This is a genomic window from Pseudoalteromonas luteoviolacea (genome assembly GCF_021654285.1).
Lineage (GTDB): Bacteria > Pseudomonadota > Gammaproteobacteria > Enterobacterales > Alteromonadaceae > Pseudoalteromonas > Pseudoalteromonas luteoviolacea_J.
The window spans coordinates 115,343-230,685 of record NZ_JAKFZS010000009.1 but is presented as its reverse complement, the minus strand read 5'-3'; the positions used below and the strand labels follow the sequence as shown (position 1 = coordinate 230,685).

Annotated in this window: 88 protein-coding genes, 1 other RNA gene and 2 pseudogenes (1 of these 91 cut by a window edge); 26 read left to right on the top strand and 65 right to left on the bottom strand. The window is 39.9% G+C overall.

The genetic code is table 11. From position 1 onward, the window contains the following. Window positions 1-98: 98 nt before the first annotated feature. Window positions 99-863 (bottom strand): isocitrate lyase/PEP mutase family protein, encoded by a 765-nt coding sequence (locus L1077_RS10820; RefSeq protein WP_237136859.1) that lies wholly within the window; start codon window positions 861-863, stop codon window positions 99-101. A gap of 153 nt (window positions 864-1,016) precedes the next feature. On the opposite strand from L1077_RS10820, the gene L1077_RS10815 reads away from it, so the two are divergent. Beyond that, window positions 1,017-1,913, top strand: a complete 897-nt coding sequence (locus tag L1077_RS10815; protein WP_237136858.1) for a LysR substrate-binding domain-containing protein — start codon at window positions 1,017-1,019, stop codon at window positions 1,911-1,913. A gap of 24 nt (window positions 1,914-1,937) precedes the next feature. On the opposite strand, the gene L1077_RS10810 is transcribed toward L1077_RS10815, so the two are convergent. Further along, a complete protein-coding gene (locus L1077_RS10810; protein ID WP_237136857.1) occupies window positions 1,938-2,438 on the bottom strand; it encodes a hypothetical protein in 501 nt (166 codons plus the stop codon). A gap of 572 nt (window positions 2,439-3,010) precedes the next feature. Between L1077_RS10810 and L1077_RS27445 the strand changes: the two are divergent. Beyond that, window positions 3,011-4,132, top strand: a pseudogene (locus L1077_RS27445) (methyl-accepting chemotaxis protein); the annotation flags it as partial. Between the two features lie 183 nt (window positions 4,133-4,315). Here the strand turns inward: L1077_RS27445 and L1077_RS10795 are convergent. From L1077_RS10795 to L1077_RS10755, 9 genes are all read right to left on the bottom strand, one after another. Further along, on the bottom strand, window positions 4,316-4,525 hold the full coding sequence (locus tag L1077_RS10795; RefSeq protein WP_237136856.1) for a hypothetical protein: 210 nt from the start codon (window positions 4,523-4,525) through the stop codon (window positions 4,316-4,318). Window positions 4,526-4,658: 133 nt separating this feature from the next. Then, window positions 4,659-4,856, bottom strand: coding sequence for a hypothetical protein (locus tag L1077_RS10790; protein WP_237136855.1), 198 nt, complete (start codon window positions 4,854-4,856; stop codon window positions 4,659-4,661). Window positions 4,857-5,460: 604 nt separating this feature from the next. Further along, window positions 5,461-6,936, bottom strand: coding sequence for a cytochrome P450 (locus tag L1077_RS10785; RefSeq protein ID WP_237136854.1), 1,476 nt, complete (start codon window positions 6,934-6,936; stop codon window positions 5,461-5,463). Between the two features lie 3 nt (window positions 6,937-6,939). Continuing rightward, entirely contained in the window at window positions 6,940-7,548 is a 609-nt protein-coding gene (locus tag L1077_RS10780; RefSeq protein ID WP_237136853.1) for a chorismate--pyruvate lyase family protein, read from the bottom strand. Between the two features lie 18 nt (window positions 7,549-7,566). Beyond that, the gene (locus tag L1077_RS10775) at window positions 7,567-9,114 is read right to left on the bottom strand and encodes an NAD(P)-binding domain-containing protein (protein WP_237136852.1); all 1,548 of its coding nucleotides are present in this window, start codon (window positions 9,112-9,114) and stop codon (window positions 7,567-7,569) included. A gap of 110 nt (window positions 9,115-9,224) precedes the next feature. Beyond that, window positions 9,225-10,784: an amino acid adenylation domain-containing protein gene (locus tag L1077_RS10770; RefSeq protein ID WP_237136851.1), complete on the bottom strand. Its 1,560-nt coding sequence runs from the start codon at window positions 10,782-10,784 to the stop codon at window positions 9,225-9,227. Next, complete coding sequence (locus L1077_RS10765; protein WP_039609130.1) at window positions 10,781-11,923, bottom strand: acyl-CoA dehydrogenase family protein; 1,143 nt, start codon at window positions 11,921-11,923, stop codon at window positions 10,781-10,783. Before L1077_RS10765 ends, L1077_RS10770 begins: the two co-directional genes overlap by 4 nt. A 40-nt stretch (window positions 11,924-11,963) precedes the next feature. Next, window positions 11,964-13,184 carry an NAD(P)/FAD-dependent oxidoreductase gene (locus L1077_RS10760; RefSeq protein ID WP_237136850.1) on the bottom strand — a complete coding sequence of 407 codons (1,221 nt, stop codon included), beginning with the start codon at window positions 13,182-13,184 and terminating at the stop codon, window positions 11,964-11,966. Then, a complete protein-coding gene (locus L1077_RS10755) occupies window positions 13,181-14,257 on the bottom strand; it encodes an alpha/beta fold hydrolase (RefSeq protein WP_237136849.1) in 1,077 nt (358 codons plus the stop codon). The genes L1077_RS10760 and L1077_RS10755 overlap by 4 nt, the downstream gene beginning before the upstream one ends. Before the next feature lie 285 nt (window positions 14,258-14,542). Between L1077_RS10755 and L1077_RS10750 the strand changes: the two genes are divergently transcribed. Genes L1077_RS10750 through L1077_RS10740 form a run of 3 tightly spaced genes read left to right on the top strand, consistent with a single transcriptional unit; the run spans window position 14,543 to window position 16,704 of the window. Then, the gene (locus tag L1077_RS10750) at window positions 14,543-15,133 is read left to right on the top strand and encodes a carboxymuconolactone decarboxylase family protein (RefSeq protein WP_237136848.1); all 591 of its coding nucleotides are present in this window, start codon (window positions 14,543-14,545) and stop codon (window positions 15,131-15,133) included. Window positions 15,134-15,140: 7 nt separating this feature from the next. Beyond that, a complete protein-coding gene (locus tag L1077_RS10745) occupies window positions 15,141-15,464 on the top strand; it encodes a 2Fe-2S iron-sulfur cluster-binding protein (protein WP_237136847.1) in 324 nt (107 codons plus the stop codon). A 10-nt stretch (window positions 15,465-15,474) separates the two neighbouring features. Next, on the top strand, window positions 15,475-16,704 hold the full coding sequence (locus L1077_RS10740) for an NAD(P)/FAD-dependent oxidoreductase (protein WP_237136846.1): 1,230 nt from the start codon (window positions 15,475-15,477) through the stop codon (window positions 16,702-16,704). 199 nt (window positions 16,705-16,903) lie between these two features. Here L1077_RS10740 and L1077_RS10735 read toward each other — a convergent pair whose 3' ends face one another. The 4 genes from L1077_RS10735 to L1077_RS10720 all read right to left on the bottom strand — a co-directional run bounded on the left by L1077_RS10735 (window position 16,904) and on the right by L1077_RS10720 (window position 23,006). After that, window positions 16,904-20,035: an efflux RND transporter permease subunit gene (locus L1077_RS10735; protein WP_237136845.1), complete on the bottom strand. Its 3,132-nt coding sequence runs from the start codon at window positions 20,033-20,035 to the stop codon at window positions 16,904-16,906. Window position 20,036: 1 nt separating this feature from the next. Continuing rightward, window positions 20,037-21,386, bottom strand: coding sequence for an HlyD family secretion protein (locus L1077_RS10730; protein ID WP_237136844.1), 1,350 nt, complete (start codon window positions 21,384-21,386; stop codon window positions 20,037-20,039). Then, the gene (locus L1077_RS10725; RefSeq protein ID WP_237136843.1) at window positions 21,370-22,026 is read right to left on the bottom strand and encodes a TetR/AcrR family transcriptional regulator; all 657 of its coding nucleotides are present in this window, start codon (window positions 22,024-22,026) and stop codon (window positions 21,370-21,372) included. Before L1077_RS10725 ends, L1077_RS10730 begins: the two co-directional genes overlap by 17 nt. Window positions 22,027-22,106: 80 nt before the next feature. Beyond that, window positions 22,107-23,006, bottom strand: a complete 900-nt coding sequence (locus L1077_RS10720) for a sulfite exporter TauE/SafE family protein (RefSeq protein WP_237136842.1) — start codon at window positions 23,004-23,006, stop codon at window positions 22,107-22,109. A gap of 515 nt (window positions 23,007-23,521) precedes the next feature. Here L1077_RS10720 and L1077_RS10715 point away from each other — a divergent pair. Continuing rightward, the gene (locus tag L1077_RS10715) at window positions 23,522-24,190 is read left to right on the top strand and encodes a helix-turn-helix domain-containing protein (RefSeq protein WP_237136841.1); all 669 of its coding nucleotides are present in this window, start codon (window positions 23,522-23,524) and stop codon (window positions 24,188-24,190) included. A gap of 72 nt (window positions 24,191-24,262) precedes the next feature. Here L1077_RS10715 and L1077_RS10710 read toward each other — a convergent pair whose 3' ends face one another. Then, window positions 24,263-24,625, bottom strand: coding sequence for a winged helix-turn-helix transcriptional regulator (locus tag L1077_RS10710; RefSeq protein ID WP_237136840.1), 363 nt, complete (start codon window positions 24,623-24,625; stop codon window positions 24,263-24,265). Window positions 24,626-24,750: 125 nt separating this feature from the next. Here L1077_RS10710 and L1077_RS10705 point away from each other — a divergent pair. The 3 genes and pseudogenes from L1077_RS10705 to L1077_RS10695 all read left to right on the top strand — a co-directional run bounded on the left by L1077_RS10705 (window position 24,751) and on the right by L1077_RS10695 (window position 27,890). Further along, window positions 24,751-25,315, top strand: a pseudogene (locus tag L1077_RS10705) (NAD(P)H-dependent oxidoreductase). An 11-nt stretch (window positions 25,316-25,326) separates the two neighbouring features. Continuing rightward, entirely contained in the window at window positions 25,327-25,869 is a 543-nt protein-coding gene (locus tag L1077_RS10700; protein ID WP_237136839.1) for a redoxin domain-containing protein, read from the top strand. Window positions 25,870-26,135: 266 nt separating this feature from the next. Then, window positions 26,136-27,890 carry an Ig-like domain-containing protein gene (locus L1077_RS10695; protein ID WP_237136838.1) on the top strand — a complete coding sequence of 585 codons (1,755 nt, stop codon included), beginning with the start codon at window positions 26,136-26,138 and terminating at the stop codon, window positions 27,888-27,890. Between the two features lie 73 nt (window positions 27,891-27,963). Here L1077_RS10695 and L1077_RS10690 read toward each other — a convergent pair whose 3' ends face one another. Both L1077_RS10690 and L1077_RS10685 read right to left on the bottom strand, forming a co-directional pair. Next, the gene (locus L1077_RS10690; protein ID WP_237136837.1) at window positions 27,964-28,464 is read right to left on the bottom strand and encodes a GNAT family N-acetyltransferase; all 501 of its coding nucleotides are present in this window, start codon (window positions 28,462-28,464) and stop codon (window positions 27,964-27,966) included. Between the two features lie 172 nt (window positions 28,465-28,636). Then, the gene (locus L1077_RS10685) at window positions 28,637-32,515 is read right to left on the bottom strand and encodes a COG1470 family protein (RefSeq protein WP_237136836.1); all 3,879 of its coding nucleotides are present in this window, start codon (window positions 32,513-32,515) and stop codon (window positions 28,637-28,639) included. Between the two features lie 281 nt (window positions 32,516-32,796). Between L1077_RS10685 and L1077_RS10680 the strand changes: the two genes are divergently transcribed. Both L1077_RS10680 and L1077_RS10675 read left to right on the top strand, forming a co-directional pair. Continuing rightward, window positions 32,797-33,180 carry a YybH family protein gene (locus L1077_RS10680; RefSeq protein ID WP_237136835.1) on the top strand — a complete coding sequence of 128 codons (384 nt, stop codon included), beginning with the start codon at window positions 32,797-32,799 and terminating at the stop codon, window positions 33,178-33,180. Window positions 33,181-33,252: 72 nt separating this feature from the next. After that, the gene (locus L1077_RS10675; protein ID WP_237136834.1) at window positions 33,253-34,122 is read left to right on the top strand and encodes an RNA polymerase sigma factor; all 870 of its coding nucleotides are present in this window, start codon (window positions 33,253-33,255) and stop codon (window positions 34,120-34,122) included. Window positions 34,123-34,179: 57 nt separating this feature from the next. Here the strand turns inward: L1077_RS10675 and L1077_RS10670 are convergent, their stop codons facing one another. The 16 genes from L1077_RS10670 to L1077_RS10595 all read right to left on the bottom strand — a co-directional run bounded on the left by L1077_RS10670 (window position 34,180) and on the right by L1077_RS10595 (window position 50,781). After that, entirely contained in the window at window positions 34,180-34,800 is a 621-nt protein-coding gene (locus tag L1077_RS10670) for a hypothetical protein (RefSeq protein ID WP_237136833.1), read from the bottom strand. Window positions 34,801-34,946: 146 nt separating this feature from the next. Further along, a complete protein-coding gene (locus tag L1077_RS10665) occupies window positions 34,947-35,549 on the bottom strand; it encodes a hypothetical protein (protein ID WP_237136832.1) in 603 nt (200 codons plus the stop codon). A gap of 276 nt (window positions 35,550-35,825) precedes the next feature. After that, window positions 35,826-36,389 carry a hypothetical protein gene (locus tag L1077_RS10660; protein ID WP_237136831.1) on the bottom strand — a complete coding sequence of 188 codons (564 nt, stop codon included), beginning with the start codon at window positions 36,387-36,389 and terminating at the stop codon, window positions 35,826-35,828. A gap of 20 nt (window positions 36,390-36,409) precedes the next feature. After that, a complete protein-coding gene (locus L1077_RS10655) occupies window positions 36,410-36,829 on the bottom strand; it encodes a hypothetical protein (protein WP_237136830.1) in 420 nt (139 codons plus the stop codon). A 3-nt stretch (window positions 36,830-36,832) separates the two neighbouring features. After that, window positions 36,833-37,465, bottom strand: a complete 633-nt coding sequence (locus L1077_RS10650; RefSeq protein WP_237136829.1) for a Vat family streptogramin A O-acetyltransferase — start codon at window positions 37,463-37,465, stop codon at window positions 36,833-36,835. Between the two features lie 21 nt (window positions 37,466-37,486). Then, window positions 37,487-38,020, bottom strand: coding sequence for an RNA 2'-phosphotransferase (locus tag L1077_RS10645; RefSeq protein ID WP_237136828.1), 534 nt, complete (start codon window positions 38,018-38,020; stop codon window positions 37,487-37,489). Between the two features lie 71 nt (window positions 38,021-38,091). Further along, complete coding sequence (locus L1077_RS10640; protein WP_237136827.1) at window positions 38,092-38,382, bottom strand: hypothetical protein; 291 nt, start codon at window positions 38,380-38,382, stop codon at window positions 38,092-38,094. 107 nt (window positions 38,383-38,489) lie between these two features. After that, window positions 38,490-39,380 carry a helix-turn-helix domain-containing protein gene (locus L1077_RS10635; protein WP_237136826.1) on the bottom strand — a complete coding sequence of 297 codons (891 nt, stop codon included), beginning with the start codon at window positions 39,378-39,380 and terminating at the stop codon, window positions 38,490-38,492. An 86-nt stretch (window positions 39,381-39,466) separates the two neighbouring features. Next, the gene (locus tag L1077_RS10630) at window positions 39,467-40,513 is read right to left on the bottom strand and encodes a S66 family peptidase (protein WP_237136825.1); all 1,047 of its coding nucleotides are present in this window, start codon (window positions 40,511-40,513) and stop codon (window positions 39,467-39,469) included. A 195-nt stretch (window positions 40,514-40,708) separates the two neighbouring features. After that, window positions 40,709-42,895, bottom strand: a complete 2,187-nt coding sequence (locus L1077_RS10625) for an OsmC domain/YcaO domain-containing protein (RefSeq protein ID WP_237136824.1) — start codon at window positions 42,893-42,895, stop codon at window positions 40,709-40,711. A gap of 235 nt (window positions 42,896-43,130) precedes the next feature. Then, complete coding sequence (locus tag L1077_RS10620; RefSeq protein ID WP_237136823.1) at window positions 43,131-43,349, bottom strand: DUF6500 family protein; 219 nt, start codon at window positions 43,347-43,349, stop codon at window positions 43,131-43,133. 84 nt (window positions 43,350-43,433) lie between these two features. Then, window positions 43,434-44,333 carry a helix-turn-helix transcriptional regulator gene (locus tag L1077_RS10615; RefSeq protein WP_237136822.1) on the bottom strand — a complete coding sequence of 300 codons (900 nt, stop codon included), beginning with the start codon at window positions 44,331-44,333 and terminating at the stop codon, window positions 43,434-43,436. An 81-nt stretch (window positions 44,334-44,414) separates the two neighbouring features. Beyond that, window positions 44,415-47,507: an efflux RND transporter permease subunit gene (locus L1077_RS10610; protein ID WP_237136821.1), complete on the bottom strand. Its 3,093-nt coding sequence runs from the start codon at window positions 47,505-47,507 to the stop codon at window positions 44,415-44,417. Further along, window positions 47,491-48,663 (bottom strand): efflux RND transporter periplasmic adaptor subunit, encoded by a 1,173-nt coding sequence (locus L1077_RS10605; RefSeq protein WP_237136820.1) that lies wholly within the window; start codon window positions 48,661-48,663, stop codon window positions 47,491-47,493. Before L1077_RS10605 ends, L1077_RS10610 begins: the two co-directional genes overlap by 17 nt. Further along, window positions 48,653-49,540 (bottom strand): ABC transporter six-transmembrane domain-containing protein, encoded by an 888-nt coding sequence (locus tag L1077_RS10600; RefSeq protein WP_237136819.1) that lies wholly within the window; start codon window positions 49,538-49,540, stop codon window positions 48,653-48,655. The genes L1077_RS10605 and L1077_RS10600 overlap by 11 nt, the downstream gene beginning before the upstream one ends. Before the next feature lie 191 nt (window positions 49,541-49,731). Then, the gene (locus L1077_RS10595) at window positions 49,732-50,781 is read right to left on the bottom strand and encodes an energy transducer TonB (RefSeq protein WP_237136818.1); all 1,050 of its coding nucleotides are present in this window, start codon (window positions 50,779-50,781) and stop codon (window positions 49,732-49,734) included. A 385-nt stretch (window positions 50,782-51,166) separates the two neighbouring features. Here L1077_RS10595 and L1077_RS10590 point away from each other — a divergent pair, with 385 nt between their 5' ends. Next, window positions 51,167-51,343 (top strand): hypothetical protein, encoded by a 177-nt coding sequence (locus L1077_RS10590; protein WP_155731964.1) that lies wholly within the window; start codon window positions 51,167-51,169, stop codon window positions 51,341-51,343. Window positions 51,344-51,404: 61 nt separating this feature from the next. On the opposite strand, the gene L1077_RS10585 is transcribed toward L1077_RS10590, so the two are convergent. The 3 genes from L1077_RS10585 to L1077_RS10575 all read right to left on the bottom strand — a co-directional run bounded on the left by L1077_RS10585 (window position 51,405) and on the right by L1077_RS10575 (window position 53,506). Next, a complete protein-coding gene (locus L1077_RS10585) occupies window positions 51,405-51,782 on the bottom strand; it encodes a hypothetical protein (protein ID WP_237136817.1) in 378 nt (125 codons plus the stop codon). 198 nt (window positions 51,783-51,980) lie between these two features. Then, entirely contained in the window at window positions 51,981-52,274 is a 294-nt protein-coding gene (locus L1077_RS10580) for a Bor family protein (RefSeq protein WP_237136816.1), read from the bottom strand. A gap of 314 nt (window positions 52,275-52,588) precedes the next feature. After that, window positions 52,589-53,506 carry an ADP-ribosylglycohydrolase family protein gene (locus tag L1077_RS10575; RefSeq protein WP_237136815.1) on the bottom strand — a complete coding sequence of 306 codons (918 nt, stop codon included), beginning with the start codon at window positions 53,504-53,506 and terminating at the stop codon, window positions 52,589-52,591. A 217-nt stretch (window positions 53,507-53,723) separates the two neighbouring features. On the opposite strand from L1077_RS10575, the gene L1077_RS10570 reads away from it, so the two are divergent. The 3 genes from L1077_RS10570 (at window position 53,724) to ssrA (ending at window position 55,475) form a co-directional block, all read left to right on the top strand. Next, complete coding sequence (locus tag L1077_RS10570; protein ID WP_237136814.1) at window positions 53,724-54,221, top strand: hypothetical protein; 498 nt, start codon at window positions 53,724-53,726, stop codon at window positions 54,219-54,221. Between the two features lie 50 nt (window positions 54,222-54,271). Further along, window positions 54,272-54,928, top strand: coding sequence for a hypothetical protein (locus L1077_RS10565; protein WP_237136813.1), 657 nt, complete (start codon window positions 54,272-54,274; stop codon window positions 54,926-54,928). 189 nt (window positions 54,929-55,117) lie between these two features. After that, window positions 55,118-55,475, top strand: a transfer-messenger RNA (tmRNA) gene (gene ssrA, locus L1077_RS10560). A 266-nt stretch (window positions 55,476-55,741) separates the two neighbouring features. Here the strand turns inward: ssrA and L1077_RS10555 are convergent. From L1077_RS10555 to L1077_RS10490, 14 genes are all read right to left on the bottom strand, one after another. Further along, window positions 55,742-56,662: a hypothetical protein gene (locus L1077_RS10555; protein WP_237136812.1), complete on the bottom strand. Its 921-nt coding sequence runs from the start codon at window positions 56,660-56,662 to the stop codon at window positions 55,742-55,744. A 407-nt stretch (window positions 56,663-57,069) separates the two neighbouring features. After that, the gene (locus L1077_RS10550) at window positions 57,070-58,962 is read right to left on the bottom strand and encodes an N-6 DNA methylase (RefSeq protein ID WP_237136811.1); all 1,893 of its coding nucleotides are present in this window, start codon (window positions 58,960-58,962) and stop codon (window positions 57,070-57,072) included. Further along, on the bottom strand, window positions 58,962-60,692 hold the full coding sequence (locus L1077_RS10545; protein ID WP_237136810.1) for an AAA family ATPase: 1,731 nt from the start codon (window positions 60,690-60,692) through the stop codon (window positions 58,962-58,964). The genes L1077_RS10550 and L1077_RS10545 overlap by 1 nt, the downstream gene beginning before the upstream one ends. Before the next feature lie 90 nt (window positions 60,693-60,782). After that, on the bottom strand, window positions 60,783-64,046 hold the full coding sequence (locus L1077_RS10540; RefSeq protein ID WP_237136809.1) for a type I restriction endonuclease subunit R: 3,264 nt from the start codon (window positions 64,044-64,046) through the stop codon (window positions 60,783-60,785). Window positions 64,047-64,069: 23 nt separating this feature from the next. Further along, the gene (locus L1077_RS10535) at window positions 64,070-64,942 is read right to left on the bottom strand and encodes a DUF4145 domain-containing protein (protein WP_237136808.1); all 873 of its coding nucleotides are present in this window, start codon (window positions 64,940-64,942) and stop codon (window positions 64,070-64,072) included. After that, on the bottom strand, window positions 64,942-66,255 hold the full coding sequence (locus tag L1077_RS10530) for a restriction endonuclease subunit S (protein ID WP_237136807.1): 1,314 nt from the start codon (window positions 66,253-66,255) through the stop codon (window positions 64,942-64,944). Before L1077_RS10530 ends, L1077_RS10535 begins: the two co-directional genes overlap by 1 nt. After that, the gene (locus L1077_RS10525; protein ID WP_237136806.1) at window positions 66,255-68,669 is read right to left on the bottom strand and encodes a type I restriction-modification system subunit M; all 2,415 of its coding nucleotides are present in this window, start codon (window positions 68,667-68,669) and stop codon (window positions 66,255-66,257) included. Before L1077_RS10525 ends, L1077_RS10530 begins: the two co-directional genes overlap by 1 nt. Window positions 68,670-68,895: 226 nt before the next feature. Beyond that, entirely contained in the window at window positions 68,896-70,035 is a 1,140-nt protein-coding gene (locus tag L1077_RS10520) for an HNH endonuclease (protein WP_237136805.1), read from the bottom strand. Continuing rightward, window positions 70,035-70,739 (bottom strand): OmpA family protein, encoded by a 705-nt coding sequence (locus L1077_RS10515; protein ID WP_237136804.1) that lies wholly within the window; start codon window positions 70,737-70,739, stop codon window positions 70,035-70,037. The genes L1077_RS10520 and L1077_RS10515 overlap by 1 nt, the downstream gene beginning before the upstream one ends. Then, window positions 70,739-72,505, bottom strand: a complete 1,767-nt coding sequence (locus L1077_RS10510) for a MotA/TolQ/ExbB proton channel family protein (protein ID WP_237136803.1) — start codon at window positions 72,503-72,505, stop codon at window positions 70,739-70,741. Before L1077_RS10510 ends, L1077_RS10515 begins: the two co-directional genes overlap by 1 nt. A 269-nt stretch (window positions 72,506-72,774) precedes the next feature. Next, window positions 72,775-74,487, bottom strand: coding sequence for an SWIM zinc finger family protein (locus L1077_RS10505; protein ID WP_237136802.1), 1,713 nt, complete (start codon window positions 74,485-74,487; stop codon window positions 72,775-72,777). Between the two features lie 67 nt (window positions 74,488-74,554). Beyond that, window positions 74,555-76,081: an alpha/beta hydrolase gene (locus L1077_RS10500; protein WP_237136801.1), complete on the bottom strand. Its 1,527-nt coding sequence runs from the start codon at window positions 76,079-76,081 to the stop codon at window positions 74,555-74,557. A gap of 283 nt (window positions 76,082-76,364) precedes the next feature. Then, window positions 76,365-76,520, bottom strand: coding sequence for a hypothetical protein (locus tag L1077_RS10495; protein WP_237136800.1), 156 nt, complete (start codon window positions 76,518-76,520; stop codon window positions 76,365-76,367). A gap of 426 nt (window positions 76,521-76,946) precedes the next feature. Continuing rightward, window positions 76,947-78,098, bottom strand: coding sequence for a PPC domain-containing protein (locus L1077_RS10490; RefSeq protein ID WP_237136799.1), 1,152 nt, complete (start codon window positions 78,096-78,098; stop codon window positions 76,947-76,949). A 563-nt stretch (window positions 78,099-78,661) separates the two neighbouring features. On the opposite strand from L1077_RS10490, the gene L1077_RS10485 reads away from it, so the two are divergent. After that, the gene (locus L1077_RS10485) at window positions 78,662-79,567 is read left to right on the top strand and encodes a DUF1444 family protein (RefSeq protein WP_237136798.1); all 906 of its coding nucleotides are present in this window, start codon (window positions 78,662-78,664) and stop codon (window positions 79,565-79,567) included. 176 nt (window positions 79,568-79,743) lie between these two features. Here L1077_RS10485 and L1077_RS10480 read toward each other — a convergent pair whose 3' ends face one another. The 9 genes from L1077_RS10480 to L1077_RS10440 all read right to left on the bottom strand — a co-directional run bounded on the left by L1077_RS10480 (window position 79,744) and on the right by L1077_RS10440 (window position 96,117). Next, on the bottom strand, window positions 79,744-81,942 hold the full coding sequence (locus tag L1077_RS10480) for a Piwi domain-containing protein (protein WP_237136797.1): 2,199 nt from the start codon (window positions 81,940-81,942) through the stop codon (window positions 79,744-79,746). A gap of 816 nt (window positions 81,943-82,758) precedes the next feature. Further along, a complete protein-coding gene (locus L1077_RS27585) occupies window positions 82,759-83,976 on the bottom strand; it encodes a restriction endonuclease subunit S (protein WP_237136796.1) in 1,218 nt (405 codons plus the stop codon). Between the two features lie 242 nt (window positions 83,977-84,218). Then, window positions 84,219-85,292, bottom strand: coding sequence for a PDDEXK nuclease domain-containing protein (locus tag L1077_RS10470; RefSeq protein ID WP_237136795.1), 1,074 nt, complete (start codon window positions 85,290-85,292; stop codon window positions 84,219-84,221). Further along, entirely contained in the window at window positions 85,283-86,881 is a 1,599-nt protein-coding gene (locus tag L1077_RS10465; protein ID WP_237136794.1) for a class I SAM-dependent DNA methyltransferase, read from the bottom strand. The genes L1077_RS10470 and L1077_RS10465 overlap by 10 nt, the downstream gene beginning before the upstream one ends. Window positions 86,882-86,933: 52 nt before the next feature. Further along, window positions 86,934-90,371, bottom strand: coding sequence for a DEAD/DEAH box helicase family protein (locus L1077_RS10460; protein WP_237136793.1), 3,438 nt, complete (start codon window positions 90,369-90,371; stop codon window positions 86,934-86,936). A 69-nt stretch (window positions 90,372-90,440) separates the two neighbouring features. Next, a complete protein-coding gene (gene csm6, locus L1077_RS10455; protein WP_237136792.1) occupies window positions 90,441-91,574 on the bottom strand; it encodes a CRISPR-associated ring nuclease Csm6 in 1,134 nt (377 codons plus the stop codon). A 933-nt stretch (window positions 91,575-92,507) separates the two neighbouring features. Further along, a complete protein-coding gene (locus tag L1077_RS10450; protein ID WP_237136791.1) occupies window positions 92,508-94,034 on the bottom strand; it encodes an alpha/beta hydrolase in 1,527 nt (508 codons plus the stop codon). Between the two features lie 724 nt (window positions 94,035-94,758). Continuing rightward, a complete protein-coding gene (locus tag L1077_RS10445; RefSeq protein ID WP_237136790.1) occupies window positions 94,759-95,511 on the bottom strand; it encodes a hypothetical protein in 753 nt (250 codons plus the stop codon). 333 nt (window positions 95,512-95,844) lie between these two features. After that, complete coding sequence (locus L1077_RS10440; protein WP_237136789.1) at window positions 95,845-96,117, bottom strand: helix-turn-helix transcriptional regulator; 273 nt, start codon at window positions 96,115-96,117, stop codon at window positions 95,845-95,847. Window positions 96,118-96,346: 229 nt separating this feature from the next. Between L1077_RS10440 and L1077_RS10435 the strand changes: the two genes are divergently transcribed. The 3 genes from L1077_RS10435 (at window position 96,347) to L1077_RS10425 (ending at window position 97,658) form a co-directional block, all read left to right on the top strand. After that, the gene (locus tag L1077_RS10435) at window positions 96,347-96,610 is read left to right on the top strand and encodes a helix-turn-helix domain-containing protein (RefSeq protein WP_237136788.1); all 264 of its coding nucleotides are present in this window, start codon (window positions 96,347-96,349) and stop codon (window positions 96,608-96,610) included. A 379-nt stretch (window positions 96,611-96,989) separates the two neighbouring features. After that, window positions 96,990-97,247, top strand: coding sequence for a hypothetical protein (locus L1077_RS10430; RefSeq protein WP_237136787.1), 258 nt, complete (start codon window positions 96,990-96,992; stop codon window positions 97,245-97,247). Between the two features lie 180 nt (window positions 97,248-97,427). Further along, complete coding sequence (locus tag L1077_RS10425) at window positions 97,428-97,658, top strand: hypothetical protein (RefSeq protein WP_237136786.1); 231 nt, start codon at window positions 97,428-97,430, stop codon at window positions 97,656-97,658. Between the two features lie 55 nt (window positions 97,659-97,713). Here L1077_RS10425 and L1077_RS10420 read toward each other — a convergent pair whose 3' ends face one another. Continuing rightward, on the bottom strand, window positions 97,714-101,619 hold the full coding sequence (locus L1077_RS10420; protein ID WP_237136785.1) for a hybrid sensor histidine kinase/response regulator transcription factor: 3,906 nt from the start codon (window positions 101,617-101,619) through the stop codon (window positions 97,714-97,716). Window positions 101,620-101,990: 371 nt separating this feature from the next. Between L1077_RS10420 and L1077_RS10415 the strand changes: the two genes are divergently transcribed. From L1077_RS10415 to L1077_RS10395, 5 genes are all read left to right on the top strand, one after another. Next, window positions 101,991-103,553, top strand: coding sequence for a hypothetical protein (locus L1077_RS10415; RefSeq protein ID WP_237136784.1), 1,563 nt, complete (start codon window positions 101,991-101,993; stop codon window positions 103,551-103,553). A 1,058-nt stretch (window positions 103,554-104,611) separates the two neighbouring features. Beyond that, window positions 104,612-104,893: a helix-turn-helix domain-containing protein gene (locus L1077_RS10410; protein WP_237136783.1), complete on the top strand. Its 282-nt coding sequence runs from the start codon at window positions 104,612-104,614 to the stop codon at window positions 104,891-104,893. A 649-nt stretch (window positions 104,894-105,542) separates the two neighbouring features. Next, window positions 105,543-106,136 carry a hypothetical protein gene (locus tag L1077_RS10405; RefSeq protein ID WP_237136782.1) on the top strand — a complete coding sequence of 198 codons (594 nt, stop codon included), beginning with the start codon at window positions 105,543-105,545 and terminating at the stop codon, window positions 106,134-106,136. A 57-nt stretch (window positions 106,137-106,193) separates the two neighbouring features. Beyond that, window positions 106,194-106,469, top strand: coding sequence for a helix-turn-helix domain-containing protein (locus L1077_RS10400; RefSeq protein WP_237136781.1), 276 nt, complete (start codon window positions 106,194-106,196; stop codon window positions 106,467-106,469). A gap of 856 nt (window positions 106,470-107,325) precedes the next feature. After that, entirely contained in the window at window positions 107,326-107,925 is a 600-nt protein-coding gene (locus tag L1077_RS10395; RefSeq protein ID WP_237136780.1) for a hypothetical protein, read from the top strand. A gap of 267 nt (window positions 107,926-108,192) precedes the next feature. On the opposite strand, the gene L1077_RS10390 is transcribed toward L1077_RS10395, so the two are convergent. Together L1077_RS10390 and L1077_RS10385 are read right to left on the bottom strand one after the other, a co-directional pair. Next, window positions 108,193-109,017, bottom strand: coding sequence for a substrate-binding periplasmic protein (locus L1077_RS10390; protein WP_237136779.1), 825 nt, complete (start codon window positions 109,015-109,017; stop codon window positions 108,193-108,195). Between the two features lie 42 nt (window positions 109,018-109,059). Further along, window positions 109,060-110,562: a DUF3612 domain-containing protein gene (locus L1077_RS10385; RefSeq protein WP_237136778.1), complete on the bottom strand. Its 1,503-nt coding sequence runs from the start codon at window positions 110,560-110,562 to the stop codon at window positions 109,060-109,062. Between the two features lie 265 nt (window positions 110,563-110,827). Here L1077_RS10385 and L1077_RS10380 point away from each other — a divergent pair, with 265 nt between their 5' ends. Together L1077_RS10380 and L1077_RS10375 are read left to right on the top strand one after the other, a co-directional pair. Then, window positions 110,828-111,313: a malate synthase gene (locus tag L1077_RS10380; protein WP_237136777.1), complete on the top strand. Its 486-nt coding sequence runs from the start codon at window positions 110,828-110,830 to the stop codon at window positions 111,311-111,313. Window positions 111,314-111,560: 247 nt separating this feature from the next. Further along, window positions 111,561-113,678: a cation:dicarboxylate symporter family transporter gene (locus tag L1077_RS10375; RefSeq protein WP_440589543.1), complete on the top strand. Its 2,118-nt coding sequence runs from the start codon at window positions 111,561-111,563 to the stop codon at window positions 113,676-113,678. 94 nt (window positions 113,679-113,772) lie between these two features. Here L1077_RS10375 and L1077_RS10370 read toward each other — a convergent pair whose 3' ends face one another. Together L1077_RS10370 and L1077_RS10365 are read right to left on the bottom strand one after the other, a co-directional pair. Then, a complete protein-coding gene (locus L1077_RS10370) occupies window positions 113,773-114,105 on the bottom strand; it encodes a DUF1294 domain-containing protein (protein ID WP_237136775.1) in 333 nt (110 codons plus the stop codon). Window positions 114,106-114,199: 94 nt separating this feature from the next. After that, window positions 114,200-115,343 carry the 3' portion of an exonuclease domain-containing protein gene (locus L1077_RS10365; protein WP_237136774.1) on the bottom strand. It continues 1,025 nt past the right edge of the window, so the window shows 1,144 of its 2,169 coding nt (coding positions 1,026-2,169); the start codon falls outside the window, past its right edge; it ends in the stop codon at window positions 114,200-114,202.

Sequence of the window (115,343 nt, the reverse complement as noted above, 5' to 3'; positions counted from 1 at the left end):
ACGAGCGTTATCTCTATTTGATAATCAAAAGCTCGGGGACAGTTGCACAACCGCACACGCACATAATTTCTTGGTCAAAAGTGTTGCTAAAAATACCATCACTCAAAAAGCACTGAGCAACTGCCTTGCGTTTTAATTTGCAATAACTTTGCACTCAATTGCTCATTCATTGCTATCTGCGCGAAATTGCCTGTGCTAACTCGCTTAACACCAAGCTTTGTCAGTATTTCTATGCCAAGTAGAGATGGGACAGCCATCACATTAATTGGTAATGGAGTTGCTGCAATCACTTGAATAATATCTTGTTCACGAGATATGCATGGGAAAAAGAGTCCGTCCGCACCGGCTGCTTGATAGCTACTCGCTCTGCTCAGTGCTTCATTTACTGCATTATCAACACCCAGCAAAAATGCATCACAGCGCACATTGATAAACATGGGTACATCTCTCGCGGTAAGCTCTGCACGCACGCTCTGCAACAGGGCCGCGAACTCATCTTTATTACATAATGTGCGTGTATCTCTTACTCGGCTATCTTCAATGTTTACCCCCACGACACCCAACTTGGCTAACTGTTGAATATGGTTTGCAATAATATGCGGATCTGCACTAAAGCCAGACTCCATATCAACACTCAAAGGCAATCTGCTAGATGCTGCGATCCTTTTCACAACAAACAATAGCTCTTCGAAAGGTATATGTTCACCATCCTCGTAACCGAGCACTGCAGCCAATGCTGCACTGGAGGTACCAATTGCTTGATAGCCAGCTTGCTCAGCACATTTTGCACTGGTTACGTCCCAGACGTTTGCCAATAAAAGTGGCGCCTTCTGTTGGTGAAGCTGTTTAAATTCAATCATCATTATGTCCTTGTCTTCTATTTATTCATTGTATTGATGTATATTCAATGGCTGCATTTTTGCAGTCTCGATTAAAAAAGACCAACGATGAAAATCGACTTTTATTATAAGCTCTGCTTATAATACCAAGATAAATTCAAGGATTATCAACATCACGTGTTTAAAAATATCAACCTGCTAGTCACGTTTGAATGTGCGGCACGACACAATAGCTACAGCCTAGCAGCACAAGAATTATGTATATCTCAAGCAGCTGTCAGTCAACAAATTCGTCAACTCGAAGCCTTACTCAATACTTGCTTGTTTATTCGTAAAGGAAAACGGATGCTGCTGACGCAGCAAGGATCTGCCCTGTTCGAACACACTCAAAAAGGGCTCACGATATTAAATAAAGGGATCAACCAAGTTCAAAAAGAGGGCCTTGAAGGTGAGCTGACTATCACCTCTACTCAGGCTTTTATTTCACTTTGGTTGATGCCAAGGTTGCAGGACTTTACAGATCGTTGCCCTAATATTCAAATTAACGTCTCTTCATCAGCAAATTTTGTTGATTTAAAGCAGGCCCATATAGACTTAGCAATTCGATTTGGTACCACGGTTGAGCAACATACACCGGATAATTTTAACTGCGAATACTTTGGCGAGTCACCCGTTTACCCTATTTGCTCAAATAGCTTAGCGAAACAACTCAATTTAAACGACCCCGCCAATCTATTGTCCCAGCATATAGTCACTTTAACTCATGCAGGTCCCTACGATTGGCCTAGCTGGTTTGACGTAGCCGGAGTGAAAGGGATTGAACATCACACTCTTTGGACAAAGGTCAACTCAACAGACATGGCAATTAGTGCGGTTTCTAGTGGTCATGGCGTTACACTGGCAGCTCCGTACTTATGTCAAGCGCAACTGGATAGGGGAACCCTTGTTATTCCCTACAAACTGCCACATCCAAACAAAGTTAAGCGATATTTTGTCTACGATACAAATTCCCCCAGGCTAGCAAGGCTTCAAATATTTACCGACTGGCTCAACAACGAAATGAAGCACTGCTAAGCCATTTGGTGTTCTTAGCTCTAGCTACAAGCACACACCACTTTTAGCGCCCTCTAAGCTTATGGGGTGGCTAGGGCTTTCTATCTGATAATATAAGGATAATATTTGCCATTCATTGTCGTGTTTATAAAGCTGAATGCTATTTACCCCTGTAAAATCAGGCTGCTTTTGCTCTCTATTAAACCGAGTTTCTGCCACGCTGTATACTTGTGAAAAACGATCATATGTTTGCACTTTTCTCACCACCTCACATTCGTAAAACCCTTTTTCAGGCACTTTATCAAGCAATTTAATAAACTCGGTACTAGAAATGGCCATCAAACTCGGGACGTCTTTAGTAAAATGGACACCATAAACTTTTGCCTCAGGGTGAAATAGCTTCTTAAGCATTGGGATATTCGGCTTTTCTTTTGCCGCATGTGAGAGCGCGGAGAACAACGAGCTCACCGCTTTTTCAGGTGTATCACTTGCCTGGATCCCAAACGATAAGACGAGTATCAAAACCATAAAGCTAAATCGCATCATATACTCCAAATTATTATTTTTATTTGCTAAGCATGTTTACCACTTATCTTGTACTACTTTCAACAATATCACGCATCTAAAAAAATTTAAGGTACTAGTCCACTCCATTGAATTGTGGGCCTCTATTGCTTGAGCAAAGTATACACAGCGCTACAGCACTAATAATATTAAAATACACTTTGTTTAAAACTCATCCATTCGTTCAATAAAATACACAAAAAGCAACATCTTAAAGCGCTAGAAGCTTTCTTTGGTGACATAAAAGCAATCTAATTCAAACAATATCAATAAATAAACAAACCATTGTTTTTTATGGAAATTATAGACTTACTTAAACCATAAAAGGTACAAAATACATACTAATTTATGATATTTAAACATACTCATTGACTTTCGCTTGCACATAACAATAATTCGACAATCCTAAATAATCGCCTTGAGGGTTTTGAACATCAATGTTTAGTTTTGGCAAAGAAAGAAAAGCACTGCAGCAATCGCTAGATCAAGTTATGGGCGAGAAACAAGCATTTGAGCAGACGCTAGCATCTGTAGGGCGCTCTACCGCTATCATTGAGTTCACCCCCGATGGAAAAATCATTACAGCAAATGATAACTTTCTCAAAGTAATGGAGTACGAATTAGATGAGTTAATTGGTAAACATCATCGTATTTTTTGTGATAGGCAATATACTAGCTCGGCGGATTACCAACATCTTTGGCAAAACCTAAATCGAGGCGATTTTTTCTCTGGCACCATAGAACGCTTTACTCGCTCTGGAAAACAACTTTGGCTTGAGGCCAGCTACAACCCTGTTTTCAATATCGATGGCCAATTAGTCAAGATCATCAAATTTGCTTCTGATGTCACTAAGCGTGAACACACAGCTGTATCTCAACAAAACCTGATTGACGCACTGTACCGTTCTATGGCTGTTATCGAATTTGATACATCAGGTAATGTGCTCAGTGCCAACGATAATTTCTTGGCGGCAACAGGTTACCGCTTAGACGAAATCAAAGGTCAACACCATAGTCTGTTTTGCCCAGAACATATCGTTCAGTCTCGAGACTACACTGCACTTTGGAACCAATTAGCTGCTGGTCATTATTTTAGCGGTCAAGTTGAAAGAAAAAATAAACTGGGTAACGAGTTATGGCTTGAAGCCAGCTATAACCCTATTATCGATAAAAACGGCAAAGTCATCAAGGTGACTAAATTTGCATCCGATATCACAGAACGCATTGTCGGGACACGCCAAACGCAGGAGGATGTGGGTCATGCCTCAAGCTTGGCGGATAAAGCAGCTCAAACAGGCTCAGAGTCTGTCACGGGTGTAATTGATCTCATGCAAACATTGAGCGATGACATGAGTATAGCATTGACAAAAATAGAGGCTTTGAACAAACAGTCAGACCAAATCAGTAATATTGTATCTACTATCAGCGCCATTGCAGAGCAAACTAATTTACTGGCGCTCAATGCAGCCATTGAAGCAGCTCGTGCGGGTGAGCAAGGGAGAGGGTTTGCTGTTGTTGCCGACGAAGTACGTCAACTTGCCGCTAGAACCAGTAGTTCAACGACTGAAATTGCCGATGTTGTTAAGGCAAACCTTACGCATTCAGAAGAAGTGTCGGATTCTATGAGAAAAAGTGCTGAGCAGGTCAGCTCAGGTGTCGTTCTTATTGGAGAGCTAAACACGACCATAAACGAAATTAATCAACAGATTGATAGTATTGTAAATACAGTGGCCAAATTAAACTAAGGCGACATTGACCTTCTGATGTCAGGTAAAAATTCACCTGGCATCGAACGAGGAATAGTCATAATTCCAATTATTCTTAATATATTTAATTTATACTTATGATTAACGCTAAGCCTAAAACTCGTCGTTAGTCGATAAAAACTCTTTAATATGTAAATATAGTTCTTCTTTCTTATCAAAATCTTTATTAAATAACACCCACCCATCTGTACCCATAACATCTAAATTTATTATCTCTAGATCCTTTTTATTATCGTAATGCCCAGACACCCGAAAAATTCCAAAAGGCGTAACAAGACGACTAATTAAAAACGTGTTTCTCATACATACCTCATTATTATCGAAATATTTATGTAGTTAAGGTGTAGGAAATAAAAGTTCATGGAATAAAGACTAGTAAGAAATGCGCTTATTATCAAAAAGCCAGCTAACACTGGCCTTAACATACTTAAACTATTTAACCACAGTAGTTACTTGTACAGTCAGTGATATTTTGAGTAAAGCACTTTGTCGCATCAGTTAAAGTTACATTACACTCGTTATACAACGATACCCAAATACCACCACCTGCAATAGCTTTAGTTGCTTTACTTGGTAATGACGAATTATCATTTGAAAGTGTCTTTAGTTTTGATTTTTTTATATTTAGCTTCATGGAAATTCCTTTAATTCTAAGCTCAACTACTAAAACCCCCTTTGAATTGCATTATTCTTATCAAGAAAAGAGGGCAATCTTGGAATAAATACAAGACGTTCTTGGAAATATTCAAGCAAACACTGTAACAATTTAAGGTACATGTAAAGCGTATACAAATAAAGATAGGCTCTTTGTACTTTATAAAATCTGCCTTAAAAAAGAGTAATGCGCCCTATATTATCGATTTATGTGCTTTTTAATAAACTGAATTTTTCATGTTAAAAGCTATCTGCAATACACAATCTCACGCTAACCGCAACATACTAACAACTCCTGACGAAAAAAAATTGAGTATATAACCAATGCAAGTATTATTTCCGATGAAAAAAACGACACAAAACACCACTCATTATTCGTGAAATTGATTTTTAAGAGGCTTATTTTGAAACACCTTCTACTAAACGTTAGAACTTCCAAAAGGTGTATAATAGTAGGCTTTTGGATAAATCTATATTTATGAACAGTGTTGTAAATCAAGATAACAGCAATTACTCACTCACAACTGGACGAATTGATAAAACAACATAAAAAAACCACCATAAAATGGTGGTTTTCAATCGACTTAAAACCTAGCTTTCGCTTTTATCTCTACTTCTTCTGGTACTAAAAATACCCCTGAAATTGCTTTTAGGTTTGCCTTTTTGCTCTTCGGAATTGAAAACTCAAATTTGTGAGCCAACTGAGCAAACAAAGTATGGATAATATACTTTCCGAAATGCTCACCTAAACAACGTCGCTGGCCTAACCCAAATGGAAATGCCTTACCTTGCTGCTTTTTACTCAATTCACCGTTGTCATCTAAAAAGCGCTCAGGCACAAACTCATCTGGGTTTTCCCACAATGTTTCATCACGTGTAATACTGTAGTTATTAATCACTAACGGTGTACCTTCAGGAATAAAATAACCATCTAATAACGTATCTTTACTGGTTGCATAATTCGCAGCCGGCATCGACGTGATCGAACAATGGCGCAGAACTTCAGCAATAAAAGCCTGTGTATAAGGTAAATCAGCTTTGTGCTTATTTAATGGCACCTCATCACGCCCTACTACTTCGTCTAATTCTTTTTGTACCCGCGCTTGGTATTCCGGATATGCAGCCAAATAAAGTAGCGCCCAACGCATCGCAAACGCGCCGACACCGCCACCAGCGCCAGCAACCTGAGTCAATGAACCAACAACAATTTCCTTTTCACCAATATTAAGGGCAGCCTTAGTTGCATCATCAACACTGGCATTTGCAGCAAATAGATAATCACATAAATCGCGATATTCACCTGCTACATAATCCTCTTTGCGTCGATTGACATTGAACGAGACGTACTGATCAAGTCCGTTCAGGTTAGAGCTAAACTTTTCAATTGCATCACCATATTGATCGTAATACTGCGCTTGCAAGTCCTTTGGCATCAGTTCATGACGAGTACTATTGATAAAGCCATTAGGCAACCAACTTAAACTCTTCTCATCAAAAATATTTACTTCAAACTCACCAAAACGGTCATCAAACATAACTTTGTGTAAGAAGCTAGCAAGTTTTAGCGACACTTCCCTATTTGGGTCAAAAGCAATACCACCTTGTGCTTTCCACGCCTCGGCTATGTCATTGACCTCCGTGGTCATCCAAGTTTCTATTTGATCCCAACGAGTGGAGAAGTACTCGCGCATGGCATTTGCAAATACTTTTCTATGCACTTGCCATTGCTCACCCGCTTCTAATTCTAGGAAATGTTTTTGTGGGGCGATTTGCAGTATATCGTAATCTGCGCGCACGTTAAACACATCGTTCTGTGCCACTAGCGCCTCTCGAATATATTGATAGCCATTGAGCGCCACTATAGGCCCTTTGGCTGTCTCCACAGAATAAATGTCGCCGTATTTTTTAGACAAGGATTCAATAATAAGGTGAAAGTCCTCACCCCAGAAAAACGTCTGTCCATCCTCACTATCAAACGCGATATGAGGAATTGTTGGTGTTAACTCATCTATATTTAACTTACTTTGTGGTAAAGCTTCTGCTGTATCGGTGTTTTTCATTGGTCAAATCCCACTGACTAAAGTTGATAGTTCTGCTGACGCAAATTGGTTGTCGAACTGCTCTGATTGCATATACCAAGCAAGGGGAAACTTCTCGGTAATGCGAAAAATCTTCTTGCCTTGCGAATACACTAAATACGTGCGATACAAGACAAGATCATGAGGTTCAATAGCAAAGTGCTGAGAAAGCTCGTTTGCGTATTCAAAGCCCCAAGAAAGTAGCGTTTTATATGTTTCAATTTGAAACTTTTCCCATGCCTTACCGATGGGAATGCGTGTTTGGGTTAATGCACGAGAAAAGTTCACATTCATATTGCCGTGATAAACCAAAGAGTCTGCATACAAATAAGGCAAGCCCGTTTTCTTCCCATTAAGGGTGATCACCCTTCTTTGGCAATGCATCTCTTCCTCATGAGGTAATACTGCGATATCCGCCTCTAGTAACTTATCGACGACAATCTTCTCCCCAACGATGCTCTCTAATAACTGGGTTACCGTGCCATCTGTGCCTAGGATAATTCTTTGCAGATAACTCAGGTTGTTTATGTTGTAGGCTTGTGTATTTAGACGCTCGTCTAAATTGCATAAGCACTCATCTGACAATCGGATCATGTCCTTTCCTCGCACTAATTATTTACTGATCTCACGTAACCCGTCTAAACGCAGACGAGCAAGGAGCTTTTGTGCTCCAAGGGCCAATTCAAAGTGAACGATCCTTGGCCAAGAACTAATATTGGGGAAACTCAGCAAAAACTCTCTTGCCGTGTGCGTCATATTATTGGGTCCATCCAGACGGTATTGGGCTGCGAATTGCGGGTTATGCAGCAGCTTCACTCGAAGCAATGGATCTTTAAATAAACTTGGGATCTGTGGCATGCACCCAACCAGCTTTGCCATTGAATCCATGTAGTGACAGTAATTCACCAGTGATGCGACATGCGGGGTTATCTTGTATTCCTTTTGCCAATGTTTAGTGTCATGCTTCACGACATCGTGCATTTCAGATAAGGTCGGCAATTTTGCCTCGCCTTTAGCCAACTTTGATAAATACCGACACTGCATCTCCGCGATGACGGGGATGCCGCCTTGTTGAGGCCTGACAAAACCAATGAATGACAACGAATGGTCCATTTCAGGTATAAACATCTGTTTATATAAATCACGCATATTGGAAATACTGACATCTAAAAATGGAAAACTCAGTTGATAGCCAGTACAAAATACAACTGCATCAATTTCTTCACGAGAACCGTCTTTAAACACCACAGCATCTTTCTCAAACCGCTCAATACCACCAATATTTGGGGTAACCTTACCATCGGCTATCGGGCGGAAAAGTCGCTCATTTTTAGTGACTGCTTGATAATGAGAAGGCCCTGATTTTTTTAGCCATTCACCCCGAATGCGAACATGGTCGTTACGGCTATTGACGTATTTATTAAAAATCCCTTTGGTGATCCCACCGTGATATTTATGCGGCAGCTTGTTCACAATACGCGACGTTAACCAAGACGTATCAATGGTGAAGTAAGGATCTTCTTGAAACGCCATATAACGCGGAGCCACCGCTGGATATCGACGCAGTGACAAAATACACTTGCGTGCCACCTGTGAAATCTCCGAGGTGATATCCGCCGAACTTTCACCTAATCCGACACATAAAACACGTTTACCGGCGTATTTATGCTTATCGCGATAATCATTAGAGTGTTCAATCTTTCCTTGATACATATCCAACCCAGGCAGCTCTGGGAGCTTAGGCTTTTGAAAATGCCCAGAACACACTGCGACCATATCAAACTCTTTCGTCTGCTCCTCATCGCCCCTTTTGTATGTGACCAGCCATTTTTCACCTTGTTTTTGAACACTACAAACTTCATGGTCATAGTGAATATGCTTTGCAATATCAAAGCGTGCGATATATTCACCTAAGTAGTTGATATATTCTTTCTTAGACCAAAACTTTAGTTTTTGGTGATTGGGTACATAATCAGAGTACGCCATAAAATAATTCGAGATCGTGAGGTGTAAATCATCGTAGATTTTCTTATCTGCGAATACCCCACCGAAACTTTCTGCTTTTTCAAAGCAAGTTACTTGATGACCGCCATCGGTTAATTGTTTGACGGCGGCAATACCAGATAAACCAGCACCTATCACTGCTATGGTTTTATTCATAATTCTCTCCGTGTATAGCAAGAAGTTGCATTGCGTTGCCATAATGAATGAGGCTAAGTGCCTGAGCTGTTTGCAACTTCGAGGTTAATGTTTACTTTGCTGTAAACAGGTTACGCACCACTTTGTGCCGTATGACTGGCTTGATGTGGGCGGGTTTCTGATAAGCTTCGACGCGATAATTTGCCGTTACGATTGCGCGGAAGCGCTTCCCAATACACGATTTGCTCGGGCAACATATATTTTGGTAATCGTTTGGCACAATGCATTTTTAACGTCAGCAACGACGGTGGCTTAATCCCAGCGGTAGCCACGTGCGCAACGAGGTTTTTCTGCTCATCTAACACCACCAAGCACTCTTTGATTTCTTGGTGTTGATAAAGCGCGCGTTCCACTTCGCCAAGATGCACTCGGTACCCCTTTACTTTCACCATATGATCTTGGCGGCCAACATACATAAGCTCACCCAGTTCATTGATGTAACCAATATCCCCGGTGTTGTATGCCTTTTCTTGACGTAAGTCTTTACCCCAGTAACCATCAAATACAGTGGGACCAATCACAGTGATAAACCCCTGCTGCCCAAGTGCTGCATCATGACCATCTTGGTCGCAGATTTTAATGCGCGCCCCACTTGCCGCGTATCCAATCGGTAGCTCTTCAGGCACAACGTCTGGTACTTTGTAATAACTGCATACATTCGTTTCTGTGGGGCCATAAAAGTTGAATAAATCACTCAGAGGAAACTGGGTACGCAACGCTTTAAGAGACTTCACCTCAAACGCTTCGCCCGCAAAGATAATGGTATGAAGCTGCTTACATTTTTGCCCAAACTGTGCATCAGCATTCATCATCATGGTCAAAGCAGTTGGTACTGAATACCAAATAGTGATTTGACGCTCCGCAATAAAATTAACCAGTTTCTGAGGGACATAACTATCTAGCTCTGATACAAGGTGCACACTGGCGCCACTTGCCAAAGCCACATAAATGTCCAAGACCGATAAATCAAAATGCCAAGGTGCATGGTTCGAAAATCGATCCGAGGCGACGGGTTTTATTTTCTCGATCACCCATTTTATAAATGCGAGGGCATTGGTATGGCTGATCCGAACGCCTTTTGGCACGCCCGTCGACCCAGAGGTATACAACATATACGCTAAATCATCTCCAGCGGGCGCGACATCACTTTTCAATCTTGACGGCTGACACGCCAGCGCATCGCACCAATGACTTACTTGATTGAGCTCACTCGCCTGTGCCGCTTGGACACTAAGCTCACCCTCACTATCAAATACAACAAAATGGCAACCCTCGGCGCGCGTCTCACGGTACTGCGCCAATTTAGCCTGAGTCGTGAACAGAGCTTTCATGGCACAATCACTGCGGATAATGTCAACTCGAACCATCGGGTTCATGGGATCAATTGGCACATAGACTGCACCGAGTTTAGACACCGCCAACATCGCTGCCAATGCACGACATGACTTGTCCGCCCAGATCCCCACTCTATCCCCAGATCTGATGCCTTTGCTTTGCAGCAGTACGGCAATTTGTGTCACTGCAAGAGATAAATCGCCATAGCTATATGACTCTTTATTGTCAGCAACAGCCAATGCACTATCGCCACCAACGCATAGACCTTTGAGTAAAGCATCACTGAGTATGTTCATAGCAGGCCCAACCTATTGCAGATAAGTTCACGTTGAATGTCAGAGGTGCCAGAAAACAAGACTGATCCAAGTGCGTCACGAATGCTTGAATCAACGCCGCTTTCTTGCAAATACCCCAGCGCACCATGCACACGGATAGAATCTATACCAGATTGCACAAAGGCTTCACTGATGGCTAGTTTGCTTGATGCCACAGCCTTGGTGTTGTCAACATTCTGTGACTTTTGCCAAGCAGCAAAGTACAGCAGCAATCTGGCGCTTTGTAGGCGCACTTCCATATCTGCAATGCGGTGTGACACAGCTTGAAATTTGCTGATTGTTTTGTCGCCCTGTTTACGGGTATTGGCATAATCAATACAGCGCTCAAGGTCTCTTTGCATCACGCCAATGAACAGGGCAAATAAACAGCAGCGTTCCCAATCCATGGAGGCAGCAAAAATACGTGCGCCTTGCCCTTCACTACCAAGTACGTAATCTTTATGCACTTTGACTTCGTCGAAGAAAACTTGATTAAGTTGCGCTGAGTTTAGGCCCAATTTTTTATAACTGTTACCAACATCAATACCGGGTAAATCTGCTGGTACAACAAACGCAGTTTGGCCAAGATAACCAAACTTCTCATTCGTGGTCGCATAAAGTACAAAGTAGTCTGCGACACTGCCGTTTGTGACATAAGATTTGGCGCCTTTGATAACGTAATAATCACCGTCACGCCAAGCTTTGGTTGTCAACTTACCGATATCAGAGCCTGCTTCAGCCTCCGATATCGCGTTTGCCGCAATCTTTTCGCCACTGGCAAGCAAAGGCAGTAACTTTTGCTTTAGTTGCTCACTACCATGTTCATAAATGGGCATCGCACAGGCAAAGGTATGTGCTGCACCGGCAAATAAAATACCTGTGTCCGTACATCCTTGACCTAAACCTTCTAAGACTTTGACAGTTGTTAAAATATCAAAGCCACTACCAGCTGGTGAGTATTTAGCATCTATTGGTAATCCAAAATAACCAAATTCGCCAAGAGCACGCCACGCTTCCATCGGAAACTCGCCTTGCGGCAACTTAGAAAAATCTAAGTCCTTAGCAAAGCTCAGTGCATGCTCAAATAACTCGAGCTGATCCTCATTCCACTCAAAGTTCATAATCAATCCTTCCCTTAAAAGGAAAAGCGCAATGCTTTTCCTAACCTACCATTTGCTTGCGGTCGTACTCTTCGATGGCATTTCTAAAAATGGTTGGGGCTTTCCAGCCTTCACAATCAAAGCAACAGCCACCAAGCAAACGGATCACTTCATCGCGTAAGTCCGGATTTTGCATCTGGTAGCCAAAAAAGATTGGATAAATCCAGAAGTAACGGATCAGGTCAGCTGCGATTTGCTGTCCCCCATTACTCCAGTCTCGATAAGCATAAAATGGGGTTTTCCAATCATTGCCGTCAATCGCTTGCTTAATGGCATCCGCTGCGCGGATCCCCTCTTTCATGGCAAACGAAACGCCATAAGAAAAGATAGGGTCTAAAAAGCGATGCGCATCCCCAATACATAACCAACCATCACCAACAAAAGGTTCAATTCGGTAAGAGAAGTCAGCCATTGATTGTGACTCACCAATACGCTCTGCATTTTGGAAGCGGCGTCGGATCTCAGGACTAATATTTTCCATCCCCCACGCAATGGCATCATCTGGGTTTTTACACTCTTTGTAATAGAGTTCTTTGGGGATCACTATCCCTAAACTGTCTGTATCTGGTGAGATTGGGATGATCCATGACCAGTGATACTGCTTCGAGTATAAAATAGTGGTGTTTGTCGAAAATGGCGGTAAATCACGCTCAACCCCTTTGTAGTGAGCAAAAGAAGCTATCTGCTGCGAAAAGAACTCAATTTCACGTTTACCAGCAATGCCTTTTCTCGATAAGAAGGTATTTTGACCACTGGCATCCACCAGTACTTTCGAGCGCACTTGATGTTCCATACCATCGGCTTTGTAAATGGCACCAACGACTTTACCTTCATGTTTAATAACATCTTTTACTAAGCCTTGCTGATATTCCACACCATGCTCAAGGGCTTTGCGCTTTAACATGTTGTCAAAGTCACTGCGCCTCACCTGCCAGGTAGGCGCAAGAATAGGAATGAAAAACTCATTTTTAGATAGAGAGCCAATCACATTTACGCCAGGTTTATCGGGAAACCCTGCCGCATTCATTTCATCTGCAAGGCCCAGGTCTCTTATGATCTGGCCCGCATTACCGGTTAGAGATTCACCGATGTGAAAACGTGGAAACTCATCTTTTTCGATACATAATACGGATAGACCTTTTTTGCGACACTCAATACCACAAAGACTGCCTGCTGGACCGCTGCCAATAATGACTACGTCATAACTTTTAAATGCGCTCATGCCATATCCACCTTAGTTAAGAAATCTTCAACAACCCAAACAAACTCTTCGGGACGCTCAGATGCTGAGAAGTGACCACATCTAGACAGTCGCGTAACAGTGGCATTCTCAAGTTGCTCGGCCGCTTTTTCGCTCCATTCAGGCGGAATGATTTGGTCATGATTACCCGCAACAAACAGTGTCGGTACCGTGACGTTATCAAAGGTCGTCGCCATCGACTTTTTGGCATAGTCATCTAAAAAGGTGTGGTACGCTGGACGTGACAAAACATCATTCAATAAGTCTTCAAGCGCAGGGGTCATTTTTGGTGGATGATAATAAGCAGCTGCTAAGAACTGTTCTGGGTTAGCAGACATTTTTTTCAAATCTCCCCACCAGCTATCAACATCTTCGACTAAACCAAAACCAGTGCACACCAGCGCTTTTACTCTGTCTGGATAACGTCTGGCAATTTCAGTTGCGATCATGCTGCCAGCCGAATTTGCAACTAACACCCACTCTTGCTCTTCCAATGTTTCCAAATACTGTAATGTGTATTCAACGTGGTCCACATAACAGGGGGCATCGTTGGCACTTTCGCTTAAACCAAACCCCGCTAAATCCAACGCAACCGCATTATGACGCCCTTGCACAGAGCGCAGTGTGGATGACCAAGAGGTAGAAGGGTTACCAAGTGCTGGCAATAAAATCCATAAAGGGCCATCCCCTTTAACACGCAAAGTATGCTGCTTGAAACCGCTACCCGCTGGAACGAGTTCACTCTTGATACCGTAGCTTTCTTGTAATTTAACCAAACGTTCTAGTTCAGAGGTGGCTTCTTGTGCTTGCGCTTTATCCTCTGAACTTAACGCTGTGATTAATGCACATAAGGTTTCTATGTTTTCAAAATGAACAGGCGTAATGTCATGCTCAGGAATTTTCGCACCGTAGCGCTGATCAACATGTGCCAGTAACCTGACCATAGATAGTGAGTTTAAAATCCCAAGCTCCAAAAGCGGTGTATGTTGATCTAGATCGGGCGCCGCCCCTTCTAATAAATCTTGATTTATAAATTCAATAAGTTCTTCAATCATCCTAGTTTCCTATCTAGTCTGGCAATATTGTTGACCTGCAACAAACACTTAAAACACCTCAATGTTTATCCGTATCCTCAGGCTCGTTTTCTGTAGGCACTTGACTCTATCGGCCTTGAACGGGTGCTTTATGCCCTGCTCGTTCGTCTGTAAAAACTTTATCGCTATCATGGTTTTTCGAACATAGCTCCTGTGGACTATCCCCTTGGTCCGAACGGACTATAGGCACAGAGGTGTAAAAAAATTACCTTGTTGGGACTATCACTAAGAAGGAAGCAAGGGTATATGAAACAGGGTAATAACCATTTGGTTAAACCAGTCAATCGAGAGTCGACGCCGCATTTGGAACCAATTTATCAAGCCATAGAGAACAACCTTGGATTTATTCCAAACGGGATCCTTACCATGGCGAAAAACCCTATGCTTGCTCAGGCGTTTGGCCAGTTATTTGGCTGCCTGAGCAAGTTTGAACACATTGATAATGAACTCAAATGGGCCATCGCAACCATCAGTAGTAATGCTGCAGGCTGTCAGTACTGCCAAGGACACTTTTCACATATTGCCAGCCGCGTCAATGTCAACAAAGCGAAGGTACTAGCAGCCTTTGAATTTGAAACCAATGTGCTTTATGACCAAGCCGAGCGCGCTGCACTGCGATTTGCATTTGCTTGCAGTACTTCACCTGCACATTTAGAAAAGTCGCATTATGAAGAGCTCGGCAAGTATTACTCTGAACAAGCAGTCATTGAAATTGCTGCTGTTGTCGCCATTTGCGGCTTCTTAAATCGCTGGAACACCGCGATGGACAGTCAATTAGAGGCAGACCCAGCTGCCATTCTTGATGAGATCAATCAAATCACTAAATTCACCGTATAAGGACAACATGATGCCTGAGATTACATTTGTAGATTTTGCTGGAAACGAAACCAAGGTCGATGTACCAAATGGCACATCTTTGATGCAAGCGGCCATGGAGAATATGGTCGAGGGCATTGAAGCTGAGTGTGGTGGCTCTGGAAGCTGTGCTACTTGCCACTGCTATTTAACGACTGATTGGCAAGGAAAAATTGCCGCACCAGACAGTAGTGAGAGTGACATGTTAGAGATGGTCTCAGAGCCCACCGACTTGAGCAGACTAAGCTGTCAAGTACTGGTCTCTGATGAGCATCATGGTTTGCAAGTACATTTGCCAGAATCACAATATTAAGGAGTTTGATATGCAAAGGTGTGTCATTATCGGCGGTGGTCACGCAGGTGCGCAAGCATGCACCAGTTTGCGCAAGGAAGGATGGACAGGGCAAATTGTACTGCTGACCGATGAAGACAGCCTGCCCTATCATCGCCCCCCCCTGTCAAAAACGTACTTACAAAACCAAGTGACTGCGGAAAAACTGCTGATCCGCCCTCAAAGTGCATATCAGAAAGACAACATCGAAATCAGGTTAAAAACTCGAGTAAAACGTATCGAGCCTGCGCAGCAAGGTATCGAATTACACAATGGCGAACATCTCAGCTATGACAAGCTGCTCATTTGCACCGGCAGTCGCGCAAGGACAGCGGACTGTATGGGAGCGCAGTTGAACAATATTTTTTACATAAAAACCTTAAAAGATATCGAAAAACTCTCCCTTGCCATTGATGTAAACAACAATAAAAAGCGTATCGTGATGGTCGGCGGTGGCTACATTGGCTTAGAAACCGCCGCTGTACTTAAAAAAATGGGCCATGACGTCACCATCATAGAGCGCGAGTCACGGCTACTTGCCCGTGTCACGGCAAAGCGAATTTCCGCGTTTTATCACAATCTACATAAAAGCAATGGCATTAAGATTTTTACACAGACGAATGTGGTGGCATTTCAAGGCAAAGACGCAGTCAGCACCGTACTGTGTGAGGACAAGGTTATTCCCGCAGACATCGTAGTTGTCGGAATAGGTGCTCAAACCAACACCGAGCTTGCACAAGAAGCTGGATTATTAGTTGAACATGGCGGCATTGTGATAAACGAGCTTTGCCAAACCACTGACATGAACATTTATGCCGCAGGTGATTGCACCATAGGTATTGAACACCACAGTGGTCTCGCAACACGTATTGAATCTGTACCCAATGCTCTGGAACAGGCAAAAACAGCCGCCGCTACCATCTGTGGAAAATATAAACCCGTCACAGCAGTCCCTTGGTTTTGGTCAGATCAATTCGATTGCAAAATACAAATTGCAGGCCTCAATCAAGGCTACGATGAAACCGTTTTGCGCCAAAAAGACGATAAAGCCTTATCTCTTTGGTATTTAAAGCAAGGCAAAGTCATTGCAGCAGACTGTATCAACTGCGCAAAAGAATTTATGGCAGCCAAAAAAATCATTGCTAACAAGCTCGATGTGCCTAAAGCACTATTAAGCGACACAGATATTGACCTTTTTAAAGCGTTCGCCCAATTAAGCTGACTTGACAAACCGACTCACATAAAACGGCGCACACCCCAAGCGTGAAAGCCCAAAAGAGCCCAATCGGGCTCTTTTTTTGTCGAGATTAGCTGGATTGATCTATTGATTTACCAATATATCACTTGGGTAATTCTACAAAACTGAGTACAAATATCAGCGTGTGAATGCTTTAACACACGCTGATAACGCACGTGGTTATTTATACGTGTACTGACTCATGAGGTGTATGTGGTTTTGCTAAGCCAAAGTCTTCTAGAATGCTGTAAAGACAAGGTAAAACCAATAAAACTAAACAAGTGGACGTAATAATACCAAATACAATGCTGGTTGCTAGAGGTATTAAAATTTGTGCCTGCAAGCTGGTTTCGAACAGTAAAGGCGTCATCCCCGCAACCGTGGTTACTGATGTCAACACCACAGCACGGAATCTGTCATGACTGGCCATAGCCGCTGCATCATGTACGTTCATGCCCTGTTTCACTCGACTTTTCACAAATTGAACTAATAGTATTGAATCATTCACCACAATACCGGCCAATGAAATAAAACCCATCAGTGATGGCATCGAGAAGTTTATACCCATAATAAAATGACCCCAGATCACCCCAATCATGGCAAGAGGGATGGAAACCATGACAATAATAGGCTCAATGTAGCTGTGAAACTGCAAAGCTAATAACAAGAAAATCCCAATCATACCTAGCAACATCGCTCTACGCATTGAAGCTTGTGTGATACCCGCATTTTTAACCTCCCCTTCGATGCTGTAAATCAATGTTGGGTAACGCAATGGTAAGTCATTAAGGAATTGTTTCTTTAAATCTCCAACCACAGAAGATGCCGTATTTAGCTCACTATCCACATCAGCGTATACAGATACACTGGTCAAGCTATCAAAGCGATTAATCACCGCAAAGCCGCGTGTTTGCTCAATATTCACCAATGCAGACAGCGGGATAGCGACACGCGTGGTAGGATGAATAATCGGGAAATTATCAAAGTCACTATATTCATTCATGCTGTCTTTACTAAGCTTCACAGTTACTTCGTAATCTTCAAGACCAATATGAGTTTCTAGTAGTTTAGTGCCCTGAAAAGCAGGTCTTAATTGACTCGCAATCACTCGTGAATTGATGCCTAAATCTAATGTGCCTGGTTTTAGCGTCAGGGTGTATTCTGGCTTTCCTGGACGAAGGTTGTCTGTAATATTCTGCACCCCTTCATATCCTTTTAACCATGATTTTAGATCTTGTGCAGCGTGGGCAAGCGCTGCGGTGTCTTCTCCCATCAAACGTATATCAATCGCCCGACCTTGAGGGCCTAGTTTGGGCTCTTTGAACGAGAGTGTCATTGCACCTGGTAAAGCTCCAAGTTCTGATCGCCACATATCCGAAAAAGCCTGAATGGTGGTATGACGTTGCTCTGCACTGAGCAGGTCAACAGAAATATATGCGAGATTGGCACCTTGATCTTGATAATCTGGGTTTTCTCCATAGGTAATGGTCATCGCCCTGACTAACTCTGACGCTTCATCTTCACTAAGCTTTTCATTGGTTCGCTTTAAAGCTGCTTCAATCTTACTCATCGTTTGCTTTGTAACCTCAAAAGGCGTGCCGTTTGGCATCAAGAGTCGCCCTTGTAATACATCGCCGTCAATGTCGGGAAAAGCAGTAAATTTTAGCGTCCCAGAAATCAACATACTTAGCGAAAATAAAAAACAGGCAACCACAGAGCCAATCACTAAATATCTGTATTTGATGAGACGATGATTTAAATCCAATATCCCATTATTCCACTGCCTAAACTTCGTTTCAAAGCGAGAGCGGATCTGAGCCACTTTTATAGACAAAACGTTTTGCTTGCTTTTAGATTGCAGTGCGTGCGACAAATGATTGGGTAAAATCAAAAAGGCTTCAATCAAAGATACTGTGATCACCGAAATCAGCACGATGGGGATCACTTTGAGGATCTGTCCTAAATTCCCTTCAATAAACACCAGCCCAATGAAAATACACAACGTTGTTACAAAAGAAGACAATACGCCCGGTAGTACAACAAGCGTGCCTTTTAAGACGGCTTCTTGAACCGTTAAGCCTTGCTCAATTTTAGTACCGATAGACTCAGCAATCACGATGGCATCATCCATCAGAATCCCCAGAGCTAATAGCAGAGCTACCATGGAGAGCATGTTGATAGACACACCAAAGTGCAGCATCAAAAAAAAGCTCGCCAAAAATGAAACAGGTAACCCCATTACTACCCAAAAAGCATACTTGAAGGAAAAAAATAGCCACATCACACCAAACACTAACAGTAGTCCTTGCCATGCATTGCTGATCAATAGAGATATGCGATCTTTAACCAAGCTGGTGTTATCGCTCGTTAAAGTCAGTGAAACACTATCAGGTAAGTCAGCTCTTATTTCCTGCAAAGCATGTTCGGTTGCTTTAAGTACTCGTAAACTGTCATCTACAGAGTTCTTTTTTACTGTCAAAACTGCCGCTTGATGACCATCGTAATAAATGCGTTTTTCGTCTTTTTCAAACGTGTTCTCAACACGACCTAAATCAGCGACGGTGACATCATTCCCCTGAGAACCCGACGCTACAACCAATTCACCGAATGATGCTATGTCTTTCCGTTCATCCATAAGCCGAATTTGTGTATCTACATACTCAGTATTAAGTGTACCCAGCGGCAACTCTATATTTTGTCCTGACACACGCTGACCTAGCTCCTCTATGCTTATACCATATTGTCGCAATACTTCCTGCGATGCAGTGACTCTTAGTTGATGCTTTGAAAAATCATTGATTTCAACAATCGGGATATTTGGTTCTCGAAGAAGTCGCTGTTTAATTTTTTCAGCCAGTTCTTTTAATTCAACACGTGTTAAATCAGTAGTGGCCGAGCTCAGTGCAACGCTCACAACCTCTTGTGTTCTGCCACGTTCTTCAATTGTCCATTGCTCAACTTGTGTGGGGAAGTCATCAATGGTATCTACGGCGTTTTTGACATCCGTTGTAAACTGTTCGAAGTCACCTTGCTCAAACATTTTTACTGTCATTTGCCCTAAGTTTTGTCTCGCTACACAGTGGCGTTCTTCTAAAAAGCTGATCCCATCAAGCGCCCTTTCTAGACTTAAACAAATTTTTTGCTCAACGTTCTCTGCGGTCGCACCAGGATAAGGCACCATGATATCAATTTGAAAAGTTTTTATCTGAGGGAGTGTTTCTCGTTTAATTTGTGGCAAACTGAATAAGCCAATTGCCAAAAAGAGTATCATTAAAATATTTGCAGCCGTTGGATGAGCAATGAAAAAACGTATCATATCAATGCCGCTCCGATGAATTTGCATCACTAAGTATGGTGGGTGATGTTAGATTTAACTGTGTACCAGAAATAGCTGGAAACAAATCGGTTGTGATTAGCCTCGCACCGTCCAGTGCAGGATCATCAAATAAAAAGTTGCCCCCTTGTTTGATAGCACCATGCATTGGTAACTTAGTTAACTTGTCCTCTTTATCAGCTAATAGTGCATGCCCATCTCTGACAAAGTACCTTGGGATCACTACAAATGCTTGCTCGCTGGCTGACAAAGTTACTTTAGCACGCATACCTGCGAGTAAAGGTGGCTTTTCACCCAGCTTAATTTGCTGATAGCTATCTGAAATCGAGACGACAACACCCACAGTTTGGCTTTGGGGGTCGATTTCATCACTCAAACGCTCAATGGATGCTGGCCAGTAAACTCCCGGCTGAGCTAATATTTCTACCTTGCCCGAAAGGCCTTGTGCTTTCAAATATGCTGCCATCCCATCATCTGAGATAGTTTTTAAATTGGGTATTTGCTTAAAAAAACCAGAAAACTGGTTAAATGTTTGATAGGTGAACTGAGCGTTTATCAATACTTTTTCAATGTCATTGGCACTAAAAAGATTTGCTCCTTTTGTTACTAGCTGACCGCGCTCAACATGCACCTGATGAATACGGCCATTGAATGGTAGATACACTTTAGTACGTTTAATATCTAGTTTGGCTTTGTTGACATCTGCATGGGCCCTTTTAACTTGTGCTTGCAATGCCTTTACTTCAAGGGGCAACAAGCGCGACTGATTTAAATTTCGTTGCAAGTCTTGCTGTTGAACTAGCACATTTTGTTGTGCCCTATCGAGTTCATTCTGCGACACACTGGCACTGGCAAACAATCGCTTCAAACGCGCGAACTCTGCTTCCGCAATTTTTAATTTATGCTTACTGAGCTTAATATCGAGTTGGTTGTTTTTTATCGCTGTTTGCTTTGCCGCAAGTTCCACATCGGCAGTTGCCAAACTAGCCTCAGACTTAGCCAACTGTAATTGGTAGTCGCTGTCGTCAATCTCAAGTAGTAACGTCCCCTGTTTGAAAATTTCACCTTTTTTAAGCGCTGAATGTATGAACGTTACCTCACCAGAAACTTGCGCAAGACTGCTCAGCTGGATATTCGGCGTCACTTTACCATATCCAACAATTTGCGGCCTGATCGCTTGCATACTGAGTGCTTGGTATTGTGCGTTTTGTCCTACCGAATGGGTCCCATTGTGCTTAGTTGTTGATGTCAGTTTAACCACCATAGCAACGAGCACCACGCCCAATAACACAGCAATAGGTAAGTTTTTCTTTGCCCTAAAATTCCACCTCATTGATGTCACTCTCCTTCAGTCCGTAAATGAAATGCTGATATAAATCCTTTGCCCATTGCTCACCTTGGATCTCGGTATCATCAATTTGCCACGCTTGTTGACGCAAGGTTTTCAAAATATAGGGAGAAACAATAAGTGTAATGAGCTGAAAAGCTGCTAATTTAGCTTTGTTACCATCCGCAATGCCTGCCTCTTGCTGAATAAGCGGCGGTAAAAATTTGGAGACTCGAGCAGGGAAAGAAGCCATAAATGCCTCTGTTAACGGGGTTGTTTTATTGAGTACCTCTTCACTCAAAAGGTGCACAAATCCAGGGTGAGTTTGTAATATTTCGCCAAAACGCAAAATAAATTGATACACCGGTTTTGCTTGCGCTGTTAAGTCTTCAAACTGAGAAAACTGCGCATCCGCTATTGACTGTATGAGTGCCACAAATAAACTTTCTTTGCCACCAAAGTAATATTTAATCATGGCAGAATTGATATTTGCCTCAGAGGCGATATCTCGAATGGTAATTTGGCTATATGACTTATCATTGAGTAGCTGCTTTGCCGCCAATATAAGCTTAGTTTTCTGCTCAGCCTGCTTTAATTCACAGACCGGGCGGCCCCGCGTGGCTTTTTTATTGGTATCTAGTTCCATCTTATCTTCTTATTTTTTTAATCATCTGGTTAATTAAATAAAAAGTACAGCCTACAGTCAAATAAATGTTTAAAATTCATTCAAGCTAAAACATGACCAGTGTACAGCTCGTAACTTGTGAAAGACGCCTCTAGGAGAATAAGTAACAATAAAAAGCTCACCAATTGACCAACTTTTACTTTAGAGCAAACATAAGCCCCTAAAGGTGCGCCCACGACTACTATGGGTATTGCTGCAAGTAAATAGCTTTCAATCTGTGGGGTAATGGCCCCTAAATACCATGCATTCATTGCACTACCGATCAAAGACGTAAAGGCCATAACCACGACAGAAGTCGCTGTTGCCTTTTTAATATCCGCATTGTAAGCAATCACCAAAAGAGCAAATAACGCAATATCGGATCCAGATCCAACTAAACCACTTGCAACGCCTCCGATAAAAGCAACCAGCATAAAGCGAAGCGTGCTAGGCTGAATTTTTTGTGCACTATGTTGGTGGTGCGCTTTTCTCCACCAACGCAGTAACATGGTGATTGCAAAGCATAAAAGTAAGAAACTAAAAATCGATTTTACTAGTAATCGCGGGGCAATCGGCGCAACATAAAGTAGACTAATGATGACGCCTAATGCAGACATAGGCAGTGCAAGCAAAACTAAATTAGTATAAATAGGGATACGACGGCATAAAATGGTGATAGTTGCCGCTGTCATACCAAAGCTTTGAATAGCTAATGAAAATACTTTAGCCGTACTGGGCTCAATACCCAACACTTTGGTCATTACTGGAAAGGCCACCGCCCCGCCGCCTAGCGCTGTGCCACCAGCAACAAACGAACCCAACGCCATTGTCACGGCAATTTCTATTTCTTGCAATACTTGCAGCATTGCACTAGATAACCCTTGCATCCAAATCAAGGATACGTAAATCAGCAATGTAAAATACAGCGGCCAAGTTGATGGCCGTCTTAACTTATCAATCATAACAATTTCTTGTCCCTGCAATCTTAACTCGCAGTTTATCAAAGGGGAATGAGCACTGCGAATAGTCTGATTGGACCATGGCCGACTGCGTATCCGCCGTGAGCCACATTTAACTTTTCAAACCACAAAGCAACAATTAAAAAACTTTTTATTTACGAAGCACGTTTTGATTTAGATCAGCTTGACAAATAAGAAAAGCTAAAAACACCTTATCAAAAAAAGATAAAACAAACAAAATCATATAGTTAAAAAACCTCAACCTGATTAAAAAACAAACTCAAAAGAGGTGTATAAAAAAATTTATAAGGTGAAACGAGTTCGTAAAACATATTTTTTTAATTTTTTACACTTATTTACCACACATTTCATTCACTTTTCGTTGATATCAATTAGCCGTTCATGTTTAATTAATCGCTCGATTAATTAAATAGGCACCGTCACATGAAAATCAAACTTGCTGGCAACAGTCCAAGTTGATACGCCTATAGAAATCGTATTTGTAAAGGAGAATGCATATGTTTTTGGGCTGCACAAAAGAGCTTTCGAGCGTACTAAAAGCAATTGAATTGCTAAAAACGTCAATCATTGAACGTTCATTGGATGAAGTAGTTTTTCAAGAAGCGATGTCATTTGCAGAATCAAACGAGCTGTATATATCTTTGGTAGACAAAACCAGCTTAGAAGTTAAATCAGAGTTTTCGCACTCTTTCCCCGAAGAATTTAAAGAAGACTTACTCACTGTAGCCAAGGTTAAAAAGTTTAGAAATATCAATTTACTAAAGAGTTTATGTAAGGATAGAAACCCACTATCAGATATCTCCGTTTATGATTTAGATAACCCTAATTCAAACTTCCTTACTCTGGTCGCATTTAACAACATGCGATCTAATCGCACAGCGCCAGCCTCTTATTTGATTGAGTTAATATTACCTTATCTACATAAAGCACAAATTTCACGCTATCAATCTGATAAGTCGATACGCTCGCCCATACAGTCACTGACTAACAGGGAAAAAGAGGTACTCGATTGGATCTCATCAGGAAAAACAAATGGAGAGATCGGCATGATCCTTGGCATTAGTCAGTACACAGTGAAAAACCATGTTGCTAAAATTTTAGAAAAACTCAATGCTCCAAACCGCTCAGCTGCAATGGCACTCAGTAAAGAGCTGGGGTTTAGCTAAAACATAATTAGCACCATAATTATATTCATTTGGCTACACGCCTTTGTTGCCAAATGAATGTGAAGTGTCCATTCAAATTTGAATATTGTGAGACTCTGACCACACTCTGAGCGACTCAAGAACTTCTAGTGCAGAACGTCCGAATTCAGTTAACTCGTAGGTAACTGCAACGGGTCTATCACTGATCACTTTGCGAACAACCATACCCTCTTGCTCTAGCTCCTTAAGCCTCTGGTCCACCATCTTCTTAGTCGCGCCACCTAGCATTCGTGCTAAATCATTAAAACGTACAGGCTCATCTTTTAGATGGTAAATTATCGAGCCCTTCCACTTCCCACCGATTAGCCTCATCCCCTTTTCAATTGCACAGGGTTCATCGCACATATTCAAAACTTTTTTTCGCCCTTTAGCATCTGTTTTAACTGAATTTTTCAATATTTATACCACCATAAAAACTAGGTTACTAAAAGTATACTGGTTGTTATTTTACTTTAGGTTCCTAAACTATACCTTAAACAACCTGATTAATAAATAAACTAGTTAGGAAGAGGTCATAAGCAATATTTTATATCATCAATGGGCATCAGTATTATCCATTCTCTGAAGGAAAGCTAAATGCAACGCTCGTCGATACAGCGGTTTCGTTACTCCAAAACAAAGGACACACAACAGAGATTGTCACTATGCAAGAAAGCATAGATGTCGAACAACAACTCGCTCTGCATCAATGGGCTAACGTCATAATCTTTCAATCCCCTATTAACTGGATGGGCGTTACATGGTCATTTAAAAAATATATGGATGAAGTGTATGGCGGGCACGCTATGCAAAGGAGACGGGCGCAGTGCATCCACACCTACTGAGGGCTATGGCAGTGGCGGTGTACTTAAAGGTAAAAAATATATGATGTCGGTCACATTTAACGCTCCAAAACAGGCATTTAATAATAGTGCTGAGTTTTTTAATGGAAAGTCAGTGGATGATCTACTCTTTCCAATGCATATGAACTTTAAATTCTTTAACTTGACTGCTTTGCCCACATTCGCTTGTTTTGATGTGATGAAAAATGCAGATATTGAAAATGATTTAGCCCGCTTTAAAACACATATCAATAATCACTTTTAAAGGATAAAACCATGTCTCAATTCTATACGAAGAAACTTCATGCAGGCAGCGAATTCCCAAAACTGCCCATCACCCTATCCAATGGTCAAACTACTACACTAGGAAAGCCAAGGTCGGGTTTTGATTGGCAACTTGTTTTAGTTTATCGAGGCAAGCATTGCCCCTTATGTACAAAGTACCTAAATCAATTAGATAGTCACATTGCTAACCTTGCTGCCATTAACGTAGACGTGATTGCAGTTTCAGGTGATAGCCAAGCACAACTGACAGAGCATCAACTTCAATTAGACGTTCAATTTGATATTGCTTACGGCTTAACACTTACGCAAATGAAGGCGCTTGGCCTGTATATTTCAGACCCTCGCTCAGAACAAGAAACCGATCACCCATTTGCTGAGCCAGGTCTTTTTGTTATTAACGGCGAAGGAAATATTCAAGTTGTCGATATATCAAACAACCCATTTGTTAGACCAGAACTTACCGCGCTTGTCAACGGACTTACTTGGATCAGAAGCCCTGAAAACAATTATCCTGTTCGCGGTATGCATCGTTAAGTTTTCATTTAGGCAGCAGCATAAACGTTTCACTGCCTTGTGCTGCTGCCTAAATATATAAGCGTTTTTCCATGGCTAGCCTCTTGAATTAAATTCACATTTACTCAATGTTCAGGTAAGAATATTTCTCTATGCCCCCATATAATGTACAAAAATCCCCCTACAAATAACAAAAAGTAACAAACCCTCGCGAGCCTGTGTGGTGAAATAACGGCGCATCACTTAAATCAGCTTGCTGAATAGAAGTTTAATTTCAAGGAAATAAAATGAACGGAATAAAAAACTATGGTCTAAGCATTTTGCTTTTAGCATTAACTGGCTGCGGTGGAGGCAGTGAAGCGCCTCAAGGAAGTAATCGGCCCAGTCAGCCACCAGAAGAAACAAACCACTCCCCAGTTGCGAATAGGGATTCAGTCACCACTCAAACAAATGAAGTAATCACTTTTAATCCACTGGCCAATGACAGTGATCCAGATGGCGACCCTATAACGCTTATTGATGTAGTCGTCGACACAGGAAAGGTCACAACTTCGATTGAAAATAACGCTTTAATCATCACGCCTGAACAAAACTATGTCGGTGACTTTTCACTTACTTATACTATTTCAGACGATAAAAACGCAACGGCGAAAGGCATCATTGATGGCCAGGTACAACAAACGAGAGAAAAGTATTTAGTTGTGTTAAAACAGCGTGTTGATACCTTTGTCAATGAAACACTTGATACTTTAAACGACAATAATATTGCCTGCTTATCAGATAACTCCTCTGAATACTGTGAGCTAGTTGAGGTTAAATTTTCAGATGGTGAATTTGATCAAAGTAAAGCAGACCCCAAACAAACCATCTTAATTCTTGAAGATGAAGGAGTACACTTCTCCTCTACTCTACGCTATAGAAGCCGAATAAAGAGTTTATTTTACGTTGATGAGCAAGGCTTTTATCAACAAGCCTCTTCTCAATCATTTGATCCCACTTATCTCGTGCCAAAAATTGTACATGATACGCTTAAGCAAGTAGACCAATTCACAGATAATTCAGGTAAAGCATCTTTTATACCTGCCGCTTGGTTCATTGATGAGTTTCATCAGGCCTTATATAAAAGTTATGAATCCCCCGATGTTAAGCATGGTTTAAGGCCACTTCATTACCTCTTAGAACATAACCCTCACGCTGAGCTGATTGTCGGTCCATACCCTAAATTATACACCTCTAGATATGACCTCTATTGCAACCCAACTGAGGAAAATATTAAGTTACTCAAGACACATACTCAACAGATAGCAGAGCAATTCAAACAAACGATATTACAAGATCTAGATGTAGAATATATTAACTTCTCAGCAGGAACAACAATTCAAAGAACTCTTGTAGATGACTGGGAAAAAAACTGCGAAGGCCCCAAACCATCAGATGAAGTTTTGGCCCGTTTATACGACACCATTCGCCCTTTTTACGACGCCATGTTTAATACTGAGGGGGTGATGGGATTTCAAGCTGGTACTACAAATATGACTGAGTACAACAACGCGCTGGATATAGATAAAAGCTTCGAAAATCGTAGTTTGATTGCTTATTTTGAAAGTCTTAATTCACAATTACCTGTTAATGGTCAACTACATGGAATTGCACCAACGCCCCGCAGTCAATTTACAAATAATGATAGGCAGTGGATAGACTTGTTTATTAACTCTGGCGTTATTGATGAGCGTCCATTCCCTTACAATGACACCCCTATCATGCTTACGTCACAGTTTGGCTTATCTTACCTTCCAATGATTGGACCACAACCGTCTTGGTTTAGCCCAGTCGCACTATCTTGGGCTATACATATCAAAGAAACACAATTTCCAGACAAAGCCTTAGACAACAGCGTAATTAAAGAGATCCAAAATATAATGACACCTAAACTATGTACTTATACCAACTGGGAAATCAGTAGGTATGACGGTCGATGCAAAATGCAAGATCCAATGCTGCATCGTCAACATCAGTTGGTCGGCCTTGGTTATATCGAATAAGTAAAATTGAACATGGCAGTACTCATCACCCTAAGTACTGCCATATCTTTAGTATATTTTTTTAATAAATACGTTAGAGCGTAACTGACAGTATAACGCTCTTTTGCGAACCAGCAGCACGTTTTTTGGGGTCATAAAAAGTATCAATCACGGAAAATCCTGCTTTTTTCATCATACCTGCTGACGCTAAGTTTTCTTCATGACGCTCAATCAAAACAGAGCCAACCCCTTTATCCTTTGCCAAATCAATACAGTGACGTAAAAGCTGCGTAGCAATGCCTTTGCCACTGTGGTTTGGCGACACTACCACATCACCTATAAACGCAATCTGCTCTAAAGAACAGTATTGACTCAGGTAATCTGGACTGACATTACCATTTATCAAAACAGCCAAGCCAACAATTTGCTCACCTTCTAACGCTATGAGTGCCGATGCATCACACTGTTCAATTAGCGTAAACTCTTCATCAACACCAGCTTGAGTAAGGTAGTTCCATTCATTGGGGCCGTATTTCCACAACAGTGATTTTAAGGTTGGAAGCTCTTTTGGGTTTGCAACTCTATATTCAACCACGTTTTTAATACTCCTTTAATTATTTTTATAATCGTACTCTATTTACAAGCCAAAAATATAAACCAAGTTTATTCTATTAATCTAGAGTAGATAAGTGACTTTGTGGCACTTTAGAAATAAAAAAACGCTATTTATTAATAGCGTTTTTAAAATTGCTCAAGTTCAAGTAACTTTAATTGTTATAAGCACTTTGGTAACGTAATCGAATCACTTTTTCAGATGTGCACGCAAATTCTGCTTGATACATGCAAAATGAGATACCTTCTACTGTGTTGCTCTGCGGTACAATTTCGATGATATAATCATGTCCATCATCTAAAGTTAGGAAGATTTTCCCATTATAGACCTCATACTCAAATTCACCTCTAAGCGGTATTGTTAAAAACCCCTTGAAGCCATCTCCATACCCAACCCACGCATTATTGTTTTCATCAATTAAATTAAAGTTAGTATGGATATGCGTAAAACCGTCTTCGAAAGGTACCTCTTGCTTGCGCATTATAAAAAGCTCATGTGCTCCGCTTTCAACTCTATTCGCCCCTGTAAAATAAATTAATGAGCCGCTCTGCGCGATGGGCTTATATACATATTCATCATAAATTGAACACTGAGAACGGTCTTCGCACTTTCTAACATCACGCCCAAGTTGCTGGTCATAATAATGCCCTCGAATGAGCTTTCCATTTTCATAATAACCTTGCAATTTAGCAGTCTCAGTACCATGATGAATAGTCATATCATCATATATTTCCATGGCGGCAGTAAGCTGAGTGCCCTCGGGTGTATGCCCTAATCTCAGCCAACGGCCCACATAATCAGATTGTGTAAATTGAATTGGCTGGTGTTTGATCATCCAATTAGATATACCATAACTAAAGCTCGAATAAGGGTGAGTAGTACCAGTTTCCATAATAAATTGATACCCAACATCGATATCATCCACTACCGTAATTCGCTCTACGTCACTATAATTATAAACAAGCTTAAGAACATTCTCCCCCTCTAAAGACCAAGTAAACTCGTCTCTCTGGCCGTCAGCATTGTTAACTCTGTGCCCTATTTCATCTTCAAAGTGATATGTGTATAAGAAATAATCTGTTGATACTGACCATTGCCCAATCATATTATCTGGTGAGATTTGGATACCATTTCGAGCATCGACTTTATCTTTTATTGCTTCAGTGGTCCAAGTGCTCTGTATTCGACCTAAATCGTAGCTATTTCTAGTAATAGTGAGCTTAGATTTTTCACCGAGATTTTCGATTTCTACCCTATCAACTCTTTCAAATGCATAGATGGAAGTAAAGTCACCAGGCACAGACGTGAGAATGATTTTACTGCCAGCAACTTCAGCATTCATTCTAACTCGGTCATTCGGAGAAGCCTTAAACTCAACGGTACCATCCTCGTTTTGCTCTAAAGTGTAGTGGACTGATTTAATATCCCTTTTTTCAAAGAAATAGCTCACTTTCCTCGGTAAAGCTTCATATTTGTTAAACCAAACTTGTTTATTATGTTCTTGGCAACCCTGTGCAGCTTCAAATACACACACTTCAACATAATCGTCTGCTTCACTTAAAAAAGAAACACGCGTAACTGCCTCTTCAACTGAATACTCCAAGTAACCATCAACAATAGACATAGGATAGTCTATGCCATTCAGCGATATGTTATAGCCATTGCTATCATTTGAGTAAATACCAATTCTTTGAATATCACCAAATTCAGACTCTACGAAAAATGTCGCTTCCCCTCCAAGCATAGTCGAGTTAAATGCACTATACTCATTGTTAGCCGAATAGCGATAATGAAGTACTCGCTCAATGGCATTGCTTTGATCATCAGCCCCGAGATTTTCAACTACTTTTCGATAGACAAAGTAATGATTGTCCTCAATCGCCAGAAATTCATACTCCATAAATGCTCGAAGTTCACAGTTTGGGTTTAACTCATAACAAGTATGGAAGCCGTGGTTGGTATCTGCATACCATTGACGATAAAAACGGTTGTCTTCAAGCTTTCCGTGAGAATAAGGTGTAACTTCTGCAACCCCAACTTTAACGTTTAAATCAGGAAAAATACGTAAATCATGTAAGTCCTGTGTACGCCCAATAAAACCTGTCCATTTACCTATAAGCTGGTCTTCTGTCACATTTAAATTAGGCTGTTTAGCTAACATAATACCAGTAAGAGACACTGATTCAGGTACTCGGTCACCTTTATGGCTCTGCTCTTTTGCAATAGTATAAAAACCTGATGCTATAGACTTAGAGAACCAATATTGAGTACTAACCGTGTTTTCTTTACTTTGCTGGTCGATTACAAGTGAATTACCATCTAACTCCCAAAAAGCGTTTGCCTCTTGACCTTCTATCGTCACAGTACCATCTGCATTGAATACGTAACGATTGATTGGCCGTTCTGCAGCGCTAAAATTTTTGTCGCGAGCGTCGATTAACCATGTTTTGCCAACAAGCTCTTCACTGCTCAATTTCTGACCACGACTCTTGTCTAGTAATCTAAAGATGTTTTGCGTGTTTAAATCAGCAACTGGGTTTGGCACATCATCAATATACTCTTGCGCATGTGTATTTAACTCAACAATATTAACGCCTTGATTTACATGCAGTACCTCAAGTGATAGCAGTGAAGACTTCCAAGAGATTTGCGCAATTACAGCCTTATCATCGTCACCAATAATGATATTGTTGTTTTCATCACGTTTATATCGCTCAGAGCGGTAAAATATTGCCGGCTCAGCTAGTTCAACAACAAACTTTCCATCCACATAACTAACTTTGGTCACTTCCACCGAATTTTGAGCAACAAATCGTCCCTGCCCATTTTCATCCAGAGATAAATGATAAGCGTAATGATTATAATATTTTGGATGATATAATAAAAAATCTCCCTGAAGGGCTGTTAAATCTTTAGATGTGAGACTGTCATCATCTAATATTTGATCTTTAACTTGATCAAAATACTCAGGATTATTTGATTTAAGCGCTGCTTTAAACATCTCAGCTTGGTCTTCATTGCTAACAAGCTCCAACGTAGATGAAACCCCTTCCGGTAAATCGTATTCTTCAGAGTCCACGATGACTTTAATGACTGTTGCAAGATCTAACATGTCGTCGCCATCTATCGCCAGTAACGCTTCTCTTAAGCTCTCATCATCAGTTATCTCAATATCTGTTCGCTGTAAAAGTGCATATTCAGCCGTTGTTACATTAGTCACATTAACAGAGAAATTCTCACTCTTTGATAAAATAGCATCATCACCGGCTTGCTCCTGAAGTGCAGAAAAAGTACCAAGCTGAGAAACGAACTCGACTTCTGGTTGTGTGCTAGAACCAACTGCGACAACCTTTATCATTTCATCTATTTCACTTTCATCAACCTCAAGTGCTGCACTGTACTCCCCAAGTTCATTTGCTTCAACTTCAATACGAGAGTCACCCACAAGCAATTGAACTTGAGCATGCTGGATAGGGCTATCAGTCACTATACCTTGTAAAGAAAGGCTTTTAGTTATTCTTTTTAATGTAACTAAATGAACTTGAACAACTTTTTTCTCTGAGTCGCTTATCGCAGTGACTGTAAAATTCACTGTATGATCTTGATTGATATCAGGCACTGAGAATTTAACACTTTGCTCACCCTGTTCACTCATAGCTAAATTCAGGCTCGAATCATGTGTCCAATCAACTGATTCAATTGTCCCTTCACCTTCTACAGCCAATGTTAAGCTAAACTCGGTTTTCTCTTGCACCTCTGAAGGCCCAGTTACTGTGAAAGTTAATGGTGCAGGAGTTGGTTCTGGTATTTCTGGTATTAGCTCAGGTGCTGGCTCTGAAACTGGTGAAACTTGCTCAGAGACTACAGCTGGCACATTAAGCTTTTCCTCTTCTTTTGAACTTGAGCCGCCGCACCCGGTCAAGATCAATGACACTACTGTCGAAGCCAAAATAGGCATTTTATAATATTGTTTTATATACATATTTCGCTCAAAAATTAATATTTCCTGTAAAAACTCTTGATTTGTACGCATTATTGCTACATGCGCAAGATACTACAAATAAACATTAAAATAAAATTAAAAACACTTTTATAACTAAAGTTAAAAAAATCACACCAACAACAGCTCTTTACATCACCCAATAACGTATTGAGGCTAGCTATGAAATTAAATTATTTTTTATGTCACACCTTTGCTTTCTCTTTTGTCTAAATATTTGTCGTATTTGATTTGCTGTTACTTTTTATAAAAAAGCTATAAGCAACTAAATTTTAATGACTTATTTTAAATAAATGACGAAGTAAGGAAGAGTTATGAACCATCAAGAATTAGATGTACTGGCAACGATTAGTAGAATGACCAACGCTTTTAATCAAGGAGAGTTAGAAACCGTTATGGCGCAATATGAAACTCAAGCGGCCGTGGCCTTTGAACCTAATCAGTGGATACATTGTCGAAAAACGATTTCTGAATGCTTTAAAGAGGCACTTGCAATCAAACCAACATTTACATACCCAGACAAGCACAAAGTGATTATTGCTGGAGATATAGCCACACATACTGCAAACTGGGTTATGAATGCGATACTCCCTTGTGGGGAAGTAATACAAGAAAGTGGCTTGTCGGTCGCAACGCTCAGAAAACAGGATAACGGCAATTGGCTCATCGTCATTGATAATCCGCATGCCGACAAATAACCACACAATATAAAAAATAATAAATGGGCTTCAAAATATGAAGCCTTTGTTCAAAAGAACAGGGATAAAAAAATGAACGCTCACTTGTCGCATAAAAACTCACAAGAAATGCACACATTAATTCGTGCTGCTGTAGATGGGGATAAAGATGCGCTTGCTCGATTAATAGCTAGCATAAAAGATAAAATATTTAATTTGGCACTTCGCATGCTGGTAGACCACCAACAGGCCGAGGACATCACCCAAGATATTTTAATAAAAATAATGACCAATTTAAGTTCATTTCGTTTTGAGAGTAAATTTGAAACCTGGGTGTATCGAGTAGCCGCAAACTACCTCATGACTAGCAACAAAGCCAGACGTGCTGAATTGCACTTATCGTTTGAGACTTTTAAAACAGATTTGGAATCAGACTTACAACTTCCTAGCGAAGAATATACATCAAGGATGGATTATCAGGTTCTACTGAACGAACTTAGAATATCTTGCACTATGGCCATGTTATTATGCCTAAAGCCCAAAGCAAGGTTAGTGTATATTTTGGGTGAGATCTTTGAGCTGGATCACGCACAGTCTAGTGATATTTTAGCCTGCTCCCCTGCAACCTATCGTAAGCAGCTCCAGCGCGCCAGAAATGAAGTCGTCGAATTTACCCAGCAAAGCTGCGGCCTTATTAATAAACAAGCCCTGTGTCACTGCAGCAAAAAGTTACATGGTACCTGTAAAAGAGGATGTGTAAACCCAAGTAACCTGCGTTTTGCAAGCAACGAGCAAATCGATTTTATAGAAATTGAAAAGCGCTTATCACATACAACAGATACACTAAAAACACTGCTTTCTCAGCGCTCAATTCAAGCTTTCGAAAGCCCCACATCTCTTAGCCATATTCTCAAACACACACTAGAGCAGGCAAAATCTTTTTATCAGCAATCTCTGAATTAACACTATGCGATTTAGTTTTGTACTAAATCGCTTAACTATCAAAGAGATTTAGTCCAGTTAAATTCGTTTAACATTTTTGTCTTGGTTAAAAATAGTGAGATTTAGTTCTTTCACTAATTTATCTAATTTGGGGTGGTTATCTTGATTCAAAATTGTTTTGTATATCCACGTATAATAAGGGTTGCTTTCAAGCAGCGCTCTTGCTTCACGTTCACCAACTAATGATGCCATCGCTCGGTATTCTAAATAACAGACGATTAAATGTGTCAGTGTGCCTCCTTCATCCCCGCTTCCCATCGGCCTTTTATATTCGACAACCGGAAACTCTCTTTTTATCGCACCGCGGAATTCATCAATGCTGCCTTTCCCATTTAACACCACATGCCAGTGAAACTGCTCATGAAGAAACGTGGAAAGTACTCTTATATCACTTTCTAGATAAGGCCCTGCCGTATTCATTGTAAGTACTGGATGACTGTGGGGTACCCTTGCCTTTTCATTGACTAATACTTTACTTGTATAAAACCACTGTTTGATATCATATTCATCAATGAGTTTATCTAAGGTATTTTCTATTTTTATTTCTTTATCAGTTCCACTTGCTGTTATTATTGAAATATTTGCATTGGATATAAATGGTAGAGTAAATAAAAGTGCAAACATCGTGTTCTTTATCATTGTAAATCCTGTTTATTTTCTTATTTGCGCTAAAGAATACACACTTATTATAAACATAAGATGAATGATAATATAAGGAGGGCAGGATTGCGCATTTACAATATGCATCAATACTCAATCCCTTAACCCACTATATGTTGTAAATGTTATTGACGCTTTTTCAGAACAAAAGCGACAAGTAAAAATGCAACGCCCATTACCCCGTTGGTATAAAAATCAAGAGATAAACCAGCTTCAAAGCTTTTAAGTAAGGCAACAATCAACATGAGTGCCCAACAGCTGACTGGAACAAGTAATAAAAGTCCGATATTGCGAGTCGTACGCTCAACTAAGAATGCAACCGAGTTAAACGCAAAAGATATCATCATGAACACCATAAATGCCCCAATCAAAACCGCAAACCCAGTTGATGGCCGACCAGTAATACCGTCTCCAAAAACCGATAAAACAAATATCCACATGGACGCAAGTACCAATGACGTCAGTGACATAACCGCAAAACATGCCCCGCTAATGGCAAGCTTACGAGCTTGGCTCACCGCTCTAGGGTACAGCTTCAAAACCCCCAATGTACAAGAGCCCAATGCGATAATTGCGGGCACTGCTGCCCACAGTAAAGACATCTGATAACCTGAAAAATGCCTCATCCACAAGCAAACTGTATTAATTAACATGCAGCACCCTGCAATCAAAAACAATCTCGTATCCCAACGTGTTGCGCAATGCTCTGTGTTATGCGTGTTCATCATCTTTTCTCCCACTGGTATTTAGTTACTAATCATCACAATTGGCTATTTGCAATATGCTTGCTCCGTCATCACAGCCCGTGATTTGATGAGCTCAGTATGTGGGAAAAAATGGCCAAAAGCGTTCTAATGGGCCCGTTCGGTCTTTTTATTACAAATATTTTCAATAACTTATAGAGATGGAAATTAACTAGATTGAAAACAATCGATTATCGATGTGCTCAAAAGGACAATATAAATTGAAAGGATGGCTTACATTTCACAGTTCATAAAACACTTTTAAGACTGAGAAATACGCTGCCTAGCTAGCCATCGCTCGACTAGGACAACAGTCTTTGAAAGGGACAATACCTCAGTCACTGTCAAATCACAGGTATGACGAACTTGTTCAACCACATTTGCATAAATAGCGCTTAAATAGTCGTCATACACATGAAGATATTTGGATATGGCATTACGTGAATCAACATGTGGCGTATTGATATTCCTGGTGATCACACGAGACAAGCAAACCTCTAAAGGCAAATCGAGCAAAACAACGTAGTCAATATACTTTGATATCTGAGCCCTACACCGACCAAAAGGCTCTTCTATAAAAATATAAGGCGCACCACATGACAGTGTAAGTTCTTCAAGTGCTCTGATAAAAGCGGGTGTTTTAATCTCGTTGAGATCCACACCAGATTCCAACCACATCTTCATATCCTTAGGGTACGTGTGCGCGTTTGTGTACTCATCAAAAAGTAAATATGGGCAATTAAGCTTATCTGAGATAGCTTTTATTAAGGATGTTTTGCCACAGCCTGATGCTCCACTTATCGCAATAACCTGTGTTTTTAGCATTTAGCAACCCATACCGCATATTAATGTTTGGCAAATAATTTGCAGCGCCATGTCAGCCCAACCATGACTATCGCCAGCAAATTAACTGTGATAGAAAAAGCATCAAAATTAAATGATGCACCGATGGCAGAAAATGGATTCAATCCGATACTCAACTCTCCCCATTTGACTGTTGCTATTTGCAGTAAACTAAGAATTAATATCGGTTTTATCATTCGTAAAGGGGTATATTTCCAGTGATATAGGATGTATACATATAACCCCACTAAAAAGGTCATATAACCTGCTTTAATATAACCAGAATCATAAATAAAGCTATTACTCTCTGTTACGAATAAAATTAAGGTAACTAGGCTTAATAAAACCGTTATCACAAGCAATACAAAATTAGATTTATAGCTTTTCAATTTTTTAAGCCGACCTTCAACTTCTAACTGCATTGCTTACTTTGCCCTTTTTAATGTCTCTAAATCACAGCCAACGATGGCATCTAGGTGCTCAGTCACCTTTTCTACTGGCCAATTCCACCAAGCAATATCTTGAAGCATATCAATTACATCTTGCTCAAAACGCATTTTAATCACTTTGGCTGGATTTCCTCCCACGATACTGTAGGGAGGCACGTCTTGGGTAACCACCGACTTGCTAGCAATGATGGCCCCATTACCGATTTTAACCCCTGGCATAATGGTAGATTCATACCCAATCCAGACATCATTGCCTATTTCTGTATCGCCTTTGAAAGGTAACTCACCACCCGTCGGCATGACTTTCTCCCAGCCATGACCAAAAATTTGAAAAGGATAAGTCGAAAAGCCTGACATTTTATGGTTCGCGCCATTCATAATAAACTTCACGCCAGTGGCAATTGCACAATACTTGCCAATATTTAGTTTATCGCCAATAAAATCAAAGTGATATAAAACGTTCTTCTCAAAATTTTCGGGCCCTTCTGGATCATCGTAATAAGTGAAATCGCCAACATTGATATTGTCTGATGTGATAAAATTTTTTAAAAAACCTACTTGAGGAAAGCCTGCTAGCGGATGTTTGTTACTTGGATTTGGTCCTGTCAAAAGTTCTTCCTTACTGTGTTTTTATAAATCAAACTGTAATTTTTCTGGTGGCACATGTTCAACCAACCAGACTTGATTTTGCGTTTTGTAAAATTTTACACCTTGCATACGCATTGCTTTGGCATCAATGCCCAGTAAAATTGCTTTGCCGTAACGCCTACCGACTCTCATTGCCGTGTCTTTCGACTCTGTCAAATGCACATGATGCCTTTGACCCTTTATCAAGCCGGTCTCTTTTATTGACTCAATAAATCGACTTGCAGTGCCATGAAATAAGATATCAGGAGGTATAGTGGCTTCTAATGCCAGATCAACATCAATTGAATGCCCTTGGTTAGCGCGTATCATTTTGCCATCTTCGCTGATGGCAAAGCGCTGTTTATCATTAGCATCAACAATCGATTGAATAAGTTCTAGAGATAAAGCGTGTTCATGAGAGTTATTGGTTAAATCATCTATTAAGGCCCAGCCTTGATTATTTAATTGAAGATTTGCTAGCTCCAGCTTATGTCGTAAAACTAGACTTAGGTATTTAGATATTTTTTTATTATTCATCAGTGCTTAATTTATCCTAATTACGAGGATAAATTAAGCACTATTTTATAAAATATTAATTCAAAATTCCCTCAATAATGACTTAGCTGAAGATATCGAATCATTGGCGGAGCCGACATAAACGATTTAAGCTGCTCTAAGACGCCGTTATCACTAATGAATTGCATGTATTTTTGATGATGAGAGACACTTTGCCAGTCTTCATCAATTACCATCACAGCGCTTTGCTCATCAAAACTGATACTTACCCGCTCACACCCAGAAAAACCTCGTACAGTAGGTACATTGGCCAATAAAAACGTGTCTAATTCACCAGTTTTACCCTGTGTCAGGTTACACTCTATCACTACTTTTACAGACATACTCCGCTCCGATTTATTAAAGTGGTAGTGAGTATACCTATGACGAATTTATTGAATGCTGCTAACACAAAAAAATACCGTTTTTCGGTCAAAGCCGACTTTTTCGCTCAAAACTTAATACCATCTTGCTTTGGCGTTTCACCAAACTGGCTTTTATACGCTTTAATAAAATGAGAAATATTGGTGTATCCGACTTCTAATGCAATATCTGTGATGGATAAATTCCCTTGCTCAACCAATGTTTTTGCATACATCACCCGTTGCTTGATGAGCCATTGCTTGGGCGGCTCGTTAAACAACTGTTTAAAATCTCTTTGAAAGCCAGAAACACTGCGGCCAGATAGTTTCGCTATATCTGCAACTGAAAACTTTAACACTGCTTTATTCTCCAGTAACCTCTTGAGGTTTCTTCTCGCTGGTAAAGAATGATCGGCAATATTCAAAATCGACACTAGCTCATCGCCCAGTACGTGTAGCAATAGGTGCAATAGCTCCGTGAGTTTAAGATTTAATATAGGCGTTATATCTATCTCTTCATCAACACACATTCTCAGCTGTTCAAAATAGCCGCTGATCAGACTATGCTCCATGTGTACTGAAGGGTTAATTTGCTTCTGCCCTTTTGGCCTCAAGAGCTGATTAGAAAATATAAACTGCTCGACAATGCTCCTATCAAAAAACACCAACCAAGCCTTTAAATTTTGCGCACTATGTACAAAATCAGAGTGCAAGTTTTGCCCCTGACAAAGTAAAACTGACTGCCCGCTACTGAGCTCAATAGCTTGATTATCCCAACAGGTGAGTGTCTCTGCGCCAGCTTCCACATAGACTAAGCAAAGCTGGTTGGTATAAAACTCGATATCAAGTAAGTTCTGCTCTAAGTCTTTGCTATAAATAGCCGAGCCGTTCAGTGCAGCCAGCTTGCATACATCAGAAAGTGCTCCCAATGCTTGTGGGATCACCAATATATTCTGCTGACAATAGTTTGCCGTATTCATCCTTGCCGCCTTATAACCTTTAAAAATGACAAATAAGTTACATGCAGCTAATTTAGACTATTTTACTACGGTTAGTGAAGTACGATTTAAGAATTAAACGCACTTCCCAATAATTTAATTTGCGTGGCTTTTACATCAATCTGCAAATCACAACCCAGCGGTAAAATCACCTGAGGATCTGTGTGTCCAAAGTCTAAATTGGTGACAATCGGCAAGCTATGGCACTCAAATTCATCTCGAACAACAGACAGAATCACCTCATCCAGCTGGGCTTTTTCATCTGCATTGTAATCCCGAGCACGACCGACCAATAACCCAGATAATTGTTCAAAAACGCCCATCACACCATAATTGCGCAACCAGTATTTCACATAATCAAGGGAAGGTTTCTCTTGGGAGGTCTCTAGAAATAATACTTTGCCTTGCCAAAAATCAGCAGCAGGCCAAAACTGTGTACCTTTTAACATTTCGAGTACTTCAATACAGCCACCAAAGAGCTGCCCAGATACTTTGTCTGTATCAGCCAAATTACCACCAAAAAATCTTGGCCCAACATTCTTTTGTATCGGGTTTAGTTGACCAGCTGTTGAAGCGTCTGACCAATCTGGATACCCGTCATAAAAGTGCACAAATGTTGGCAAGATTGCGTCCACTAGTTCACCATATAAAAACGCTTTAACGTACGCTCGATACTCGTCAGACAGATTGTGCAGCTGAGCAAACCCCGCCATAACGGACGGCCCATTAAATGTTACTAAGCCTAACTGATTTAAAAACACTGAAACCGCAGAAAAGTCAGAGTAACCCATAAATAATTTGAGATTCGCTTGAATCATTTCAGGGTCTAAGTACTTTAGTATACGCGCAGAGTCTTCTCCGCCAATCAAAGAAATAATCCCGTGCACATTATCATCTTCGAAGGCGCGATTAATATCTTCCGCTCGGGCTTTTGGGTTCTCAAAAACGTCTTCAGCACTCATTTGGGTCGTCGGATACTCAAGAATATTAAACCCCATTTCAGTGAGGTTTTTAATTCCCATTTGATAAATATGCGGAAAAACGCAAGACAGCCCAGCGGATGGTGCCAAGATGGCAATATTACTGCCTTTTCGTAACGGCTTTGGCTTAATCATTCACATCCCTTTTATTCTGTAAACTTCAATATACTGTCTATCTTAATCAGTTGATGAGGGAAAGGAAACAGCGATTGTAATAGATGAAATGGTCAGTGTAAAAGCACACACTAATACTGAATAAAAGTAGATGTGGTTATAGCTATAGAAGAAGTATAAAAGCCCTAAACTGAGTTAGGGCTTTTAATATTTAGCTTATTTTTTCGCTGCGATAGCTGCACGCGCTTTATGCAGTTTTGTATAGCTTTCAATCAGTTTAAGGTGCTTATCTAGCCCTTCTAACTGCGTGTTTGTCTCTGTTAGGCCGTAAAACTTCACATCGCCATTTATTGAGCCAATCACGTTATCCATATTTTCTTGTCCAAACATGCGAGTCAGGTTATAGATATAGTCTTCAATTTCTAGCTCTTCATCGAGGGCGATTTCAAGCACTGTGTGCATCGCTTGATAGAAGAGTCCACGCTCAACGGTGTTGTCGTTGTATTGAAGGAAAGACTCAACCAAGTCCATAGTTTCTTCTAAGTCACCTAGCGCCAAGTAAATCAGTAATTTCAGCTCTAGGATGGTTAGCTGACCCCAAACTGTATTTTCGTCAAACTCAATACCGATCAAGGTGATTATATCTGTGTAGTTATCTAGCTGGCTCTCTTCTAAACGGTTCACCAAATCCGCCAACTCTTCATCAGACAGTCTGTGTAAGTTAAGAATATCTTCACGGTACTGCAGTGCTTTATTGGTGTTATCCCAAATAAGGTCTTCAGCTGGATATACTTCTGAATAGCCTGGTACAAGAATACGGCAAGCCACTCCTAAATCTGTAAACTCAGCAATATATGCTTCTTTACCAAGATCTTTTAAGATGCCGAATAGCTTGTCGCACTCTTCTTCGTTTGTGCCTGAGAAATCCCACTCAACAAAGTCATAGTCTTTCTTCGCACTGAAGAAGCGCCATGAGATCACACCGGTTGAATCAATAAAGTGCTCAACAAAGTTTTCTGGCTCAGAGACTGCCATGCTGTTAAAAGTTGGACGAGGTACATCGTTTAAGCCCTCGAAACTACGACCTTGCAGTAGCTCAGTTAAACTGCGCTCCAACGCGACTTCTAAACTTGGGTGTGCACCAAATGACGCAAATACACCGCCTGTTTTTGGATTCATCAGCGTCACACACATCACTGGGAACTGACCGCCTAATGATGCATCTTTTACCACTACTGGGAAGCCTTGCGCTTCAAGCCCCTTAATACCGTCTACGATACCTGGGTATTTAGCAAGCACCTCTTCAGGTACATCTGGTAATACAATTTCTTGTTCTATGATTTGCTTTTTAACTGCACGCTCAAAGATTTCAGACAAACATTGTACCTTGGCTTCTGCCATGTTGTTGCCCGCACTCATGCCGTTACTTAAGAACATGTTTTCAATTAGGTTTGACGGGAAGTAAACCGTTTCACCATCTGAGTGACGCGTATATGGAATTGAGCAAATACCGCGCTCAACATTACCAGAGTTTGTATCTATCAGGTTTGACCCTTTGAGTTCGCCCTCTGCGTCATACACATCGCGCGTGTATTCGTCTAAAATCTCGCTCGGTAGTTCATCGTTTGGACCCGGCTTAAACCACTTTTCATTTGGATAGTGTACAAAGTCGCTGTTTGCAATTTCTTCACCGAAGAATTGGTCATTGTAGAAGAAGTTGCAGTTCAAACGCTCGATGAATTCACCCAGTGCTGAACAAAGCGCGCTTTCTTTCGTCGCACCTTTACCGTTGGTGAAGCACATTTGCGACGCCGCATCTCTGATATGCAGTGACCACACATTTGGCACGATGTTACGCCATGACGCCACTTCAATTTTCATACCCAAATCAGACAAAATACCCGTCATATTGGCAATCGTTTGCTCTAATGGCAGATCTTTACCAAGAATAAATGTGTTAGCATCTTGCTCTGGGTTCACCATCAACATAGCTTGCGCATCATCGTCTAAGCTTTCAACATCTTCAATTTGAAAGTCAGGGCTCGTTTGAATGACCTTTTTAACCGTACAACGGTCAATTGAACGCAGGATGCCCTTTCTGTCTTTTTCAGAAATGCTCTCAGGAAGCTCAACTTGGATCTTAAAAATTTGGTTGTAGCGGTTTTCTGGGTCAACAATGTTGTTTTGTGATACGCGAATGCCATCTGTCGGGATGTCACGAGATACGCAGTAAACCTTCACGAAGTAAGCCGCACAAAGTGCTGATGAAGCTAAGAAATAATCGAATGGGCTCGGCGCAGAACCATCACCTTTATAACGGATCGGCTGATCGGCAATGACACTAAAATCGTCAAACTTAGCTTCAAGTCTAAGGTTGTCGAGAAAATTAACTTTAATTTCCATTGAATTCTTCCACAGTTTTGTGCAGCTGCTCGGAAACGCGCCCCAACAGCAAAAAATTATCTTAACTGTGCAATTATCTTCTTTTTCGTGCCATTAGTCTTGGGTTAATTGCAAATATCAGTAAATAAAGTTGGCTTTCATCCACCAAACAACAGAGTTGTGGGTGAAATTCATACTTTGACTCAACCAAGTACCCTAAAAGAGCACTTAAACCACCAAGTTAACTGAGGGCATATTAGACGCCCTGCTGCACCATCCCTTTTATTTTCAGTGCTTTTTCAAAATGATCTAATTGGTGCGTTTGGATCCACCATGTTGCCGCTTCCATCAATAGCTCGGGATCGCTATTTTTGTTCGCAAAAAAAGCATAAAATGATACCCCGACGCCCTCTCCTTTTTTCTCAATTTTCTGTTCACACACTTGAATGATTTTATCTCTAAGGCTTTGTCTCATAATAATTTTATTATTTTAAAGTTTTCGCCATGTTACTTGCATTGCGCCCATTTCTCAATCGCTGTCAGATAACCCTTTGCGGCTTTACACCTTTACAGGCACTTGAAATGAAAACGTTACCCCGCCTGTGTCTGTCATTTCGATATCACGAATGATTTCAACCAAATACCCCTTTTCATCCAATTGATAGCCTTGAGACTCGATAATATTAAATAGCTGCTCCAGCGCAGCGCTGTATCCCGCATCAGACACTACATACACATCACAGCAAAAATAGTGCCCTTCAGCCACGGTTCGCGTGTGCTCAGATGCAGAGGCTTGCCAATCACCAATGTGGGTTTCGATATCTTGCCAGCTCTTTTCTAATTGGTTGATTGGCGTCGTTGCCATGATCCGCGTCGACTTCTCACCAAAGGTATCAAAAATCGTATCCCAGTCATTGCTCACATGCGGCAAGTACTTCATTCCCCTTTGCGGATACCACACCAGTTCACAAGGCAACTTGGCTGCAAGCTTGTTTTCAATCGTGCCCTGCTCTGCGGGGTGAGCAAGCTTGCCTATGATTTCAGCCGTTTGACGAGGGGTGCCACTGACGCCAAGCGCCCTCACTTGCTTTGCGGTTAATCCGATGGCTTTTTTAAGCGCTTTACCCAGTGACTGAGATGACGAAAACCCGCACTCATGAGCAATATCAATAACCTTATAACCTTGCTCAGCAAAGAGGTAATGCACCACATATTGCAAACGTAAACGGCTCAAATATTGCCCCGGTGTTTCATTAAATAGCTCAGTAAATTGACGGTGAAAATGAAAAGGAGAAATGGCACTTTGTGTCGCGATTTGCTCCCAACTTAACCCTGAAGATAAGTCTTCATGCATTAACGTCAAAGCAGTAGCAAAACGAGTTTGCACGTTTTCAGGCAAAACATCGAGCAACGCGTACTCAGGCACTAATACAAACGGCGTTGGTTTTTGATCAGACATAAGCGAGATAATTGTGACGAATGCCGCAACTATCTCGCGCTCTTCAAGGAAAAGCAAATCTCACCGTGTAAGCAATTGTAACTAGGTACCTTGCTGCAATAACCCAGTCACCTGAACTTTAGGTTGTTTGCGACAAAACAGCCCAAGCAATATGGGGATCAATACCAAGGTTACTAAGGTTGCAAACAACTCTCCAAAAATCAATGACACCGCCGCTGGTTTTAAATATTGCGCCTGCTCCGCTTGTTCAAACAATAGTGGCAGCAAACCACACACCGTCGTCACTGTGGTCAGAAATATAGCTCGAAAACGACTTAATCCAGCTTGAGTTAAAGCCTCATTCAATGGTGTGCCAGTTCGGTATAAATGATTAAAGCGGGTGATCAATACCAATGAGTCATTGATCACTATCCCCGTCATCGCCATCATGCCAAACATCGACAATAAACTAATTGGCAGGTCCATAATGTAATGCCCAAAAATAGCGCCAGCAAAACCAAACGGGATCACCGCCATAATGATCAAAGGCTGCCAATAAGATTTAAGCGGAATTGCCAATAAAATATAAATGAGGATCACCGTCATCCACATCGCTGATTTAAACCCTTTAGATACCTCTGATATCTCTTCAAACTCTCCACCGGCTTTTATTTTTACACTTGGATACGCTTGCTCCAGATGACTTATCTCTGATTGTAAATTTGCCATCACCTCTTCTGGCGATTGGATATGTCTGTTTTGCTTCCAATATACATTGACGACTTCCTCGCCCTCTCGTCGATAAATCGTCTCTGGCACTTGCTCAAAACTCAGCGTGGCGATATCTGCTAATCGCACGCTATGCCCTGATTCTAGTGTCAATATGCTGTGCTTTAACTGCTCGATACTTTGCCGCTCTTGCTGTGCATACCGCACTATGACCTTGGTCTCTTGGCCTTGATCTAGCAATCGGTGTATTTCTCTGTATCCAAACGCATCTCCGGTAAATTGAGCAATGTGATGCTGAGTAAGTCCTAATTGCTGACCATAATCATTTAACTTGATACGTACTTGCCACTGCCCGCCACTGGCGTCGTCATAAATATCAGATACGCCCGACTGCAAAGCCAATGCATCTGATAACAGTGCACTCACCTGCTGAGCTTGCGCTTTTTCAGGCGCAATAATCGATACAAACGTCCCACCAGCAGGTGCTTCCGATGCCGAAAATTGGACTGAATCGGCACCCTCGATGGCACCCGTTTGCAAACGCCAGCTATCGGTTAATTCATGACTGGGGACTGCACTGAGTGCTTCATTTGAAAGCTCCAAAGTAATTTCAATATCGCCATAACCATCAGACCAAGCCAATGCATTCACAAATGGCGCTTTCTCCAGTTTGTGCTCTGCTTGAATGACATCTGATATTTGCGTCGCAGCGCGCTCTAATTGGTTTAACGCGTTCGCTTGCAGTGGTAAAGGCGCGCCATCTTGCAATGACACCTTAGCGGTAATGTAACGCCCAGGGATCTCTGGAAAAACTGCGCTTCGGATCGTCCCTGTGGACCACATACCATAGGCTAATGTAATAAGCGCACAGAAGAACAATAAACTGGCTACTTTATATTTCATTGCAAAGCCAAGGGCTGGTTGGTAAGCCTTGGTTTTTAAGGTAAGTAAAAAGCTCTGAGCTTGCATTTGCACCCAACTAATCAACGAGCCGTTTTTGGATTGACGCGTGGTCGATGTGCTCAGGTGCGCAGGTAGAATAAACTTGCTCTCTATCAGTGAAAACAGCAAAGCGAGGATAACCACCACTGAAAAGCCAGCTAGCAGCTTGGCCAAATCATTATTTATCCAAAGCATAGGAGAAAACGCAGCTATGGTTGTCAAAGCGCCAAATATGGTCGCCACCGACACTGATTGTACGCCTTTAAATACAGCAAGTTGACTGTTTTTGTGTACTCCCCGCTTTTCGTGAATGGCTTCTCCGACAACCACCGCATCATCGACTAAAATACCCAAGACTAAAATAAAGCCAAATAAGGTAATGTCATTAATACTGTGATCGGTCAGCTGCAATGCACCCAAAGTGCCAAACAGCGCGACTGGAATACCCGCAGATACCCAAAATGCCAATTTTAAGTCTAAAAAAATACCAAGTAATACAATCACAATGAGCAGCCCTTGCCATGCGTTGTGACCTAATCTAAATAATTGATCTTCTATATACGGAGCCATATCAGCCATGGTACTTAGCTGCACATCAGCTGGTAGGTGCTTACGCATTTGTTCAAGCGTGTCATTAACCGCTTTGCTCACATGCAGCAAGTTATCTGACTGACTGGTACTGACCAGCAGCGCAATGGCATTTTCTCCGTTGTTACGCACAATAGAACTGGTTTGAGCAAAGTCGCGATATACCTGCGCGATATCAGACAACTTAACCGTACCCTGCGCAGTCGCCACAACGGGGATATGTTTTAATAGTTCAGTGCTATCGGCATAGCCATCACCGCGCAGCAGTAAGCGACCACTTTGGCTTTCAAGTTCTCCGGTTCTGGTTTCTAAAGAAGCCTGTTCTATCGCCACGGCCACACTTTCCAGTGATAAGCCAAGCTGAGCAAGTTTTATTGGATCTGGTTCAATCACCAATTGCGGACTGCGACTGCCCCAGTTATCAACAGATGAAATATCTGAATGTTTTTTCAATGCCACTTCGACTTGTCTGGCAATTGGCTGTAAATCCGCATTAGCTCTGGGCGCAGAGACAATCACAAACGCCGCTAAATTAGTAAACTCGTCTTTACTAACAATCGGTCTTTCTGCCAGTGTCGGAAACCCCACAATGGCATTGACCCGATTACGCACTTCACTCAATTGCTGTTCGATATCCGTATCAGGTGTTTTACGAATGCTCACCGTTGAGCTCCCTGCACTGGACTCACTCACCACTTGTTTCACACCAGCGATACCGCTAATGACTTCTTCAACGCGCTGGGTGATCCCCGCATCAATTTGCTCGGCACTGCCACCTGGATACGACACAGACACTGAAATCGTCGAAGCCGGGATTTGCGGAAAAGACTCAACCCGCAGTTGCCCAAGTGCTAAAACGCCACTGGCAATAATGGCAAACATCAACAAGTTTGCCGCAACCGTATTGTCAATAAACCATTTAGTGAGCCAGTGCATCAGACACCTCCCCTGCACCTGTGCTGTCTGCTAATTGCATATCCTGTGAGATCGGCTCAACATGTGTCCCAGCTATCATGCTAAGTAAAGGATAAACAACCACTTGCTTGGTATTCTCACTGTTTTTTTCAAAGCGAATATGAACAGCATCTGAGCTTTTAGAGAGCACCTCAATGGCTTCTTTTTGTAACGTATTATCAATACCTAGCGTCCAAATATTCCCGTCTCTCGTCACCGCGCTTTGCGGCACTTGATAAGATAAAACAGGCTCTGAAAATGCCATGCTCACCTGCACTGGTTGATTTGGCAAAAGCGCAGCAGGTTGTTCATAAGGATTGGCGACCTGCAACACGACTTGGCGCTGCCGAGTGGTTACGTCCAAATTGGGCGCAACATACCTGAGCGAGGCAAACCAGCGTTTATTAGCACGATCTGTGATATGCATTGTTATTTTTTTATCTTTAAGCTTGCCTTGTAGCATTTGCCAAACAGGCTCGGACACCGGAACAACCACATCTATGCTCTCGCTTGATGCCACTTCAAACAAAGCCTCCCCTGCACTTAACCAATCGTTTGGACTTACAAGCCTTGATAAAATAACGGCATCAAATGGTGCACTCACTTTTGCTTCATGCACTCGCTTTTCAATACTTTTAAGTGCTTGCTCTGCTTGTATTAAATCTGATTTTGCTGCTGCGACTTGTGGCTCTCTTTTGGCAAATGGACTTTGATTATTGGCCGACAGCATACTCAATGCAACCGACTGCTCATGCAGCTGACGCTCTAATTCAAGTTTGGCATGCTCAACACGACTTTTTGCCTCTGCCAGTTCAGACTTTAGATGCGTCATATCCAATTTGGCTAACAGCGTCTGCGCTTTAATTAAGTTACCTGGTTCCAAGTGCGTATCTAGCCAAGCTAGCTGGCCGTCACTGGTTACTTTCAATTGCGTCAAAAAACGCGCCTTTGTATTGCCTATGAGCGTCACTTCAGGATGATGTGCCTTTGCCACAACGGTCACTGTTGAGACTGGTTGTTTCGCTGGTTCTTTGACAACGCTAGGCTTTGCTTCAACAGCCAATTCATCAACAATCACCAGTGTGACAAATATCGAAACTAGCCCTGCCGATATCGCCATTATTTTTTTATACTTCATAGCTTGCTTCCTTATCATTAAGTGCCAATTCGTTTCGATTTAAGCGCTGTGTAATTTCATCTAAGCGAGACAGTACCTGCAGTGTTACGGGCAACATGATTGCTGTATCAACAAATTCCAACGAATAAGTAAGAATCGAAAATACGTCGCCTGTGGAAGGATTTGGCAACATATTCACCAACCATAAATTGCCAAGTACTGAGACAAACAACAGTGAAAATATCAAGCCATATACCAGTGCCTCGGTATCAGAAAGTGCAATTTCATGCTTTTTGAGTTTTTCTAGGTGGGCGCTTAAAGCAGCAAAAGGCTTGTGACTTAAGATATGCACCTGCTGCTCGGTTTGGTCGTTCAACTTGCCGTTAAGGCGTTTAAAAGTACCATGACAAAATCCGTACACCATCAACATCGCACAGCTGGCCGCTAATACACTCAAGGCAAAATAGCTATGAAATGTCGCGAGTATGATCACAATTGAAACCAGTTGGATCCCCGCAGTCATCAATGCGGGTAAATCATTTTCTAAAAAATCCACCAGCTCTCTGGACATCAAAAGGCGTGCATTTTTGGCAGAGATATCAGCGCCACGTAAATTATGCGCAACCGTCTCGGCCAACTTAACGCGAATGCCTCCATATACCCGTGTGTCGTAAAATCGGCGTATCACGCTCACGACCACCAAACCAAATAAACAAGCGGCAAAGACCACTAACGGCTGAAAGTTCTTTGACAGCACACCATCAATGGCATAGCCAATTAATAAAGGAAGTAAAATAAGCAGGATATTTTCTGCTATCACCATCAACCAAGTTATCGCCACCTTTATTGGGCTTAACCTGACTACTGAAAACAGTGATATCGAATTTTGATTGGACATAACGCGCTCCTAAGTACTACTAACGCGCAGTATGACCAATTAGAGGAAGTAAAAAGTGTCCTCACTTGCTGTATTTAAAATCTCACAACAAGAAAAGCTGTCTTTAAGTAGGAGTGCGAGATATCAAGACGCGCTCATAATTTAAGCGCGCCGATTATCAATCATTTTATCTTCACACTAAGACAAGCCTGCTAGACTTTTTTTGCAGCGGCCGTTTCAACTAGGTTAAATGATGCGCCTTGCTCTCCGTATACGTAGACTTGGCAACCTTGCCAGCTTGTTGGGATATTCCACTGTAAGCCTGTTTTGACTTCATAAGTTGAAAATTGGTTATCACATCTCACTTCTAACGAGTCCAAGTTACCTTGAATATCAGAAATAGAGAATGCATTTCTAACCAGTTTATGAACCCATAAGGACTTTTCAACTTGCCCTTTTACCCAGATGTGTTTGCTTTCATCTGCAATAAATGCGTTTAATTTGTCGATGTAAGGGGCAAGTTGGCTCGTTGCTTTTTCTGCCTTTTTCGATTTAGCTAAAAGCGCATATGTCTCCAACGCATTTTCAAATCTGTTTTGTTCAATATTTAACAAAGTAGCACGTGCTAACAAGGCATTATAAATTTGTTCTTTTACGACTCCTTCACCAAACAGCATTACCTGCTCAATCGCTTGCAACTCCTTTAGTTTGTTTGCTTTTACGTTGTAAAACCTTGCTTTAGCAACCCAAAAATAACTATCCTCTGTCAGGTTTTGTAGCCCTTTCGATTCCATTTCTTCTAAAAGCGCAGGGACGTCATCTAGTTCATTTGCATCAATTTTTGCAACAACGGCCTTGTAACGACGCAAAAACTGACGAGTGACTGTACGGTTTACACCGGCCAAATGAAAGTTCATGTGCACTTGGTTTTGACATTGCTTAACCGGCTTATTGTTTTGCAGTGCAGGCTCAAATGTCCATTTTTCAACAGCTCTAAGGGCTGCACGTTCAAATATGCCATACCCTGACGACTTTTCTACAACGGCGGACTCCACTTCCCCCTTTTCGTTAACAACATAACTCAGCTGTACCCATCCCTCACGTCCCTGGTTTGCAGCACGCGTTGGAAAATAAGGAGGCGCCTTTTCAACTGGTACAGCATTTATAATAGTTCCTTTTAAAACGTCGTTAGTCTCATCAATAGCTTGCCCCCCCGCTTGAGATGAAGCAACTGATAACAACATTGCAGAAATTAAATTCATATTCTTCCTTATTGATTAAAACAAAGCCACTACTAAGTACAAGAGACTTATCAGGTAAATGTTGTAAAAAGTATCTAATAAGTGTCGTTACGTCTCAAAACTTCAGCATGTGGCCATAAGCACTTTTATTTTCTCATAATGCAACAATAGAAATAAACACAACATGAACCTTTTTTAGGTAAATCGATTTTTTTAAGAGAGGTAACAACAAGCCATGACACAGGTAAGCAATTGAGAAATTTAAAGTAATTAATCTAAACAACATGATAAATTTTCATTAGGGATATTGAGATTTTACACATATGCTCAAATTTACTTTTTGTACACAAGTGTACAAAAAGTAAAAACACCCTCAACAAGATTGGATAAGATAAAAGGAAGCATTATGAAACTAACACTTGATAAAAAACGCATTAAAGACCTGAGTAAAAACACACAAGAATTACCTAACGCGCAAACTCCGGATGTTGCAGGTGGTTGTAATACAGGCAGGACTAATTGCTTTGGCAATACATTAGCGTGTTGCTCGCAAGGTACTTGTTACAGCCGTTATTGCCAATAATCGTCTAGAAAGCTGCTAAAGCCACTGCGTTATCGTGGCTTTTTTATCATGTATTTAGAAATTAATAGGTGCCATAGAACGCTAAGCAGCCAACAGGCAAAAGGAGTGTCCACTGCGGCAATTTCAACATAGCTTTAAATTTAAAGAAACAACCTCCAACTGTGATAAATATAATGGAGAAACTAATATATAAGGATGCCACGACTTGAACAAATAGCTGCAAATCAGGCTGCATTTGCCAACCTGCAAAAATTAAAAATGCAGCACTTACAAGTAGTAATAAAGATATCATATGCCAACAAGCCAATAAGGTCGCTTTTACGACTTTGTCTAACTTAGATTTTAAAAATGGCCTGATCGGATCTAATTGACCTGCAATAATATGTATCATCGCTGTCAATAACGCCAATATACCTGCTGCAAAAACCCAATAATTCATACACATTCCCTGCTTTAAAAGAGTGTAATTAGTACTCACTCTAAATATCAAAACGAGTTAAAAAACCAATTGTAATGCTTTTAGCAATTAAAAGTAGATTCTGTCTATAAATTAATTAACTTACGATTAAATATGCAAATAAAAAAAGAGCCATAAGGCTCTTATAAACAAAAGTGCTCACTCACTAAAGTAAAGAGCTTAAGCTTTACAATACACCTTTGCATCACGCGGTGTAAAAAGACCAAATGAGATCACACTCGCTAGGCCATTTAAAAACGTATGTTGAGCTTCCACTTTAATCACATTTTCAGCGCCATTACATACAGCAGCGGCATCGATGACTTGCTCTTGCCCTAAACCACTGATAAAAAACACTTGCGTCTTTTGAACCGTTGGCTTAGCACCTGTAGAACCATTGACGTTAAATGTTTGTGCTGCACAGCCCGATAAAAGTGACGCTGCAAAAATAGCGCCCATAACTTTAGTTTTCATATTAATCCCAAGTGTAATATTGCTAAATCCTGAATCAAGTATGTTTCAAACAATGGCTGAGCCATCGTGCTAACTTGAAACAGGGCGCGTACAGTAACATTAATTAATCTTGTTATGTGTAAAAAACTGTACTTTTTAAATAAATCAGTTAAAAATACACATTAAAGCTCATATATTAAGCAAGATTGCACAAGGTAATAAAACAACATAACTAAATAGAATGGAATATATCTAAAGCAAAAATTCAATGGGTATGAAATCAATAATATGATTGATGGATTATTATTAAGCGACTTTAAGACACAGTAGTCTACTCACTGTGCCATCTCTTGATAACGAAAATAAATACTGCTTGCTAACTGTTCTATTGTGGCTAAATCTTCAATTTGATTGTCGTATTCAATCAATGACAAACCACCATTACAGGCCCCCCATATTGCTCCCGCCATTGCTGCAATTGTGTCGGCATCCCCCCCTAAATCACAAATCGCTTGCAGCATTTCAGAAAATGCCAAGCGCCTATACATAAACGCGAAGTACAGCGCAGTAATGCAAGACTCGCTTGCAAGCATACCATTGCCAAGTTCGGCCTTTATCACTTGGGCTGGCTGTGCTTTGCCATTGACAACAAACTCAAGGCATTTACTGAGTTTTAGCTTATAAATCGGTGTTACCGCACTGGCACATAGGGTCTGCAAAATGCCAACATTTTCTACACCTATCAATGCTAAGCGTGTTGCGTGTGCAATAAGCTGTGCCCCCTCTATGGCTTGAGGGTGAGCATGGGTGATCTCAGCGCTCTTAGAGACATAATCCACAAGTCCGTCATCACAACTTAAACTACACAAAGCGACTATTGGCGCTCGCATTGCAGCACCATTACCCATAGAGCCTTCTGCAAACTTTTTCCGATTTAGCTGCTCCCATGATCCACCATTTTTAATGCCTTTTAGCAAGTTGGCTGCACTGGGCCCATATCCGCGAGACCATCGGTAACTATTGGCAAAAGTTTGCGCCAAATGTGTTTGATCAACGTGCTTGCAGGTTAAAAAAGACTGGACAATATCTATAGACATTTGCGTATCGTCTGTATACCTTCTTTGTCCTGTTTTTGTTCTACCTAAAAAGCGCCAAAGCAGACGCTCAATTGGCCCACCTTCATAGGAAGCTGCCAAAGCATCACCAATAGCAAGGCCCTTAAAACAACCTACAAACTGGCTTTTTTCTATCATGTATGGGCTCCAAAGGTTTTCATAGCAGGCTAGACAATTAAAATTAATACCTAATTTTAGCTGAATACTGAATGAAAGCACTTTAAAACCTCTAGACCCTTCAATGACTTAAATACCCAACACCCACCCAAATGTAAATTTAATATTAATAAATATATTTTAAATGTTATTATCGTTTTGGGTTTGACCCCTAATTAGATAAATACAAGGAATGAAGATGAACAGAAAAACCAAAAAAGTTGCTTTATTACTAAGCGCCCTGTTAGCCACAACCAGCTTGTCGACTCTCGCTGCTGACAAAACATTATATCGAGCCTACAAACATGGAAATCACTTCTATACAACCAATGTGACTGAAATGCTCAATGCAACAGGCTCGGGTGGCTTTACCTATCAAGGTCCTGCTGTCATTTTAGTCAGCTATGATGACAACGATGCTGATAAAGCATTTTATCGTATGCACAACCCCAATGCAGGCCCTGGGGGTAATCACTTTTACACGTCTGACACCCTAGAAGCACTGAATATCAAGTCTTTAGGCTATGAATATGAAAGTACTGAGGGCTATACCACTCGCTCTCAAGCCAAAACAATCTATCGTGGCTACCACAGTGAACTAGTTAACCATTTTTATACTGCCGACGTAGTAGAAATGCTTAATGCAACTTCAACTGGCGGTTACGTTTATCAAAAAGAGGAAGGCTACGGTAAATAACCCCATTCAGGTATCAGCTCAATTGGGCTGATACCTATTAGGAAGCAAACATGACATACACCAAAACCCAGTATTTGTTTATTCTACTCACTTTTATCTTGCTGCTCGCGAATATTGCAGCCCAGCTTGAGTTAACCGCCCTCTCCGAGCGGATCGCAAACCTTGAGGCGCAGTTAGCATTTAAATCACAGAAGCAGAGCCCATCCGAATCAAGTTTAGATGCAGAGCTGGCAGATATACAAAACCGTCTACTTACACTTGAGCAATCACAACACGCTTTTACTGACCAAAAAATCACTAAAATTCAAAAGCCAAAAACAAACCAAGCAACACTTTCAGATGAAGACAGAGTAGAAAAAGAGTTTTTAGCAGGCAGAACCCAGTGGCAAGAAAAGTACTTACCCACTTTACACACTGACTCAGACAAAAAAGCCACCATGATGGTCGAGCATTTAGCCAAAAACAATGTATTAACCAAAAGCCAGCAACAGCAAGTATTCTCAATTTTACGAGACAACTTTGTAGAAGCCGCCTATGTCATTGCTGATACGGACGCTTACCCCTCATTTTCAGACTTTACCGAACAAATGCAGCGCCTTAACCAACTTAAAACCGAGCAACTGGCACAAATATTAAGCGACGAGCAGCTTTCACAACTTAACCAAGTAGATTGGCATAGTCGGTTTAAACAACATGCATTACATTAATGGCATGAACAGACATAGTTCAGGATACTTTACAAACAAAGCGGTTAGTTAATCAGCAACTAACCGCAAGCGTCACACAAAAGCCATAAAAACTATTGCTAAGCCAATATATTAGGGCTACAATGCCCGAAAATAACAGCTTAACTTAGCATTAAAAGTAAACTGTTATGTACTGAATGAAAGATTTCAGGGGCTGATTAGGATTCGACAGGATTCATGAAGCCTGAGGTGCATGTCGAGGGGCGGTTGGCCTCGTAAAAAAGCCGCATTTAAAGTAATCGCAAACGACGATAACTACGCTCTAGCGGCATAATAAGCCCGCTAGCACTCCTCCAAGAAATGCTTGTGGTTCTGGATTTGGAGTGTCACCCTACATAAGATCGCTACGGAAACCCTGGCCGGGGTTGAAGGGCTAAATATAAGCGGCCTCGCCTTTACTTATCGTGTTCGTCCGAGACTTAAAGGTTAACCAATAGACGATACTAAACATGTAGGACCGAGGGTCGACGCTTTCTGGACGGGGGTTCAAATCCCCCCAGCTCCACCACATTAAGTGTTATAAAACAGCCAGTTAGAGAACTTCTTTAACTGGCTTTTTTGTGTCTAATGGAAAGTGTCCAATTTCCATCCACAACAGCCTTTGGGATCTCGTATATGTACCTTTCTAAACCACATTTATTAAGCTCAAGTTAGGACAGCTACAGTTTCAGATAAAACAACTCGACGCCTTATAAAAGTCTGCTGGTTTATATTCCATTTAAACGTTACCTATCGTTTACCCAAGCCAGCATCCAACCAATCACTGACCGTAGGTCACTCTCTAACTTCAAACTTATGAAATAATACTCTGACATACTCAGGGTTTGAGTACTTTGTGACAATTAAGTGTCCCTGCTCTTCTAGGTTCAGCCACAGGTCTGTAGCAGCATGCAATCCAAAGTTATCCGTCTCGGGCGATATGCCCTGTAAGTAGCACTCAGGATTATCAATGAAATCATCAGCCAACCACGACTCCCCTAACGTAAAATCGAATAAGCTATCGTCAAAGTTATAAGCAGGTAGCCGCGTTCCATTCGCTATATGAGTAAGGAGCTCAACTTCAATTGTTTTGCCAAACACCCTAATATCATTATTCATTATGATTGAGGTGCAAGCCGCATAATAACCACGGCATTTCCAGTAGCTGTGAACCCAGCCACCCAAGATATGCAGCCGATGAATTGGCCGCTCATTTATACAACCTACCTCTTCCATCATCACGATTGCTGACTTGGAATCTGTGAACGTAAGATTTTTATTTGGCCACAACGCATAGCAAGTAAGGTGACAGCCCTTACTTTTCAATGCCTCGACAAAGCCTTTACAGTACTCTGGGTGCTTATAGAACTGGTGTATCTTAAACACCTCATCAGTTGTGCCATAAAGCCAATCTATATTGACTGCAAACAAGTTTGCTGCGTCTTTCAACAATTCATCGGTAAGCTTTTCCAGCAATTTTGTCGGTGACGAGCAGTCAGATATTGTTAGGCCTCTACCAAAAAATGCCGGTATTTGGCTTTTTGCAACGCCATGCGCCTCAAATAAGTCTAAAAACCGTTGTGCTGGGCATATGTTCTTTTCTACTTTTTGATTCAGCGCGCTTTTCTTTTTACGCCAGTGATGAAATGCCGCATAAATAGCCATTGCTCCCGCAATAATGCTGACAAACGAATCTGTGCCAGATAACCAATCCATACATCTACTCCCCTGTTCAATGTCATTTCCTTACGCTCTTCCTTGCAAGACTAATTACAAACTACCCCAACAACCCAAGCAGCCGACGATTTATTTCAGAGGCTGACTCAGTCAAATCAACCGTGCAAAACCGTATATCATGCCCCTGTATGCTAACAATTTCATCATAATGTTCACCAATCGAAGGGTGTAACAGCATGCCCGATGAGGTCAAAGATAAAGGATCACTGGTACACTCTTGTGACCTTAAATAGGTATAGAGTTGATAGATATAACCGCTTTTGAATATTTCTCCACCATAATAATTATGTCTGGTTATAAGGCTATGCCTCCATCATGATATACACACGTAAAACTTGCATCATAAACATTGATAAAATGACAGTTACCTTAAACCATTAAAGGCTTTATATTTGAAGCAGATGCAGGTTCAAACTATTTTTCAAGTATTCACTCTTATTACTCAATTGCTCTATTAACAAATCATGTTGCTCAAGCTCTTGGTCGAGCATAGAAAGCAAATCTTCAATTTTTATTTGTTCAGTTATTGGTGGGAGCTTTATTTCTATATTCTTAATCTTAGAAACTGTAAGATGAGGTTGAGCAGTACCTGACGCAAGACCTCTCAAATTAAGGTTTGATAACAACCTTGCTAAATATGGTGGATGCACCCTCTCAGTCTCAATGCATTTCAGGATCATTGAATTATTAGTAACGGAAATACAACCTTTAACATAATGAACATTGCCACACAATGCTCCCACTCTACCTACCAAGATAAACTCTCCAGAATGGATATATTCATCATAGTAGCCAATAATTCCGTTGCCACCATAAACTGGATACTTACCTTTATCTAAAAGTTTTTCTTTCGATAGTGATACAGTCTTCAGTGATGTAACTAATTGCCCTAATTTTACTTTTGGAAATTTATATGTATCGATAGTCTCAGCTACATTACTCTGGATGTTATGAACTCTTTCATTTATAGAATGTATCGTATTTCTGATTTCGTTCCCTACTTTACTCAGTTCAACTAGGGAACTGGAAAATGAGCTGAAGTCACTATATGTAATCTGGTTTTCAGCTTTATCAAAAACATTGAAATTCAAGTCAAGTTCATCTATATCAATATTCCATGAGTTCTCTGATTCCAATTTACACTGCTCTTTTTCAAAAAAGTCATCAAAATCACTAAACTTTAACTTTTTGCTTTTTGTTAGCTTTTCCTTTTTTGTCAATTTATAAAACCAAACTTTGCTGCTAGGTGTTCGTTTAGAGAAAAAGATTACAACTAGTTTTATGCCAGTATAAGGAAGCATTACTCCTGATGGTAATGACAATACACAATCAACACAAAACCTATTAAATAACTCTTCTTTCAGGTGCTGGGATTGTGAGCTAGAGTCGAAAAAAAAACGCTCAGGTAATATTACAGCTGCTCGGCCATCCAACTTAAGAGCACTCATAACTAACCGGAGAAATCGATAGTCTATAAAATGTTCTTTGTCATTCCCTTGGAACTCTCTGCTATTACTTTTCCCAAATGGGGGGTTAGTTAAAATAATGTCGTAATTGTCTTTATAAATACTATCCAGCGCGACTAAAGAATCACCAATTGTAATATCTGACTCAACGTTACTATTTAGAATTAAGTTTGCTTTAGAAACGATAAAAGCAAAGAATGATATGTCGCTGCCGTTAAGCATATAAGGCCTTGAACTAAAGTTATCACCTGCTTCAAGGAACTTAGCAACTTCTACTAAGAAACCCGATGTACCACATGCTGGGTCGTAGACTTTATCATGAACATTTGGTTTTAGATAAGATACTAATACTTCCGCAATAACTTTAGGTGTATAAAATTCACCCGACTGTGAAGATTCAAGCACCATTTTTTCAATATGTTTATTATATCGCCACCTAAACTCTCTCAGCTCAGGAATACTTTTCACACCAATAAAAAAATAAGAAAGACAATAAATCAAATGTTCATTATTTACATTCAATATAAAGTTATCCACAACATTAGCTAGGAAATCTTTTACATTATAATTAGAATTACAAGCATTCTTATCGATATCTGAATTATATATAATATGATGACATAACGATTTGAATTCGGCTTTATCTCTAAAGTAAAAACCGAACCCCTCACCTTTTTCAAGCAAGTTTATTTGGAGGAATTTCAAATAAACAAAAGTTGAAAGAAGCTCCACAGCATGGGTCGTATTTTTTATTTTTCTTTCTCGCTTTAGGAGAAAAAATATTTTGTCAAATAACTCCTCATTTTTATTCATTATAAGGTACTCACTAAATAATTATACATATTTTCAATATCAACACTTATTTCATCTTTTGGGATTTTTTTAACATAAGCTGTTAATTTATCTTGATCAAGGCCTATACCAATGGTATCGATTAGATCAGAGATATAACTTTTGACATCTAAATTCCTAATAGCAACATTATCACCTGGTTCTCCAGGGAGTAAGTGGTAATCTGCAGCAACTTTACCATTATTCACTTTGTCAATATAACCAGTTTCAGTAAGCGCCGTGTAGGAAAGTAAATACGTTTTTATCTCTCTTCTTTTCCAAGCTAAAAAGTGAATATTAATTTTTTTGTTGTTCCCTCTTACTTGTTTTACTGCTGCCTTACTCTTGGCTCCAACTACTGAAACGCCATTATTATGAAAATCGATCCCTGCTTCATCTTTATCACAAATTAAATATATATTTTCTGTAATCCGATTTGATTCTGATGCTAATAATGATTTAACCCATTCTAACTTTCTTTTACCGAGCTCTTCGTTATTGCCCCCACAGCTTGATTCTTGCTTTACCACATAAAGCTTAGAAAGTTTAGATATATCCAACCCTTTTTGGTTTGCTAGTTCTAAAAATATTACCCAATCATTGTAATCATCCATTAATACTATGTCTTTAAGCTTGCTGCAGATATCAAATTGAACTGATTTCATTCTTGAGAGATTTGAAAGCCTATCAATGACAGCCTTAACTTTTCCTTGCTCTTCAATTACACCCTTCTGAACAACTTTTAAATTTTCAAATCCATTTTTCGGTGAGGTTATTGAATCAAGTAAGTGCGTAGTTGTGATAGCTGTGCCCTCAATTTTATGCAATGCTTCCCATAAACTTTCAATATTTTTATAGTGTAAATGCGAATCCACCTCATCTAACAAAAATAAAGTATTATCGCTATCAAACAAGTCTAATAAAGAATATAAAAACAATATTTGATATTCACCATCACTTAGATCATCTAAGTTAAGATTATCTTTAAAAGATAGACTCATTGATGAGCGGTTAAAAAAGTAGTTGTTATCCGCTGCCTGGGTAAAGAATGTCACTTTTTCATCGAAAAACGAATCATCTTGATCCTGAAATGATGGCAAGAAAAAGTTTTCAGAGTGTATAACAATCTGTTTTTCCAACAATGGAGATTCAAAGTCAAATGAATCATCGACGACAGTACTGACAAAACTTTCCAATGTAGTATGGTAAGGAGATGTTCTAAACGTTTCTTCTTCTCCCAGCTCTTCATCCCGCAATGCGTCTTTAATTCGATTAATATAAGGCTGTTCTATTTTTATATTGGTAGTTAATCTACTGGAAATATCATCTATGTTTTTATCTGACTGTTCAATATATCCCTTACAAGATAAATAACCTCTAACACGTCCATTACTACTCATTGAAGCTAGAAAAATTAAGAGGCTAGACCAAGACTTATCATAATAACAACAGCCTAAAGTCAGCCCTCGATTTGCTTTTCTTTCATTTGCTAGATAGTTTGAGAAATACTTAGAAAACTTCTCATTTTGACCAGAAGAAAAGCAAACAACTTTTTTCCCGTAAAAATCACCATGCTGTAATCTCTTATTGAAAATAGACTGCAAGATAGATGATTTCCCTGCCCCGTTTTCCCCAATTAAAGCAGATACCTTCTGAAAAGTAATATTTTGCTCCTCAGTACACAAACTATTTTCTGGTATTACTAGCTCCATGTTGGTCCTTTTATTATTCTTCGTGATACTAACTATTTCTATAAATTCGTTTTACGGAACAGCTTTTAATTCATCCATTTAACATGCCTATCACTTAAACCCACTCAACATATCAAACACCACTCTCGCAAACTGCGCTGTTTTCGATGGATCTGACAACAACTGCATCATTTGCTCTTGATGAGCAGTACTGCTGTCTAAGATCGCGTCATCAATGGCTTGAGGGAAGTCGCCGAGCATGGCTTGTTCACGGGAGTTATTGGCTATTTGCTTCATAACGGACTCATTTTCAGTGAGCTTGTCGCGCACGGTAAATGCGTAGTTGATCATGTCTTTGTCAGTGAGGTTGTCGGTGATGAACACCTCATTCAGGCGTGCAAGAATGTTAGACATAAACTCTTCTTTTTTGTCCTTCGCCTTTGCACTACCCACATCACTGCTTGGTTCAAGCTGGGATTCGGGACTGTCTTCTTTTAATTTGATATCTTGCTGACGAATTTTAGATAAGCGGTAATGGCTCATGACTACGTTATCAAGGTCGATATCATCTTCTTCAATCACCTTTTCGCGTAATAACGGGCGAAGGTGTCGTGCGTATAAGCTAAGTTTCTCTAGCTCTTTGTCGTCATAATCGACTATCTGCGACATAAACTCGTAAAAGCGAGTAAAGCTACCTAAATCCTTTTTGAAGATTTCAAGGCGATCTTTCTCTTGCTTACACTCTTTAAAGCTATTTTCAGCATTGGCAATCAGCACTGCGTCACCTGTTTTTTTGGTGCGCTCAAACATGTCTTTGGCTTGAATATATGCGTCTACCGCTAAGCTATAGCGTTTTTGCCAACGGTCTACCGCAGGCTTGCAAATATTACTGATAGCTGCATTTGATTTGTTTTTAGTGAAGAATGCTTCACAGAATTGTTCAACTTCATTCCATAAGAATATGCCGCTGGTGCGTAGCTTTTCATCTAACTCAAATACCACATCAGGGTTTGTTACATCAGCGAGTTCTGCTGTTTGATAGTAAGGCTGAAAGGCATCTAAAATATCTTGAGGGTCATTGAAGAAGTCGAGTACAAACGTGCCGCACTGCGCTTTACCAGGGTAAGTACGGTTTAAACGAGATAGCGTTTGAACACACTCAACACCACCCAGTTTTTTATCCACATACATGGCGCAAAGCTTCGGTTGATCAAATCCTGTTTGAAACTTATTAGCCACTAGCATGAGTTGATAGCTGTCGGTGTCAAACGCCTCTCGCATATCTTGCTTAAGATCTGGATTCATGCTTTTTTCAGTGAACTTTTGATCAAGCAAAGCAATAGAGTCAGGATCATCTTTGTTAAATTCAACTTCACCTGAAAACGCCACCAAAGCGCGAATAGACTGATAGCCGTTTTCTGTCACATATTTATCAAAAGCTAGTTTATAGCGCACAGCTTCTTTACGAGAGCTAGTCACAACCATGGCTTTTGCTTGGCCGCCCAATAAGCCCATCACGTTGTCTTTAAAGTGCTCAACAATCACCTTCACCTTTTGTGAGATGTTGTATTCGTGCAAGCGCACCCATTGATTCAGTTTTACTTTGGCCTTTTTACTATCTACCTCTTGATCAGCCGCTTCTATTTTTTGTGCTAATTGATAAGCGACTTGGTAATTGGTGTAGTTTTTCAATACATCAAGAATAAAGCCTTCTTCAATGGCTTGGCGCATTGAATAAACATGAAACGCTTCTGGCTTGTTTTGTTTAGATGCAGGTAACTCAGGGTTGGGTTTGCGACCAAATAACTCTAGTGTTTTAGCCTTGGGTGTTGCCGTAAAGGCATAGTAATTTAAGTTGGCGCTACCACGGCGAGCCGCAATCGTTGCATCTAGAATATCTTCAGAGTTGAGTTCTGTATCATCATCCGCTTCATCAGTCATTAATACTTCTTTTAACTGACGCGCTGTAGAGCCACTTTGCGATGAGTGCGCTTCATCAGCAATGACCGCATAGTTACGCTCTTTGAGCGAGGTAGAGTTTTCAATTGCACGTAATACAAACGGGAAGGTTTGAATAGTTACTATAATAATCGGCGCTGAATTCTCTAAAGCTTCAGCAAGCTTTTCAGATTTAGAACGACCTTTATCTTCCTTAGTGTTTATCTTTTGAACCACACCATCAGCATGTTCAAATTGATAAATGGTATCTTGTAGCTGATCATCAAGAACTGTTCTGTCTGTTACCACAATCACTGAATGAAATTGCTTGTTGCCGTTTGTATCATACAAGGTTGAAAGCTGATGTGCTGTCCAAGCAATCGAATTTGATTTACCTGACCCTGCACTGTGTTGCACAAGGTATCTATTGCCCGTGCCCTCTTCTATGGCAGCACCAATCAACTTAGTCACTACATCCCATTGGTGATAACGCGGGAATATCAGGGTTTCTTTTTTGGTTTTGCGACCTTCCCAATCCTCGACCTCTTCAATCTGTAAGTGAATAAAGCGGCCAATTATATTGAGTAAGTTATCCGGCGTTAAAACCTCATTCCACAAGTAATCTGTCGCATAGCGGTTTAGATCCCTTTCATTAGAGCGCGTTGGAATATCATTACCCGCGCCACCTTCGCTTGTACCTTTGTTAAACGGTAAGAAGAAGGTATCGTCACCTGCCAGTTTAGTTGCCATATAGACTTCATATTGGCTTACAGCAAAGTGCACTAACGCACCGCGTTTAAAGGTTAATAGTGGTTCTGGCTTCTTGGTCGCAGGGTCTTTTGGTAAACGAGTGCGCTTATATTGCTTAATGGCATTTTCTACGGCTTGCTTAAATTCAGACTTAAGCTCTAATGTTGATACAGGCAAGCCATTAACAAACAGCACCAAGTCAATGCGCCATGCCTTAGCTTTTTTGCCAGTCTCAGCTAAATGCTCTTTTGTTGCATATGGGCTGTACACAAGCTCAGGTACAATGCGGCAAATATTCTTCTGGTAACGGGCAAGGGTTTCAGGGTTTAAATCATGCTCTGGCTTAAACTGGCATAATGAAAAACGCGCATTACGTATTTTTAAGCCGTGACGCAGTACACCTAAAGTACCATAAGTGCGTGATGCCTTATCAGTTGCATTTACATCCGCTTTTTTAAGCTGTACCACGAGCGCATCAATAAAGTGGCGCTCTGAATCAATCGGGTAAACTTTACAAAACTTTTGCCACTCTTTTGGTTGTGTTTCTTTTACAAAAGCGAGTGCATCTTGCTCATATAAGGCTGACTCACGATTATAGTGTTCAGGTTGGCCTTGCACCCAACCATTTTCCACCATTTGAGTGATAATATCGTTTTGAAAAATTTTTTCTTGGGTTGCGTCATTCATCATTAATTCCATTAACTATTTAGTTATACCGCAGGAGTTTTGTGCACTAGTTGTTTTTGCTTTTTCTTATCGTATTTATCTGCTAACTTTTTATAACAAATTTGGATTGAGTCGAGCCTAGCTTTACGGTCATAAAGCTCTAATACCACCTGAAAAATCTGAAATGCATACAGCAAATCAAGTTCATCTACACCTGAGCCATGAGTTCCTTCATTACCTATCAATTTGAGTGCAAGTAATTGTTTAGCTTCCTCAGGGTGCGTTTCTTTCAGTTTATCTATTCGACTGTGTAGCACGTTTCCATCGAGCTTCATATCATCACAAAACCGTTCTATAGCGCGTCTTAATTTAGACGCAGATGAAGGCGTATCAAAATGGAAATGCTTAAAGGCATCAAATAGCTCTTTACCTACTTCATGAGGTGTATTTTCAGAAAGGTGGAAGATTGGCACCGTTGGAGAAAAATGTTCAACCTTTACAAAATCAGGTTTTGCCTTGTCTTCTAAACCCTTTTTAGCCTTAAGTAATACACCTGAAGCCGATACATTCCCATCACACTTTTCGCAATGGAAAAAACTATTAAAAAGATGAGGCACTCCGTTAATTGGCGAGGTAGCCTCCGAATAATAATCAAATGCAACTAAAATTAGCTTGACCAAAAAAGGGTCTGATTCTTCAATATCGCTATGCCTTTCTTTGCGCTTTTTTTCACTTTCATCTTTGTCCCTTTGATATCGCTTGCTCGCTTCAAGGAGCTTTCCTTCAGTAACAACGCGTGCTTGAATACTCGACTGTTCTAACTTCAAGCCTATTTCAGCGCAATATGGGCAAGGTAGTGTCGGATATTTATCAATTGCAACAAAACTAGAAATTCCCTTCCATAAGTTTAAATCCATTACACCACTTCCTCTTCACTCACTTCAGGCATTTGCCAATTACGTACATCAATTTTGCCTGTGACTGCGGCTGAAATTAGGGCAGAACGGCGTTCTTGCATGAGTTTTATCGCGTTATCGGCTTTGGCGATTAAGTTAGAGTACCTATTTCGAAGCTGCTTAATAGAGTCTATTATTTCATTCACTTCATTTTCTGGTGGAACTGGTACTGCAATGTCTTTAACAATATCCGTATTCAAATTTGGCTGACCTGACCCCTGCTTTATCCGCTCTCTTAAATCTTCTGTTAATGTCGATAGGTAAAAATAGGCAAATTCAGAATTTAGCTGCAAACTTTCAAAACCCACGACGCCATCGTTAGCGTTGGCATCAATTTTTAAAATTGAAGGGACTCCTAAAGTTGCTCCACTGTTTGACAGAAGCAGAGTTCCAGAAGAAAACACTCGGCATTGCTCACTGCCTTTTTTAGTTAAAAATGTTTCTGTTTTAGTGAGATAGATTTCATCATCTTTAGTAATTTCTGCGACTGTTACCCAAGGTGAATAGTCACCATTAAACAATGTAGGATCTCCTGCTGGACGAGGCGAACCTCCACGCACCACCTGTGATATGTAACCAAACTTACTAACTTTCCAATGCTCAGGTACATCACCTAACCATTCCACACCAGAGTCTTTCTTCGGTGCTTCAGGGTTCAAGCCTTTAGTAACGGCATGGCTGACCACCGCTTGGCGTTTTTCTTTCAACAGCTTAATAAGCTGTTGTTGCTTTTCGATGAGGGTATCGATTTTGGCTGTTTCATGGTCGAGGAAATCAGAAATTAATTTTCTTTCCTCAAGCGATGGAGGAAAAACTAACTTCAAATTACCTAAAGCCTCGGCTGTGAGCTTTGGCTGTGCTGAACCACTCACCAAAGGAGTAATGTCAATACTATCTAAGACTCTTACCCAGTATTCGCATAATCGATCTTTAGGTGAGAGAATATGAGCGTGATTATTAACCCAATACTTCCCCTTAGCTAAAAAAGCAATCGGTGTACTTCGAGCTAATAAATTGGCACCGTCTTCGCCAAATAATATATTCGTACTATCAAAAATATATTCATCAACATGGTCAATTATTCCTGATGCGCCATAATAAGGATATACACCTTGTTTCTTTCCCCTTTCATCTGCGCTCAACGGTACTCTTGATTTATCCAAGTTATTAGTTACAAATTTAACTTTCCCAACCAACCAATGAGTTGGAATAGAAGAGATTCCAAAAATTTGGGATTCCTTGTACTCTGGATAAGCCTGATAACGTCTTTTCATTACGAATGCACCTCTTGAAGCAACTTCATAATATCAGCACTTACGGCATCAAGATCTTCATCAATTTCTTCTAGAGCACGAGGTGGTTGATATACATAGAAATGACGATTAAAAGGTATTTCATACCCTACCACACCAATTTCGTCATCTTTTTCATCACGCTTTGTAGCGTTAATCCAAGCATCCGCGACGTGTGGCGCTACTTCTTTTTTAAAGTAAGTTTCAATTAAATCAGATGTGGTAATACTTGGAGTGCTCTTACCTTTTTCATAAGCACCGCTTAGGGGCACATTTTCGTTATCACGCAAGTCACCATCTTGTTTGAATGACACTATTTTATTTTGCCATTTTGTTACATCGCCTTGGTATTCAAATGCTCCATAAAGCTCATCAGCACCCGTTTTTAAGGCTTTATCAACAACGCGTTCTGCGTCTGGATTTTTAGTGGTGACAGCATCTAAGAATTGCTTTTTCTCTTTAGTATCAAATTTAATATCGATGGCTTTTAGCGCTTTGTTGTAGTCAATATCGAACTGGTTAAAGTCATCAGAACAGTTTGTTTTACCACCTAAGGTATCACCAAGCTTTACCTGAAGCTTTTGCACTTTTTCCATTAGTGTTTTTTGGAATAACCAGATTTTGCTATCCAGCACATCTTTGATTTGCTTTTCTTTTAGCTCACTGAACTCAGCTTTTATAAGCTGGCGAATTTCGCTTTCAACTTCACTTAACTGACCATAGGTTTCGTCAGTCCAAGACGAATTATAATCTTGATATATGCGCTGCATGATTGAGTTGTAAGGCTTTGGCGCAAAACGCAGTGATTCAATTGCTTCATCAGTTATTTGTGATGATAATCTGAGTGGGCGCTCAATTGTAATGCGGCGATAACCAAACTCGTAGGTATTGAAAATTTTGCTCGCAAAGGTTTTCGGCGCTTCTGTTTTAGGGGTCGTTGATTGACGCCCACGGTTAGACTTTTCTTCAACTGGTTTATCAACAGGACGTGCGTCAATCACTTCAAAGTTACCAAAAGCACGCGTGATGGTTTTAATATCATCATCACTCATTAGGTTACGTTTAGAGCCAAGTGATTTGCGCATTTTACCGCACAAATTAGAGCCATCTATTAACTGCACTTTGCCTTTGCGCCCTGCATCTTTCTTGTTAGAAAGAACCCACACATACGTGGCGATACCTGTGTTGTAAAACATATCGGTTGGCAAAGCGATAATCGCTTCTAATAAGTCGGCTTCTAGAATATGGCGGCGGATCTCACTCTCGCCACTGCCTGCCCCACCTGTAAACAGTGGTGAGCCATTTAAGATAATACCAATACGCCCACCATCGCTGATATTGCCTTCAACAGAGGTAGTGTCACGCATTTTACTGATTAAGTGCATTAAAAATAGTAACGAGCCGTCTGACACACGCGGGAGACCTGCTCCAAAGCGACCATCAAAGCCTTTTAGAATGTGCTCATCTTTAATATCGCCTTCGATTTTTTTCCAATCCACACCAAATGGTGGGTTAGATAGCATGTAATCGAATTGATCGATCGGTAGTTGGTCGTTTGATAAGGTATTCCCCAACTTAATACGGCTGACATCTTGCCCTTTGATCAACATATCGGCTTTACAGATAGCGTATGACTCTGGGTTAAGCTCTTGACCAAAGGCACGCATCACTGCTTTCGGGTTTAGCTCATGCACATATTCCATGCCTGACGATAGGAAGCCGCCTGTACCTGCGGTTGGATCATATATGGTGCGGATAATACCGTCTTTGGTTAGGGCGTCATCGTCTTCCATAAATACCAACGACGTAGTTAAACGTACGATATCACGCGGGGTAAAGTGCTCCCCTGCGGTTTCGTTTGAGCTTTCAGCAAATCGACGGATTAACTCCTCAAACACCAAACCCATGTCGTGGTTTGAAATCGCTTTAGGGCTTAAGTCTGTGTTAGAAAACTTTTCAACCACCTTATAAAGCAAGTTAGCATCGTCAAGCAGGCCAACAAATTCATCAAACTTAAAATGTTCAAAAATTTCACGGGCATCTTTTGAAAAGCACTGAATGTAGTTTTCAAGGTTGTCTTTAATATCACTTTGGCCCATTTTGCCAAGGTTCATTGCCGAGGTATTAAAGAATGACAAACCGCTTTTGTTTTTTTCTGTTTGAGTCGCACGAAGCAGCATTTTTTCCTGTGCTTCTTCAGGCAGGTTCATGGCCTTTACTTTTTCAGCCTGTGCAACAACAGCGTCTTTTGATTCTTCTAATACACACTCTAGGCGACGTAGAAGCGTAAAAGGTAAAATAACGCGACCATATTGAGATTGCTTAAAGTCACCGCGAAGTAAGTCAGCTACTGACCAGATAAAAGCAGCGGTTTGAGAGAAGTTATTATTCGTCATTTATTTTTCCAGCAAGTCATTGCAGCTAAGCAATGACTTTTTATTTATTTCCGGTCGTGAATTCATCAACTGATATTTCACAACCGATTTGTTAATTCGTTCCAACAAGTGCCATCTAATTTAGGTTTTACGCACGAAGGCAATGGACCTTGTTTGCTGGCTGAAAACCAAAACCAGCTGTTTTTAATGGCAATATCATACCCTTTTTGCTACCTAAAATTGAGCCCTAGCGGATGTATTTTTGCATCGCATAAAAGTTGGCGAGCCCGTCACTGGCTAACCATACATCCCAGCCCAATGCTTTTAATGGCGTAAGTTGTGCGTGCTCTATCACCACGGCAAACTTTTTACGCGGCCAAGCGAGGTCAATCGATACCAACTCGTTACCATGTTTTATGCAAATACCTAACTCAGGCGTGGGTAGTCGGTATGTTTGGCACTTTAACAATAGGCCTTTGAGGGCGGAGTCTGCATACTGGAGAACGTCTGAATATTCACTGCAATCAAATTTATGTTGCTCACGTCTAAGCTGATTTATGAGTAAGCTATCCTCGTGGGAAACATACATATGGTCGTGGTTAGGTTGCTTAGTATGGCAATCAGCACACAGGGCTTTTAAATTGTTTACAGCGTTGTCTGTTTTTACACCATTAATATGATGCGTATGTAGTAATCGCTTATGGCTTGATAGTGCGACTCCGCACTGCTCACAGGTATAGTTTTGCTGTTGACGGTAATTTGCAGATACCTGCTCCCAGTCTTTGGTGTAGCTGCCGATGGATTTTTTTTGCGTGGGATAGTGTTTAAAGTAGGAGCTGTAAGACTCAAAGAGCTCTGCGAGATTCAGCTCTAAAAACACCTTGTCTTTTGCCTCACCTTTGAGGTCTGCATAGCCCTTGTAATTCAGAATGCGTAAACAATTTTTGCATACCCCCAGCTCAGCTTTGCCTTCTATTACCTCACCTCGGTAATGCTGATGCCCCATCACAGGGTAACTGCCACTAATGTCATTGGTCACTTGATAGCGCTCAAGAAAGCCTTTATTGCGCATGTCTTCAATGGTACCGCACTCGGCAACATGCAAACGTCTTGCTTGCGCTATCTTGCCATTATGTATGACTTCTTCGATGTGGCTCCTTTGCTCTGGAATATAAAGCATAATTTGCCGCCCCTTGTACGACAGCAAATTATGTGTGTTTTCAATCTCCGAAAGCTCAAGGTCTTCTCCAAGTACCAACCCCTCACCCAAGCCACTGTCTATTTCACTTAACTGTTCAAGGCTTGCGCTTAATTCAATGTGCCTGCTGGGCGCGCCCATTTTTAAAGCTGCACTTTCAAGCTGCTCAAAGTTTATGGAAATTTTCATTACTCTTGCGCCTCTAAAATGCGCTTAATCTGAATGTGCGCATTGGTGATGGCCCTAAAGCTCACTCGCCGTGATTGCTCGGCGTCTTCTTTGCCGTTATCAGTCAAAATTAAACGCGACGAAGAAAAGCCAACTGCCGCGATATTGCGTTTTATCCAAGCCGTTTCTTCTGGCACTAAGTTATATAAATAGGCTAAAACCGCCCGAGTTCTGCCTTGTGACAGCTTCATATTTTTAAAATAGGCTTCTTCTTCGGTGCTACCTTTGTTCCACTCGCTACTGGTGTGGCCTTCAATCCTGACTTCATCAATTGAACTACGAAATGGCTTGAGTACGTTTAAATATCGCGGGAAAAAGTCATCTAGTATGCGTGCAAATCGCGGTTTTATGTCAATTTCGCCGCCATCGAACAACACATCTGGTGATTGAAAATTAAAAGCCAGTGTTTCTTTGTCGATCTCAGCGCCCCATTTTGCTAGGTCTTTTTCAAACTCTTTCATCAGCGAGTCATAAATGGCGACTTGTTTTTCTTGATAAGCGACTGCAACACTCTTTATTTTTTCATTTTCTTTCATGGTATGGCGCATAAATACAATGGCGATAAATAAAAAAACCATCATTAAGCCTGCCATCAGGTCGGAGATAGACAGCCAATGCTCACCGCCCTCTTCTGACGCTTTGCGCTTACCAAAAATATGCTCCATTACACCGCCGCTCCTTGGTCAACTACCCGCTTCATTTGCTGTGTTAGCACTTGGTAGTCATCTGCAAATTTGCCAGAGATTTGACCCAGTGAATTAGCCATCAACTGCAGTGCCCGCGTGAGTTCTTCTTGCATAGACTGGTCAATCATTTTGAGCTGATTTTCAACGGTTTCATGTGTTTTAATGAGTTGTTGGTTCGCGGCTTCTTCAATGGCCACAAACGTGCGCTGGGTTTGTTGCATTTGCTCTTGAGCTACTTGGTCAACAATGCGTTTAATATGTTCGGAGACTTCATTATTGGTTGTAACAAAGGTATCCCTTGCTTGTTTGGTATCTTGCGCAAGCTCCGAATTTGCCTCTTTAAACGTGGTGGTCATGGTACGCGCTTCAACGACCACTTTTTCAATTAAGTCACGCATGTTGTTGTTTAAATCTGAAACCGCGTCTTTAATATGCTGCTGCATCTTGTCACTGCCATCGGCTAAGTGATCTGAGCTGGTTTGCAAGCTTTCATTTGTTCTGGTGGCTGAATGTGTAAACTCTGTGCTGGCAAGATCAAGCGCTTTACCCATATTTTCTGAGCTACTGATCAGTTTGTTGCCAACGGCGTCAATACCTTGCTCAGTAGTACTAACAAACTTATCTAATAGCGCTTCTGAGCAGCTTATGTGTTTATTTATGTATTCGTCAGAATGCGTTAATAATGATGTGTAATGTATGCTTGCTTCTTCTACCGCAGCTCCAATATCCTGAACGGTTTGTTGAACATGTTGCTGAATTTGAGGCACTGCTTCCACCGCTTTGTCGCGCATTTGCTCAAACGCGGCTAAATGCCTTTCTAGTTCAGCCAATTGGTGCTGATTGACTTCCATGACATCTGTAAGGGTATCCATAGACTGCGGAATTGATTTTGCGTGCTCGTTAATGCTTGCCACTGATCCTTCGGTTTTCACAATGGCTTCAACCCCGTGGCTGTACTGTGCTTTCATTTCTTCGAGTTGAATACGGTAGTTTTCTTGCCACTCAACGAGTTTAAAGACTGCCTCGTTAAGCTGTTTAAAGCTGTCGCCAAACTGCTCGGTGAGCTTTTGGTTAAAGTCGGCAATCACGTTATTTAAAGCGGCAATAATTTCTTCTGTAGCCGATTTAGACAATGTATCTGCAAAATCTTGCAGTTTGATCCAAAGCTTATCTGCAAATTCTGTTTGCCTTTGCGACTGTGCCTCAAATTGCTCTTTTTGCAATGCTTGTGCTTGCATAAAATTATGGTTGCCATCTGATCGCAATATTTTAATTTGGCCCAGCAAAGTGTTTTCTTCATTTCCGACTAGTGCATCTTTTAGCTCGCTGGTTGCAACCGTTTGCGCTTTTATGGCTGCTAGAATAGCCTCTGGCGAAGCGTTCGACACAGCTTCGACCTCACTTTGCGTAAAAAACGTGGTTTGAGTGAACTTAAAAATAATGGATAACAACAACCCCAGCAAACTGGTAATAAAGGCAGTTGTCAGCCCATCTAGTAATGCAGTAATACTTGAGTCTATTTGCGTATGATCAAAGTGGAATAAACCTAAAACTATGCCTAGAAACGTACCAAAAATACCCATTGTAGTAAGTAAAGTAGGAACATAGTTAACAAACTCGGGGGATTTTTTATTTTTAGCATGCCAAAAGCCAAAAAAGAAAATAACTGCAAGCACACCACAAATAATAGCTGTGACTAAATCAGCGCTAGAGCCGATAAAACTGTTAGATACTGCCGATTGCATAAAAGGTCCTTTTCAACTCAAATGAAAATATTTATAGCCAAATGCGCAGGATGTTACCCAAATCAGGGTTTCAAAAACATTACAATATATTACAGCAGAGTTAAAGTATAATTATCAACCGAACCTAAAACACAACCACATGAAAAATATAATTATTTAAGTAATTTAAAGAATAAAAAACGCCTCCTATTTTAATTGAGTAGAGCCAGTACAGTGTATATTATTAGCTGGGTTTCTTGGCTAGCGCATTAAAAATACTCAAACCGTTGTTACTTATACTCTCTCACTGCTTGTTCAAAGTGCTTATTAAACAATGCAAACATATTGCGTTTACGCTTATTACTATGCGCGAGACCACCAATTAATTGATAAAACGGCTTCAGCGCTTTGCTGGGCAGCTTTTTTTCTAGGCTTAAAAGTAGTTTGATGACTTCTTGGTATGCATCGTTATTAGTCCAACTGATTTTTTCTTTGACTACCTGACCATATAAATCAAGTGTTTGAGTTGGTGATGATACAATCAGCACATTCGCTAACTTAATTTTTAAATCATCATTTGCATTGTAACTTTCTATCAACTGACAAGCTGGTTTAAGCTCTTGCTGTGCTATATAAAATGCTAATAAGTTGTCAAAAGCTAAACTGCCGTATTGTTTGCTTTTTTTCGTCGCCGCGATAAACTTTTGCTCAGCCCGTGTGATAAAATCATCATCGTCTATATTGTGTTGTTTTTTAAAAACAACCAGAGCTTCGTATTCAGAAAAGCTAGGATGGACTGAAAACACGTAATTCGCTAACCTCCACGCGCCTTGCAAGTCACCTTGATGTAGCTTTATTTTTATCGCTAGCCTATCACACGCAACACTATCACGACTGCCATTTACTTTTCGTGCCTTTTCTAGCCAATGTTCAGCATCAAGGTCGTCGCTATTATCAAGGCAAAGCTCTGCTACCTCTAAATAATCTCTACTTGTTACGGCAACTTTTAGTTTTATGTTTAATTTGTCTTGCCAGCTATTCGCTGACCTCAGTAACACATCAACTACAGATTTGCTCACCCAACCATCTTGCTCCATTTGGGGCTGCTCAATGTACTGTTTGCACTTAATTAAAAATGCGCTATTGGTTTGAACTTCACTGGCAAAATTGGACTCGATAGATGGAAATACATCAAACTTGGGGTTAACCAAATTATCAAATAACCACCTTGCTTTTTCGTCTTCACTCCAAGGGAGAGTTGTAAACACCTTTGGCATGTGTTCATACAACGTGCCTTCTATACCAAAGCGTGCCCCACTGGAGTCATCAATTCTTAACAGTACTTTATTCAGACGTTCTAAAATATAATTGAGCAATTTCCACTGAACTGTGACTTCCAGTGTATTTAACAACGTCCAAATGGCGTCTAACTGTTTCTCTGCGTTCAAAAAATAACGGTCTACTTCTCGCCATTCCCAAATATCCTGTAGCGGAAGTGCTTTTGTTATAATTGACTTTAACTCTTTATAGCTCACACTCCCCTTTGATAGCAGAGCTTTACTTAACATTTGCTGCCAAAGTAAGTCATCTTTAGCCAATAAATCCAAGTACATTTGCATCAAAACATCTGGATTCTTTGCATTTAGGGTGTCATTAACATACTGTTTTATTTGCTCCCTTTCTGAGTCTGAGTCCGCGACTTTGGTTGCACCTTCAGGTCTCAGCAAAGTCAATGATGTGGCTACTATATGCTTACACATTGATTGATAACGGGCAGCAGGACAATTACAAGCCCACCAATTAAGTGCTTCAGGATCTAATTCAACGTCGTAATCCGAAGACCCTTGCACTACTGCATGAATGGCTTCATTTTTAAAAGACAGCTTTTTCACTTCATCTTTATTTGCTAACGCTCTGCCTTTTAAAAATATTTTTTCATCATCACACAGCTGTTTAATGTCGGATTCGGTAAAGGCTACTTTGATTGACGGTTTTGGACTCATATCTGGTTCACAAATTAGTTATAAAATACAATTTTAACAAACAATAAAATTTATCATTTTTACTCAATTAACAAGGGTGCAATTCCCAGTATTTCTGCTGTTCTAACACCATAGGTTTGAGCCTCCTTTGACTGGCAGCTTTGCGGTCAAAAAAGTAATGATATAAGTCTGTAATTAAATAGTTATGCTGAAATATATAAGAGTGATTCAATTTGACTTTATTCAACCACTTATTAGTTAATGGAGACGCATCAATAGTGTCCATTCCATCTACAACGGTTATTGGATCAGAAAACCCTAAACGATCTGAGTTATTAACCAATCTAGACATCATCAGTGCTTTATCTTTTTCGCAAGAATAGATCGATACGCCTTCAGAAGAACTTAAATAACGAGCTGCGTATTGCTTTTTGAAAGCCTCGCGATCGATATCAGGGGCAGCCAGGGCGATTCTTAATTTAGGTTGTAAACTAGATACAGATTTCGCCAAATATTTAATCGCTTCAGATAAACAATAACTTCCCATACTATGGGCTAAAATATAGATGTTTTTAGCTTTAGAGTTAGAGATATCTTGAATTAATTTAGCGAGGTGCTCCCCCGCACCAACAGCCCTTTCTTTGTCACCTGCGTAGTCTTTTAACGAGCCAAACGAAGGCCAGCTAAAGAGCACAAACTCGCCTTTATATGCTAAATCAAACTTCAGCTGTGCCGAATGATATAAAGCACTTTCAAAAGACACATTGTAGCCATGTATGAAAATAAATGCAGAATCTGAATCATTAAAGTCAGATAAAAAGTCCCCCTCGTCCATAGGCTGTAAATCCCTAATCACAATGTGTTTAGATTTGTTTTCAGCCTCTACACCAAAAATGCTTAATGCTTTGTCAAAAATAGATGGACGCTCTATCCGACCGGAAACGTGATCAACAGGTATCGATAATTGCGCATGACCGTAATTCACAGTCTCTGATATCTTATTGGTATATTGCTGCAATGCAGTATCTAAAGTCTCACGTGTCGTTGCATACTTAACGTTAATAAGTGTGCTATCTAATTGCGCCTCCTCTGGCAAAAGCGCATCTAAGTCGACCTTGATGTAATCTTTATGTTTAATGACTTTGTCACCTTCAGAGTATCTATCTTCTGAAGGTAAATTGAAACTCGCTTCGTTTAAGAACTTTTGTCGATGTAATGCTCGTATTTCCTCTATTGAGTCAAACCCTTTCGCCACTGCTAGTTCAGAGCCAAAAGCATGCTCAACCATTTCAAAAGGTATATCGAATGTATTTACCATATATGTTTCTAATAGCCATAGAACGATTGGCAACTTATAACTGACATGTTTATGGGCATCCATGTAAGGCTTTGGTTTGACGCTTTCGATTACCAATACCTCACTCAAAAGCTCCAATAATTCATATATATCAAAGCTATGTTCGCCCCTATTGGTGATGACTTTAAATGTATCTTCATCGTATAAAGCATAGAAATACCTGTCACTAGAGCATAGCTTAAACTCTCTTGGCAGTGTCTCAGGTAAAAATCTTCTCAACGACGCTAATGTCAGGTTACCTAGCTTTTGATTAAACATATCGTTAACTTCCCCCTATATTAAAAACGGTTTTAGTTCTTTCTCATATACTGTATACGGTTCACTAAACTATAAATATAAACCGCTCTGAATATCGAGATCATACTTTACTGATAACGAGCTGGGCGACTACTACAATGCTTATAATCATTTTTAGTTACTGCAGCCACCCCAGGTACTCTACCAAGATATATGAAAATATTTATTGACAATATAAGGGTGATAAAACAAAAAACAATACACTCTGACAGGGTTTTAGTATTAAAAAAGCTGCTTTAGATTATTAAGATTGATTTTGTATCACACAGCCCGAAATACTATTTAATTCTAAGTTATCAATACCTGCCTTTAATTGATTGTTCAGCTCTTGGATTTTTGCATTTTCACCTTGTAAATCAGACAATTGATTAAAGTAATCATGGACATTTCCCTTTAACAAAAAACAAACCCGATGATAACAAATGAACATAAACTACACCTCAAATATATTTAAAAATTTTATGGAAAAACAACGTAAAAAGGGTAACGCAGAGACTTTGGTCAAACTAGAAAGCTCAGCCTAGCACTCAAGTAACGTCTTTAGTTCAAAAGCACTTTAAATTAAGAATAGGAAATACAATAAAAAACTGGCTTAACACCTATCGTTTAACTATTTGGTAGGGCGTTGGTCATTGTTTGTTGAATCTAACCCAAATCTAAATAAGCTATTATCTATAATAAACGTCTAACTTATTAAATAATGGGAACTAAATTAATTATTGAATACGGACTTTGAGCATCATTAAATGAAGATTATTATCATCTAATGATGCTAACTATTTTCTCTTTTAATCGTTAAATAAATACAGAAAGTGGCATTAGCAGCTTAGTATTCATCATATTTCACAATATTATAACTGTTAACAGCAAGTATTCTGTTGGTTTGAACTGTGCGTTCCCAGGCTACTTGCCCACCAGGGTTTGTCCAGCCATTACCATAGTTGGCCTCTGCGACTTTAACATGAGTTGGAACACCATTCGCATCGGATTTTACATCTATGATTAAGGCAGCATGTGAATTTCCGTTATAGAACCCCATACCTGGTCTAACTAAATGTGTAGACACGCTGCTTCCACTATACCCGACCGCAGACCCACCTCCAGCTATCGCTGTGGATACCGCCCACTCAAGGCATTGCTTTTGGATCCCTAGCCTGTCTAATGTCTCTTGCTCTGTAACCGGAAGAGGTACTGAGTAAGTATCAATAATTCTATCTACAAGTAAGTTTTTGGTATGCGTATTTGTATATGAATCCAACTCTGCTCCCATCATACGTCTCGTTGTTGCATTGTCTACTTGATTTCTATCTTTATACACAGCCATTGCATCTCGGATCCTTTGACCGTCTCCATACGCTATATCTGTAAGATATACTGCGCTACTGTCATGAATAGAGTTACCAGAAAAATGGCCACTTGAACTAATTGCTCGCGCTGCAATTCTTTCTCGAATAGTCGTATCAGCCTTACGAAAATGCGTTTCACTTGCCCAGCCTGCTATGCTATTGTCTCGCATGATGACCTTCAGCTTGAAGTTCTCGGTACTGCCAGTAGGATTATGAACTGACACATACCACTTTTCCCTTCCGCTTACATTTGTTGTTAAGGCTTCCGACTTTGAACCTCCCAAAAAAGAACGCTTGTCATAGGTTGATAGTGTTGGCTGTGTAACCTTTCTAACGTACAAGTCAAGGTCGGCTGAAATATGAGTTAGCTCTGCACTCAAAGATGTTCTACTTGATCCCGTGGTAACAACAAAGTGCTTCCATTGACCGGAACCCACTGAATTAGAGTTCTCATATAGATAAGGCCTTGTGTTCGACGAAGTAACCGCTGGCGAAACGCGATCATCACCTTGTTTTTCTAACTGCAAACTATCCGACGGTAGACGCATTGCAGATTCAGCGAAGATCGAAGTAGATGCGAATATAGATACACCTAAAGTAACAATCATGAGAGGGCTATTTAGTACTTTCATTTTTTAATCCTTTTAAACTTTACAAATGGTCATAAGCCAAGGTGTAAGTAATCCAACTGAAAAAGTAACGTGATTCTTTGTATAAAACTCAGAAGCCGTCACTTTGTATGCTTGGCTTTTCCACTATCAAGTGGCAGGAATAAAATTAGGAAATTATCGGTTAAAAAAATAGACACGCAATTTCGTCATTTTTTTCGCATTGTTTAGAAAAAAAATTGCACTACTAATAAATCATTGTTTTTACATAATTAAAGGTATGAGTGATTCTACTTCATTAAAATACATGATTGGATTAAACCTATTGAAGAGAGAGGTGGCGGGCACTCTCAATGCTTGGTATCGGAACCAGTAGACTCATCTTTTACCTCAACACTTTTTGGATCAAATTATCCTTTTACTGCATCACGTAATATGTCTTAGTCGCTACTTACACTAAGCATAGCTAGCAGCGCCCTTTCACTATTCCGATTAACCATGAAAAATATAATAAAAACAATACCTAAAGACTTTCTAGCTAATTAAAGTTATTATCTGCATGAAAGCTTATTATATGGATTTAAAGAATGAAAAAAGCACTACTTGTCTCTATCGTGATGGGATTATTCTCTTCGTTGTATGCGAACTCGTCACCAAGCTCTACATCATTGCTGTCAGAACAAGCGTTTACCCAAGCCTATGTGAAAGAGGCACAAAAACATTTAAAAGATGCGAAACTCAAAGTGACTGGTGACTTATCAATTGAGATCACTTATGACAAAGGCATGACCACCTCAACAGATTTAACTAATTCGTATTTAAGGTACTCGCAGGAGAAATACTTACTTGAAGATGTATTTGCTGATCATATCAATTCAAGTAAAAGCGTTAATTTATTAACTGATGAATCAAAATTACAGATTAGTCAGTTAAGGCCTGTGATAAAACCTATTACTTACATTGAAGGGCTCACAGCTAAAATTAATGAATCCGGTGATAAAAATATTCCCTTCCCTTTTTACTACGAGCCAATCAATGATGAACTCGTATTAATGTTAGCCATAGACACCCCAGCTAGTATTCAGTTTGTTGGCAAAGAGAAATTAGATGAGCTAAATTTGCCAGCTGAGCAATTAAAACAAATCGCAAAAACAAATTTAGACTCACATTTAAAAAAAATAGACGCAAAGTTTCAAAAAATTGAGCCAGAGAATGAAAGCAGCAATCTACACATGTTTGTTGCTGACGATAACTATGAAGCAAGCGCAGTGTTTTCTGACTATTTTAGACAACAAGTTAAAGCAACATTTAACGGCCCTGTCGGCATTGTATTTCCCAACAGAAGTAGTGTTTTGGTAGTACCACTTGACGACGAGGCGGGACTATACCAAATCGCGGTATTCGCTTATTCTGAGTTCCCAAACCTATCCTATAACGTATCGCCATTTGCATATACATATCATGATGGTGAACTAAAACGCATCCAGTTTTAAGCTTTTAAATGGCGTAGCTTGTCATAATACAAGTAACGCCATCTACATACGATTAGCAATACCGCAAAGCTCCACCGCAACCCAAACTGCTGACGACTTAATTAATCATGCCCGTTAATGAGCCAGAGCAGTTAACTTTAAAATTCTGATTTTTAAAGCTTAGTACTTGCTAAGTGTTACAAATATACTGGACATAGACGGTCCATTCTAGATAAGGCATCTACGCAAACATCTTGACGCAATGTGGCAAAACGGTCTGCATGGTGCGTAGTAACAGGCAAACGCGGGTGACGATAAAGAGATGCACCATGTATTCGGCTTAATGCGGTAATTTGTTCAAGTACATCGACAAATTTAGCATCACCATATACTTTTCGAATACGCAGCGGTCGTACCGTTACCTGTTCACCCATTTTTTTCAGTTCTTGAGCACTATAAGTCGCTAGTATCGCCTCATTTTCTTCTAACAGTGCGTAGTCACCCACGTGCGGGTTACTAAACTCTTTCTTTCCTAGGGTGTTAAGGCTTCGCCGGAATAACACAGGAGCGCCTGATTTAAGTATCTCAACTACGGTAATCTTTAAATCATGTTCGTGTTCAAATGCCTTAATTTGATGTAAATCTTCATAAAACTTACCATCTCGATGCAGTACAATATGCTGTGGCTTATTGCCATTGTGTGTTTGTGCATAATTTCGTATGCATTTATAGAGTAGCTCTGTTAAACCACTTCCTTTGAGCTTTTCACCTTGTTGAGAGTCCGCAATTTGCCAGCCTAATTGCGCTCCAGTGGCAGAAAACAAAAACGATACACTAGGAAAACGTAAATGGGTGCCGCCCATATCTAGCCCAATAAATAAATCAACTTTACCTGGCAAATTGGTCAATGCGGCGAGTTGACCACCGGCTTTACTAAATAGTCCCGCTGCCACATTACGATAATAAGTGGTTTGGTAAGTTTTGGGTTTGTGATCAAGTTTCATAAACTGCGTTGCAGCCCCTTTGATAAAAGCCTCATCACGTAATTTGGCTTTATTAGCCTTATCGCACAAGCCAATTAAAAAGATAGCATCTGTGACTTCTTTATTTGCAAGGCGGCCCGCTAATTCAAGCTCATTATCAATCACGACAAACTTGGTCACCTTCTTATTCGATTTGGTGCATAAAGCACGCATTGCATTGATTGAGTCCGTCATTCTTTGGCGATTTTGTCCTGTATCATTATGCTCTCCAACAATCACAGGGACGATGCGCTTTCGGGTAATAGGTTTAACCGCCTTATATTTAATAACGTCCTTTTCATTAATGCTACTACCACTAGCAAAATTTAAACGCCATGACATTACCAGTTGATTAAAATTAATGTGGGGATCAGAAAGCTGAATTAAACCACACCCTAACTCAGAAAATTCAATACCTCCGCACAATGCATGCGCTTGATGAATGCGTTCATTGACTTGCCATTTTAGCTTTGTTGCAATGCGATTTAATAACACCGGTTCCAACGCACTTAAACTATCAAAGTCAAATACTGGCTCTAATAAATACGCTAGGTGAAACAAGAGTTGTCCGTTTGCTGTACGCACTTTCACCACAGCTGACTGTTTGGCTGCACCAAGCTCACTTGGTGTTAAATTACCTTGTGATAAATGATAGTCCAGTAAACTCATTGCCATGCCCTCTTGCACACTGTGCGCATTCAATGCAGGCTCTAACCCCACAAAATCAAATGACATAGTCATATCGTTGTGTGATTTATAGCGGTTACGAACACGCCGCAATGAGCCCAACCACGCTTTGCGCTGCTTTAAAACCCATTGCAAATTTACATGTCGTTTCGCTGCGAGGCTGTGTTTTAGCTCAAACTGCAATAAACAAGTACCTGAGCTAAGTAGCTGTGGTGTTAACGTTACCGTTTTAAAAACCTCTAAGAAGGTACTATTTATCGCAATACGATCAGATGGCATTTGCTCAAGTAATTGAGTCGTTGCGGCGGCTGCTTTTTTACACATTAATCCATGGGCTCTAGCATAACGCTGAGCTCCGCTGTAAATGCCTTGGTTGATTATGCGCTGTATTGTCTCACGCTCATGATCATTGTTAGCATTAAGCGTGATTGGGTCAATTTCGGTTATTTCCGCTTCTGGGGAGTTGAGCTTAGTCAGCGGTGCTAAGCTAATTAATTTAAAGCCCGCAAAATCAGTCACAGCTTGCGCGCTGTTTTGCCATTTCAGTTCATTCGCCAATTTACGCATCTTTTGAGCGGTTTCACTACTGATCATTTGCTGCTTAAATGCAACTTGATAGCAATAAACTTTAATTTGTGAAAATGACTTATTTAATTGCATCGCACTGATGCCTAACTGATCTTGCATACTATATCCTTTAAAAAATTAACTGTATCCATACTAGTACCAATGAGCTTGCTTAAATTTTTTACAAGCTTGCGATTTTTAACTATCCATAAATTGATTCTATACGCTTAAGCTCGTTTAACGCTGCTGCGGCATCAAAACCACCAAACCCCATACGAATACTTGTTCACACACATCTAGACAAACGATTATCATACCGTCATTCAAGCCATGTGATACTTGGATTAAAACCGCTGAAACCTCTTCTTTTATAATCGGCAAATAATAAATAATAGATTCTTGCGGCCCCACCATTGGCGAACATAATTATTTATATCTATATTGGTAAAAAATTGAGTGTCGTCCATGATAAATTCCCTGTTGTTTTTTATTAAACTCGCTCACAATAAGCTCAGTTTTAAGCCCTTCTACTGACTTTCAATTTTTCACGAACCGCTGCCAAACCCAATTTAGTTAATAAGACTAAGACACTTGCCCAATCAACCAAGCCCACTATCAAGGAGACTAAGAACTATCAAATAGTGTGTAATCAACAACTCAGCCCTATGATTTACCACCACTGTTGGATGGCGCCTTCGGCTTATCCAACTTAAGGTACCATTTCACCTGCTAAAACCCGACTTACTGCATTGCGCTCGTTTTTAACACGGGTTAAGTAAACCGATAAGTAGCAACCCTACATTGATTTAGAAACAACGACTCTAACCACATTAATTGGGTTGGTACCTTTTCCACCTGTTGAGAAATTTTCTGAGTTCCAACTTAATAAATTGGATGACATATAACTTCCTTGTTATTCTTGTATTGCACTAGTCGCTATAACTCGCCAGCGAAGGCTTTTTGGCTTAATCCATTGAACATTTGCTCTGATTCTTTAAGCCCTACTTTCGCTTTTTCCAACATCCTTTTAGCAATATTAACTCTCTCCACAAATTGCACTTGCATTTCTTTCGGAGGATAAATTATTGGAAACTCCTCTAAATGATCTTTATTAAGCTGACGTTTATCTATTCCACCAACACACACACTGCGAATATAGTCACGGTATTCCATTGTAGTTAAAATAAAAACTACAAATTCATGCAATACATTTTCAACAAGACGGATAAAATACACATGTCCGTTAAGGTTGGCTTTTCCATTGTCTCCTAGATACAAAGCTGCACGACCTAAGCTACTGTTCTCAGTATTAATACGACCAGTCTTAGTCATCAATATATCTTTATGCTTCAAACTACTCTTACTCATCGATTCATGAGTTTTTTCGTCGATATAAACCACGTCGTCCAGTAATAACTTGTTTTTCCAAACGTTTTGACTTCGTAAAAAGGTGATGCCTTCGTCAACATAGTTCTTACTGCCACCCTTTGGCGTGTTACCACTTGCGATTTTGCTAGATATCTCTTTTAACTTTTTAACTTCCCAGCCTTTCGGATTAGAAATCGGATCGCCGAACATATCTAGGAATACGCTGCGGAGTAAGTCGTCGGCGAGGTCGATGGCTTGCTGTCGTTTGCGGCACACGCTGTCGGCCTTATCTAAAATTGCGGCGATGCGCTTTTGTTCTTCGAGTGGTGGAAGTGGGACGATTATTTGCTTCAAATGGCTGGAACCAAAATTTGGTTGAGCTGACCCTGTTATTAGCTTTTCCATATCCCTTCTAAACTGCGCCGTTTTTAAAAAGTAAAACAAGTACCTAATGTCTAGTTCATTTGGATCTAGCGACTGAAAGCGAATCATACTTGTATTCATACACAGCGGTAGATGCTTTTCCTCAACCCATGCTAACTTACCCCAAGTTGCTCCAGAGGACGCCATTACCAAATCCCCTGCTTGAGTTAAAAAATGAGCATACTTTTGATCCACTTCCTCTGGATCTAAATATTTATCTGAGTTTTCTGTCACTAAAACTTCATTGACGATATTTTTTACATTGATGAGCTTTATACCTTCATCTCTAAACTGCCACTTTCTCACGCCAGGACCCTCTTGGAAGAAAGCGATGTCAGATAACTTAACCTTCGCCCAATTCACAGTATATCCCCCAGCTCTTTAAAGGGAGTTATTACGCAGCAATGCACCCAAGATATTAGTGTGCCTGTGCAACATTGAAGTGGTAAATGCAGAGAATTGTCAGTAACAATTTCTGCCTGCACGTTATCAGCGATAACTAACTTAAAATCAACTTTCATCATTACAATATCTCCTGAAAAGACTTTAAGTAATTTGGAATATAACTTTCCAACACCATTAAAACACCAAATAAACTACTCTTATCATTTTGCTGCATTGTCGCCTCCATCAAGCCCTTGTTCTAACCCGAGTTCTTTTGCCAGTTCAATTTCAAGCTCTTCAATACTAGGTAGGCTTGGCTTTAAGTTTTCTGGCAATGCTTGCGTTAACTGGTATTCTGATATGCCAATCGGTTTATCGATCCCTTTTAGGGCATATTCTGCGACTAGCTTATCTTTATTGCGACACAATAAAATGCCAATGGAGGGTTGATCGCTTGTTTGTTTGTATTTTGTATCGACGGCATTGAGATAAAAGTTTAATTTCCCGGCATGCTCGGGGGCGAAATCGGTTACTTTAAGTTCAATTACAACATAGCAATGAAGTTGGGTATGATAAAAAAGTAGGTCAAGGTAATAATCATTTTCACCGACTTTAATGGGAACTTGTTTGCCCATATAAGCAAAACCAGCGCCAAGTTCGAGTAAAAATTGCGTTATATGGGCAATTAAACCCTGCTCAAGTTCTCGTTCATTGTAATCAGCTGTTAGCGTTAAAAAGTCGAATACATATGGGTCTTTTACACTTTGACGCGCTAAGTCTGATTGGGCAGGAGGCAAGGTTTGTTGAAAGTTATTTATAGTTTGGCCATCTCTTTGGTATAGATCGCTCGCTATTTGGTAGAGCAATACACTCCTGCTCCAACCATGTTGCATCGTTCCCATTACATAAAACATGGCCTCTGCAGTACTATTTGCTTTGCTTATAATAGCGAGATTATGCCCCCAAGGAATTTTAACTAATTGCGAAACAGCTTGTTTCGCAATTGCGGTGTCTTGTTGCCAGTAACAATACCATTTTCTAATAAGCTCTAAATTTCGCTTAGAAAAACCTTTTACATTGGGAAATTCATGCATCAAGTCTTGACTTAACTGTTTTAAAAACCCATCTCCCCACTGGCTACTTTGTTGCTTTTCGATGATCTCTTTACCTAATTGCCAGTAGAACTCCAACAATGCCGTATTTACACTTACAGCCGCTTTTAGCTGTTGCTGTTTAAAAGATATTTTGAGCTCAGAGATCCACTTTTTGTAATCTTCCGAATGCGTTAGCTGCATGAAATCATGCCCTCCAACTCTTTCAAATCTTTAAGAATATCACTTTCAAGCTTTACGAGTTTTTTAAGAATCACATCAGCCGCTTCATATACTTCTTCTTCATACACCACTTCTTTATAGCGATTGATAGAGAGATCATATTTATTTGACGCGATATCTTCTTTACTCACCCAAAAATGCTTTTTGTTTTCTGTAATAATACGATCATTCTCTTCGCTCGTGGCGAGTGCTTTATCACGGGCTTTAAACTGTGCAACTAAATCTGGCAGGTCATTCTCTTTGATTGGATTACGTTTATCATCAAGCGAGAAACCATCGGCTTGTACATCATAAAACCACACATGGTCTGTGCTACCGCCTTTAGTGAAAATTAATATCGCAGTTGATACGCCAGCGTAAGGTTTAAACACCCCGCTTGGTAATGAAACGACGGCTTCTAGCTGGTTGTTTTCAACTAACAGCTTGCGCAATTGTTGGTGTGCTTTTGATGAGCCAAATAAAACGCCATCAGGGACAATGGTTGCGGTGCGGCCACCTATTTTTAGCATGCGCTCAATTAATGCGACAAAAAGTAGCTCGGTTTTTTTGGTTTTTACTTTACGTAAAAGCTCTGGGCATACGTCTTCTTCGTCTAGGCTGCCTTTAAAAGGCGGGTTAGCGAGAATAATATCAAAGCCTTCTTTAGCCTCGCTGGCAAAGTTGTCTTTAAAGCTTTGGCTTAAAGTGTCTTGGTAGTGAATATCGGGCTGTTTAATGCCGTGCATCACTAGGTTCATGGCGGCAACACGTAACATGGTGGCGTCAAAGTCAAAACCGTGGAACATATCGGTATCAATATGCTTGCGCTGCTCTACATCGATTAAATCGCCCCCATAAAGGGTATTGAATAATGGCTTGCCATCTGCATCATGTATTGGGTTACCCTCTTCATCAAGTAATGGCTCTTTTTCAACGCCCTCTGAGGAGGTATATTTTTCAAGTAAATACTCGTAAGACACAGATAAAAAGCCGCCGGTGCCGGTTGATGGGTCGCAAATGCGGCTCTTGAGGTTAGGGTCCATCATTTCAACCATGGCGCGAATAATATGGCGCGGGGTTCTAAACTGACCGTTTATACCTGCTGTGGTGAGTTTACTTAACAAGTATTCGTATAAATCCCCTTTTGTGTCGGCATTGTCTAGCGGTAAGTCGTTGACCATTTCAACCGCACTTACAAGCAAAGATTGCTTTTGGATCATCAACTGGGCGTCTTTCATAAACTCACTGAAAAGACTCGCCTCGCCAATTTGCTCGGCACTTTGACCAAAGTATGGGAACAGCTCATCTTTTACTAACTTATAAAGCTCTTCAGACCCTAAATGGCGGAATTCTTGCCAGCGTAAATGTTGCTGGTCGTCGTTAAAACGGCGATTAAAGGACTTTTTTGTGCGTGCTGCGACTTTTTCATCTCGCTGCTCATTAATATCAAGCATACGGGCATACATCAAAAAGGTAATTTGCTCTACTACTGTGAGCGGGTTGGTAATACCTCCTGTCCAGAACTCTTCCCAAAGTTTGTCTATCTTACTTTTTAGCTGACCTGTGATCATTTATGTTCTCTGATTGTTTACGCGTTAAAAACTCAAGCACCTTTGTAAGCGGTTATAGCTCTTTATCTATAGCACTTTTTTTGTTGCCTAATTCTACATTAAATTGCTCGGTAAATTGTGCAATTACATCGGCTTGTTGCTCACTAAATACGCCATCGAGCCCCATATCATGCACACTGGTGAAAGGTGCCTCGTATAACTGTTCAATATTAATACTGCCATGGCGAATAAGGTGGTTTTTCAACATATTAATAAAGCGCTGTTGCTTAGAATTCATGTGCGTGTGGGTTTGCTGAATAAAACTCGTAAACGAGGCTTCAATCGCGGCTTTATCCATGCCTACTATGGTACGTAATATGGTGTCTAAGCTGGCTGTTGACTCAGGATAAAACTCTTTTAAGGTGTTTAAGTCTACATTAGGGTTTTGGGTGTGGACCAGCGAGTTGAGTTGGGCTAAGTCAGCTTCGCTCACCTTTTCTCCTGTACGTATTTTTTGCAGTATATCGTCGCTCCCAAATAGCGGAGCCAAGGTTTGCTCCACTTCTTTTTTATAAATTTGATAATCAATAGAGACAATATTGGCTGCGCGCTCTTCAATTTGGTACTCAACTTCCTCCTCTTTAATGTCGAGTACTTGTACAGGCTCTGGCACGGTACTTTCTTTGTCGCGTAAATGAATAATACCACGCAGCGCAACTCGGCTTTGCTCAAGGGCAGCAAAGGTTAAGTCTTGCCAGTATGGTTCTGCTTGTATTATTGCGATGTCGCTGGCCTTAACGCGTACTTCGTTTAGGTGCATTTGTAAGCTGCCCACTTTTTTTAACATGGGGCTTTTGACCAGATCTATATCGCCTTTATCGCGATAGAGCAATGTTTGCAATATTGCCATCTCTGTATCAAAACGATACGCCTCACTTTGCCCCATAATGTTACGCCACTGCATGAGTGGTGCTACATCGCTCCACAATAATTGCTTAATACTGGGGGGAAACTGGTTTAGTGCAGGCAAATTTTTACAGGTTTCAACCGCTTGCCAGCTATCACGCACCGCGATGGTATTCATATCGAGTGCAGTTATGTCTTGATGAATAAGTGCAATGACTGCTTCAAAACTGGCTACATCTGCTTTGTTTAGAGCCTGCTCAGCTAAGTTTAATCGCGCTTCAAATAACTTTTGCGAGAGCGATTTGGCTTGTGATGGGTCAACCTCCTCAGGATCTTCATCAAAGTAAGCAAAGTTTTCCCAGTGGTCAAAAATCAAGAAATGTGATTTATCCATACCCGGGCCATATAAGTCATTACACAAGCGCGTACCACGGCCGATCATTTGCCAAAACTTTACTTTTGACTTGATTGGTTTGGCAAATACCAGATTAACTACTTCTGGTACATCAATACCTGTGTCGAGCATGTCAACTGACACCGCGATACGCACACTGCCGTCTTCGGTTGATTTAAAGTTATCAATAAGCTCATCGGCACGTTCGTATTTGGAGTGAATAACACGACAGAAGTTACTACCAAATTGTGGGTACATTTCCCCAAACAAAGTAGCCAGCAGCTCAGCATGTGCGATGTTGCGAGCAAACACAATGGACTTGCCTGGCAATTGGCCGTCAATATCTCGCAGACCTTTTTCCATCAGGTTGCGCAAAATAACTCGGTTTGTGCCTTTGTTACGCACAGCTTCGTCAATTTGCTTGGCGTCAAAGTCGAGCTCGTTCGGATCTACACCTTGCTCTTCAAGCTGTGCTATTTGCTCATCAGTGAGTTTATCAGCTTTGATCCCATCACGAAGAAACTTAGTGGTAAAGCTCACTATCTTGTATGGCACGAGGTTTTCTTCTTCAATAGCCCGCTCAAGTGGATAGTTGGCGGTTGGCTTTTTAAAGTCACAGCCAAATAACTCACAAGTTGAACGCGAAACCATTTCAACCGGTGTTGCAGTTAAGCCAACCTCTAGCGCATCAAAGTATTTAAAAATATCACCGTAAATATTATAAATTGAACGGTGCGACTCATCGGCAACAATTAAGTCAAAATAACCCACATCATATTGTTGGAAAATTCGCATCATGCCTGGGTATGTAGCTATAAATACGCGCGCACTATTAGCAAGTGTTTTTTTACTCTTACCGACAACATAAGTGGGCTCATTAGTGTGCTCGTTAAACGCATTGGCCGCTTGCTTGCGTAGCTCTTTTCGGTCACATAAAAACAGCACGCGTTTTGCCCAACCAGCATCTAGCAAGCGTTTTGCTAGGGCAATTGATACGCGCGTCTTACCTGTACCCGTTGCTTGCACAACTAAGGCTTTACGGTGTTTTTGTTTAAAACGTTCACATACGCGTGTAATACTTTCTATTTGGTAATCGCGCCCAGCGACCTTTAGGTCTATTGGGGTAGCGGTGAGATCTTTTTTAAGGTTGCGTTGTTTAATTAGGTATTGCAAGCTGTCTTTTGAATAGTACCCATATAGGCGTCTTGGCTGATAACCTTGCTTGTCATCGAGTATTTTAATGTCGTAGCCGTTTGAATAAAACACCACTGGGCGCTGGCCATGCTTTTTCTCCAAGCTATCAGCGTATAAAATAGCTTGTTGGCGACCTTTTTCAATATTCTCGCGAGCTGCTTTGGCTTCGATAACAGCCAGTGGCTTGCCGTCATTATCCCACAGGACATAATCTATATAACCAATACTTGTCTCTGTAGGTTGCCCATCTACTTTTATTTCCTTGCCCACTTCGTCGGTTGATGATTTATCAAGCGAGACATTCCACCCTGCTGCCCGTAAGTCCATATCAATAATGCGAGCACGGGTTTCCGCTTCATTAAAATCAAAGCTTGAAGTAATCTGTTTATTGCGAGCTTGCACTGCCCTGAGTTTATCGTCATCTATTGCTTGCTTTAATTTTGCCGCCTCAATTTGTGCCTGCATTTGTGCCTCTTGTGAGACTTCCAGTTCTTTAAGAGCAAGCTTTAAGCGCTTTTCGTTTTCAGCAAGTTGCTTTTTAAGTTGGTAGTTCTTTTGTGCAAACTCTGTGGCTTTTTGCTCATCTGGCTTTGATTGAGTTGGTTCGGTGAACTGTGGACATTCACTCTGTTTGCCATTGGCATAAGCCATAAATAAATAACAGGCGACGAAATAACTCTCTTTTAAAATCCAAATGGCTTGCTGTTGGCTTACTTTACCTTCGTGCGCTGCTTGGTTACCACTTTTACGAATTGCATGCAGTTTTTCTGTAATAAGGTTGGGTACTGTTGATGTAAATACATCAGCTGTTAGTTTATCAAAAATGTTTGCGTTGGCGTAAATTGGGAGCTTAAGCTCTTGATACAAGTACCCTACTACTTTCTCGGCAAAACAGCGCATTTTCACTAGTGCACTTTGGGGATCAGTAATGACATATTGCTCTGCGTAAGCGAGTAATTGATGCTCTTGTGGCCAACGTTCACGAATATGTTCAAAGTTCATTGAATTTTTAATCACTTTATTCTTCCTAGTTGCCAAATTTTTCGGGCGATGAGTTGATTTTTCCTTAAGCCGGAAAAAGTAAAATCAGTTAATACTTATTAATATATTATCGGCTTTAAAGTCTGTTTTATAATGCGTTTCTTGCTCTTTCGACATTGATTTAACTTGTATTGTCTCAGCTATCAATTTTGGTAATTTATGACTTATTTTCTTATTAATTTGGCTTCGTGTTTGTTGTACAAAGTCACGTTGCATAGCCTTAAGGTGCGTTAAGTCACCGTCTTTAAAGTCTTCTACCTCAATATTAAATGTGTTGTAGACTCTTGGGTCTGCCCCCAAGACTTCATACTTTCCTAAGAAATGTTCGGCATGTTCTGTGCTTTCCTCAAAATAACGATCGACAACAACAGCACCTATTTTTGATTCAGATATCTCTATAAGCCACAGATAAAAAGCGAGCTCTTTCGCTGTCAACTTTATTTCTACTCCCATAAATTTTAATGTTTTAGCTGTGGTATTTATTTCTAGCCTTAACTCTTCTTGATTGACTGAATTTAAGCTTGCAACCGTTTGACTAAACGATGCATTTTGCATATTTGTAATTAGGGCATCATTTAGTGAGTTTCGCATTCTTACAAATGGAATTTCGGCCAATGTAACAACTGCGTCTTTGCAATCAACGTCTTTTTGTAGATTTTTGTTATAGACGGTATGAGAGCTTAGAGTTGGGTAATAAAAGTCTTTGACAAACTCAAACTCTTCGCTAACAAAAACATGGCTTAAGCTGTCTTGCTCGCGACCAAGTAATGACATGGCATAGCCCAAATAAAATGCCATTGTCTTTCTGCCACCAGCAATTGAAGCGTGTATACTAATACTGTCATCACTGGTTAACTCAAATACTTTTCGCGTTATAAAGTCGGCCATAAAAGTTTGTTCGGCCTCAGTCTTAGCATCGTCAACTAAATTACCTTGCGCATCTTCAATAACCCATATATTGTTTTCTGAAAATTTAATATTCGGAAGCCGAAAATCTTTGATTAAATTAAAAAAGTGCGATTTTTCAAAAAGCCCTTCTATTAATAATGCTTTGGAATCTTGGGTTGTAATAACAAAGATCTCTTCTGGGAGGGGCTTTTCTTGCTGATGCAATGCATATAATGTTTCAGTCAAAACTTGCGGACTGGCACCTGTGACAATCAATAATACATGTTTCATCAAACTTCCTTTTTTTCATAAGCATTTGATTACTAGAAACGAAAGAAGATTAATATATATTACAATAAATTACACCTATTTGCGTCAAATTAACTTGGCGAACAGTCATAGTGTGTTTTTAGTAACATTCTCATTCCTTATTGCTACTTTTGTATTTAAATTCTAATCCGGACAAAGTGCCTGATACCGTGCAAATATATGGTGTTTACGCTCATTACTGTGCGCTAGGTTGCCCATTAATTGATAAAGCTGCACGTGCATCGCACTTATTAGCCTTTTCACTAAATTGAAGAGTAAACTAATGTCATCTTGGCATGCGTCATTATTAGCCAAATTGATTTTACTAAACGAGTTACTCATATAAATTTAGAGTTTGAATGATTGATGAGAAGTTCAGCCCTCTATTAAGAAGTTCAAAAAAACGTACTGAGTATCGCCATTCCCAAATCCCCATTAGCACGAGCACCTTGGTTATAAAACAATTAAACTTTTTATCGCTCACACAGCACTTTAATATCTGAGCTTTGCCTAGCATCTTCAGCCAAAGAAAGTCATCTTTAAACTATATGTTACATATTCATCAAAACATCTGAGTTTTTTCGTTTAGGCTGCATTCAAATACTGCTTGATTGCTATTTGCGAGACTGTATATGCGATTTTTATGCCCGATTAAGCTCTCAACAAAGTCAATGCTGTGACAACTATATACTTACACATTGATCGGTAGCCCGAAGTAGAACCATTACACGTCCACCCACCAAGTGCTTCAGGGTCTAATTAGCGCAATGACCTTTAGATCCTTACATTACCTCTTGAATAGCGCCACTTTCTCACGGCCAAACAGCTGCTTAATGTCATATTCTGCACTTGTTTCACAGGGTGAAGTATAAAATACAATCTCAAAAAGCAATACACATGCCCATTTATACTCAACTAACAAGGGTGCAGTTGCCAGTATCTCTGCTCATCTAACAACATAGGTTTGAGCCTCCTTTGACTGGCAGGTTTACCATAAAAAAAGTAATCGTATAAATCTGTAATTAAGTAGTTATGCTGGAAAATATAGGAGTGATTTAACCTTACCTTATTAAGCCACTTTTTAGCCAGTGGAGATGCATCTATAGTGTCCATACCATCTACTACAGTTATTGGATCAGAAAACCCTAAACGATCGGAGCTGTTGACTAGCCTAGACATCATCAGTGCTTTATCTTTCTCACAGGCATAGATTGAGACGCCGTCAGACGAACTTAGATAACGATCTGCATATTGCTTTTTAAAAGCATCACGGTCAATGTCGGGGGCGGCCAAAGCTATTCTTAATTTAGGCTGTACACTCGGATCAGATTTCGCTAGGTATTTAATCGCTTCAGATAAACAATAGCTGCCCATACTATGAGCTAAAATATAAATGGTTTTAACCTCAGAATGAGAGATATCTTCAATTAATTTAGCAAGGTGTTCACCCGCTCCAACAGCTCTTTCTTTGTCACCTGCATAGCTTTTTAGCGAGCCAAATGAAGGCCAACTGAAAAGCACAAATTCGCCTTTATAAGCTAAATCAAACTTTAATTGTGCCGAATGATATAAAGCACTTTTAAAAGGCACATTGTAGCCATGTATAAAAATAAATGCGGAGTCTGAATCATTAAAGTCAGATAAAAAGTCACGCTCTTCCATAGGCTGTAAATCTCTAATCATAACGTGTTTGGATTTTTTCTCAGCCTCAATACCAAAAATGCTCAACGCTTTTTCAAAAATAGAGGGACGCTCTATCCGGCCGGAGACATGATCAACAGGTATTGACAATTGCGCAGTGCCGTAATTAACAGACTCTGATATCTGATTAATATATTGTTTCGGCTCTGTATTTAATAACTGACGCGTAGTTGCATATTTAACGCTGACGAGTGTGTTGTCTCGCTGCTCTTCTTCTGGCAGCTCTGTACCTAATTCGACTTTATTATAATCTTTGCGTTTGATTACTTTTGCATCTTCAGCATATGTATTGTCTGAAGGTAATTTGAAACTCACCTCGTCTAACACCTTTTGCCGATGTAATTCTCGTATTCCTTCTATTGAGTCAAACCCTGTAGCCACTTCTAGTTCAGAACGAAAAGCGTGCTCAACCATCTTAAAAGGTATTTCAAATGCATTTTCATCAGAAACCTCTAGTAACCACAATATGATTGGTAGCTTATAACTGACATGTTTATGGGCATCCATGTAGGGCTTTGGTTTGGTGCTTTCAAGTACCAATACATCACTCAAAAGCTCTAGCAATTCATATAAATCGAAACTATGCTCGCCTCGGTTAGTGAGCACTTTAAATGTATCTTCATCATATAGAGCATAAAAATACCTGTTACTAGAACACAGCTTAAACTCTCTTGGTAGCGTCTCAGGTAAAAATCGTCTTAGCGACGCTAATGTCAGGTTATCCAGCTTCTGATTGAGCATGTAGTTAAATATCCTTGTATTGCAACTGTTTTAGATTTGTCTCATATACTGTATACGGCCCATTAAACCATAAATGTAACCGTTCTAAACATCGAGGTTATGTTTTAAGCTGGACAGACTACTATAACGCTTATAATCATTTTTGATACTGCAACCAATTCAGGTTCTTCATCAAGCTATATGAAAACATTTATTAACAATATAAGGGAAAGAAAACAAAAAACAATACACTCTTTCGAGATCCAAGTATTAACCCCCTAAGATAGACTATTCAACTTAATATAATGACTCCATAAACCTTAGTTACTTCTACGTAGGCAAGCAGGTTAAGAACATTAAGAAACGGCGCGTCTATAATCACAGTATCGTTAATCACGCTTAGTAGGTTCAAAGAGTTGTATTTTCATTGGAGAAGGCAAACTATTGAGAACCGCTTATAAAATACGGGTCTATAGAAGCAACCATAGTTGTTAACAAAATAAGTTAACACCTGAATTCGGCATATTAAATAGAAAAATAATAGTCAAATGGTATAACCATGGGTATAAGCTTGATAGAGCTAAAATAATATTAGCCCATAGCGCTCATAGATTAGAAAAAACTGAATACGTTACCGGTATCACAAAGGCCTAAACGAATTCAGTCTGTATTAGAATAAATAGAGGCTTAATAAAAAACCTCTACACACTACCTAAAACTTATACGTTAGTTTTTCTTAACAAGGTTAGTATGAATAAACGGTATAATCTCTATCTGGTGCTGGGTTATGATTGTAACCTAAATCCCAAGCTTCCACAGCACGTGTCGTACCACCTGCATTTTTGCAAATAATTTCAGATACAACGTATCTATATACATATTGCCCATCCGCTAAGGCTACACCTTCTGTATTAAAATGCGCACTATTAAAAGCCAGTCCTTGTTTGCTTTCAATGACATTGGGGGCTTGCCCTACTAAATTCGAAAAAGTGCACTGGCCGTCTGGTGCATTATTATTTACGAAGGCTGCTGATACATAATTTATATTTTCATAATACCCTGCATGACTACCATTTACCCAACCTGAGGCTGTCACCTGACTCTCCCAGTTAATGGTCGGTGCAGCTGGGATTTTGTGATAAACCGTATAAGTAGTACTGTCACTATGGCAAGTAATTTGTAAAGACTTAGGCATGCTCTCAAGGCCACTGGGTAATGTGCCTGTAATAGCAGTATTCCCTTGTACAGGCAACTCTGCCAACACTTGCCATGTATTTTCATTTATTACCTGCGCATTGGGGCAGTTTACGTCAGCATCCGTTACAAAAAAGCGAGCAGAAAGATGTAATGCACTGCGGCTTTGTACTTCAATTTCAGAAATTGGACCATGTGTATATTGCGTAATAATACCTGGTTGCGCATCTGTATCGTAAATCACTTCGTTGGAAATGGCTGACATAGAGACTACAGCACATACTAAAGCTATTTTATTAATCATAATAATTCCTTTATAATTTGGGTGGAAGCGGCGCCAAAACTGCCTAATAAATAGACGCTGCGTTCCTACTATATTTCCAAGTCACCATCTGTCAATATGATCTATATTGCTAATTTCTAATTTTTCCATAAGATGCTATGCAATGAAGCTTATGTAAGTTTCATACAACCCATAGTGAAACCTTGTATCACCTGTATACAGTATGTATATGTTAAAAGTGATTACTTTAAAACACGTACACCTTCCTCAATCATAAAGTACTCATGCAAGTTATTAGCTTCAACATACAGCCCTTTCATGACCTCCAAGCCTGCTCGCTTCAAATAATATTCGTTATTTGTCACCTAGGTACTTTATACAGGGTAACGAAAAATCATTGCCAAATATTAAGTACATTTCATAAACCAGCTCTATCGTCATATAAGTTTTTCCGTTTTCAAAGTTACTAATTGTTGCCTGATCTACACAAAGCTTATCGCCTAGCTGTTTTTGCGTTAAGTTATTACGCTTCCTGATGAATTTTAAGTTATGCTGCATTTCTAACATTAACTTATTAACAACTAATCTGCGTCTCACTGCGTCATGTCTCATAAATCTACTAACCATACATTTTCCCTATAGAAGTGGCTGTCGATAACAAGCAAAATTTGATACTTAGTACTTAAAATCTTTAATCCCTACTGTTTAGTCGATTTATAAACCGCTTCTGCATTTATGTAAAAGCTCTGTTTGAGTCGACAAAACACTCAAATATTTACTTATGAAAAATCAATGTTAATATTATGAAACTTGGCATGCGGAAAAATCTCCGAAAAAATGGAAAAGGATAAGCAAAGTGATAAGTGGTGACGACCTCAAAAGCATGAGAGTCAATGCAGGTTTAACCCAAAAAGAGATGGCTGATAAGCTGGGGGTATCTAGAGAAACCGTCAGTAACTATGAGTTAGACGTGGGTCAGCCCAAAATGAGGGACTTTTTAAAATGGCTGATATATTGCAAAATTGATACTCGGTCTTTAGTGAACCAGATAGACCAAATTCAAAACCAAGTAAATGGGAGTGTTAAAAGAGCCCATCATACGAAGAAAAAAATAAAGTAGCGGCACATTTTTGTGAGTTTAAATCTTAAATTTACAAAATACCGCTGTTTATGATTGAGCCATATAATTAACCTTAGATAAATTATTCAACTCACCACACAATCATCACCCGAATTCAACTCTTGCTTAACCACTCTTCAAATATGAAATATTTAATCCCTAGGTGACATTTTCTAAGCACACCAATTAACGAGACTATGATTTATTGCCACCTCCAAAAATCAAATGAGCAATCTCAGTTATAAAATCGCATTTCTAAAATGTGTTGAAAACCCTATTTTTAAATAAGCAATGTTACTTTTATTACTAATCATTAGTTGTTTTTTATAATTCATATTCGTTTTATATAAGATAGTTAATCAACATTAAGGAAAATAAAATGAAGTTATCTTATTTCGTGATAAGTACAGCACTAGCAATATCTGCTGTATATTCGAATGCAACAAAATCTGATGAACTTAGAGCTACACAAGAAGCCGGGTATTTCATCACATGCTATATTCGCGGCGGTCTAGGTAACACAGACATAGTGCTGTGGCGCAGCTTTGCGGTCGGCGATAGCCAACTTAATTATATGAAGCAAAATTGTTATATGAATAGAGGGCTTCCAGAAGTAACAGAACTACCATCGCGCTAATACCCTAAGTATTTCTACATTTAGCTTTATGCTGGCTAGCACCTGCTTACCCAAGCAACCTGATTCCCCCAGCCATAAAGCTTTAAATGAAAAATCTCATTTTAGGTACAAAATACTTATTTTTTTCTTGTCATAAACGTCGTAAAGAGGAAATTAACGCTAATCAATAAGGAATTTAAAATGAAATTAGCATCTATTGTCTCGGGAGCAGCTATAGCTTTAGCATGTGTAGTATCTTTTAGTAATCAAGCGAATGCGGCTAACTCACCCATAATCATCTTTACCTGTGAAGACCCTTACTCTTCTCTTCATCCAATTTGGAAAGAAGTGGTATACAATGAGAGAGATGTAAGAACGCTGCATTATGAATGTCGTATGGAAGGCGGGATCTCTAATATAAGATACTTATAACATTAGCTGAATCGAGAAAAAAGAGGTGAATACACCTCTTTACATAACTATCTCACTATATAACCGTTTTATGCTTTTCTCTTTGCATTTGTACATAACTTTTTGCAGTCATTCCATAATGCTTTTTAAAGCAAGCACTAAAATATGACGAAGAGTTAAATCCAACTAAGTCAGCGACTTGCGCAACACTTTTGCCATGTAATAGTGGTGTAATGGACTGATACAAACGATAAGTTCGCAAATACTCATTCGCCCCCATTGATATGACTGCAGTTAACTTACGATGCAATTGACGCTCACTCAAGGCCATTTCTTTTGCAAGCTGAACGACGGCTATATCTGGATTTTGATAACACTGATGGATCACCTTATCCAACTTATCTAAAAAGTCATAAATATGCGGCTCATCTTTAAATTTAAGCTTAGGTAAAATGGGTAAATCTATGCTTTTAATATCTTTGTTATCTACACGAGCATGCCACTTAGCTAAATTGGCGGCTTGATGTAAAAAGACATTACGTACTTTTAATTCTAAAGCCTGAACGCTAAATGGTTTGGTAATATAGTCATCCGCTTGGCGGCTCAACCCCTCTAGTTCTTTTTGTTCATTAAGGTTTGCAGTCAATAATATTACTGGGATATGTGCTGTTAGCGACCCCTGCTTTACTCGACTTAACAAACCAAACCCATCTAAATTTGGCATCATCACATCTGAGATAATTAGATCTGGGAGTATTTCAGTCGCAATTTTTACGCCTTGCAAGCCATCCACCGCTTGCACCACTTTATAATGAGGCTCAAATATACTGTTCAAAAGCACCAACATGTCCGGAGTATCATCCACAATCAACAGCGTTTTCTCGCTCGTTTGTGCACGCGTATTTTCAATTGGTTTTGGTGATGCTAAATACACTTTACTCTGAAGCGTATCTAAAGTAATGCAAAATTCGCTGCCTTTTCCTAATGCTGACTTTACATCAATAACGCCATTTAATTCATCAACAACTGCTTTAACGACACTTAACCCAATGCCCAAGCCAACCCCTGTTTCTCGCCCGCTTGCTGTTCGATACTCGGGTGTAAAAATCGCTTTGTGCTCTACTTGCTCAATGCCTATTCCTTGATCCTTAACTCGCAAGCAACATTGTTGTGGCTTAGCTTTTGAAGCTTTGAGTTCAATTAAAACCTCGCCGCCTGCATGACTGTATTTAATAGCATTACTGATAAGGTTACTGACGCACTTTTCAAGCTGGTCGGGATGTGCCGCAACTTCAATATCTCTATCAATCTGAGTTATAAGTGTTATCTGCGTTTTTTCTGCCAAAGGAATAAACGCAGCAACCTGCTCTTCACATATTTGAGACAAGCTAAAGTGCATGGTCGGAGGCTCTGATTGTTCACCTATTTGGGTGTTTGGTTTTTCAGAATTCGACACCTGCATCAACTGTTCTATTAATATTTTTAGGCGCTTGGCGTTGCTGATCACAATATTTGCCATTTGGCTGCGCTCACTCGCATGTTGCAACTTAACCAACTGTTCAGCAGGGCCTTGAATTAAAGAGACTGGGGTCATGAGTTCATGAGATAGTGTTCGCAATAGCGTAGTTTTTTGCGCTTGCGCGAACGCCAGTTCATCACTTTTTTGTGTTAGTAATTTGTTTTGATTACTTATTTCTTTTGTTTGCTTCTCTACCTCTGCTTCTAATGCAACTTGGATACGATGCATTGCACTTATTCGCACTCGATAAATTGCAAATAAGACCAAAACAAAAAGGCATATATACATGCAATACGCCCAAGTAGTAACATACCAAGGGGTTTGAATAACAAATGAAAACTGCCCAGTATTGTCAGACCAATTCCCGTTGCTATCTGTACTTTGTAACAATAGCTTGTAACTCCCATACTTAAGCTTTGGGATCATTAGGGTGCGGCTCTTACCTAATTCAATCCAAGTATTTGAAACACCCTCGAGTTTATACTTAAATCGCTGTTTCGATGGGCTCGAGAAGTTTGTATTTGCTAATACAAACCGCATACTTGCATGCTCATAAGGTAATGCAGTTAAGCTTGACTGATTAAAGTACCTTGTTGTCATCCCGTCTGGTAACGTCAATTCAAACTCGCTAACTTTAGGCGATGACTCGGCAAATGTTAGGTAGGCAGGGTCAAAAATACTCAGACCATCAGCACTTGCAAATACAACTTTGTCATATACCTTTGCTGCTGCACTGCCTACATAACCTTGGGCATATAAACCATCGCCTTTGTCAAAATAACGGAGCGCGTTATCTGACACTCTGGGAGACCACCCAATTAAACCATGACTACTTGCAAACCATATTTCACCGGCGTCACCAAATGCGATACTCGTATCTGTCAACGAACTTATTTTATCTGGCAGAGCACGCCAAAGACCTGAGTTTAAATCGAGCATCTTCAAATCAACGTTAGTCTGAACAAATAACGCACCACTTGAGCTAATCGTTAAGTCGTACACTGCATTTTTAATATTTAGCGCTGTTTGTTGACTAGGTATAAGCTCATTTGAACTTACATCAAAAGCTTGTAAGCCTGTGCTTGTTGCTACCCATAAAGTATCTTGAACCAACTCGATATCATGCACTTCATCACTGTTCAGAACAGAGTTATCAGAATAAAAACGTGATACTTGATTTGTTTCCAGGTTCAAACGTGTCAAACCATCAAAGCTATGCGCCAGCCACAATGTGTGTTCGTTTTGCACTGCAATTGAGTAAATTGCATCCGGTAAGTCAGACTGTGCTAAGTCGTATTGCTGAATAATCTTCATGGACACTGGGTCAATTTTAACAACGCTTTTATATAAGCTAGCCCAAACGATTCCATCAGAGGTAACCGCCAATGCCTGCGCTGATAGGTCTTCTGTTTCAAGGCAGGACTTAAAGTTCCCCTCAATTGAATAACGACAAATTCCCGCCAGTTGATCAGCAAACCATATATCATCCTTCACAACAATAATGTCGTTGATTTCATATTGCTCAGTTTCACTGGGGTGAACAAAGTGACTATTTGTAATCGCACGCTCATTAGCAACGGCGACCGTTACCCCTTCACTATAACTACCAAATGCAGTGACTTGCTTATCATGGAATAACGTCAGCAAAGGAGGCAAACCTTTACTTGTCTCAACTTCGCCACTGTCTAATCTAAGCAAACCTGTATTTAAAGATGCAGCCAATATATGGTCATCACCTTTTATCAAGTCAAACACATAGCCAACAGTATCGAACTCGTTTTGGTCTATATAACGCAGCTCGACGGTGTGTTTTTTCACATCATAAGTGGCAAGTCCTATTCCGTGCATCGCCAGCCATATAGTGCCATCTGCTAAACGCCAAATTCTATCTGCAAAAACAGTCTCTCCATCTTTATCCTTGATATAGTTTACGCTTTGGGTAGCTGTATTAGCCAGCATGATGCCACTATCTGTTGCTAGCAAGAGTTTATTATCACCTGCATCTGTAATAGATAAAACATGGGGCGTTAACCGTGACTCATTTAGGCTAAGCTCTACAAGAGAAAGCGTCGTATTGGTAACTCTATATAGCCCTGATTTTGCACCAACCCAAACAATTTTTTCATTGGATTCGAATACACTATACACATTGAGTGCGCTATCTTGTCCAATCGGTACTACAGGTTCAAACCATTCGCTTTTTGGCCTCAGTACTTCTAAGCCTTGGCTACCTGCCACCCAAAGCTGTTCGCTTGAATCAATTAATAAATCACGGACTTTAAGAGATGAACTCAACTCAGGGGTTTCATGTGCAGAAAAACGTATTACTTGTGTACCATCATAACGCGCGATCCCCTGCTCTGTTGCCAGCCACATAAACCCAGAACCATCACGTTCAATGTCAAACACACGATTACTAGGTAAACCATCTCCTACACCTAACACAGATGATAAATTAGACACAGCGATGCTTTTTGCACAAAAAAAGACGCTAATAAGAATTAAGTAACTAAAGAAAACGCGCAATATAAAGTTGAGAACCATAATGACAAATTATTGTTATATATACTTATTTTTATAACTTCAGGTTGAAAAACCTTGTTCCTAGTTGACATAATAGCAACAACATAATAATTATTAAACAAGAATCTAAATTCTTAATTTAGGCAGATAATTACACTTTTTTGTCTATTTTGAGCTACCACAAATTAACCCATATTACGTAAAATAGTGATCATTCATCAGTGCTTTGTGAATCAGATAATTTTGCAAGGCAATACTAAAAATAAATGATTAAGCAGTCACTTAATAAACCTGCGTAACAAGGAACATGCATGTTTACAACTCAATTAAAATCGCTCTCAGTAGCACTTTTATGTAGCTCTCTTTTCACTGCATGTGGAGGAAGTGGCGGTACAAGCGGCCCTTCTATACCATTAGATAGTAAAACATCCAAAAATACACCAAGCAGTGATAGTGCAAACCAAACGGGTGCAGGATCTGAATCATCGAATAACAGTACAGGGACTACAAAGCCGCCTATTACAGCTGAAGAAAACCGATATGCAAGACGAGGTAGAGTAATTGATGGTTATGTCAAAGGCGCAACCGTATGGCTTGACCTAAACGGTAATGCACAGCAAGATGAGGAAGAGCCTTTCGCTATCTCCACAGATAAGGGGAGTTATTTACTAGAATTAACTGAAGAACAAGAGAAATGCGCAGCATACGTCCCAACTTATGTTGACGTACCAGTTGGTGCGATTGATGAAGATTTAGGTGAAGTTACCAAAGCGTATCAAATGGTACTCCCACCAACTCTGAGCAATCTAAACGATGCGCAGAGCCTACACATTACCCCGCTCACAACAGTGTTGTGGCAGTCATTGAATAATACAGATGCCTTTAATAATAAGACTTGCGCCGAAATTATTGTAAACAATCAACTCAAAGAGCAGCTACAGATAGTTATGCAAGAAAGTACAGCTCAGGTTATTGAGCATTACAATATCTCTGAAGCGCAATTATTTAGTGATTATATTGAGAGTGGTGATGAAAGCCTACAAAAACTAGCTGAGGATATCGTAAAAGGATTACAAGCTAGTATAGAAAAACACATGGCTTTGGCAAAAGAATACCTAAACTCCCATGAGATACGCGTGCTGCATTATCAAGATGCGCCACCAGAGCAATCACAAAGCAGCCAATTAGTTTGGTATCGACGTGTGCTTATTTTTGGCGAAGGTGATCAAACCATAGTGGATGAAACTGTGCGAATGGATGACGATTTAGAGCATGTCTTGTTTGTACATTACGACCGTAAAATAGAGCAAAGCCCGTGGGGCGATGGTCATTCATACAGCCGAACGGTTGATATGGTAAAAAATAGCACCGATGATCTCGGCCTTTGTCATCACTCAGAAAAGCTTAGTTTCACAATTGACGGGATCACCTACTCACTCGATAACTACAAATCTGTTGATCGGACTTCACAAGATCAGCTTTGTGATAAAGATGTCGACTTTAGCGATGCCGTTCATCGAGGCTTATCGGTTGACTATAGCCAAGGTCCAATCAATTATTTAGCTGAATTTACACAAGACAATAATACAAAAACTGATTTAAACAACTGGATCAACATTGGTGACAAGACAAGCATATTAGACATATTAACCCTAGCACTTTACTTTGCGCACTCAGGGTATGAGTTTGATAATGAAGTCACTATCCCATTTTACTCTTGGCATAAACGTATTACAGATGATTCTGGTGATAATCGTGTCACAACATCTAAATACAGTGATGGCACATGGACTCGCCAAACTTATCAAGATGACGGTACGTATGTCATGCACTGCAGCAGTGATGGTGAGGTATGGAACAGCTGCACCGATTAAATATAACTGAATAACGATTATTTAATAAGATACAGTTTACATTAGCCAACGACTAGGCGGTGCAGTTCATTACCGACTGCACCACCTAACCCATTTTTTATTCATATACCTAATAGAATCCTCATAACTTGCTTTAAATATTCAGCGAAATAAATTAAATTTAGCCTTTACCTTAGGCAAAATTACTGCTGAAATAGCTCATAGGTTATTAATATAATTATCAATACAAGGAAAAATAAAATGAAAGAGCTAGCAACAAAAGATCTCTATAAAGTAATTGGTGGAATTTCAGGTGGCATCGAAAGGCCTACTTACATCCCAAGATAGTTAGAGCTCATTGAAAGAACTCAAGTGTTTACTTAACACCCAAGATGCACCATTCTTAATTATCAAGCAGTGATTTTTAACGCTTCTATCAAAATATAGAACTATCTGTAAATTGAATATGTTGTTGTCTTTACTTTGTTCTTTGCTTAACTGCTAGAAGAAATTATGAAGGTGCTCTTTTTTGTAACGTGCTTGCCGCGATTTAACTCTAACAGTCATAGTGAAAAAGCATTATAAGCTACATTCTTACACCTAATTACCCAAAAATATAAATGTTGCCTCTTTTTCTAATACAGATACTTAAGCAATTTTAAACCCACCTTAACAATAAAGTACCATTAATAAAAAACCTCCAATCTCTGTTGCGCACAATTTTTTATAAAAATAAAATAAACTAGTAGAGCTGACAATTAAATATAAAACCCTGGAGCTCGACCAATTACTTTAAAATCCCAAAATAAGCAATAACCAAAAGTGAAAAACAGACTTTAAAAACGAGGCATATAAAAAAATTTATATTAAAACACAAAATCAAAAGAAAAATAAAAAGAGCAACTTTAAAATAAATTAATTAATAAAAAACAAAGCTGGACACATCAAAAAACAGCGACTTAAGTAAATATTTAATAATTAAATTAATATTCGTCAAATTATCTATAAATGCTTGCAAATGCAGTATTGTTAATGATAAATTTTGTTAAGCTTGTTATCAAAAGGTAATTTAGAAAGATATGAAACTAAAACTTCGACAACTAGGATTGTTTAATGGCTTATGGGGAGAAGCTGCCAAGTCGATAAGATCGATGAGAAAAGATGCTCGACTAACACAAAGTCAGTTAGGCCAGAAACTTATCCCTGCTGTAGACCAAGCCACAATATCAAACTGGGAAACAGGGAAAACGCCTGTTCCATTAACTAGCTATTTTTTAATATGTTTTGTTTGTGGATTCAGTCCAGAAGAAAAAACCAAACAGCTAATTGACAGTCAGCAGCCTGAGAATAAAAGAAACTAGGACACAACTTAATGTTTAGTTATGAAGACCTAGAAAGCTTATTTCGCTCTTTAACTTTCTTGTCAATACCTTTAATTATTTCGGCCCTTTTTATTAGTTGGAAAAACTTAAACTGTCGTTATTTATTCTCTCTATTACTTTTAATTGAAATTCTAGATTCTAGCATGTATGACGCCTCTCTTACCTGGGGCCACTATTATTATTTGTGGGGTATGTTTGTCTGCTTAACATTTATAATCCCCACATTAGCAAGAAGACTATTATTAAAGAAAGTGTATCACATCGACTTTTTTAAAAGGATATACAGCAGCTACCACTTTGGCAGATATGAAGGCGGGCTATTATTCATATTTTTTTCTTCTTTTATACTTCACTCTATTAGCTTTTTAGAAGCATCTTTATATGTAGCTTATATAGTAGACTCTATGTTATTCATTGAAGCTGCTTTTAGTCCAGTGCAACTATTTCTGCATATTACAGCTATGTATTTCATAATTTCTCTTTCTTTGCAGCATAGGTATTCTGATGCTCATCATTTTTCTACATCTAAAATGTATTAAAATATGATAATCTAGATAACGATTATTGCACACAAGATGAAGGCTCGTCATCTGCGTATAAAAAACACAAACAATAAAGAAAATGCCCTATGCCTTTTTTTGATCAAATAACACCTGAATTGATATATACATCAGTAGCCTATTTAAGCCCAGCGGCTTTCACTATTGGGTTGATAGCCGGCTGGAAGAATATAAACTCCCGGTGCTTTATAGGGCTGCTATTTATGCTAGAGCTGATTGATACCTTGCTCATCGATATTGTATGGGAGTGGAGTTATAACTACTATGTATGGGTCTTTTTGTATGGCACTCTTTATATTTACGTAATTATTTTCCGTAGAGTTATAGCTAAAACCTTAAGCCCTTTCAGTAATTTTTTTAGAGGTGTATATAACAATTACCATTTCACCAAATATGAAGGGTTATTGCTGCTTGTCTATTCAATATGCTTAACCGCTTCGTTTATAGCGCTTGTAGAGATGAAGCTTTACGAATATAGCATTATAAAATCATGGGCTTTCACAAAATATGCATTGGGCTGTGTACTAATACCAGCAACAATCATTGAAGGTGTATTGATCCTTAAAGTAGCCTTAAAAAAGCCAGTCGTTAGCATGAACAATGTATCAATAGTTAGTGAAATAAATAAAAGAAATAATATCACTCAATCGAAGGACAAGTGATGAAGCAGATGTTTCTAATAATATTGTTTATCACGTGTTACGGTAATTAGGCCCATTATGAAAGAGAAAGTTCAAAATATAGGAATGGTTAAAGGCATTTGGCTTGAATTTGCCATTGCAGCTAAGTCAATGCGCGAAGACACAGGCCTTACTCAAGAGCAGTTAGGCCAAAAACTACTTCCTATAGCGACTGAAGAAAAGGTTGATGCATGGGAAAGTGGAAGAAAACATATTCCTATTCTGCAGTTTTTCTTCATATGCTTTATTTGTGGCTTTACATCAGGAAAAAGTATCAAATCGACTATAAACAAGCACCATTCAAATAAAAAGTAGTAGGTTACAGTTTCAAATGGTTAGCTGCGAAAAATACCCCATCTTTTATGGTCGCATCACATTGTTCATCTCCCCTATCTATTAAATTTTCCTTGTCATTAGGTGGAAATCTATTAACACTAGAGTGCTATTAATTACACTAATAGTATCAGAGTCTATAGAAACACTACTTACTGATTAGCCTTTTACTTTGGGCTGAAACTACCTTCGGCATTCTTACTTTCTATTGTTTTTAGGTGCTTATAGGTTAAGTGGTTAAGTGGTTAAGTGGTTAAGTGGTTAAGTGGTTAAGTGGTTAAGTGGTTAAGTGGTTAAGTGGTTAAGCAAACATATCCGTTTTTATGAAAACGTTTATAATAGCTTTAGTTTTAGAAAACAAGAAGACACAATTGCTTTCCTATACCTTATAGTTTTTTTATTTTAATCCGTTACTCTTATAGAGATTAAGCTATTCCAATATAAGGTAATTGCTCACCTCCTATTTATAAATAAAATTTATCACCATAATGCATTTGATAGAAGCCTTCATATTTTGACAGTTAGCAACAAGTAAAGGGGGCAGACACCACATCACAGTTTTAAAAACAAGCTCAAGAGCCGAGTAATAGGTATAAAATATAGGGAGCCCACTAAAAGTATAAAGTAGCTTCCTCAAAGCAAAAAACTTATTTGATTTTTCTTAGCGCCTGACTTTATTCTATTACTAATTACACTATTTCGAATTGTGTACTCAAAGCAGGCATAAAAATCAGCTTACAATTTTTTATCCTCATAATAGCCAAATAAATGATACAAAGTGGAAATAAAACGATAAAATAATCCTTACATACTAGCTATGAATTGGAAGGTCCACCACTTGCTTGAAGCACTATCTTTAAAATCTATCTATTTCGCGATTAGCAGCATAAGCTTTCCAATCATGCTCATCGCTTTGTTTGTTGGTTGGAACAGTATAAATACGCGCTGCTTGCTTATCTTATTAGCAACTGTAGAACTTATTGATACAGCAATAGGCAATCTAGCAAAACACTGGGGGGCTTATTTTTATCTATGGGCTTTTTTATACTGTGGGGTATATATTTATGTCGTACTTGCTAGAAGGTTAATTGTAAAAGAATTCAAAAAGTACAGTCAGTTTTGTAAAGATGTCTATCAAAATTTCTATTTCTCTAAACAGGAAGGCGCACTAATACTCATTTACTTTTTATATGCAGTTGTTATTTTTATTGCTTTAGCTGAACTGTGCTTATTTAACTTAAATTTGATTGACAGTGTACCCTATTTACAATATTTATTTAGCCCAATGCTTACATTGCTTTGCTTATTCGAAGCCATCTTGATACTTTGGCTAGCGACACGTACAGTTCCTGTTGACGACAATGTTTCAATTCTTAAAATCAATAGAAAAGAAGGCTCTAAGATTAAGGGACACCAAGAGTCATCAAAAAAGAAGTAGACGCCATGACTATAGAAACTGGCATAAATAAAAGTATTAAGTGTAGTCCTCTCTTCTAACTTATTACTAAAGCCCATCACGTCACTCGATAAAATTTTTTTTGACAACGTGTAGAAAAACCATTCTATGCCAAAAAAACCATTCTTTGCTATCGAGCCCACTCTTTCCACCACCGGCTAAAGTTCAAATACGAACTTAATGATTCATAACGAAGCCTAAGCCTCCGTATGGGTAAAAATCAATACAACATGTGCCTTACGACAAGATTTACTCCCTGTAATAAGCATTTTTATATGTATCAATGATGTTTTCAATACGACTGCTATTTTTTATGATCGCAAGGTTGAGTCGTTGAAGCTGCTTTTCAGTCAACATACCAGGGCGCAACATATAATGGATTGGGTTTTCATATATTCGTATCGAGGTGGGCTTAACCATACCTTCGTATTCAGGTTTTTGTAGTAAATACGCCCCCGTTAAATAATCTTCCACAGCATACTCAACGCGCTCTTTTTTAACTAGATTAAAACGCTCGTCCGCAAAATTCGTTTCAACAACGCAGTCTTCACATAACCGACGAAAATTAGCAAAATGCGGTCCATACACACTGCCACGACTTACAGCGATAAGGTTGTCACCAAAGTTGAGCTGCAAATCAGATGTACTTACATTTTTTGGCGTACCAAACTCACGCATATTGTTAGTATGCGTAAACAACTGCATCACCTCTTGCCGATAAGGTAGGCTAAACTCAGCATATTTACGCCTAGACTGCGTAAAGCTTGCGGCAGGAATAATATCTACTTGGTTCTCTTGAAACTGTTTAAATGCGCGACTTGAGGAGGGTAATTCCACGTATTGCCAACAAAAACCAGCCTCACGTAATACAAGCTCGACAATCTCAACTTCAAGACCCACATATTGTCCATCAATGCGCTGAGAGTATGGTGGCCAATTACCGCTGGTGCTTACTCGTAGCGTCTTATCACATTCTGATTGCGCATAGCTTATACTGCTTATCATTAAAGTATGTAAATACATACATACAATATGAAACTTAATACCACGTTTATTCAGTGATGTTCTGTTCAATCTTTTATTGCTCTATTATCGCTTTCAATAACAGTATATACATTAATTAGTCTCATAACAGCTTGGCTGCCTTGGACATGCTGTCCCTCGTGTGCAAATTACCCTTACATCATTATTAATGCCACGCTCTATCCAGTTAATATTGAGGATTTTTGCCACGCTCATAAGTTGTTTTTTCAAATGCCATGGCACCACACTCGCCCCTCCTTGCTTGATACACAACGCCTGAAGTTCTTGAACAACCTCGTCAGCATTCATACCTTGCGCGTCTATCGCGGGGTTCAAATCTATACCTGCACACAACACATGTGCATTTTCAACCAGATCATTGACCTTGAGAGACTCGCAGCAATATAAGTGAGGCTTACCATTAACGTTTAGAATTGATAATTGTGCACTTGAGTGATGAGATTGCGCTACAAACTTTCTAAACACAGCCCAGTGTTGACAGGGGTCTTCCACACTGCGCATATTCCCCCAAGGCAATGGAATACCGTTTCCTCGATACACAGCCTTTAACTTGCCTGGTAAGTAAGCATCAAAATAATGCCAGTGTGGATAAGGTGACACCACTGTCATGCGACGCATGGCGACTGATGGCGATATATTCAATTGCTGATGAATATCAATTTCATAACCATAAGAATCTAATAACTGTCGATACGCAACCTTCGGGCAAAGCAGCGCCCCAGCAAAGAAACTAGATTCAAAGTCATGCCAAGCCGTCAAAATATCTTGTGCGTTTGGCGTGGTGTCAGTAGCTGGTAATACTGCCGTATTAAACCCACCTGTACGTAAAACGCAGCGCAAGCCTTCCAGCTCGTGCAATACACTATGTCCTATATGCACGGCTAAGTCGTATTTTAATCGGGCCGGATTTTTCTCTAACGCTCTATTCAGATGAACCACATTCGGTTCGCTAAAATAAGATGTAATGAGGTGATTGAATACATGGCCGCTATCATCCATCACTTCGTTAGGTACTTTATCAAACCATTTAATCTCTAGACCGTGTTTTTTTATCAATTGCAAAAGGTCATCAACCGTTAAATATAGATTTTTACCACCCACTTCATCTGCTGCACGCTCAAGGTCCGGAAAGTGATTTTGATGATGTTCTTGATGCGCTCGGATTAATAAATGCGCAAACTGTCTGCCACTGATCCCTGTCTGAGATAACATCTCTGGTATCGCTATTTGTAAAATATCATTAGAAAATAAGAAATTAGGCTCTAGTGCCATCCCCTCAATTCCACCAGAACGTCCTTTTTGTGGGGTAATTGCGTCAGGCTCAGGGTCCGTATCTAAAAACCAAGCTAGCGGCTTTTGAAAGACTTCAGAAAAATTCTCTAACATCTCACTACTTGGCGTACGTTTCCCTCTCTCAATCATGGATAAATATGAAACTGAAGGCGCGGTCTGAGGGTCTACACGAATACAACGAGCAGAGAGATCCTCAAGCGTCAAATGATTACGCTTTCGTAAGTTGCGGATCTTGGTACCAAGAAAGTGAGACTTACGCATCAGTTCTGATGTTTTTTTCATTTAATACCAACCCTTCTAATTTAAGCGACTTTCATCAATATTTACGACTGTTTTTGAACATGTGCATGATATAAAAGAGCATAAACTCGGCCATTTTACAACAAGAGGTCAGACCAGATTTTGTAAAATTTACACTGTAAAATTCTTTTTGTGAAATTTATTGATAATTTTTTATACACTGAAATTGTAGTCAATTAATCAGCGCACGTTATGAGACAACCATAACGTTCACAACAATTTAATTTCGGTAACTGGGGATACATCAATGAAAGCACAACTTCAAACAACACCACCACTAAGTGAAGAATGTCAAAAGCTCGTAATTGCAAAGCAATTTTTAGATCAACACTGTCCGCTTGAGTTTGGTTCACATACACAAGTTAGTGCTTATGTTGTTTATTACAATCACCTAATGGTCTTTTTTGAAGATGGGCAACACTGTGGATTAAAAAATACCAAGCAATTTGTAGCGCTGTGTGGTCATAAAGAAGAGCCCACGACTATTTTGCTGCAAAAAGACGATGGCCTGCACATCGAACTCAGCTTTAACATCGCGGGAGAGAATGGCAAGTACGACAAAGCTCATATTAATGATGTACAGTACGAAACACCGTTTAGCTCCATTGATACGCAAAACCGTCAGCACACCAAGTTATGGATGAGCTTTATCGATGGCGTTCAGCACACTTTACTCGATGAATCTCGCTGCAAATGCTATCGCAGCAAAAATGGTGAAGATTACGAAATCTAAAACCTTCCGTAAATTTCACAATTTATTCTTCATGCATTTTTACCCTGGCCGCGGCGAAAATTTGCGGCCTTTTGTGAATACTTACTCACATCAAATCTATATTTTTTCATAGCTTACAAAGCATTTGTTTTATTTCATTTCATGCATTCAGATTAATTTCAGCTAACCTCAATATAATCGCGCACCTATTTAACTGCGGCGGGTAACAATGAATAGAGTATTCGATTGGATTAAAAGCATGAACTGGATGCTGTGGGCATTGATCCTCGGTATTGCCACTGGGCTCATTTTTGGTGAACGTGTAGCATTTTTAAAACCCATTGGCGAAGGCTTTGTCAGCCTAATGCAAATCACCATATTTCCTTATATCGTAGTCAGTCTTGTTGTCGGACTCGGTAAATTCAGTTCTGATCAGGTCAAAACGGTCTTAGCCAAAGCCGCCATTACCATGGTTGCACTTTGGGTTATTGGCCTTGCCGTTATTTGGTGCTTTACCTTAACTTTACCAAGCCATGACGCGGGTACTTTCTTCTCCCCCGCCCTCGTCGCACAAGCGCCCGAAGTAAATTTTGTACAGCAATATATTCCATCAAACCCCTTTGCTTCAATGGCAGATGGCAACGTGCCTGCATTGGTCATATTTTGCATCGCATTAGGTTTAGCGCTCATACCTAATGGCAGAAAAAATCAATTATTAGATGTACTTGAGGTGGTCGGTCAAGGCTTGACTGTGATGTCGAAAAAGGTCATCAAATTTTTTCCAATCGGGATCTTCTCTATGACTGCCAGCACTGCGGGTACTATCGGTCAAGAAGAGCTTAGCAACTTGCAAATATACTTAGTGTTGGTCATTTGCTTGGGCTTTTATCTCATGTTTGCTCTGCTTCCTATGCTGGTCGCAGCGCTCACACCCGTGAAATATCGAGATCTGATAAAAGTCATGCGCAATGCGTGGATAACGGCATTTAGTACAGGTAACGTGTTTATTGTACTGCCAGTGATCACTGAAGGTATTAAAGCACACTTACAAAAAATAAAACGCAGTGATGAAGAGTCTGATCATATTGCCGAGGTCTTAGTGCCTATTGCGTACACCTTCCCAAGTTTAGGTAAACTCACAACCTTAATGTTTGTCACCTTTGCAGCCTGGTTGACCGGGAATCCTATTTCGTTAGAGCAAATTCCAAATGTCACACTCTCAGCAATGCTGAGCTACTTTGCAAACGTCCACATTGCGATTCCTTATATGCTTGATAGTTTAAAAATCCCAGCGGACAGCTATCAATTGTATTTATCTATGTCCGTTTTAACGGCTAAAGTGGTCTCTCCAACTACTGTTGTATATATTTTCGCGGTTACCTTGCTGTGTATTTTTTACAACAAAAAACAGTTGCACCTCAAACGCATCCGCTCTTTATACTATCTAGCGCTTCTTTCAGTGTTCCTGCCTGCATTTATGGTATTGAGTTTTACCGCCAATAACTATTTGGCAAAAAGCACCAAAGGCGCAGACGATGTGATTGCAAACATGGTGGTATCAGATCAAGTGCCAAGCGATGTATTAAATCATGTGCCAAAGGCATATCAGAGCGGTGAACTCTCACTCACCAATATTGATATTATCCAAAAACGTAATTTATTGCGGGTTGGCTACCTAGTCGACAATGTGCCGTTTAGTTATTTCAATCAAAAAGGTGAGCTAGTTGGTTTCGATATTGGATTAGCACATAAGTTAGCATCTGACTTACAAGTTAAGGTTGAGTTTATCCCTTTTAAAAAGCATCAACTGGCTGAGTATCTCAACAAAGGCTACTTTGACATCGCTATGTCAGGCCTTGAAATGAGCGTTTTGGACTTAAGCCGTGTTCGCTTTACAAATCCGGTTATGGAGCTGCAATTGGCCTTGGTTGCCAAAGATCACAGGCTCAAAGAGTTTGCGTCAAAAGATCAGCTACTGAATAAAGACGGTCTTAGCCTTGCTCATGTCGAGTATCAACCACTGATGCGCGATGTGGCAAGACAATATCAGCATATTAAGGTCAAACAACTTGGTAATCACCAGTCCTTTTTTGAACAAAGTAGTGACTTTGATGCCTTAGTGATTAGTGCTGAAGCCGGCTTTGCATGGAGCATGTTCTATCCTGAATACGGTGTAGTTGTGCCAAATGGTGCGGAGCTTAAATATCCTGTTGGCTTTGCGGTAGCGAAACGCAATGTAGATATTCTTAATTACGTCAATACCTGGCTGTCTATTCAACAAAGCAAAGGCACTATAAAAAGCAATTATGATTATTGGATCTTAGGTAAAGGTACGCAAGTTAAAGAGCACCGTTGGTCATTGTTTGACGAGCTGACAGAACAGTAAAGTACCCATAATAAACAACGCCAGTAAGTTAAGTTTGTCACCTTACTGGCGTTTTATTGCATGATTGAATACAAGTTAAACAGGTCACTTAGCTTCATACATAAATGTGCACAAAGCCAATTACACTCAGCGTAAATTGAATAGCAATCGCCATTAGCAGTTTAACTTGAAACGACACTTTATTGGTTTTATGTCGGGTAAAATGCATCACTAAATGCGTTGTACTGTGTAGCGCTAAAGCAGACAACAAAATGAGTGTCTTTTCTGGTACCCTTTGCGCCTCTTTCTTAGCACTTGATTTATCTTTATAAAAAACCACACACATTAGTATGTTTAACAATATAAGCGCGCCAATCACAATCAATAGCAAGGTCATGTTATTGCCCAGTATTGGTATAAATAGCATAGCAAGGGCAATTAAAGACACTGCAACCCCACATTTGCTGATAAACATCACTAAAGTATTAAACAATGTATCCCTCTCTTTGCTTACACAAGCTAAAGTCAAATTGTGACATTTATTAACCGCCTTTTGTCTCTTGTGGATTATCACTGAGTCGTTTTTGATTAATTAAGTTAAACAACTCAACGGTTGCCATTGCGTCGTTTAAGGCTCGGTGATGACCGTTTAATGCAATCCCTAAATCCTGACAGATTTTACCCAGCGAGTAAGAGGCATGGCCAGGAAGCCACTTGCGGCCCAATTGGACTGTACATAACTTCGCACGTTTAAAATATCGTTCTTGACGGGCAAATTCCGCTTTTATAAAGCCAAAATCAAAATTCACATTGTGCGCAACAAAAATGGCCTGCTGGCTGAAAGCATCAATGTCATCAATCACTTCACTAAAAATAGGGGCATCACTCACCATGTCATTGTCTATTCCTGTAAGCTCAGTGATGTAACGCGGTATTCGCCGTTGTGGGTTAATCAGGCTATGCCACTGTCCAACAATTTTACCATTGAGCACTTTAATCATGGCAATCTCGGTGATTTTATCATGCTCTTTTTTACCCCCTGTTGTCTCTATATCTACAATGACATAAGGTTGATCTGGCTGAACTTGCCACTGAACGGTTTGAACGGATACATCAAAGCCAGACTCAATCAGTTTTTTAATCGTGATCAGCTGGTTACGACGAAGACTATCGCCAGGCGCTTTCACTTCAACAAACTTAACTGAATTTTGGCAAAGCATCAGGTCGGGGTAGCCGTCTTTGAGCCCATTGAAATCTTTACTCATAGCACGAAGATGCTTACACACAGCATCAAGAGGCGCGTGTTTTGCAAATTCAAAAAGCTGAGCAAGTCCATCAGGATGCCAATGCATCAAACGATTGTGAGAACCAAACTTTTCTGACGCTTGCTTAACTAACCAATTTAATAACTGTGAATTACTCGAAAACGTACTTAAACGCTGCTCTATTTCCACCTCAAACACTTGATAAAAATAGTTATCTTTAATGCACTTGGGTGTGCGCTCAAACTCATTTGAAAACGCATTTCTTGAGTCTTCAAACAACTCATGCCAAAAACTTAAACAAAATAAGGTGCGCCAAAGCTTATTTTCACAGTGATAAGCTTGAACCTCTGAGCGACCATAATACTCAACTAAGCCTTGTTCAACGTATCCGACATAAGCTTCATCCAGTGCGATCGGCGCA

Coding starts and splice junctions, on each gene's coding strand:
- L1077_RS10785 (WP_237136854.1), bottom strand. CDS start 6,936: ATGAAAAACACCGATACAGCAGAAGCTTTACCACAAAGTAAGTTAAAT.
- L1077_RS10735 (WP_237136845.1), bottom strand. CDS start 20,035: ATGATACGTTTTTTCATTGCTCATCCAACGGCTGCAAATATTTTAATG.
- L1077_RS10635 (WP_237136826.1), bottom strand. CDS start 39,380: ATGAATACGGCAAACTATTGTCAGCAGAATATATTGGTGATCCCACAA.
- L1077_RS10765 (WP_039609130.1), bottom strand. CDS start 11,923: ATGAACTTTGAGTGGAATGAGGATCAGCTCGAGTTATTTGAGCATGCA.
- L1077_RS10385 (WP_237136778.1), bottom strand. CDS start 110,562: ATGAAAAAAACATCAGAACTGATGCGTAAGTCTCACTTTCTTGGTACC.
- L1077_RS10660 (WP_237136831.1), bottom strand. CDS start 36,389: ATGCTAAAAACACAGGTTATTGCGATAAGTGGAGCATCAGGCTGTGGC.
- L1077_RS10725 (WP_237136843.1), bottom strand. CDS start 22,026: ATGGAACTAGATACCAATAAAAAAGCCACGCGGGGCCGCCCGGTCTGT.
- L1077_RS10685 (WP_237136836.1), bottom strand. CDS start 32,515: ATGCGTACAAATCAAGAGTTTTTACAGGAAATATTAATTTTTGAGCGA.
- L1077_RS10775 (WP_237136852.1), bottom strand. CDS start 9,114: ATGAATAAAACCATAGCAGTGATAGGTGCTGGTTTATCTGGTATTGCC.
- L1077_RS10630 (WP_237136825.1), bottom strand. CDS start 40,513: ATGATTAAGCCAAAGCCGTTACGAAAAGGCAGTAATATTGCCATCTTG.
- L1077_RS10410 (WP_237136783.1), top strand. CDS start 104,612: ATGAAACTAAAACTTCGACAACTAGGATTGTTTAATGGCTTATGGGGA.
- L1077_RS10465 (WP_237136794.1), bottom strand. CDS start 86,881: ATGATCACAGGTCAGCTAAAAAGTAAGATAGACAAACTTTGGGAAGAG.
- L1077_RS10505 (WP_237136802.1), bottom strand. CDS start 74,487: ATGAGTCCAAAACCGTCAATCAAAGTAGCCTTTACCGAATCCGACATT.
- L1077_RS10770 (WP_237136851.1), bottom strand. CDS start 10,784: ATGAACATACTCAGTGATGCTTTACTCAAAGGTCTATGCGTTGGTGGC.
- L1077_RS10715 (WP_237136841.1), top strand. CDS start 23,522: ATGTTTTTGGGCTGCACAAAAGAGCTTTCGAGCGTACTAAAAGCAATT.
- L1077_RS10485 (WP_237136798.1), top strand. CDS start 78,662: ATGAAAAAAGCACTACTTGTCTCTATCGTGATGGGATTATTCTCTTCG.
- L1077_RS10620 (WP_237136823.1), bottom strand. CDS start 43,349: ATGAGACAAAGCCTTAGAGATAAAATCATTCAAGTGTGTGAACAGAAA.
- L1077_RS10490 (WP_237136799.1), bottom strand. CDS start 78,098: ATGAAAGTACTAAATAGCCCTCTCATGATTGTTACTTTAGGTGTATCT.
- L1077_RS10375 (WP_440589543.1), top strand. CDS start 111,561: ATGCTGTGGGCATTGATCCTCGGTATTGCCACTGGGCTCATTTTTGGT.
- L1077_RS10450 (WP_237136791.1), bottom strand. CDS start 94,034: ATGCTCAATCAGAAGCTGGATAACCTGACATTAGCGTCGCTAAGACGA.
- L1077_RS10570 (WP_237136814.1), top strand. CDS start 53,724: ATGAACAGAAAAACCAAAAAAGTTGCTTTATTACTAAGCGCCCTGTTA.
- L1077_RS10605 (WP_237136820.1), bottom strand. CDS start 48,663: ATGAAGTATAAAAAAATAATGGCGATATCGGCAGGGCTAGTTTCGATA.
- L1077_RS10580 (WP_237136816.1), bottom strand. CDS start 52,274: ATGAAAACTAAAGTTATGGGCGCTATTTTTGCAGCGTCACTTTTATCG.
- L1077_RS10675 (WP_237136834.1), top strand. CDS start 33,253: ATGAACGCTCACTTGTCGCATAAAAACTCACAAGAAATGCACACATTA.
- L1077_RS10550 (WP_237136811.1), bottom strand. CDS start 58,962: ATGAATAAAAATGAGGAGTTATTTGACAAAATATTTTTTCTCCTAAAG.
- L1077_RS10590 (WP_155731964.1), top strand. CDS start 51,167: ATGAAACTAACACTTGATAAAAAACGCATTAAAGACCTGAGTAAAAAC.
- L1077_RS10425 (WP_237136786.1), top strand. CDS start 97,428: ATGAAATTAGCATCTATTGTCTCGGGAGCAGCTATAGCTTTAGCATGT.
- L1077_RS10760 (WP_237136850.1), bottom strand. CDS start 13,184: ATGAGCGCATTTAAAAGTTATGACGTAGTCATTATTGGCAGCGGTCCA.
- L1077_RS10565 (WP_237136813.1), top strand. CDS start 54,272: ATGACATACACCAAAACCCAGTATTTGTTTATTCTACTCACTTTTATC.
- L1077_RS10600 (WP_237136819.1), bottom strand. CDS start 49,540: ATGTCCAATCAAAATTCGATATCACTGTTTTCAGTAGTCAGGTTAAGC.
- L1077_RS10750 (WP_237136848.1), top strand. CDS start 14,543: ATGAAACAGGGTAATAACCATTTGGTTAAACCAGTCAATCGAGAGTCG.
- L1077_RS10730 (WP_237136844.1), bottom strand. CDS start 21,386: ATGAGGTGGAATTTTAGGGCAAAGAAAAACTTACCTATTGCTGTGTTA.
- L1077_RS10645 (WP_237136828.1), bottom strand. CDS start 38,020: ATGAATAATAAAAAAATATCTAAATACCTAAGTCTAGTTTTACGACAT.
- L1077_RS10740 (WP_237136846.1), top strand. CDS start 15,475: ATGCAAAGGTGTGTCATTATCGGCGGTGGTCACGCAGGTGCGCAAGCA.
- L1077_RS10540 (WP_237136809.1), bottom strand. CDS start 64,046: ATGAATGACGCAACCCAAGAAAAAATTTTTCAAAACGATATTATCACT.
- L1077_RS10680 (WP_237136835.1), top strand. CDS start 32,797: ATGAACCATCAAGAATTAGATGTACTGGCAACGATTAGTAGAATGACC.
- L1077_RS10480 (WP_237136797.1), bottom strand. CDS start 81,942: ATGCAAGATCAGTTAGGCATCAGTGCGATGCAATTAAATAAGTCATTT.
- L1077_RS10610 (WP_237136821.1), bottom strand. CDS start 47,507: ATGCACTGGCTCACTAAATGGTTTATTGACAATACGGTTGCGGCAAAC.
- L1077_RS10795 (WP_237136856.1), bottom strand. CDS start 4,525: ATGAGAAACACGTTTTTAATTAGTCGTCTTGTTACGCCTTTTGGAATT.
- L1077_RS10530 (WP_237136807.1), bottom strand. CDS start 66,255: ATGAAAAGACGTTATCAGGCTTATCCAGAGTACAAGGAATCCCAAATT.
- L1077_RS10700 (WP_237136839.1), top strand. CDS start 25,327: ATGTCTCAATTCTATACGAAGAAACTTCATGCAGGCAGCGAATTCCCA.
- L1077_RS10780 (WP_237136853.1), bottom strand. CDS start 7,548: ATGATCCGATTGTCAGATGAGTGCTTATGCAATTTAGACGAGCGTCTA.
- L1077_RS10470 (WP_237136795.1), bottom strand. CDS start 85,292: ATGCAGCTAACGCATTCGGAAGATTACAAAAAGTGGATCTCTGAGCTC.
- L1077_RS10440 (WP_237136789.1), bottom strand. CDS start 96,117: ATGGTTAGTAGATTTATGAGACATGACGCAGTGAGACGCAGATTAGTT.
- L1077_RS10670 (WP_237136833.1), bottom strand. CDS start 34,800: ATGATAAAGAACACGATGTTTGCACTTTTATTTACTCTACCATTTATA.
- L1077_RS10755 (WP_237136849.1), bottom strand. CDS start 14,257: ATGATTGAAGAACTTATTGAATTTATAAATCAAGATTTATTAGAAGGG.
- L1077_RS10585 (WP_237136817.1), bottom strand. CDS start 51,782: ATGAATTATTGGGTTTTTGCAGCAGGTATATTGGCGTTATTGACAGCG.
- L1077_RS10720 (WP_237136842.1), bottom strand. CDS start 23,006: ATGATTGATAAGTTAAGACGGCCATCAACTTGGCCGCTGTATTTTACA.
- L1077_RS10525 (WP_237136806.1), bottom strand. CDS start 68,669: ATGACGAATAATAACTTCTCTCAAACCGCTGCTTTTATCTGGTCAGTA.
- L1077_RS10820 (WP_237136859.1), bottom strand. CDS start 863: ATGATGATTGAATTTAAACAGCTTCACCAACAGAAGGCGCCACTTTTA.
- L1077_RS10595 (WP_237136818.1), bottom strand. CDS start 50,781: ATGAATTTAATTTCTGCAATGTTGTTATCAGTTGCTTCATCTCAAGCG.
- L1077_RS10535 (WP_237136808.1), bottom strand. CDS start 64,942: ATGGATTTAAACTTATGGAAGGGAATTTCTAGTTTTGTTGCAATTGAT.
- csm6 (WP_237136792.1), bottom strand. CDS start 91,574: ATGAAACATGTATTATTGATTGTCACAGGTGCCAGTCCGCAAGTTTTG.
- L1077_RS10430 (WP_237136787.1), top strand. CDS start 96,990: ATGAAGTTATCTTATTTCGTGATAAGTACAGCACTAGCAATATCTGCT.
- L1077_RS10500 (WP_237136801.1), bottom strand. CDS start 76,081: ATGTTTAATCAAAAGCTAGGTAACCTGACATTAGCGTCGTTGAGAAGA.
- L1077_RS10515 (WP_237136804.1), bottom strand. CDS start 70,739: ATGGAGCATATTTTTGGTAAGCGCAAAGCGTCAGAAGAGGGCGGTGAG.
- L1077_RS10415 (WP_237136784.1), top strand. CDS start 101,991: ATGTTTACAACTCAATTAAAATCGCTCTCAGTAGCACTTTTATGTAGC.
- L1077_RS10615 (WP_237136822.1), bottom strand. CDS start 44,333: ATGTCTGATCAAAAACCAACGCCGTTTGTATTAGTGCCTGAGTACGCG.
- L1077_RS10575 (WP_237136815.1), bottom strand. CDS start 53,506: ATGATAGAAAAAAGCCAGTTTGTAGGTTGTTTTAAGGGCCTTGCTATT.
- L1077_RS10790 (WP_237136855.1), bottom strand. CDS start 4,856: ATGAAGCTAAATATAAAAAAATCAAAACTAAAGACACTTTCAAATGAT.
- L1077_RS10510 (WP_237136803.1), bottom strand. CDS start 72,505: ATGCAATCGGCAGTATCTAACAGTTTTATCGGCTCTAGCGCTGATTTA.
- L1077_RS10545 (WP_237136810.1), bottom strand. CDS start 60,692: ATGGAGCTAGTAATACCAGAAAATAGTTTGTGTACTGAGGAGCAAAAT.
- L1077_RS10445 (WP_237136790.1), bottom strand. CDS start 95,511: ATGATTAATAAAATAGCTTTAGTATGTGCTGTAGTCTCTATGTCAGCC.
- L1077_RS10405 (WP_237136782.1), top strand. CDS start 105,543: ATGCCTTTTTTTGATCAAATAACACCTGAATTGATATATACATCAGTA.
- L1077_RS10625 (WP_237136824.1), bottom strand. CDS start 42,895: ATGGAAATTAAAGTTAATTTTCTCGACAACCTTAGACTTGAAGCTAAG.
- L1077_RS10380 (WP_237136777.1), top strand. CDS start 110,828: ATGAAAGCACAACTTCAAACAACACCACCACTAAGTGAAGAATGTCAA.
- L1077_RS10555 (WP_237136812.1), bottom strand. CDS start 56,662: ATGGATTGGTTATCTGGCACAGATTCGTTTGTCAGCATTATTGCGGGA.
- L1077_RS10400 (WP_237136781.1), top strand. CDS start 106,194: ATGAAAGAGAAAGTTCAAAATATAGGAATGGTTAAAGGCATTTGGCTT.
- L1077_RS10665 (WP_237136832.1), bottom strand. CDS start 35,549: ATGATGAACACGCATAACACAGAGCATTGCGCAACACGTTGGGATACG.
- L1077_RS10745 (WP_237136847.1), top strand. CDS start 15,141: ATGATGCCTGAGATTACATTTGTAGATTTTGCTGGAAACGAAACCAAG.
- L1077_RS10695 (WP_237136838.1), top strand. CDS start 26,136: ATGAACGGAATAAAAAACTATGGTCTAAGCATTTTGCTTTTAGCATTA.
- L1077_RS10520 (WP_237136805.1), bottom strand. CDS start 70,035: ATGAAAATTTCCATAAACTTTGAGCAGCTTGAAAGTGCAGCTTTAAAA.
- L1077_RS10810 (WP_237136857.1), bottom strand. CDS start 2,438: ATGATGCGATTTAGCTTTATGGTTTTGATACTCGTCTTATCGTTTGGG.
- L1077_RS10640 (WP_237136827.1), bottom strand. CDS start 38,382: ATGTCTGTAAAAGTAGTGATAGAGTGTAACCTGACACAGGGTAAAACT.
- L1077_RS10655 (WP_237136830.1), bottom strand. CDS start 36,829: ATGCAGTTAGAAGTTGAAGGTCGGCTTAAAAAATTGAAAAGCTATAAA.